Genomic DNA, 115,343 nt, shown 5'->3' with positions numbered 1-115,343 from the left:
ATGATCACCAAGGGCACCAAGTCGGTGATCTAATGATTGTTCGTTTTTCTCAAGCACTAAATCAGGTAGTACTTGAAGATGAAATGGTGTTTCGTGTTGGCGGCGATGAGTTTGTAGCAACCATTCAACTTGGCCGCGGTGGGGAGTTTATTAAACAAGTTACCAACTTACTCCTTGATGAAGACATATCATTTTCATACGGTATCGAAGTTGCCCAACGAGAAAATTTTAAACAAGCATTGATTGAATCTGATAAAGCTATGTATGTCATGAAAAAAGCCCAGCGCTCTGACACAGACGAGTTTTAAGTGTTTTGTATGGATATACACAAACAAAACGACAACTTACTTGTTTACCCTAAATGGTTCCAAGTAGACGCTGCTCGGGTAGAGCTGGCATAACAACGACCAGCCTCAGTCTGTCGTCGTTTTATACCTTAATTAAGCCGTTAAAGATCCTGGCTCCGTGCTCAGCAGTTCACCAACCAGTTTAGGTACTTCGATACTTGCTTTGCCGTAACGCTTCTCTTCAAACTCACTTTCAACAGCACTTGGTTCGAGGTTTATTTCGATAGTATGTGCGCCATGCATTTTAGCGTCATGTACAAAACCGGCCGCTGGATAAACCACACCTGATGTACCGATTGAGATAAACAAGTCTGCGTCTTCTAACGCTGAATATATGTCGCCCATTCTTAGAGGCATTTCGCCAAACCAAACAATGTGTGGACGCATTTGCGCGGGAATCTGGCAACAATGACAAAGCTCACCAGTGTCGATGTCATCTTTATGTTCGATAACCTGATTAGACTCGCTACAGCGTGCTTTTAGTAGCTCACCATGCATGTGAATGATATTGCTGCTACCGCCTCTCTCATGCAGATTATCGATATTTTGAGTAATGATCGTGACTTTGCCATCGAGTTTGTCTTCAAGCTCACCTAGCGCCTTATGGGCTGAATTTGGTTGAATGCTGTCACTTTGCAATCCGGAACGACGTTTGTTGTAAAAAGCTTGTACTAAGTCAGGATCTTTTTCAAAGCCTTCAGGTGTCGCGACATCTTCGATTTTATGGTTTTCCCATAGCCCGTCTTGTGCTCGGAATGTTTGAATCCCTGACTCCGCTGAAATACCTGCGCCAGTAAGAATTACGATATTTCGATATGGGAAATGCATATAACGTCCTTTTCAATATGTCACTTTGTAACAGCTTAGCACTGATCAAATTTCAACAATAGTTTTAGGAATTAGACCATAGTCTTAGCCAACTGAATTCATTGGTTATTTGTGACATAACTCGATTGGCTATCGTTTGGCTTTCTTACCGAAGCTTTCGATGTGTTTTCAACTGACACAAAAAAGCGGCCGAAGCCGCTTATTATTCACTGTTTTCTTAATTTATATTTACTTGAATAGCTTACAACTCAACGCTGCAACTAGCGTTAGTCTTCATTGATAGAAGAGATTTTATGAATTGAAAGGTCCGCACCGTTGAACTCTTCTTCTTCACTCAAACGTAAGCCAGTTAGTCTGCTCAGCACGCCATAAACAATCAAAGCGCCAGTCAGAGCAACAGCGATACCAGCTAACGTACCGACAACCTGAGAAGCAAAACTCACCCCCCCTAGCCCCCAGAATGCTTGCTGGCCGAAGATACCAGCTGCGATGCCACCCCAAGCGCCACACACGCCGTGTAGAGGCCACACACCCAATACATCGTCAATCTGTGTTTTGTTTTGCATGTACGTGAACAAGTAAACAAACAAAGCGCCTGCAACGCCGCCCGTCACCAAAGCGCCTAGTGGGTGCATCAAGTCTGAACCAGCGCAAATCGCGACTAAACCAGCCAAAGGCCCATTATGGATAAAGCCTGGGTCATTTTTTCCTGCCACAAGCGCCGCAAGAATACCGCCGACCATTGCCATTAATGAGTTCATCGCAACTAGGCCGCTGATGCCATTAATAGCCTGAGCTGACATCACATTGAAGCCAAACCAACCCACACATAAGATCCACGAACCCAGAGCTAAGAATGGAATGTTCGACGGTGCGAAGTTGGTGTGTTTGCCAGCGCGGATACGGCCTTTACGCATGCCTAGGAAGTAAACTGCGACCAATGCAATCCAACCGCCAACGCCGTGAACAACAACAGAGCCCGCGAAGTCGTGGAATCCGTAACCAAATTGGCCTTCTAGCCACGCCTGGAAGCCAAAGTTACCGTTCCAAATGATGCCTTCAAAAAATGGGTAGATGCAACCAACGGTAAACAGTGTCGCAATCAAAATGGGATAGAAACGTGCACGCTCTGCGATACCGCCAGAAACAATCGCAGGGATAGCCGCTGCAAAGGTCATTAGAAAGAAGAACTTAACCAGTTCGTATCCATTACCTTGTGATAGCGTTTCAGCATTGGTAAAAAAGTGCGCGCCATAAGCGACCCAGTAGCCGATAAAGAAGTAAGCAATAGCGGAGACACCAAAATCCGAGAGAATCTTAACCAGCGCATTGACTTGGTTCTTCTTTCGAACAGTACCGACTTCGAGAAAGGCAAAGCCAGCGTGCATCAAGAAGACCATGATGGCACCGAGTAATAGGAATAAAGTATCTGAACTTTGGGTAAGGGTTTGTACTGCACTATGAACTTGAGTCACCGTTTCACTCATTAAAGCATTCTCCTTCGCTTTATCTGATTTGCACTGATATCGTGCGATTCAATGATGTAATTAATTAAAGACTCAACAGTGAACGCAAGATGTGTTCCAACTGCATGGCGTAATTTTCGTGCAACAGAATTGACTTTTAAGTTATTGATTAAAAATAAATAAATTTCCCGCTGCACGTTCTTGGCTCTTAGAGGGCGAAAAAGCCACATGAACGATTGCACCAACATAGGGAGTTGCACTATATTGAAGCGGTCAATGGGGCGAATTTTATTCAGAGTTGAGTGACTCAGAGCTGCTTGTAGTTATCTAGGTGTTTAAACACAAAAAGCCCAGTGAAATGAATCACTGGGCTTTATAAATGACTATTGCTCTGGGCAAGTCGTTATCGCGCTAGTTCGAAGCTTAACTCTTCCATTCGCTTGCTAGTTAGAGCTAGAGGTTCGGTCCTGTTGAAGGGTTTTGAGGTAGGTTTTGACTTAAACGCTGCATACCTTGATACATGCGGATAAACCAAACCACAATTGCGATACCACCGAATAACATACCTACATATGGAATGTAGTAAGCGATGTAATCGATAATATGGTTTTGATACCAGTAATCGTTCACACCGATCAACACGCCATTAGAGGTCGCTACCGTTACGATAAGCACCACAAAGAACGTTAAGTTCAAGAAGAAAGAGCGAATCAAGCCGTAATAATGCGTATCCACGACTTCGCCGTCTTCCCCTTTATCTAAACGATAGCCTGCGTAGATAATCGCGACCACACCAGAGAGAAGACAAGTAAATGGTGTAAAGCAGCTTAGGATGTAAGCAACCCAAATACCTTTATGAGGTTTGTTCATTTTTATTCACCCTTTCACTTTTCTCTGTTACTGCGTTCGCGCTTTGTTCAACGCCGTTTTTCTCTTGTTCCATCACTTCTTTGTACCAAAGGTCATGGTGTTCTTTTGCCCAGGTTTCGTCTACTTCTCCAGTTACCATACCTTCTAGTGCGCCTTCCATACCGAACAGGCCGATGTAGATGTGGAATACGAAACCACAAATAAGGATCAGAGCCGCCAACATGTGAACAAGGTTTGAAAGCTCCATATCACGTCGAGTTTGACCAAAAATTGGGAAGTCCAAAACCAAGCCACTGATCGCAGCGATACTACCCATAACAATCAATAGCCAGAATAACGCTTTCTCACCCGCGTTAGAAAACTCTGCAGATGGATGAGAACCTTTATGTTTCCCGACCATACCACCCAGTTTTATGAACCACTGGATATCGACCATTTTGAAAATCGATTTGCGCCACCATTTGATAAGAAGAGCCATCAACAGCACATAGAAAATCGGGCCGATGTAGTTGTGGTATTGCTTGGCCAATAGAACGATGAAACCCCAAAGGTCCGTTGGAATGTACGGCTTCAAGAAGTGCTTACCGTAAACCAACATCAAACCACTGAACGCCAGTGTTAAGAAGGTAAACGCCATACTCCAGTGCAAAGCACGGTCAAGTCGAGACCAACGTTTGATCTTACGGCCTGTTCTTGGTGCGCTCAGCATTAGTGGGCCAATCACAACGTACATTAGAGTAACGAAAGCAATACTGCCAAAGATAGCAACAGCGCCGGCTGGCGACATCCACTTCTCTTTCAGTATGTACCATGTTTGCCCAGGGGCACTGATTAACACACCGTGCTCAGCAGATTGAGATGTGGTGTAACCTTCCTCACCGTTTCTTACTTGTCGCCAAAAATCGGCGCCAGCAAGTTGTGTTATTTCTCTTTCTGCACTATTCGATTGAGTTTGTGATGAGTTCGTCTCAGATGCATGACTCATAGGAGAAAGCACTGTTAGTGCTGCCAACATTGGCAGCACTACAAGGAAGAGACGCTTAAACATTGTAAGCATATGTCTCTCCTAACTAGCTCTTCATCGCATCGTAAGAAAGGTCGTTGCCGTCTGTCCAACCGGCACCTTTCGCACCGCGCTCTACAATACGCTGACGGAAGATATCAGAGACTTGATCAGCATCACCGGCAAGTAGCGCTTTTGTCGAACAAAGCGAAGCACACATTGGTAGCTTTCCTTCAGCAATACGGTTCGCACCGTATTTTTGACGCTCTTCAACAGAACCTGGTTCTGTTTCAGGGCCGCCAGCGCAGAAGGTACATTTGTCCATCTTACCGCGCTCACCAAAGGCTTCCTGTTTAGGAAATTGAGGTGCGCCAAACGGACAAGCAAACAAGCAGTAACCACAACCGATACAAAGATCTTTATTGTGAAGTACAATGCCGTCTTCGGTATGTTCAAAACAGTCTGCAGGACAAACTGCCATACAAGGCGCATCAGTACAGTGCATACACGCTACTGATATTGAGTTTTCACCCGGTTCACCGTCGTTCAGTGTCACAACGCGGCGACGTTGGATACCCCATTCCAGAGCATCATCGTTTTCATTCTTACATGCAGTGACACAACCGTTACATTCGATACAACGTTTGGTGTCACAAAGAAATTTCATTCTAGCCATTTTAAGACTCCTTACGCTTTACGAATATTACAAAGGGTTACTTTCGTTTCCTGCATCAACGTGACAGGGTCGTAACCATATGTGGTTGCTGTGTTAGCAGCTTCACCAATAACGTAAGGATCAGTGCCTTCTGGGTATTTAGAACGCAAATCTTCGCCTTGGAACTTACCACCGAAGTGGAATGGGATGAACGCCAGCCCCGGTTTCACACGACGTGTGACCATCGCTTTCACCTTAATACGACCTTTTTCTGCGCCCTCGACCCAAACATCGTCACCGTCTTTGAAGCCGATGTCGTTTGCGTCTTTTGGGTTCACTTCAACAAACATCTCTTGTTGCAGTTCTGCTAACCAAGGGTTAGAACGAGTTTCGTCACCACCACCTTCGTATTCAACCAGACGACCAGAAGTCAGGATAATCGGGTATTCACTAGACTTGTCTTGGTCTTGAATTGACTTGTACAACGTAGGTACACGGAAAATCGCTTCTTTGTCATCCCACGTTGGGTAATCAGCAACAAGATCACGACGTGGTGTGTAAAGCGGCTCACGGTGTAGTGGCACTCTATCTGGGAATGTCCAAACAATCGCACGCGCTTTCGCATTACCAAACGGGATACAACCATGCTTGATAGCCACACGTTGAATACCACCAGAAACGTCAGTCTTCCAGTTTTTACCTTCAGCCGAGGCTTTCTCTTCTGCTGTTAGGTCATCCCACCAACCCAGTTGTTTCAGTAGTTTGTCACTGAACTCAGGGTAGCCATCTTTGATTTCGCTGCCTTTTGAGTAGCTGTCTTCAGCTAACAGGCTTTGACCTTCAAATTCGACACCGAAACGAGTACGGAAGTTACCGCCGCCCTCAGCAACAGGTTTAGACGTATCGTAAAGGATATGCGTACCTGGGTGTTTCATCTCTGGGTTGCCCCAACATGGCCAAGGCAGACCGTAAGTCTCACCATTTGCTGGGCCGCCTTCTGCAGCAAGCGTGGTTTTGTGGAACGTGTGCCAGTTTTGTTGGTGTTCTTTCAAACGCTCTGGGCTTTGACCTGTGTAACCGATCGTCCACATACCTTTGTTGAATTCACGCGTGATGTCTTCAATCAGTGGTTGGTTGTTCTCTACACGGATGTTTTTGAATAGTTGATCAGAGAAACCAAGCTTCTTAGAAAGAAGGTACATGATTTCGTGGTCAGGCTTAGATTCGAACAGAGGATCAACCACCTTGTCACGCCACTGTAGAGAACGGTTTGATGCCGTTACACTGCCGTAGGTTTCAAATTGAGTAGTCGCTGGAAGCAGGTAAACGCCGTCAGTACGATCGTTCATTACCGCTGCGACTGTTGGGTATGGGTCAACGATAACCATCATATCCAGCTTCTGCATCGCCTTCTTCATTTCTGGACCACGAGTCTGAGAGTTCACTGCGTGACCCCAGTAGAACATGGCACGGATGTTTTCGCGTTGACGAATCTTGTCTTTGTCTTCGAGTACGCCATCAACCCAACGAGAGACAGGAATACCTGCACTGTTCATTGGTTTTTGACCGCCGTATGCGTTGTCGTCGAAACGTCCTTTGATCCAGTCAAAGTCTACGTCCCAAACTTTCGACCAGTGGCGCCATGAGCCTTCAGACAAGCCGTAGTAACCTGGAAGCGTGTCTGATAGTACGCCAAGGTCAGTTGCGCCTTGTACGTTATCGTGACCACGGAAGATGTTTGCACCACCACCTGACTTACCGATGTTACCTAGTGCAAGCTCAAGTACACAGTAAGCACGAGTGTTGTTGTTACCCGTAGTATGTTGAGTACCACCCATACACCAAACGATACAACCCGGACGGTTTTCAGAAAGCAGTTTTGCAGTGTGGTAAACGTCTTCTTCGCTTACGCCAGTAACGCGCTCAACTTCAGCAGGGCTCCACTTCGCGACTTCTTCACGGATCTCGTCCATGCCGAATACACGTTGGCGAATGAACTCTTTGTCTTCCCATTGGTTTCCAAATACATGCCATAAGATGCCCCAAATGAAGGCAACATCTGAACCTGGGCGAAGAGAAACATAGTGATCAGATTTCGCAGCAGTACGCGTACGACGAGGATCCGCAACCACGATCTTACAGTTGTTCTTTTCTTTCGCGATCAGGATGTGTTGCATCGCAACTGGGTGAGCTTCCGCAGGGTTCGAGCCAATGAACAGCATTGATTTACAGTTGTGCATGTCATTGAACGAGTTTGTCATTGCACCGTAACCCCAAGTGTTCGCAACACCAGCTACTGTGGTTGAGTGACAAATACGCGCTTGGTGGTCAACGTTGTTCGTTCCCCAAAGCGACGCCATCTTACGGAATGCGTAAGCTTGCTCGTTACTGTGTTTTGCACTGCCTAGGAAGTAAACCGAATCAGGGCCAGACTCTTTGCGAAGTTCTAGCGCCTTGTTGCCGATTTCTTCAATCGCTTGTTCCCAAGAAAGCTTCTTCCACTTACCGCCTTCCAATTTCATTGGGTACTTAAGACGACGTTCACCGTGGCCGTGCTCACGCAGAGCTGCGCCTTTAGCACAGTGTCCACCAGCGTTGAATGGGTGATCGAATGCAGGCTCTTGACCCGTCCAAACACCGTTTTGAACTTCAGCGTAAATACCACAACCCACAGAACAGTGAGAACAGATCGTACGTTTTACTTCTGTTTTCGCTTCAGGGTCGACTGATTTAGCCTGTGCTTTCTTCATCATGCCCGGAGCGAATAGACTTGCGCCTACTACCGCACCACCAGCAGCCAATGAAGTATTTTTCATGAACGCGCGACGAGACACACCTAACTGATTGGTTTCTTTGCTCACACTATCGGAGCGTTTGACAAGTTTCATCCGTTATCTCCTAAAGTGTGTCGTAGTAATCGCGAATATGTTGCGTTTCACGATAGCCCGTCTTCTTCACGTCTTCTTTGGGCATTTCAACCGTTTCTGAAGCGGTTGCCACTTTGGTTGTACCAGCGACAACGGCACCAGCAACGGCTGCAGTCGTTAAACCTTTGAGTAAGTCTCTACGGCTTGTATCTATTTCTTTATTATCTTTCATCATTGCTTCCTTACCTTGCGGTAGATCTTTTTGGAGGCTTCATGCCCCTCTATCGATATAATCGCGTACTGCTCGATTACTCGTAATCAGTGACGTTTTTCACATCAATCTTTAATTTGTGTTTACTGCTTTTTGTATTCACGCTGAAACGAACCTGCTCCAACGTTAAGAATGCTTCACATAACTGAGCTGCAGATTTGTAGAAGTTGGCACTCTCTGCTGCTTCAAGCTGACGTGTAAAAGAGTTAAACCAAGGACCGATATGTTTATTGAAAACGGCTTGTTGTAGCGCGTCTTCTTCATCGGTTAGCATCGCCATTACTTCACAAAGAGCCGCGATATGATCTTCAGGCTCTTTAACCTGCTCATCACGCTCAATGCCAAGCAATTCAAGATCGTGACGGATCTCAGCTAATGGTTTTTCCATCATCGATCCTGTTCTGTGCCAAGAACCGAATGGAACAATCTCTCCGCGGCCAATGCCTATGAACAAGTCTTGATATTCGTCTTTTAATGCTTCTTGATTTGATTCAGTTGCTGCTTGTTTAATAGCAATCCAAGCCTTTTGCATCGCGCTTTCAGACGCTTCAATGTCTAGCGTCTTTAGAAAATCAATCACCTCTTCAGAAGGTGCGCTACGAAACAATGCAGAAAGAACCAAATAGATTTCAACTCTTAGTGTCTGTTCCTGTGCTTGTTCTAAATGAGTATCCAAAGCCAACTCCTAGTATTTAAGTTGTTTCAATGGGTCTTGAGCCATTGAGTCGAACATGTCCACTACACGACAGTCTTCACACATCGCAATACGATTAATCGCAGTTTCATCTGAAAAATGAGAGTGACCGCGTAACTTATTCTGTAACATGTCAATCATGGACTGTGGTGCGAATGGCTTATGACAACGTAAACATTCCGCGGCTTTCTCTTCATGAATCACAACGGCCTTCTGACGTTCTTCTTTCACCCAGTTCATGCGAGGCGTTAGAGTCAGAACATTTTCAGGACACGCTTTTTCACACAAACCACATTGAATACAGTCTTGTTCTACAAACTTAAGCGATGGAGATGTACCGTCGGTATGAAGCGCACGTGTCGGACACACAGCCACACAACTCATACATAACGTACAATCTTTGCTTTCACACGAAACTGTGCCATATGGCGCATTTGATGGAAGCTCAACAATGTTCTCAACAGGAATGCGAGATGAAGACATAGCATCAAGTGCTGTGAAGAGGCGTTGACGTTTATTGCCTTGAAGATCGCCAAGTGCAAGATCGAATGAATCAACACACAGAGTTGGAGGACCTTCACGTAGAGACTCTAAATACAGAATATCGATGGTTTCTTTTGGAACACCGATTTGGTCCAGTAACTCTTGAGCGATCCCTACTTCGTTATTCAGAACACGAATGATCGTTTCTGGCATAAAACGAGAAGCAGCAAACAGAACTTGAGTTGCGCCATTCACTAGCGCTGCAAACCAAGTATCGATACCAATAGAAGGCAGTTCTTCAACAACGATTGGAATCACGTTATCTGGCAGTGCTTTTAGAGCCATCACATTGTAAGTCTCATGACGAGAGCTACAGATGAGTACGATTGGATCCAGACCGCCCGCTTGCTCATAGTTCGCTAGCGTACGTTCAATGAATTTTTGAGTGTCGTCAGGATTTGGAAGCGCATAGGTAATCGCTTCTGTAGGACAGCTTGTTGCACAAGTTCCGACGCCTTGACATAGATAAGGGTTAATCTCGATCTTGTGACCCGTCTTATCCGAGCCTTCACTTGATAGTGCACCAGCAGGACAAGCGTCAACACAACGCTCACAGCCTTTAACGCCACGTGAACTGTGCGCACATAGGTCTGTGTCTAAACGGAAGAACTTAGGCTTATCAAATGTGCCCATTAGCGTTGGAATCTCTTCCAGTGCTTCAGCCAGTTTTGGATAGCCACGGCCTACTGGGTAATAACCCGGTACAGGCACTTCTTCTGTCATGCAGCTATTCAGACATAGGTCTAGAACAACATCGAAACAATCGTGATTAATCGCGACTTTCGCTAGGTTGCTTGATGTGCCTTTACTTTCGATCACAACTTCAAACGTGCCAAGGAAACCGGATACTTGAACCGAATTCGCGAAGTACAATTCTGGGTTTGTGCCCTTTTCACCATCTGTCGACAATAAAGTTAGGCTAGTTAGCTGAGGTAATTGCGCAGCCGCACTTTCGATGATCGCAGTTGGACCAATAATGAGTGTATTTCCCCCGCTCTCATAACTGACTGTCGGTGGAATTAGGTTTGTTAATTCGACTGTATTTTCAAATGCATACAGTCTTGCTTTAGCGTTATTTGAAGTTGCTTGTTCTAATAATTGTTTAAGCATTGCTCAGTTCCATCTTTGGACATGGATAATCTGTTCAACCTTCATTGTAGTTAGCGTTAGAGAACTTGCTGAGTAATCAGTTAACAGCTAATTGTTTCGTTAGCTATTCATTATCCATTCAACCTTACTCAAGCTATCTACAAAAAAGTCGATAATGAACGATATTTAGCAAGTGCCATGCCAAATTAATAATTCATTATTTTCAATGAATTAGTGTGATTCTGAGTATCTTTAGATAATAAAAAAGCCGCTTGGGACATTTTGTCGCAAGCGGCTCATTGAGTGTTTAGTCAAAATGTACCTATTCTTTGTGTGGTATATTTTGTCTCACCTCTTTTAAGTATCTTCGTTAGTCACTGTATCATTATTGCTGGTTACTGTGTTTTTATACAGTTCTTTTTATTCCCCCGCAATTTCGTCACTTTCACTGAGTTCTGATTCGGTCACTTCGGCTTCGTTAATAGAGTCATCAACCTCATAAATCAAAATTTCTTCTTCATTATCAGCGACTTGATCTGATTCGTTTACTGTGTCTTCTTCTGTCTTGTCTTTTACCCAATCGCGAAGCGTTTCTGCAACACCTTCAGAGAGAGTCTTCAAATTGCTGTAATCGTCGTCGTAATCGTCCAAGCCATCACGCACGTTAAACTCCTCTGAGAGGAATAATTTACGTAATGCGGTTTTTTTTACGCTTTCTGAGGCTTCTGACACCAATAATTGAGCAACAGGCAAATCTTCAGTCGATTCTGATGCCGTATCTTGGGAGTCGACAGCATGAGCTTCTTCATCGCTTTCTAAAGCATCACTTTCTAAAGCATCACTTTCTAAAGCATCACTTTCTAAAGGCTGAGGTGCTTCTGCGGCAGCAGCAGGTGAAAGATCAGTAGATAGAATCTCAGAAGATACAGAATCGGAGGAGGTAAGTTCTATTTCTTCCAGTGTTTGTTCTGCTTCAAAAGGCTCGTCAGTGGATTCATCAAGTTTTCGTTGAGACCAACGGCTAAAGAAATTAGTTGCCATTTGATCTACCCACCCCTTTACGTTTCTTGCGCCTTGCTTCTAATAACTCGCCATGACGACCGATGAATGCTTCCATCCAAGCTTGTACGGGCAGAGGCATGTCGTAAGACAGCACTTGGTTGTCTCCGTCCATGTACTGCCCTGCTACGGTTTGTGATGCTGTAAGTAACTGAATTACGGGCTTAACACCAGAATCAACATTATCCATTACTAAGAAAAGCTTAGGTTGCTGAGAGCTTAGGTTGAAACGATAGTCTGTACGCTCGTCTTTATGTAATTGGAGTAAACACACGTCTTGGGCATCGTCTTCTGGCGACAGTTCAAACCCAGTTAATTCCCATTGAGTCGTGACCCAGATACCTGTTTTGATCTCTTTCTCTATTCTTTGGACACCGATTGGCCAAGCTGCTTCTGTTTTTTCATATTGTTCTTTGAATTCTTTTATCTCAGACATACTTCACCCAATTGATTTTCTTTGGTCTGAATACACTTAGGACATTTTGTACTGAGCGCAATCATATACCCCCTACATAGCAATAAACACGCCAATACACGATAACTTTGACTATCCTACATAATGCCTTTCACTAGTCAGTTAACCCTATAACGTTAGCCGATACTCGTAAGTTCAGACAGCTCCCCCGACGAACTCTCTTATTTTGCGCTATTTTCATCAAATGCTTCATGTTTTTTGGAATCCCCGTTATTTTGGAATGAGAATTGCTAAATGCTTGAGTTAAAGTAAAACTAAAACTGAACAAATTACAGCGAACAAATGTATTCTATAGAGTCATAGGATGGCTCTTGTTGACTTCTTATCTCATAACATCGCTGTCTCATTAAGTAGGACATGACTGTGGTAAAACCAAACATAATAAAAACCAGTGAAAACCCACTTCAGACAATCGAAGTTGAAGTGTTTGATGAATATGGCGAAAAGTTAACCAAACAAATCGCTTGCGAGCGCCCTCTCACGGTCATGTTGAACTGGAAAGAGATAGTCACGCTGATGACACTCGGCTCACGCCCTGAAGCGTTAGTGTTAGGTTATTTGAAGAACCAAAGCTTCCTTTCCGATCCTGAAGCGGTTGAATCAATTATCATCGATTGGGAAACCAGCTCTGCAGCGGTTATCACCAAAGAAGACACGAGCCAACTTGAGCAAGCGCTTAAGAAGAAGACAGTAACCTCTGGCTGCGGTCAGGGCACCATGTTTGGTAACGTAATGAAGCAGTTGGAAAATTACCAAGTGCCTCAAACCAAGATTAAGCAATCTGAAATCTACACAGCGCTTGAAGCGTTGACTCATTACAACGACACCTACAAGAAGGCTGGCGCAGTACATGGTTGTGCAGTGTGTAAAGACGACCAAGTGTTGTCGTTTGTGGAAGATGTTGGCCGACACAATGCCGTTGATACATTAGCTGGTGAGATGTGGCTTAACAAAGAGTCAGGTGAAGACAAGATCTTCTATACCACAGGTCGTTTAACATCTGAGATGGTGATTAAGGTTGCTCAGATGGGTATCCCTGTTCTGCTATCACGTTCTGGCGTAACGCAAATGGGCTTAGACCTGGCTCAGAAGTTCGGCATCACAACCATTGCTCGCGCTAAAGGTTTACGCTTCCAAGTGTTCACGGGTGCAGACAAGATCGACTTTGATGTGAAAGGTGAACAATCAGCAGCCGGACAAAAAGCGTGAGTTCGACTTGGTGATTCGCTAATTGTTTTTAATGTAAAATTCTGATGTGAAGAGTTAGTGGCTCACAAGAGATAAATACAAAAACGCCGTCAGCTTTTCAGTATGACGGCGTTTTCTTAGTTAAAGCTTAAAGTTTCCAACCTCTTGAGTTGGAAACTAAGGCCTGCTTAATGCTTAGCCGCGTGCTTTCAAGAACTCAGCGTAAGTACCGCGGAAGTCGTTGATCTTGCCGTCTTTGATCTCAAGGATACGAGTTGCTAGCGAGTCTACGAATACACGGTCGTGAGATACGAAGAACAGTGTGCCTTTGTAGTTCTCAAGAGCCAAGTTAAGCGCTTCGATAGATTCCATATCCATGTGGTTCGTTGGTTCATCCATAAGTAGGATATTTGGCTTGTGCATCATGATCTTGCCAAGAAGCATACGACCTTGCTCACCACCAGAGATAACCTTTACAGACTTCTTGATATCATCTTGACCAAACAGCATACGACCTAGGAAGCCACGAACAACTTGCTCGTCTTCACCTTCTTGGCGCCATTGACTCATCCAATCAAACAGGTTCATGTCTGTCTCAAAGTCATGTGCATGATCTTGAGCATAGTAACCAATGTTTGAGTTTTCAGACCACTTGTATTCACCAGTGCGAGGTTCCAAAGCACCTGCTAGTGTGTTGAGTAACGTTGTTTTGCCCACACCGTTCTCACCAATAATAGCAACACGCTCGCCTACTTCGAAAATCGCATCGAACTTGCTGTAAAGGTCTTCTTCAAAACCTTGAGATAGATTTTCAACCACAAGTGCGTTACGGAATAGCTCTTTAGACTGTTCGAAACGGATGAACGGGTTTTGACGGCTAGACGCTTTAACTTCGTCTAGTTGAATTTTGTCGATCTGTTTAGCACGAGATGTCGCTTGTTTCGCTTTAGATGCGTTAGCTGAGAAACGAGAAACGAACGTTTGAAGTTCAGCAATTTGCGCTTTCTTCTTCGCATTATCAGAAAGTAGACGCTCACGAGCTTGTGTTGCTGCTGTCATGTACTCATCGTAGTTACCAGGGTAAAGACGAAGCTCACCGTAATCAAGATCAGCCATGTGTGTACAAACAGAGTTTAGGAAGTGACGGTCGTGCGAAATGATGATCATTGTGCAGTTACGTTGGTTTAGCGTATCTTCCAACCACTTGATGGTGTCCATGTCCAGGTTGTTCGTTGGTTCGTCAAGAAGCATGATATGCGGGTCTGCAAACAGTACTTGAGACAATAGAACACGAAGTTTCCAACCCGGTGCTACTTCGCTCATCAGGCCGAAGTGCATTGATTCTTCAATACCTACTGCAAGAAGAAGCTCACCCGCTTTCGCTTCTGCCATGTAACCGTCCATTTCAGCGAACTGAACTTCAAGGTCAGCCACTTTCATGCCGTCTTCTTCGCTCATTTCTGGAAGCGAGTAGATACGGTCACGTTCTTGTTTGATAGCCCAAAGCTCTTTGTGACCCATGATAACCGTATCGATTACCGTGAATTCTTCGTAAGCAAACTGGTCTTGGTTTAGCTTAGCAACACGCTCATTTGGATCGTAGCTTACGTTACCAGCACTTGGCTCAAGTTCACCAGATAGGATCTTCATGAACGTCGATTTACCACAGCCATTCGCGCCGATTAAACCGTAACGGTTACCCTCGCCGAACTTAACTGAAATATTTTCGAAAAGTGGCTTAGCACCGAATTGTTGAGTGATATTTGCTGTGGAGATCAATGCATTTACCTTTTTAATGTGAAAAACGCCGCAACGTTACTTGTTCAAGGGTTTAACTGCAAGTCTTGATTGTAATTACCCGTCATTAATTGAGCATAACCCAGTCAAATTATACTTTGAGTTAACTCACACTTTTTATTCTCTATCTTACCGCTAAAAACGTTGTTCTTTAGAAACAACAAAATAGAGAACGATAACCAATATTGGGGCTTATGTGTCCTCTACAATGATCAAATTCTCTAGCACAGCTAGTTATTTACAAACTTCTTTGATATCAGTAACACGTGCATAGCAAGACGCTCAAATACTAGCCTGAAACCTGACAGCATCATGGGCATGATGAAAGAAACAAGAATAAAGTACTTATCTCCAAACGGAGTTAGATTTCACAAAATAAGGTTAACTAACTATAGTATTCCTAACCTCATAATTTTAAGAGACTTTTATGCATTTATTATTGCGCTTCTTATTACTCACATTAGCCCTGCTCTCTTGGCCTGTTAATGCCAACTTGGAATATGACGTGCAATTACAACCTGAGGTGTCGGAGGTTGTTCAAAATCTGGCTAAACGAATCGATGCACTGCCTGACCCTTTGTTTATGGACGAATCGGATAAACGTAAAGTCAGTATCTTGCTTGCTGACGTAATACGAATTCAAAACCAACAAATCGAAACGTTTGAACGACAGCTCAAAACATATCGAGACAAGGCCGATTCAGACCAGTGGTTCTTTGTTGAATCGAGTTACTTAACATTAAAAAGTTTGAACGTCAGTAAACAGGACCTGTTAGAGCAAACAACGAACGCGAACAGAGATCGCCTAACGGGTTTCGGCCCTTATGGGGTAACCCAATTTAAGCAGGAATGGCAGCTAACTCAACTGAATGTCGAGTACTTGGTGTATTTACAAACTCGTAGCTTCAACGCTTTGATTACAGAGATCTTCATTTCACCGGTCCCAGTTATTTGGGCTTCATTGAAGGTATTGTTTATCTATTTCTGTTTAGCCTGGTGGTTATCAAACAGCACGCGTCTTACCGAATTATTCCGAGTTAATATTTTGGAAGCCAAGCAGAACCCTCCTTTTTTGGTCCGTTTGGTTTGGTATATCAGCCGTGCCCATCGTGCGATAGCGTGGTTAATTGCTATCACTATCTCATTGCGAGTGCTCTCCAGTTTGCCTAGTCTGCAGCACTTGATCTTCCTAGAGATTTTTACGTGGTGGATACTTGGTGGTTCGATCGCGATTAGCTTTATACTCGAATTTGCTTATCGTATGAGTAGAACTTCAAACCAAGAAGTCGTTGCACTCCGTTTGTCTACTATCCGACGTTATGTATGGAGTTTTATTGTCGCGGGCGTAATCCTTCAGATCTCTATTAAAACTCTTGGTAAAGCTACCATTTACAGCTGGATCTACAGTGCTCTGTTCGTATGGTTTGTACTGGTCACGATATCTGTTCTACGCCTATGGCGTTCAAAGGTATTTGACGCCCTTTCGCATATCTCAGAAAGACCGGTATGGGTCAACTGGGCGGTTAACCGCAAAGACACTTTCCTACTTAATATAATAGCCACAGTACTGGGGATTATATGGTTGGGTATCTACAGCGGTCAGCATCGCATCATGGTTCTGCTTTCTAATTACACACTGTTTAGCCAAGCTTTGGCTTACCTATTTAGAATCGAAGTGGCAAAGCAATCTGATCTTGATAAAAGCCAGCAAAACTTAGTACGAATCAAAGGCGATCAAACTTTTGAATACATACTTCCGGGCTCGATCGACAGCACACTAATTGATTACGCTGGCGACGAAGTGAAACAATTGTCTCGTTACCTCATGTCGGACAGCCCTGCTATCTGTATCGTGTCTGGTGAACGTGGCATTGGGTCAACAACTCTGCTTTATACTTTACTGCACAAAGTTTCTAATGCTGAACCCCTTTACGTCAGTTGCCCTTATGCCGGATACCAAGAGTTTCTATGTCACCTCGCCATGAGTATTGGTTTAGATGAAGACGCTACAGAAATTCAAATCTTGGCACATTTAAGGAAAAGCGAAACAACTTACTTGATCGCAATTGATAATGCTCAGAGGCTGGTTAAACCAATGGTCGGAGGCTTATCTGATCTTATCCGTTTAACTAATTTATTACGTCGTTCTAAAAAGAATCACCGTGTAGTGATGTCGATTGCAAAGTCTAGTTGGCGCTTTGTTGATAGAGCGCGTGGTGAACGCTTGTTGTTTGATTTGGTTTGCTTTCTGCCACGTTGGACAGAGAAACAAATCGGTGAGCTACTGACAAGCCGTATTAATACCGAGTTAGAAAAACCGCTGTCGTTTGATGGCTTGGTCGTTCCCAAACAGTGGGATCAAGATGACATGACAGAAGAAGAACGCGCTCGCCAAGGTTTCTATCGGATCTTATGGCACTACTCAGATGGCAACCCTACTGTCGCCTTGCGTTTCTTCCGTTTCTCTCTAAATCGGAATAAAGAGACGGATCAAGCTGTAGTGAGATTGTTTCATGTGCCAGAAGCGCAAGAACTCGAAAACATGCCTAAACCTATGTTGGCTGTGTTGCGCTCTATTGTGCAGTTGGAAATCGCGTCTCCTGAAGTGCTGTCTGACTGTACTCAATTGAGTATCGCTGAAATTACTGGGGTTTTACGTTACTTCGAGAGCCGTGGTTACATTGGTTGGAATGAAGATAAGGCAAAGATTTCAGATCACTGGTTCCGGCACATTACCAACGTCCTCGACCGTCAACATTTATTGGTGAAGTAAAATGAAGAAGTTATTTGTCCTATTACTTGTTGGCCTAGCGACGACGGTCAGTTTTCCGATCTACGCAACGGAAGAGTTAGCTAACGTAGAAAACATTTCGAAGATAGCTAGCTTAGTACGATGGAGCGGCGTGTTCTTTTCCATGATCGTGATAGCAGCAATGTGGTTATTGCTTAAATTCATCAATTCGTTGGTGACAAGCTTTGGTAGCCAATTCGTGCAATATAGAATGTTGTTGCAAAAGCTGCAGTCGTTTACTCAGTTCTTCATTTACGTAAGTACAGGGCTTATCGTATTCATGATGAGTTTTCGAATCAACGACCAAATACTGGCTCTGATTGGGGGTACCCTCGCCGTGTCGGTTGGCTTCGCACTTAAAGATTTGGCGGCATCTTTCATCGCTGGCATCACGGTGATGATTGATAGACCGTTCCAGGTTGGTGATCGTGTTACGTTTGAGGGCAACTACGGGGATATCATTACTATCGGTTTACGCTCTGTAAGGATGAGAACTTTAAACGACGACATCATTACGATTCCAAACAACAAGTTCTTGAATGAAGTGACCACCAGTGGAAACTATGGCGCGTTGGATATGCAAGTGGTGATTCCGTTTTATGTTGGGATGAATGAAGACATCACTCTCGCCCGTGATTTGATTCAAGAGGCTGCTTCTTCAAGCCGCTACATTCACTTACCAAAGCCGGTGACTGTTCTTGTTAAACAGACGATTACTGACAACTACCTAGCGATACAGTTAACGTGTAAGGCTTATGTAGTGGATACGGCGTATGAGAAGTTGTTCGAGACAGACATTACCCTTCGAGTAATGAAAGAGTTTAAAAAGCACAACATTAATCCACCGCAAATTTCAGTGGCGGCGCATTAATCAAGATTGGTTTCAGATTTAGCTTTCTGTGTTCTATTTAGCCACTTAGTTATTAACGAACGAAAACACCTCCGAACTATCTCAAGTGCGGAGGTGTTTTTTATGAGGTTGCTATGTGTGGAAAGGGATTTACACCTTAAAGTACTTCAACTGGTCAGTAAGATGTTCTGTGGTGTTGGCCATTTTCTGGCTGTCTTCTGCGAGTGATTGTGACGCTTGGAGAACTTCGTTAGCCGCTAAATGAATACCGGTGACATTTTCACTCATTTCCGTCGCAACGGTGCTCTGTTGCTCCGACGCTGCAGCAATCTGTGCCACCATGTCATTAGCGTTATGAAGTTCATTAACAATCACATCAAGCTGCTGACGAGTTTCGTTAGAGGCAACGACACTATGATCGACTTTCTCATTACTGCTTTGCATCGCTTTAAAGGTACGCTCTGCTTGCTGAGTCAGCTTCTCAATCGTCGCCTGTACTTCATTGGTTGAGTTCTGAGTACGGCTCGCTAGGTTACGTACTTCGTCTGCCACTACGGCGAACCCTCGCCCTTGCTCTCCAGCCCGTGCAGCCTCTATTGCTGCGTTAAGCGCAAGCAAATTAGTTTGTTCTGATACATCACGTATCACACTCACCACTTGGCTTATCTCAGTGACGCCTGATTGCAGATCTCTCACTAGGTCGTTTGCTGTCGAAATATTCTCTGAAACCTGGGATATCGTCTTAGACGTCACTTGCATGTTCTTGTCATTTTGGTTTGCATGACCGACCACTTTATTGGTGCTCTCGGCGGTATTTTCTGCATTAACCGCGACATCAGAAATGGTGGCGCTCATCTCGGTCATTGCGGTAGACAATAACTCAAGCTGTGCGTGTTGCGAGTTCACACTGGTTGCGGCTTCTTCACTGGCTTGGGCAATGTGACTTGCCATGTTGCTGGATAAATCCGCCGATTCATTGGCAGTGCGAAGTGTGCTTTGTAGTTTTTCGAGCATGGTATCAATTTGATGACTCATATCACCCAACTCATCTTTGCGCGTCATATTCATACGTACGCGAAGATCGCCGTCTGCAATCTTATGGGTGTTATCAATCAGCTTGTTAAGTGGGGCGAGTATATTATTTGAAATCGCATATCCCATCGCAAACAACAGACCCGATAAAACAACGGCAACCACCCCTTCTTTAATGGCTAACGCATAGAAGGCTTCTTGAATGTCCGCAACTAGGATGCCCGAGCCCACAATCCAATTCCATTCGGGGAACAGCTGTACGTAGGAAATCTTGTCTTTGAGTTCACCTTGCGGGCTCATCCATTGGTAATCAAGAAAGCCTTTCTCTTCTGGAGTAAGAGAAATAGTCACCATCTCACGCCAATGGTGTTTACCCGCGCCGTCTTTCAAGTTTCCGGCATTGGTGCCATTCAGCTCTGGCTTTAATGGGTGGTTAATGATGTTGAGTTGCTGGTTTAAAATCCAGAAATAGTTGATGTTGTCATAGCGAAGCGTTTCAATGGCTTGTAGTGCTTGTTTCTTTGCTACCTCTTCGCCAAGAACATTACGTTGGTCATAATAGTGTTGAGCTAAGCTGACCGCTGTTTCGACTTGAGCACTGAGTTTATCTTGTCGCTCTTGCATGGAGCTTTCACGTTGCTGGATTAAATTAAAGGTCGACGCCATTCCCAATAGAACAACCGATAAAACGACGATGGATGCGAGCTTAGATTTGATGGATAGATTACTTAGTTTCATAGCTGACTGACTTTATTATCTTTTTTGATTATGAATTTTGGAGCAAGGTATCAAAAAATCGCGCAGCTAAGTTGATATGCATCAAGTGAACTATATATACACTGTGTTACATAATCAAAAAGAGGTGCCCGTCAAATAGCCATAGGTTGAGCTTTTGTTGGCGATAGATTAGTAGTGCGGAATTTTCGTGCTTGGGCTAAAACGTTCGTATAATAGCCCAAGCGCGTTAGAAATATTATCGGGTAATAATATCAGTGAATTAGTTGTTAGAACTTATAGATTTGATACTAGCAATTGAGGCGTAGCTTTCTGTTGAAGGTAAATACTAAAGCGACTTCCTTTACCCACTTTCGATTCAACTCGTATCTCGCCGCCCGTTTGGCTCAATATACTTTGAGAAACGGATAAACCTAAGCCCGTACCGTCGCGTTTGGTGGTGTAGAAAGGCGAGAAGATGCGTTTCAGTTGTTCTTCATTGATACCACAACCTTCATCTTCCACATGAACAATCGCCCCATGAGACACGCCATTTTCAAGCCAGTCTTCACTTGAGATAGTCAATGTGCCCTGTCCGTCCATGGCATGAATGGCATTCATTTGTAGGTTAACTAGAATCTGCAATAATTGGTTTCGGTTCACTTCCACTGAGGTTTTAGCATTCAGTTGTGATACGTACACAATGCCTTTTTTCTTCGCGCCTGTTTTTACAAGCGTGATACTTTCATCAACGATTGGGTTGATGTGTTGCCAAGTGATTTCATCTTGTACACCACCGTGTCGGCTGTATTGAAGCAGGCTTCGGGTGATGTTTCGGATACGGTCAATCTGCTCCATGATGGCGTGGACTTCTTCGTCTACACGGCTCACTTCATCACCCAACTCAAACTTCATTAGCTCAACGTTACCAAGAATCACAGCGGTTGGGTTGTTGATCTCGTGGGCAATGCCCGCGGTTAATTCACCTAACGCAGCCAATTTTTCATTGACCACCAGCTTATCTCTGGCTTGATTGAGCAGTTTGATGTGCAGTTCGAGTTCTTCTGTTTTCTCCTTTAAACTCGCTGTACGCGAGTGAACCTTACATTCCAGTTCAGAAGCCGCTTGTTGAATCTCTTGATTACGTTCATGAAGTAAGTCCAACATCTTGTCGAACTGTTTAGCGAGTAGTGTTAATTCATGTTGATCATCCAGACCAAGCGCGCCAATTCGCTTGTCTTTACCCATCTGTACTAGCTTGACCACTTTATGAATGCGTTCAATTGGGTTGAAAAGATCACGTGCACCACGATGAACGATTAATCCAGAAGCCAGCAATAGCAGCACAATCGTAATGCTGATTTCACCAAGGTTGGTCAGATATGTTTCTATCAACGGCCAAATCAGATAACCGGTATAAAGCATGCCAATCACATTATCGAACTGGTCATGTATAGGCTGATATGCGGTGATGTACCAAGCGTCGTAAACATACGCGCGATCTAGCCACTCTTTGCCTTCGTTTAAGACTTTTGAGTGAACCTCATGCGAAACACGCGTACCAATCGCGCGTCCTGCACTCTTTTCACTGCTTAAAGGCACGTTCGTGCTGACACGTAGATCATCAAGGAACACGGTGACAGTACCAATACGACGATTAAGTCCATCGCGTTGCGGATAGATCAAGTTACTGATTTGATCGACGAGTTGTGTACTGTTGTTGAGTAGGATACCGCCATCTAGAAAACCAATTACACGGTCATTCTCATCCCGGATGGATACGACTGTGCGACTGACTAGACCTCGTGTTTCGACACTCTGTCCGTTAAGCATAGGCACTTCTGCTTTTCTCGCGAGATCTCGGTCTAGGTTGCTGAGTTCATTTTGGCTTAATACGCTGAAAAACGACGCTTTATGGGTCAGATTCAGGTATTCCAGCTTCTTATCCATACGTTCGACACTATGCCAGCGTAGAAAATCGAGTTCATAGCGAGATTTGTTTTCTGAAACCCAACGTGTGAGCTCTTCTTTTGAAATATCACTCGAAAGTTTGATCCGGAAGTTGTAAGACTCAGCAAATGCTCGGACGTTATAGGCCTGTTGGCTTTGAATCAGTTGAATACTATTATCAGCAACGTCCAAGCGCTCATCAACATCAATCAATGCCCCCTGCCACGTGTAATGAACCGACCAATACAGCGTGATAGCAACAAGCGCGCACAACGTCAGAATGATCGGCGCAGATGTCAGAAACAATAAACGGTAACGCACCATGGTCTTGAAGCGGAACGCCCACTTGGACCACCATTGACGTCTAATCGGCATATTCAGAGCCTTCTGTATTCCAGTCTTTGTATTTACGTTCTAAGGTTTTTCGTGCAACACCAAGATCTCTTGCTGCTGCAGACTTATTACCATCATGGAAACTTACCAACTGTTCTATATGGGATTTTTCCACTTCTTTGAGCGTCCAAGTATTTGGGTAGCCCTCTACGGCGTCTGCGTTATTCAGGTTTGGTACTTCTGCGCCGTGTGACACCGTCACTGAAATGCTGGTTGGTGCAGGGTCGCCATTCACTTCACGCCAATAGTGAGCTGGTGGTTTGTCTAATAAAATGCAGCGTTCCACTAAATTTTTAAGTTCCCGAATATTCCCCGGCCATTCGTATTCATTCATCGCTAAGATATCTTCATGTGCCCAGTTTGGAAGTGGCATGCCTAGCTCACTCGATAATAGGCGGGTGAAGTATGGAACTAGCTCAATAAGATCTGATGGACGCTCTCTGAGTGGCACCACATCAATCTTCAATACATTCAATCGATAGAAAAGATCGCGACGGAAGTTTCCTTTATCTACCTCTTGTTGAAGGTTACGGTTGGTCGCCGCCACCACTCGTACATCGACGGCAATTTCTTTCTCACTACCGACCGGACGAATGGTTCGTTGCTCTAATACACGTAAAAGTGCGGCTTGCATTGGCAATGGCATTTCACCAATTTCATCAAGGAAAAGTGTGCCGCCGCTTGCCACTCTGAATAAGCCTTCACGATTTTTCTTCGCGCCAGTAAACGCGCCAGAGGTGTGGCCAAACAATTCGCTTTCGAGAAGTTCTGGAGCAATTGCGCCACAGTTAATTGGCACAAATGGCCCTGTTCGCTTGCTGGCTTCATGCACGCCACGCGCAACTAACTCTTTACCTGTGCCCGACTCGCCTTCAATAAGAACCGATGCTCGTGATGGTGCGAACTGGCTGATAAGTAGCTTTAGCTGTTTGGTTTTGTCTGAACTACCGATTAGTTCGGTTTTGATATGACGGCTAACATCGCGCTTCAACGCGTATTGCATCCTTTGATCTAGGCGTTTGTCCATGCAGCGCAAAACGGCTTGTATCATCTGCTCTAGGTTGAACGGTTTTAGGATGAAGTCAGAAGCACCAAGCTTAAGTGCCGAAATGGTCATCTCTAAATCGGCATAGCCAGTCATGAAGATCACATCGGCTTTTCGGTCACTGTCGTTAAAAGCTTCTTCCCATTCAATACCAGAACGGCCTGGAAGGTTGATATCGAGAACGATGAGATCGAAGTGTTCGTTACAACGTAGAACCTCAGCTTCTTCTACTGAACCTGCACTCGATACCTTGCCAAAGTACTTACCTAGTGCTTTCTTAAGAATTGCCTGCATCCCAATTTCATCATCAACAACCAAGACAGAAAATGCCTGATATTGAGTCAATGTGTTTGAATTGAGATGAGACGCGCTTGAACTAGGTAAAGACATAATGATCAGCCGATAGGGAAAGTTGGGACAGAGTGTACCAATTAACCTTTTGATCAACAGGGTCAACGTGCGACATTTTGTCCTAGCTCATATTTTGATGCATTTTATCGGGTCAAATGGCGCAGTTTTGTGCGGAATAACAGCAATTTAATGAAGTCTGATGCACTATTTATTGGCATTAAGCTTGCTTGTAATGTGATGATTTCTAATTACAAAAATTAGCATCTTATGCACATGCTCTTCTTTGAGTTCTTTAAAAGAAAGCGTGTCATTCATTTATAACAGAATGGACATGATAATAATGAAAGCAATTCCCTTAACGATTGCCGCTCTATCTATCGTCAGTTACTCGGCTAGCAGCGCAGAAGACACCACGCATATCAAACTTGCGACAACAACAAGCACTTATCACTCTGGCCTACTGGATTACCTACTGCCTGAATTCGAAAAAGATTCTGGCATTAAAGTCGATGTTCTAGCGGCGGGTACCGGTAAATCTCTTCGCATGGGTGAAAATGGCGATGTGGATTTGGTGATGACTCACGCACCAAAGGCTGAAGCGAACTTTGTTGAAAAAGGCTACGGTGTTTTACCTCGTAAACTGATGTACAACGACTTTGTGATTGTTGGCCCTCAAAGCGATCCGGCAAAAATTGAATCTCAAAAAGCAGTGGCTGATGTGTTCAAAGCGATTGCAACCAACAATGTGACGTTTGTGTCTCGTGGTGACGATTCAGGTACGCACAAGAAAGAGATGGGGATTTGGGCACAAACCAAAATGGAACCAAACTTTGGTGGCTACCGCAGTGTTGGTCAAGGCATGGGCCCTACTCTGAACATGGCGTCTGAAATGCAAGGCTACACCATGACAGACCGTGGCACGTGGTTGGCTTACCAAAACAAACTGGATCTTAAAATCCTTTTCCAAGGCGACAAGAACCTATTTAACCCTTATCAAGTGATTCTTGTAAACCCTGAGCGCTACCCAAGCATCAACTACCAAGCGGCGAAGGTATTCAGTGATTGGTTGGTGAACCCTAAAGGTCAGAAACTGATTAACGACTTCAAGCTACACGGCAAGCAGTTGTTTGTTGCGAGCGCTGAATAGTCGTCATTGCACTACTCTTACAGGGTGAATATTGAGCTCGCAAAAAATGAATAGCTGACTCACCCTGTTTGACGAATCCCGTGTCAGCTATAACCTAAATATCAGCATTACCTTTTAAGACTTATTGTCGATTCACACGAGATACTTCATGACTCTATGGCAAACAACGATTGATGCAATGAACCTACTAGTCAGTTTTGACCACGAACTGTGGAAAATCGTAGCGGTATCCTTCAGCGTGTCTTTGTCTGCCATTTCTCTGGTGATTATTCCTGCAATCATCATGGCTTTCATATTGGCTTATACCGAGTTTCCCGGTAAATGGGCGCTGCTGTCGGTGATCAACACCTTACAAGCGATACCGACTGTGGTGATTGGCTTGTTGATGTACATGATGCTCTCTCGCTCTGGCCCTTTAGGTGACTGGCAATTGCTGTTCACTCAAAAGGCGATGATTTTGGGCCAAATGCTGATCTGCTTCCCTATTCTGGTTGCTATGATGCACGGTGCGCTGCAAGCCAGTGATCGCCGAGCGGTAGAAACGGCACGTACCCTTGGAGTTTCAACCACTCGAGTCGCGTGTACTTTAATTTGGGAAACACGATTTCCTTTGTTGGCAGCGACCATTGCAGCCTTTTCTCGCATCGTAACCGAAGTCGGATGTTCGATGATGGTCGGCGGCAACATTATGGGAATGACACGAAATATCCCAACGGCTATTGCTATGGAAAGTCACAAAGGCGCATTCGCACAAGGTGTCGCGCTAGGCATGGTTTTATTGGCATTGGCATTAGCCCTTAACTTTTTCCTTTCCAGTGTGAGAGGAAAAGGCTATTTAAGAACATAGGAACGCTGTCATGAGTATAAAAATAACAACGCAGCAAATTTCAATGCGCTATAAAGAGCGTGTTTTGTTTCATATTCCTGAACTGTCTATCGGCCCAAACGATGCTATTTATCTTAAAGGTGACAACGGTGTTGGCAAAACGACCCTACTTAAAATATTGTCAGGCTTGCTCAAACCAAGCTCTGGCCGTATTCAATGCCCGACACAAAGTTGGCAACATAACCTGTTTCCCAAACTAAAATTTAAAGACATCATCTATCTCCATCAAACCCCTTACCTATTTGATGGCTCGGTGTACCAAAATGTCGCTTATGGCGTTCGCTTTAACAAAGAGAGCCAAAAAGATAAGCGAGCTCAAATAATTAATGCTTTAAGGATGGTAGGTTTAGAAACCCTAGCAGACGAGCACATTTCCGTGTTGTCTGGTGGCGAGCGTCAACGCGTAGCAATGGCACGAGCTTGGATTCTCAAGCCTTCAATCTTACTGATGGATGAACCAAGTGCTTCTTTAGACAAAGAGTCTATTGAAAGATTGGTGATTATGGCCGAAGATCTTCTTCAGAGAGGCGCGAGTTTAGTCATCACGAGCCACCAAACTAACGCGTTAACCGATTTATGTAAGAAGCAGTGGTGGATCAAAGACAACACTTTGACAGAATCACCGCTTCTGCAAGTTATTAAAAAGAACAAAGCACAAGAGAATATTTATGCTGCTTCCAACGCAAACTAGTTGGGTTATTTTGGCTGGCGGACAAGCCAGCCGTATGGGCGGAAAAGATAAAGGACTTGTTGAGCTCAACGGTTCCCCGCTTATTCAATACGTTATAGACAAGCTGTCACAACAAGATGTCAGCATCACCATCAATGCCAACCGTAACTTAGACAGTTACCAAACATTCGCTCCGGTTGTTTCCGATTCATTCCCTGATTACCCAGGTCCTTTGGGTGGCATTCACGCTGGCCTTAAAAATGCGGCCACAGACTGGGTGGGCTTTGTTCCTTGCGACAGCCCTCAAATCAGTGGCGACCTTGTCGAGCGTTTTTGCGTTGCGGTAAAGGAAGACAGCGACATTCTAGTGGCTCACGATGGTGAATATAAACAACCTGTGTTTACCCTATTCCACAAACGTGTTCTTCCAAAGCTAGAAGCGTTTTTAGAACGTGGCGACCGTAAGATCATTTTGCTCTACAAAGAGTGTGTGACGGAGTACGTCGACTTTAGCGACGCGCCTAACTGCTTTGTTAATCTCAATACGCCAGAAGAGCTCACCCAATTTGGAACGCTTCAATAATGAAAGATTCAAAACAACGCCCTAACCTTCCTTTATTGGGCTTTGCTGCTTACAGCGGCACAGGCAAAACAACTGTACTTGAAGCGTTGCTGCCTCTGCTGACTAATGTGGGTTTAAAAGTGGGTGTTCTTAAACACGCTCACCACGATTTCGATGTGGATAAGCCAGGTAAAGACAGCTACCGCCTACGTAAAGCGGGCGCAAATCAAATGCTGATCGCTTCGCGTAACCGTCACGTGATGATGACAGAAACACCACAAGCCGAAGCCGACTTTGATTATCTGCTTACACGTTTCGATACCAACACGTTGGACTTAATTCTGGTTGAAGGCTGTAAGAACATCGCCTTTCCTAAGATTGAGCTTCACCGTGACGGAGTTGGCAAACCTTGGCTTTATCCAAACGATGACAACATCATTGCTATCGCCGCAGACAGCAAAGTTGAATCAGACTTGCCACAAATGGCGATCAGTGACTTAGAAGCGATTCGTGATTTCATCATCAAATATGCTCAGTCGTTCGCCCCTTCATCGACAACAAGCAAAACAGTGTCGTGTTCATCTTCAAAAGACGATTCACCTGTTGTTTGTTGTGATTCATTTTCTCCTGCTGGCTTAAGCGTTACGCAAGGTCAGCAAAAGATTGTCGATAGCATTGATGCACTTGAGCTGATTGAATCTGTTGCGTTAGAGCAAGGTTATGGTCGTGTATTGGCTGAAGATGTTATCTCGCCAATCAACGTGCCTCAGAACACAAACTCTGCAATGGATGGCTACGCCATTCGTGGCGAAGATTTAGAACTGGATAGTTACCAACTGGTTGCTGAAGTCATGGCTGGTCACAGCTACGACAAAACGGTTCAACAAGGTGAAGCGGTTAAGATCATGACTGGTGCGCCAATGCCTGAAGGTGTAGATGTGGTTGTGATGCGTGAGCAAGCCGTTCAAGAAGGCGACACAGTTAGCTTCCCAGACGCTAAAATCTCAGTAGGACAAAATGTCCGTATGGCGGGTGAAGACCTTGAAATCGGCCAACCTGTCTTTACTCGTGGCACGCGAATCGAAGCGCCAGAAATGGGCATGATGGCATCATTAGGTTTCGGTACCTGCCCTGTTCTACGTAAAGTGAAAGTTGGCGTATTCTCTACAGGTGATGAAGTTCAAGCTCCGGGTAGCGAGCAGAAGCCGAACTCTGTTTACGACTCGAACCGTTTCACGATCATCGGCATGCTTCAAAAGCTAGGCTGTGACATTGTTGACTACGGCATCATTGAAGATGACGAACAAAAGATGATGGATGTACTTCATGCTGCGTCGTTAGAGACCGACATGGTTCTGACTTCAGGTGGCGTGTCTGTTGGTGATGCTGACTACATCAAACTCGCATTAGATAAACTGGGTGAGATTAATTTCTGGCGTATCAACATGCGTCCGGGGCGTCCTCTTGCTTACGGTAAGATTGAAGACAAACCTTTCTTCGGCTTGCCGGGTAATCCAGTTGCTGTGATGGTGTCGTTCATTAACTTTGTAGAGCCAGCGATCCGTAAGCTTCAAGGTCAAACGAACTGGACGCCAGTGAAAGCGAACGCAGTTGCGACTGAGCAATTACGTTCTCGCCAAGGTCGTACTGAGTTCAGCCGTGGTGTGTTCTCTATGAACGAATCTGGTGTGCTTGAAGTGAAGACGACTGGCAAACAAGGTTCAGGTATTCTGCGCTCAATGAGTGAAGCAAACTGCTTGATCGAAGTCTCACCAGCGGTTGATACGGTGAAGGTTGGCGAAACAGTGACTATTATTCCTCTGCAGGGCCGCGTTTAATTCAAAGCTCATATAGCGATAAGCGTTAAGACGATAATCTTAAGATTTCTTACCATTACCTTGAGCGACGTACGGTTTTTATGTAGAGTGCGCCCAAAGTAAAAATTCTATTGGAGCGCATTATGGCTCGTACCATTCTGTACACGTACAAAGACGAAGAAAAAGAGTTACTGTTTTCAAAACAAGAACACCGCACGATCCAAGAAGCGGTTGCTGCAGCGGAAGGCATCGACATCTCTGAGTATCTTAAAACTGAGCAACAGCTTGAGTTGATTTCCGATACTAAAGCGGTTCGTAACTACCAGGACAACTACTTCCGCAAGCTTGGCTTTACTAAGCTTACGTTGAAGCAAAAAGACAACCTAGGTGTAGGTAAAAAGAAGAAATAAGCCTTAAGCTTCTGACTTCTAGTTTTTTTGTTTTGAGTTAGAGAGACGAAAACACCAAACCATAAAAAATGCCGCAACCTCTTTCGAGATTGCGGCATTTTTATTTGTGCTTTTAAATAACTTACATCAAATAGATCTTACTTGATGTTAAGGAATGCAGCACCACGAACGCCGCCTGAATCACCGTGTTTCGCTTTGATGATCTTAGGACACTTCGCTACAGACAGCAGGTACTTAGGCACGCGCTTTGGCATCTCTTCGTAAATAAGCTCGAAGTTTGAAAGACCGCCGCCTAGTGCAACAACGTGTGGGTCAAGACCGGTAAACAGGTTCGCGAAACAGATAGCCAAGAGCTCCATGAAGCGATCTACGTGCTTAGCCGCTTTCGCCTCACCTTCGTTGTACGCTTGGATGATCTCAATCGCTTTCTTCTTTTCACCGAAGTAGTGCTCGTAAATCAACTCAAAGCCACGACCAGATAAGTAGCTGTCTAGACAACCTTTCTTACCACAACCACAGCCTAATAGTGGTGCGTTGTCGCCAAGGTGAAACCATGCATCAATAGGAAGACGCATATGACCGAGCTCACCCGCAACGTGGTTACGGCCAGAGAACACTTTACCTTCGTAAACTAAACCGCCACCGAAGCCAGTACCTAGAATCAGGCCAGCAACTGATGGCTCATCTTTAAGCTCGTCATCCCACGCTTCTGAAAGCGCAAAACAGTTTGCGTCGTTCTCGATCTTTACACTACGACCGATCAGCACTTCTAAATCTTTACGTAGTGGTTTACCTGTTGAAGCTGGTACGTTAACAACCAGCATTGTGCCGTCATCTGCGTTTTCCATGCCAGGAAGACCAAGGCCAATTTTGCCTTCGCAAGAGAGTTCGTTATCGTACTTTTTTACCAAATCAGCAATGGTTTCAAGCAGTAATTGATAATCGTCCGTTGGCGTTGGTACGCGCTCTGTTGCTACTCGCTCAAGTTTTTCATTGAACGCACCAAACTCAATTTTTGTGCCGCCAACATCGAAGCCGTAATACATGAAATCTCTCCAATTTTTCCCTAAATTCGGGCAAACAAATTTTTGTAAATAAAAAACTAAGGAGCATTATCCATAACACTCCCCCTACAAACCGTGATAGATAACAAACTTATCTCGTGTTCGAGTCCGTTTGAACAACAAGTCAGCACAAAGCGGTTAAAGGTTAGAGTGACTTCTCATTTTTACCGTGCTCTATGAAAGCGTTCAGACTTGGTTTGGTCGGATCCGACTTATAACGAGTCTTACTCAACATATAGCTTTCACGAAAGGCTTCAAACCAAAGCTGCAAAGTCTTCGCGCCCTGCTCTTCACCTGCTTGTTTTAATACCAAGCTCGCTACTTCTGCGGTTGAAAGGTGTTGATCGTTATCAGACTTACGCATCATATATTGAGAAACCGATTCAGGCTCAATCGACAGCACCGGTAAATCTTGCAGATACTCAGAACGTCTGAAGATACGTCTTGCTTCACGCCAGCTACCATCGATGAAAACTAGCAGTAGCTTTTTATTTGGGTCACGCATTTGTGGTAAGTCTTGAACCACTCGCGTTTTGTCATCGGTGTAGTCTTCAGGGAACACAATGACAGGCTGATACTTGTCGTCTTTGAGTACTTCCAGCATCTCTGTGTTTGGCTCTGTACGATGCCAAAGGTAAACATGACTGTCTTTTACGGTATCCACAATCAAACGGCCTGTGTTGCTTGGCTTTAAGATTTCGTTATCAGACAAGATCAACATGGTCGCGACGTTCGTATCTATGTCTGGTTGATGTTCACAGATACAACTGTCTTGTTTGATTTTGCAGTACTCACATCGTATTACTTTACACCCGCGCGCATTAAACGGTTTGGTAGAAAGAGATAAACGGTGTTGGTATAAACGGTGGAAAGCATGGATTCTCATGGACAATAACGACAGATAGAACTAGAAAAGTGGAACGATTGTACTTACAGTGGCTTGATAATGATAGAAGGAATTCTTATGCAGGACCCATCGCTACTTCGCCTTGTTTGTTTTATTGTCGCTTTTGGATTGTGTGCTCTATGGGAACAACATTTCCCACGTAAAACATTGACTCAAAGCAAATGGTTTCGTTGGGGGAATAACTTCGCGCTAGTCACTTTGAATAGTTTTCTATTAGCCACTCTAATCCCTATCGCTGCCTTCCAAGCGGCGGTTATCGCACAAGATAATCAATGGGGGGTATTCAATACCCTGTCACTTCCTAAAGAGCTTAGCATTCTGATATGCGTGTTGCTGTTGGATTGTGCTATTTACCTCCAACACTTGGTGTTTCACCGTATTCCTTGGCTATGGAAGTTACATCGAGTTCATCACGCAGACCTAGATATTGACGTAACAACAGGTACCCGCTTCCACCCGATTGAGATGATCTTATCGATGCTGATTAAAGTCGCATTGATTTTTGTACTCGGCGTACCGGCTTTAGCGGTGGTGATATTTGAAGTGGTGTTGAATGTGAGTGCGATGTTCAACCATAGTAATGGTCGTTTGCCGTTATGGTTCGATAAGCAATTACGCAAGGTGATTGTCACGCCCGACATGCATCGAGTTCACCACTCTGTCATTGTTAAAGAAACCCATTCGAACTTTGGTTTCTTCTTATCGGTGTGGGACATTTGGTTCAAAACCTATCGCGCTCAACCTAAGCTTGGCCATGACAAGGTAAGCATTGGCGTTCCTGAAATACGCGATGGAAAAGAACAAAGGCTAGATAAGTTGATTACCCAGCCATTTAGATATAATCAGAAAAATAAAAACTAACAAGCTATCCGAAAGTTTTGCTTTATTATTGTGGTTCAGTTTTTAAGTTCTTAAGACACTAGAAATATTCGCTATTTTTCTGCATCAAACTGGTATTTGTGAAGCATTTCCTGCTGATGTCCCGCTATCTCGGCCACTTGTTCTGAACTTTCAATCATTGATTCAAGTTGAAGCTTGGTATTTTCACCTTGTTCAGAAACGCGCGTGATTGAATGTGTCACGTCCACCGTTGCACGTGCTTGTTGTTCTGTTGCCACCATAATTTGCTCAACACGTCCTTTTATCTGGCTAACCGCAATGTCTATTTTTTCAAACGCTTGCTTCACGTTCTCGCTAGTTTGCAGAGCATTGGCCATTTCGCTACGAGATTCAGTCACAGACGTTCGAGAGCGGTCAGCCGCAGCCACCAGCTCATTCATCATATTGCGAATGTTGGTGGTTTGTTGAGACGTGCCACTCGCCAATTTGCGTACTTCGTCAGCAACGACAGCAAAACCGCGGCCTTGTTCGCCTGCTCGCGCTGCTTCAATCGCTGCATTCAGTGCTAATAAGTTGGTGTTTTCTGCAATGCCACTGATCATATCGACCATTTCACGAATCTGTTTCACGCGGCCATCAAGGTCGGCCATTGATTCTTCGTTCATGCTTAGTGACTGTTCTAACGCTTGCAAACGTTGCTGGTTAAGCCCAACGACTTGGCTACCATTGACTGACTCGTCTTCTGCGACTTGTGCGTCGTCGTTCGATGCATTCGAGATACGTGCTATTTCACCGATTGACGCTTCCAGTTCAGTAATGGTGGTGATCATGTTCTGCAGCGATTCGTTTTGCGCGTTCAAGCTAGAATTAGTTTGTTCTGCAGCGTCGTGGCTTACTTCTGCTGTTTGGTAAAGCGTTTCACAGTTACGCGTCACCGATCGTACAGAATCGGCAGTCGAGTCTACAACGCTATTGAGCTTCGAAGCGATAACTTGAAGCTCTCTTGGCCCAACCAGTTCGCTTTGCTTTGAAAAATCGTGCTCAGCAAGGGAGCTTAGTTGGCAAGTGATGTTTTTGAGCCCTTTATTGACCCAACGGCGTAACACAAACCATGAAGTAGCAATAATAGCGGCGATCACTAATCCACTTATAAATAGCACTCTATCAATGGTCGCTATCGTTTGATTGACCACAGATTCACTTTCATCAATTAATATGGATGCAGTATTAGACAGTTGATTTAAGGTACTTATTACGTTGTTGGCAAGCTTTATCACTTCAGCAAGGTCGGCCTCTTGTTGCTTGATTAACTTAAGCTTTAGCAGGATTTGTTTTAAGACACCATTGTCTTGGAATCCAGTCTGAACCATCTCATAAGGGGCCGTTAAACTTGCAAACTCAGTGATATCAGGGTGCCATTCTGAAAAATCGTCATAAGCGAGATTAATCCCAGCCATGCGATTACGTAGCTCTCGAAACTCACTTTCAGCTTTGTCTAAGTCCGATTGCATCATCAGCATTAAGAAGGTATTCGCCATTGACGAAGCACTCGCCGTGAAGCGGTTGGCGGCATCGTGTGCAGCGGGGTTTTCCTGAACAAGAAAAGAGCTAATACGATTCATCTCAGGTCCAATTGAATTTACACCATAGCGAAACTCAGCGACTTGGCCATCAATACGATTTTGTTTATTTTGAATCTCAATTTGAGACATCAAGACCTTGTTGGTCATAAGCTTTAATGCCGCCATGTCTTCAGTTAGGTTTTGCTTTTGTTCAACAGAAATCGCTTCAGGAAAAGATTGGGAGATAAAAAGGAGTTTCTCTAGCACTTTGTTACTTGACTCGACGAGTTGTTCAATAGATGAGCGAGTCGTATTCAATGTGTTTAGATCTTTCGATTGAGTACTGTAAGTGAGGAGCTTCACCTGCTCTAATACGTTTTGTGTCAGTTCTGCATTATGAAGAGCTAATGGTAGTGCTCGTTCGGACAACGCGTTGAAGTGACCCCCAATCCGTTCAACTCCCGTGATGCTGACCATCGACAAAAAACTAACGAGTAAAAGAATGGAGATAAATACGGTAGTGACGGTTTGGATGAGCGAGAATGTATAACGAGAGGGTTTTATTGATAAATTTGTGTCGGGCATGTGAAATCCAGTTTGACTACGAAAAGAGATATCCTTAAGTTAGCTTGTATACTAGAAGTCCTTGATGACGTTTTTATTTCATTTTTTTTTCAGAAGAGTTACATATGAAATTCAGAAAAATGCTTGCAGTTACAATAACTTTCGCAACATTAGCTGCATGTAGCTCGACCCCGTCTCCTTCTCAGCTTAGTCAAACCGCACAGAAACCTTTATCCAAGTCAGAACTATTGACTAAAAATGCTTATATGAGCGTGTATGAGCAGTGGAAAGGCGTGCCGTACCATTTCGGTGGAACCTCATTTAGAGGTGTAGATTGCTCCGCTTTTGTGCAGATTGCCATGCAAAATGCGACCCAACAAGCTCTACCAAGAACCACAAAAGATCAAAGTCAAAAGGGAAAAGAAATTGCGTATGAACAGGCAACGAGTGGCGACTTGGTGTTTTTTAAGACATCGATGACTGTGCGACACGTAGGTGTCTACCTCGGAAATAATCAATTTCTACATGCTTCTACATCGAAAGGTGTGATTATATCGAGGCTGGATAACCCTTATTGGGCTTCCAAGTTTTGGCACTTTAGGCGTTTATAACAGATCCACTGCAGGCTTATACCCGACCTTACACGCTCACTAATATGCTAGATAAGCGTGCATCATAATATCAGTTCTATCTAATCGTATTTAGCGACGGCTGAATCAAATAGGTTTTTTACCAAAGCGATGTATTCGTCTAGAAATACAATTTGCTCGTTGGTTGCTTTTTTGGTCCACACACCGGCTAGCACTTCACCTAAATCAGCTACTACGGCATCAGCTTCTTTCAATAGCTGAAAACGAACGCTGGAATGTAACTCGGGATTTTGCTCGAAAATAGCCATGATGTTAGTTGAAATCATGTCAGTAATGATGTCTTCAACACTTTCATTACCTGTATAGCCATTACTATTCGTAAAGACATCTAAGTTAAATGATAAGTGTTCGATCAAAGCCAAATAGCCATCGGTTTCTACAACCACAATAAATCTCCGTTTTAAGCTCTAGAGCAGATTAATACGTAATTGCCTAATACTATGTAAATGAAGTTGTTTGTCATCACTTTATTACTAAAAATCATATTAAAATGCTCCTAATGAGTCTTTAAGCTTGAATTTCAAGCAATATACGGATGACATAGACAGTCACATGCTTCCAAAGAGTTAGACGAGTGTTCCAGCAGCGTGGCTTTCCACTGAATGATAGTACATTCTATCACTCAGAGGCTTTACCTAAGATGAAGCTGAAACAATAACAAGTCATGTCGACTTTTCCAGTTTATTACGATCCAAAACGTGCCGTTTGTGAGACTCGTCTCAAACCATTTATGACATCGTATTTTCAATTTATTCTTATTTATCAATGAACTTGAAATAGTTCGAGTTCACAAATTAACCAAATGAATCAACATAAGATGAATAAGAAACAAGAACATTGACGAGTACATCTATAAATTACTCAGATTTATCCTAAACTATTGCTATTAAACAAACATTCCCTGAGGGTTTTCTATGTGGCAAGCCATTTCTCAACAGCTTTCAGATACACTTCTATTTAGCTTCCAGATTACTGAACGCACCAAACTCTCTGGTGGCGACATTAATGATTGCTATATGATAAGTGATGGTAACGAGCGTTACTTTGTGAAAGTGAATCAGCGAGAATTTTTACCAAAGTTCGAAATTGAAGCCGAGAACTTGCGTTTGTTGAGAGAGACCTCCACGGTTTATGTTCCCGAACTCGTACTTATTGGTAAAACTAAAGAGTGCTCATTCATCATTCTTAATTACTTACCAACCAAGCCGCTAGAAACCGGCAATAATAGCTTTGATTTCGGCGTTCAACTTGCTCAACTTCATCAATGGGGTGAACAGAAAGAATTTGGTTGCGATCAAGACAATTACATCGGTAGTACACTGCAGCCTAATCCTTGGCATAAGAAGTGGGGCCGATTTTTCTCAGAACAACGCATTGGTTTTCAACTGCAACTGTTGAAAGAAAAAGGCATTAAATTCGGTGATATTGATGAACTCGTCGATGTTGTTAATATGCGCCTCGCAGGCCACAACCCTCGCCCTTCTTTGCTTCATGGTGATCTTTGGTATGGCAATGTTGCGAACTCTGCTTTTGGTCCAATCTGTTATGATCCAGCCTGTTATTGGGGGGATCATGAATGTGACTTAGCATTAACAGAGTTGTTCGAGGGGTTTCCAAAAGAATTTTATGAAGGCTATCAAAGCGTCAGTACACTCGATATTGGCTATACTGATCGTAAAGACATTTACAATTTGTACCACCTGCTTAATCACTGTAATCAATTTGGCGGCCATTACTTGGCACAGACCGAAGCGTGTATTCAGAAAATTCAGGCCGTTTAATGCTAATCACAGTAATTAACTAGGGTTGCTATTGGTTACAGTGAGGAGAATTTGCCATGCATAAATACACCGAAAAACATGTCTCCTGCCCTCACTGCGGGCACGCCATCAATATAACGCTTGATGCGTCCAACGGCAGCCAGGAGTTTTATGACGATTGTCCTGTATGTTGCAATCCGATTCACTTAGATATGCAGGTCGACGAGATAAGAGAAAAAATAAGTCTATCCATTGACGCTGATGACGAGCAGGTGTTTTGAGTAGCATGTATTGATGCCCCACACGAGAGAGAAAAAGAGCACATCAAGCGCTCTTTTTTAATTATATTGTGTCTTTATCGCAATGTATCGGGCTAATCCGAGGATAAACGAAACTTTGAAGTAAACAGAGCTATTTCTGATTAGCTAGTACGCGTTCAACCGTATCTACAATGGCTTGTGTTTGAGGATCGAATTCAATGTTTATATCGTCCCCGACTTTACGACCACCAAATAGAGTTCGGTTTAATGTTTCTGGTATTAAATGCACAGAAAAACGATTATCTTCAACTTCACCAATAGTCAATGAACACCCATCTAGACCAATGTAGCCTTTACTAAGTACATATTTCATTGATGTTTCTGGCAATTCGAACCATAGTGTACGATTGTTTTCAGTTGTGATCACTTCAACCAGTTTAGCCATAAGAGCAATATGCCCAGACATACTGTGACCACCAATTTCATCGCCAAACTTGGCTGCACGCTCTACATTTACTTGATCTCCAACATTCAATTGACCAAGGTTCGTTAACCTCAACGTTGCTTGCATTAAATCAAATGCGACATGGTTTCCTGAAATTTCAGTGACAGTCAAGCAACAACCGTTATGAGCTAATGAAGCGCCAATCACTAATCCTTCAATCATTTCATCTGTTAGCTCAATGGTATGAGTCTGAAACAACTCTTTTTTATTTATAGCAACTAATGTTGCCATTCCTTGAACGATACCTGTAAACATAAAATTCCTATTTAGCGTATTACTATCAGTTTTTAATAGCAGTTATTGTGACATTTCTTTATGATTCGTCCAATGGAAGCTTAATGATCAGTGCCTCTGATTTCTTCTGAACGTCTATCCCTCATACTACTAATCTAATTTGGAGTAATTTGTGCATCGTTACAAAGAAGAAGCCTCAAATCTAATCAAACTTGCGACCCCTGTATTGATCGCATCCGTAGCACAAACCGGAATGGGTTTCGTCGATACCGTGATGGCCGGTGGCGTGAGTGCCATTGACATGGCCGCAGTATCAATAGCTGCGAGTATTTGGCTTCCTTCGATCTTGTTCGGTGTAGGCTTATTGATGGCATTAGTCCCAGTGGTTGCTCAACTTAATGGCTCAGGTCGTCAAGTTAAAATCCCATACGAAATTCAACAAGGCGCGGTGCTGGCGTTGTTGATATCACTGCCGATCATTGGCGTACTTTTTCAAACTCAAGCCATACTTAAGCTAATGGACATTGAAGCCTTGATGGCTCAAAAAACCATTGGCTATATGCATGCGGTAATGTTTGCGGTGCCTGCTTTCTTACTTTTTCAAACCTTAAGAAGTTTTACTGACGGTATGTCTTTAACCAAACCGGCAATGGTGATTGGTTTTATTGGTTTGTTGCTAAACATCCCGCTTAACTGGATGTTTGTATACGGTAAGCTTGGAGCTCCTGCTCTGGGTGGTGTTGGTTGTGGCGTAGCAACGGCTATCGTTTATTGGATAATGTTTGCTCTACTATTTACATACATACTCACTTCGAAGCGTCTCGCGAAGATCAACATCTTTGGTCAATTCCATAAACCTGAGTTAAAAGCACAAATCCGTTTATTTAAGCTAGGTTTTCCTGTAGCCGCGGCACTTTTCTTTGAAGTGACCTTGTTTGCGGTGGTTGCTCTTCTGGTTGCTCCATTAGGTTCATTAGTGGTTGCAGCGCATCAAGTCGCCATTAACTTCTCGACTTTGGTGTTTATGATTCCAATGAGTATCGGCGCTGCTGTGAGTATTCGTGTAGGACATAAACTGGGCGAGAATAATACCGAAGGCGCTAAGATTGCGACCCATGTAGGGATTATTGTTGGTTTGGTTACCGCCTTTATGACCGCAGCATTGACGGTGTTGTTTAGAGAACAAGTATCATTACTGTATACAGAAAACACCGCAGTGATCACCATTGCCATGCAGCTTCTTATTTTTGCCGCGGTATATCAATGCACTGATGCGATTCAAGTGATCGCGGCGGGTGCATTACGTGGATATAAAGACATGCGTTCTATTTTTAACATAACCTTTATTGCGTATTGGTTACTTGGTCTACCGACGGGTTATATTCTTGGGATGACGGATTGGCTTGTGGAACCAATGGGGGCTCACGGCTTCTGGATTGGTTTCATTATCGGACTCACTTCAGCCGCAATGATGCTTGGTATGCGCCTGCACTGGATGCACAAGCAAGATGACGTTGTACAGTTAGAATTTAGTTCTCGTTAAATGCTCAATTGCTAAATTGATAGAACCGATACCACAAATAAAAAAGAGCTCTGACTTTCTTACGATAAGAGTCTAGAGCTCAATTTTTTACTGTATGAGTTCAGTGAATGTGGTCTAATATTCACTCTTCTCTCGAACGAAGCGGGCAAACTTCGGTTTTCCATTTTGCGTAAAGCCATTATAACGAAAGGTAATCCTGCTGCCGATTTCAGGAGGTGACAGTCTCATTTTATCGCTAAATCCACTACCGATATAGAACTCAACCCCCTCTTCCGTATGGACCAAAATTGAACCCATCATCCCCTTGTATTTTCCTGTACCACTTTTGTAACCAATGACTGTTGCTTCCACATCATGATGTCTTTTCAGTTTTAGAAGATCATTACTTCGACCTGCCTGATAACGACTTGTGATCTTGCGGAGCATCAAACCTTCCCCGTTACGTTCATCGATATTGTCTAACTGATGAAATAACGCCTTTTCATTTTGGATTGGGACATGTTCAATATAACCAACATGAGACTCGTCAATTAAACTCACCCAATGCAAGATATTATAGTAGCGTTTTTGGTAATCTCCCGCCGCTCCCGGCATATCGAATAACATGAACTTTATTTCACGCCATGCTGTATCACTAGGGGTATGATCAAGAACAGTCGATTGCACTAAATGGAACTTGCCTCTACCGGCCCATAACTCCCCTTCAAGGCGGACCTTTGGTAGCTGTTCAGTGAACCACGTTGGTGCATAAATCTGGTTTCCGTTACGAGTATAGAGATGGTTACCATCCCACAGCGCCCGAATCCCATCGAGCTTTTCACTTTTCCAATATTCAGAAACATCAATACCTTGCTGGTATGTGTTTGCCAAGATTAAATTTTCTGGCGGTAAATTGTATGAATGAGATGAAAGCGAACACGCCCATAAAGTCGCTATAGCCAGTTTGGTTAGCCTCATTATCTGCTCCGTATTAATAACTCCTTCAATCCTAAGCGTTCCACTCCACAGATAGACAAACTTTGGAATAAGATGCGATCCAGACATCAACCTTATTTAATTTTAAATTTCATTCATAAAATTAATGACTTATAACTCACAAAAATTAGCTCATTTCTAATTCTCATATTGAGAAACAACCTCTATCAATATGAGATTAAAAACAATAGACATTGTAACTCATTGAAAAACAATAAAATTAAACTTGGCATGCTACATGCTCTTGTTAAGTCATACATTAAAGGAGATAGCATTATGGAATTACGTAAAATTGACTTAGACACTACAACACTGACTCTTTCTATTTTTGGCAACTTAGACGCAGCAGGTAGCCGCGAGGCGCAAGCCGATATTGATGATGTTATTTCAAATTATGGGCATCAAGAAATCGAAGTGGATTTTAGCCAAGTTCAGTTTCTTGATTCATCAGGTGTAGGTGCCATTGTTTATATGTTCAAACGTCTTACGGAGCGAGAAAGAAATATGCGTTTAGAAAATGTCTCAGGGCAACCTCTTGAAATTATGCAGCTACTTCGCATTGGCCACGCGATCCCAGTTAACTCAAAAAATCCTACTAATTCATGAAGATCCACTAAGCTAGAAATAACAAAACATAATAATAAAAATAGAAAACAAAGGACGTTGGCATGAAAATACTGAAAAATTATATAAGCCTTTCTCTGTCTTTTCTTGTTCTTGGTTGTACAAGCTACCCGGAGCAAGGCACGGGAGGATTGGCTGAAAGTTATGATTCCATTAACTATCAAAATTCAGATTTATCGCCAGTCATGCCTGACGAACCACTCGGCCCAGAACACGGCTTACGCTTTGATTGGCAATTAGCAAAACTGCACCTAAATGCCTTAATTCAGGAAGGCGCTCGTTGGTGCTTTCCTGCTGCGGTACTTCAAGCCATCGAAAAGCAAAACCGAATTGCACGCGAACTGCAAGGTGGGTTGTTGTTAGATGCTGCTAACGATTTGGTTATTCAAAGAAAACGCCTTAATGAACTTGAGCTCCAACTTGATTATGTGACCTCACAGGCTCGTTGTGAACCTCCTAAGAATGAAAGCCAATTCCGTATGCAACTGTCGGTGATTGAGCAGTTGTATGACCTACTCAATGTCGACAATCAATTCGCGAAAAACTCTACCGAAGTAAATCCTAAGTACATGGGACACCTCGCTGAGGCGGCCAATATTTTAAAGCAAAATAAATCGCTAGACCTTATTGTTACGGGACATGCAGACGCAAGCGGATCAGAAACTTACAACAACAAACTGGCGCTCGGCCGTGCTAAACAAGTTGAGCGTTACCTCACTATCTTTGGGTTAAGCCCACAACGAATCAAAGCAGTGTCAGTCGGTGAAACAGTACCACTTTTCGAAGGTGAGAATGACGAAACACGTTTAACCAATCGTCGGGTAAGCATTGAAGTGATCTCGCATGAAAATGCGGCGAAAATGGGAGTCGCACTATGAAAATACTACTGACGTTTATTATTACCATCTCGCTATGCTTTACAGCCACAATCAATGCAGAAGACAAATTTTCAGGTGCAGTACAAGTGGGAGATCTTATTCAAGTCAATTTACCCGGAGAAGTCACCTTGAATACAGGTTTTCAGGTTGACAAGCGCGGGCGAATCACTCTTCCGGAAGTGGGTACAATTTTTGTCGCGGGTTACGATAACGACCAGTTGAATCAAGTCGTGCTTGAAGCACTAGCCTCCGCATATAAAGATCTAACTAACGCTTCAGTTTACGTGAAAGAGCAGCAAATCATTATCGCTGTTCAAGGCTACGTAGAAAAGCCAGGTGAATACACATTGTCATTGGGCTCTAGTATTCAAATTGCATTGTATGCTGCGGGTGGTCTGCGTCCGGGCGCACAATTAGACAAACTTATCTTAAAACGCGGGGCTGGTAAGACAGAGTTTAACTATAAACGTTTCCTTGATTCTGGTGATGAATCTACCTTACCAACGCTTCAATCGCTCGACTCCCTGTTTGTTCCAGCTTCTCCGTTAGTAGGCAACATCGAGCAAGAGTTTGATGCAGCAAAACTTGCTAACTCTGGCGACAGTGCCGATTCTCGCAACGCCATTAAGGTGTTTGGTGAAGTGAACGCACCTGGCTCGTTTACTTACAAAGAGAACACCGACTTAGTTGATGTACTGATGCGTTCTGGTGGTGTAACCCGTTATGCCGGCGTCGAACAAATCCGCGTAATTTCGAACAACACACCGACTCTGTTTAACCTTAAGCGCTACCTAGACTCTGGAGATGAAAGCTTGTTGCCCGTCCTTCAACCCGGCTCAACCATTTTTGTACCGAAACAAGAAGAAGAGATTAAATCTGGTGCGAATACAGTTTACGTCATGGGAGAAGTAGCTGCACCTGGTGCTTTTGAAGGTAAAAAAGACGCGACATTTATGGACATTCTTGCGAATGCTGGTGGTCCGACTCGATTTGCTGAGTCTAGACAAATCCGCGTTATCAAATCCAATGGCCGTGTACTTAAATTTGACCTAGCAGCCTATACTGAAGGCATATCAGATTCAGATCCCCCCTCAATTCAGGCGGGTGACGCGATTTTCGTTCCTGAAAAAACCGATATGAATGAGAAGTCTTGGTTGAAAATTACGCCCGATAGAGCCGTTAATGTTATTGGTGAGGTGAATCGACCCGGTCGTATAGAATGGTCAGATGAAATGAATTTCATGGGTTTGTTAGCTCACGTGGGAGGCCCAACTCTACGTGCAGACACGTCAAAAATTGAGGTGGTGACAGGAAGAAAACTGGTTGTCTTTAACCTTGATGAGTTTATTAAAAACGGCGCCCCACGAGATCAAATGCCCTCGATTCGAGCTGGTTCAATCGTCCGTGTTCACGACTTACCACAAGATCCTTCAGACAATAAATCACAATGGGTTCGTCAAAGCTCAGATGCTTCGATCTACGTTTTTGGTCAAGTGAATTCCCCCGGCCGTTACCGTTTTACCAAGGACATGCACTTCTTAGACATATTGTCTGCCGCTGATGGCCCAGCTAAAGGTGCCGATATACACAATATTAGAGTGACACATCGTGACAAAACCTATTCGCAAGTAAGCAAGCTAAACTTATCCGTTTACTTTGAAACTGGTGATGAATCATTGCTGCCAAACGTGACCACTGGTGACACCATTTACATCCCAGAGAAAAACAAGAATTGGTTAGATACGCCAAAAGAAGCAACCGTTCGAGTGCTGGGCGCTATCAACAACCCTGGTCGTTATGTGTTCAACGACAATATGACGATCCTTGATATATTGGCAGAAGCAGCAGGTCCTACCGACAATGCTTACGTAGAGAAAATTACCATCGTCAATATGTCTTGCTGCCAAGGCCAAGCACGCACCTTCAACCTTATCGAGTTCAGTAAAACCGCGAATATTTACAATTTACCGGTATTGCGCGCGGGTGACACCATTTACATTCCTGACCGTCGTGAAAGTTTTCTTGAAAAAGCCCGTGTAGGGTTAGATGACATTCTTCGTCTCACGACCACCATCGTTCTTATAGGAGCTTTATAATGACTATTTCAGCCACGCATGCCGAAGTTGAACAATTGTATTTAGCTTCGGAACTTAACGGTCAGCGTTCAATTTGTGTTACGGCTTGCCAATCTGGTGACGGTGTAACATCTATCGCCACAGCACTTGCAGAACGTTTTTTGTTGGCAGGTCACTCTACGCTTTACGTAGACCTTAACCTGTTTAACCCTGGGTTTAAGGACGTAAACATGCGTGAAGAAGATCAGTCAGGCCAACTTATAGAGCACATAGAGTCACAACGTATGTTCCTTGGGGTCCCGGCCCCACAATTGGCATCTGCTCAACTGGCATACAAAGATCCTTCGACGCTTCAAAAAGCAGTAACCCAATGGCTGCACAGCTATGATCGTGTCATCGTCGATACCTCACCACTACTGAATATCAACAAAGGCAATATCCCAGCTCAATCCGTCGCAAGTGCTTGTGATTGTGCATTACTGGTTGTCGCCTATGGTGAAACGTCGACTCATCATCTAGAGCAAGCTAAGCAACTACTCGACGCAAAAAGTATCTCTCTCATGGGCTGCGTAATGAATATGAAACAACATCCTAGTTTCGCTCAAGAACTCGTTAGGCAGATTAATCGGATGAAGTTCATTCCCAAAAAAATTCGCGATAACTTGGCGAATAGGCTGCATCGTAATGAATTCTTAAACCTGTCGATGTAATCCGTTAGCTGTCATTTAAAACTGACAGCTTTCTCCCTTCCTAGCGCTTCCAGCCTTTAAACCCTACATAATCAATCCTCTTACTGAGGAAATCATTAAGAAACTGATTTTTAGAGAAAAGAAATCACATTTTCGCTCATAGTCTATAGGTTCGACACCTTTAAAAACATTCAAGAACAACGAGGTATAGATCTGCATTCAGGCCTTTATAAAGTCATTAGCTAGAGCCCGTCGACTAATTCTCATCTTTTACCGACAAGCAGTTGAAATTATTCTAGTAAATGACTAAAACTTAATAATGCTCAAAATATATATACCTCAATCGAGCGTATTTACTCACGGGACAATAAAGGAGTTAGTGTGGACAACTCGACTTTAGCTTCAGACATCTCTGCAGAAGTGGGTGCAGAACTTGTTGATGAGCGAATTATAAAACAGCTAATTCATGACACAAGTGCGGAGGTTATCCCTATTTTAATCGATCACTACGTTGAAGAATCACGAACGCGCTTAGCCGCCATTAGACATGCCGCCACCAATAACGACGCACAAGCCCTCGAATTTGAAGTACACACTATAGGCAGTACTGCATTGGTGTTAGGCAACCGCCCTCTATCAGTACTGTCTCGAACTTTAGAAAAACAATGTCTAGAGCAAGAGTATGATGCCGCCTTTCTTAGGGTTGAAGAGTTGTTAGAGCTCGCAGACCGTTCAATTAAGGCCTTACTGAAAAGAAAAAACGAAGGCTTTAGTTAATAAGTCAGCTTTCGAATTATCCTGGAAAAGCAAAACTTCGAATAGGACGGTATCAATACTTATTTAAGTATCTGCAGTAGGCTTAATCACATTTATTGTTAAGATCCAGTAACTAAGAACTATTCGTTACTCACCAAGTGTTATTAAAGATATTGTACACGTAGATAACAATTCTACTTGTTTCATGTTGATGGTTGCATATCACTATGCTATTGATTGGTTAGGATAAAGTTTCAAAAGGAAGACTCAATGCGCCCTAAAGTATTGTTGGTTGAAGACTCCACCTCTCTCGCTGTGCTCTACAAACAGTATGTTAAAGACGAGCCTTACGATATATTTCATGTTGAGACTGGTACTGAAGCAAAAATATTCATTGAAAGACACGCTCCAGAACTGGTTATCCTTGATTTGAAACTGCCCGATATGCAGGGTGAAGAAGTATTGGATTGGATCAGTGATAATGACATTCCCACGGCCGTTGTAATCGCAACTGCGCATGGTTCCGTGAATATCGCTGTTGACCTCATTCAACGTGGCGCAGAAGATTTTCTAGAGAAACCCATTCAGGCCGACCGCCTGAGAACGTCAATCAACCTCCACCTGCGTAGAACTAAGCTCGAAAACCTTGTCGACGACATCCAGAGTAAGTTCGATCGTAACCGCTTTCATAATTTCATTGGCTCTTGTTTACCCATGCAAGCAGTCTACAAAATCATTGACTCGGTAGCCCCCACCACCGCAAGCGTATTCATCAACGGCGAAAGTGGTACAGGTAAAGAAGTCTGCGCAGAAGCCATTCACCAAGAAAGTCAACGTAACGGTAAACCATTCGTTGCCATTAACTGTGGTGCGATTCCTCGTGATTTGATGGAAAGTGAAATTTTTGGTCACGTAAAAGGCGCTTTCACTGGAGCGACAACCGATCGTAAAGGTGCAGCAATGCAGGCCAATGGCGGAACCCTATTTCTTGATGAACTTTGTGAAATGGAATTGGAGATGCAAAAAAAGCTGCTGAGATTCTTGCAAACCGGAACCTTCACACCGTTAGGTGGTAATCGAGAAATAAAAGTTGATGTCAGAATTATCTGTGCAACTAACCGTGACCCACTCGTTGAAGTTGAAGAAGGCCGATTCCGAGAAGACCTTTACTATCGGGTACATGTCGTGCCTATCGAAATGCCCCCCTTAAGAGAACGCGGGAGTGATATTCTCACCTTAGCTAACCACTTTTTAAAGCTGTACGCTAAGCAAGATAAAAAGAAATTCAAATCCATAGACAAAGAAACACAGACACAACTCAAACGTTACCCATGGCCAGGAAACGTTCGTCAATTACAGAACGTCATTAGAAACATAGTGGTGTTAAACAACGAAATGAGCGTGACTATAGAGATGGTACCGCCGCCAATCAACAGAATGGATATTGCGACGCCGAAAAGTGTTACTTCAATACGAAATGTAGCATCGCCCTCTGTTGCTGCGCCTCAAGAGACCGCTGTCTCCGAAACTAGATTATCACCAATCCCCCCTGAAGAGCTGCTGCACACTTCAACGACTCACGATCACAAAATGCCAGCACAACATGCTCCAATAACGCCGCCACTAACAACCAGTGATGGCGCAATTCGCCCTATGTGGCAAATTGAACGTGAAGCAATCCAGCACGCCATTAATCATTGTGATGGCAATGTACTAAGCGCTGCCGTATTGCTAGAGCTAAGCCCTTCTACTGTTTATCGTAAGAAACAGGCTTGGGAATCAGAGGATGAGTACAATCAAGCCTAATCAATTGAACACTACGATACTCACTTCGGCTCAACAACAACTTGCTCTTGAGCATGATGAAATTTGGCTATTGATCGACAGCCAAACTTTCGGAGGAATTGAAACGCACGTTATTGAATTAGCGATAGGTTTAATTGAGCATAAACAGAAAGTAAGAGTCGTTCTTCTCACTAAGTTCAACCCTCCACCGCCGATTATCACACACTTAAACCTATTACAGCTTCCTTACTGTCACCTCTGCGAGCTTGCTCCAAATAGCCAAAACGCCCTATCTCAACTCAAACAGGCAATTACCGAATACCAACCTAGCTTTATTCATGCCCATGGTTACAAAGCGAGCATAGTGAGTAAGATAATTAAGTTAACAACGACTCCGAACAAACTGCGTCAAATATCCACTTATCACGCAGGAGAAAAGCCAAGAGGAAAAGTGTGGCTCTATGACTTTATCGACCGATATAGCGGTTTTATCTCTAATCGCTCTTTAGTAGTGAGCGATAAAATCAGAGATAAGATCCCAACAAAAACAACACTGCTCAATAACTTCATTTCAATCCCGGAGCAATCCTGTTCATCTTGTAAGTCTAACTCGGCAGAGCATTGCGCATTAGAAGAAAACACAACCACTTATGACATAGGCTTTGTTGGGCGCTTGAGCCACGAAAAAGCCGCCGATAGATTTGTGATGTTAGCGAGGTCTAACCCAAATCAACAGTTCCATATTTTCGGTGATGGCCCTGAACGGCAATCGTTAGAGCGTAATCAGCCTGCTAACCTCACCTTTCATGGTCACCAAACAAGTATGGAAAAAGCTTGGCAAACCATCGATGTGCTAGTTGTACCTTCTCGATATGAAGGATTACCGATGGCAGCGCTCGAAGCCATGGCACGACGTATTCCTGTTATCGCCACAGCGGTTGGTAATCTACCACAGTTGATTGAACATCAAACCAATGGTTACCTCGCTCAAAGTGAAGCAGAACTCCACACATGCTTGCAGAACTGGATCAACCTTCCTCTTCAAGACAAAAGCACGGTGGGAGATAAAGCAAGAAGCACCATCATTGAGCGTTACTCCCCTCAAGCTGTGATTCCCCAAATTTTAAAGTGTTACGGTTTATAATTCCCTTCTGATCAGCTACTTCAATCTCTTTAATTCTCCATTCAATCTGATTCTCAATTTGAACAATCGTCAAAGTACACCCCATCTATATTTTAAATGTTCATCGAATACAGTGATTTAAATTTAATACGTATGTGGCACTTACCTTGCTATCTCTTATTCAGAAGTAAAGTTATTGATTGGTTTTAGAATCAAATTGTCGATTAGAAAGGCCTATCAACAGAGCTAGCAGATATATCCGTTTCTAGGAGATGTAATGAAATATCAAGCCAACAGAACACCACTCATTATTGGGCTATCCACCTTAAGCCTACTGATTGGTGCTGCTTGGTATTTTGTTCCACATCCAGCGATGGTGATATTGATCGCCTTCATTCCTTTAGGCGCACTGTTTATTATCAACAAAGCATTTTGGTTTGTGATCCTGTTTGTTGTGTTTTCATTTTTTAGAATTCACGAAGCACTACCTTTACTTTACCCTTTGAAAATACCTTTGCTGCTATCCATAGGGGCCTTATCGGCACTGTTATGGCACTCACTAATCAGTAAAGAGCTAAAAATCTATTGGCACCCTTCACTTAATTGGCTTTCTATATTTTGGGTGTTAACCATTATTGGAATCGTATTCGCGTCGAACCGAAACATAGCGCTCACAGAGTTCAAAAGCATTTATTGGAAGATAATAGTCATGTCCCTCGCTATCGTTTGGCTCGTTAATACAACAGAAAATCTTGCTAAAACAGCGATGACCATCATCTACGCCGGCGCATTAGTGAGTACTATCGCCGTTTATAACTCCGTGAACGGTATTGGTCTTGTTGAAGGATCAAGAGTAACCATTGGACGAGATTTTGGTTCGATGCTTGGTGACCCGAACGACCTCGCTTTGGTGTTGCTTTTCCCATTGGCATTCGCCATTAGTCAAACCACAACGCCAGGCATTTCCCATTTCAAGCGAATAATAAGTGCGCTAGTTTGCGTCTTATTGCTAGCGGCGATTATTGCCACTCAGAGTCGTGGAGGATTACTTGGCTCTATTGCGGTAATAGGTATTTTTGCTTTGAAATTGATTCGTTCAAAAGTGTTGTTGCTATCGCTAGGATCCATAGCTGCGATTATACTTTATCTTGTCGCAGGCATTGCCGACAGAGCCTCTGGAGGCGCTGCTGAGCAAGGCATTGATGAATCTGCCATGGGGAGAATTTACGCTTGGGAAGCTGCAATAAAAATGGCCGTGGAAAACCCATTGACTGGTGTTGGATTAAACAATTTCTTCTCAAATTATTTTTTTTACAGCGCCCACTGGGATGGTTTAAATCACGCGGTTCACAGTACATGGTTTGGCGTTCTAGCAGAAACAGGTTTTATTGGTCTCATTATTTTTGTCATCCTAATTATCTCATTAATCAGAACTTCTCGCTCCACACTAGCAAGACTGTCTGAAGCAGGTACGGCGGTCGCTCCCGAGCTTAATGCAGTTGCTTATGCTGTCTATGCGGGCTTAATTGGTACCATTGTATCAGGCACCTTCCTAACACAAGGCTTCAACTGGCCAATTTACATCTTAGCCGCACTTACCGTTTGCGTATCAAACGTGTCTCATACTGCTTGTCAAAATGAGAAAATCTAAAAGGCAAGCTATAACTATATGAAAATTATATATTTATTTAGTGGCACGCAATATGAAAGACTTCTATGTAACAACGTAAAAGGAATTTCATTATGACGACAGTATCCTTACATCAATTCAAGCATTGGCTTAAGTTTCACCCAAACTCTCGAATTCGAAATGTATTTTCTATCTTGAAAAGCGTAAGAAGCGCAGAGTTACCGACCCCACAAATGGTTAACCGTTGCCTTTACCAATTACACAAGTTGGTTGTGAGCATGATTACGGGCTTTACTCGTTTTTGCTATTGGACACCCGCATTCAAAGGAAGAGTCACGCAATGCGGAAAACATTTGTACCTGTACGGTGGTTTACCGTTTGTGAGTGGTCCTTTACAAATTTCAATTGGCGATAACTGTCGAATTTCTGGCCACACGACATTTTCAGGGTGTTCACAGCCACTAGACAGTTTCAAGCCCCCTCTTCTATCGATTGGCAACAATGTTGATATCGGCTGGCAATCAACGATTGCAGTGGGTAAACGTGTCATCATCTCTGACAATGTTCGTATCGCTGGCGGTGCATTCTTGTTTGGGTATTCGGGTCACCCTCTTGATGCAAAACGAAGAGCCGACGGTGAAGGCGATGACCCCCAACAGATCAGCGATATTATCCTCGAGCGAGATGTGTGGCTAGGCACAAACGTGACCGTAAAAGGCGGTGTGACCATTGGTGAAGGCGCTGTGATTGCTGCAGGTAGTGTCGTCATCAAAAATGTCCCGCCGTTTGCAATTGCAGCCGGCAACCCAGCACGAGTTGTAGGACAGGTTCAATCAGTTAAAGCAGCCAAACCAGATACCGCTAAATCGTTTGAAAATCATAGAGGTGACTATGCGTGATCTAATCGTATTTGGTGAAGACTTTGGCGGGCTTCCTTCATCCACTCAGCATCTGATTCGCCATTTAGCTAAGACACACAAAGTGCTATGGATTAACTCCATTGGTTTAAGACAACCTAAACTGTCAACAAAAGATGTCACGCGTGCGTTCAACAAATGGTTTGGTAAAACCAATGCCGTGACACAGAATATGCTCGATTCAAATGAACACAGTCATATTACGGTGGTAAACCTAAAAACTATCCCCGCACCTTCATCAACATTAGCAAGAAAGCTTGCACAAATGCTCATGTTGAAACAACTAAAGCCCATTATCGCACAGCTAAACCTGCGGGCACCGATCTTGTGGACGTCACTTCCTACCGCTGTCGACCTGTGTGGTCATCTTGGTGAATCCGCAGTGGTTTATTATTGTGGAGACGATTTTAGTGCATTAGCCGGAGTTGACCATCAAACTGTTGCCGAGCATGAATCCGATCTGATAAAAAAATCGCACCTAATTTTTGCCGCGAGTAAGACATTAATCAACAAGTTTCCAGAAGATAAAGTCCAGCTGTTGCCACATGGCGTAGATGTTAGCCTTTTCTCTACTCAAGTACCGAGAGCGAAAGACTTACCCAGTAATCACAGACCAATCGCAGGTTTTTATGGCAGCCTATCTCAATGGCTCGATTACGGCCTTATTGAACATGTAGCGACAGCAATGCCTAACTGGGATTTTGTTTTCATTGGCCCGAATGAGCTTGATAATTTAGCGCTTCCTAACCTTGACAATATTCATTACCTTGGTCCAAAACCACATCATTCTTTGCCAAGTTATTCACAACATTGGGATGTGAGCCTTTTGCCATTTGTTGATAACGAACAGATTCGTGCATGTAGCCCTTTAAAGCTGATGGAATACCTTGCGGCAGGAACGCCTATTGTAACCACTCCTTTTCCAGCGCTATTGCCTTATCAAGAGCACGTAACAAAGGTCAGTAATGCACAACAAATGATAGAGGCGTTAAACAAAGCTCGGCAGCTTAACAATTCACCATTATCACTCGTTGAAAAAGACAGCTGGCAGAACCGCGCCAAGTTCGTACACTGGATGTTGGAGCTACTATGAATACTCTGAAATTGCGATTATTGATTCTTTTGAATGCAATGTGGCGTCAACGCTACGTAATATTAGTCCCGATTCTTGTTCTCCCCTTCGTCGGGTTCGGAGTCAGTAAACTGGCTCCTACCCAATATGATGCTCACACCAGCATGTTGATCCAAGAAACCGCAAAGATGAACCCTTTCTTAAAAGACATCGCTGTATCGACAATGCTTAAAGATCGAATTAGCGCACTCAGAACACTGCTGCATAGCCGCCATGTACTTTACTCAGTGGCGGAAGAGCTTAAATTGCTCACGCCGGAAATGTCCAATTTCGACAAAGAGACACTCATCTCCGATTTGTCACAACGTTTATCAGTCACTCAACTAGGAAAAGATTTTCTAAAAATAAGCCTGAGGTCAAACACTCCAACTGGCATGGAGGCAACCCTTCAGTCAGTCAGCGAGCATTTTATTGAGCAGCTGTTAGCGCCGGAGCGTTCATCAATTCAAGACTCTAGTAGCTTCTTAAAAGTACATATTGACGAACGCAGCGCAGAATTAGCCAAAGCAGAGGAAGCGTTAGCACTTTATGTAAATGAAAACGTACACTCAACACCTGAAGTTCAGAGTCAGAGTTTGAATCGACTAGCGTCACTCAAACAAACATTGGCCGAGAAAGAGGCGGAGTTATCTGGTGTCCAAAAAAGCCTAGGCTCGATTGATCAGCAACTATCGAAAACCAACCCGGTAATTGGGCGCTTAGAAGACCAATTGATTGATATTCGTAGTGAGCTAACCTTGCTACAAGCTAAATACACAGACAAACACAGCGCAGTTCAAGCCAAGGTTCGCGAACTAGAGAGGCTGGAGAACGAGCGCAAGACATTGCTGGCTCTAAAACAACCAGGAATGAACAATGACCAGTTGTGGGATATTGCGAGTAGCACAACATTGAGTAAGCTATCCGACAATCAACCATTGCTGGTCACACAATTGCAAAGCCTTCAATTAGTGCGATCGCGCTTTGAATCATTAACAGAAGAAACAAAAAGCCTTCGCACTATAATCTTTGAATTGGAAAACAAGGCCAACAACTTCGGTGAAAACGCAAAAGAAATGTACCGACTTCAACGAGATGTGAAGATCAAACGTCAGTTATATGATGAACTTACTGAACGCTATGAAATGGCACAACTAACAGGCTCTCTAGGTATATTCGAGCAGAACAAGCGAGTCAAGATTATTGATTTGCCTTTTACACCAAGCGTAAAATCTAACATGCCGACATTCGTATTTATCCTAGCAGGTTTGGTTGCTGGCATTGGTCTTGGTGTCGGTTTAGCGGTGTTATTCGAATTGTTTGATTCTTCTATCAAACGTAAAGAAGAAATCGAAGATATTTTGGGCGTTCCTGTGATCACCGTTATCCCCAAAATGAGCAATCCAATTTAAGACTTAACCAATACACCAGCTTCGTACTGGTGTTTTTCTTTCTATGGGCACTTTTTACGCTTGTATTTTCATCTCTTTCATTTGTCTTTGTCAGATTAAAACACCGCCTCGCCTTATTCTTCTCCCACTTAATTAGTCTCTTACCTATTTCGACATTCTGTTTTGATTCCTATTTTGAGAATAACAAGAGGATAAAATAAAAAAGCAATTAAGTTAATGATAAGTAAAGATTAATTAATTGGCACAACTCGTGCAGTTATTGAATAACAAAATGAATACGAAACAACTTAGATAACTTAATAGCAGGGAGAGCACTATGGAAAACCAACTCACAACACATGGGAAGAAGGTAATACATGTTGTTCAGCATCTTGCTCCTGGAGGCCTAGAGACACTCACCTTAGATTTGCTTCGCCTTGCTAAGCCTTGTGACCAAGTGTTTATTGTAAGCTTAGAGGGAACAAAACAAGAGTCTATTGATAACTGGCCAAAGTTGGAGCGTTACCAAAACCAAATCATATTTCTAGACAAAGCGCCAGGCGTTCAATTCAATGTCATTCTCAAGTTGATCAAAGCATTCAAATCTATTTGTCCAGATGTGGTTCATACTCATCATATTGGTCCACTACTTTACGCGGGGTATGCCGCTCGCCTCACCGGTGTACAGACCCGAATCCATACCGAACACGATGCGTGGCATCTTCAAGACGATAAACGCCGTCATCTACAAGCACTAGCACTGAAAGCCGTTCAACCAACACTCGTGGCCGATGCAACACGTGTCTACAACCAACTCCGCTCAGCTTTCACCTACAACAATATTATTACCATCAGAAATGGCGTTGATTGCGACAAATTTAAGCCAGTATCTAAAATTGATGCAAGAGCAGCGTTAAATCTACCACAAGGCAAAAACATCATAGGTTGCGCAGGTCGTCTAGAGCACGTTAAAGGACAAGACCAGTTGATCAAAGCACTTACACTGCTTCCAAAAAATACTATTGTTGCTTTTGCTGGCACAGGTTCTAAACGCAAACAGTTGGAACTGCTCATCAACAAACTCAACTTGGTCGAACGCGTCATCTTTTTAGGTCTAGTTGAAGACATGGCCACATTTTACAGTGCTCTCGATACCTTCTGCCTACCATCTCGTCACGAAGGATTACCACTGTCTACATTAGAAGCTCAAGCTTGTAACATTCCGACCGTCGCAATGAATGTGGGGGCTGTCGAAGAAACACTCTGTCCAGTCAGTGGACATCTTGTCAACAGTGGCAGTATCACAGGGTTAGCAGGCGAACTGCTTAAAGCCAGTCTCAACTCATCAGTCAAGAAGCAACATCAAATCAATCTAACTTTTGAAAATAATTCTAACCCTCGTCGCTACGTTCTGAATAACTTCGACATTGTGAAAATGGTTGCCTCTTATAACAACATCACTGAAGGAGAATATGCATGATGAATGGGATACTTGCTGGACTATGTTTATTCTCTGGGCTTTTGATTATGTATCATCATGTCGCGTACCCGATATTACTCCGTTGGTATGCAAGACACCACCCTACACGTCAAATTGCAGAGAGTTCGCGTTGTTACAAAGACGATCAACAAGATCATACACTTCCAACTGTGACCATTCTTGTTCCCGCTTTTAACGAAGAGCTGTGGATAGCGGACAAAATACGTAACCTAGCCGCATTGGATTACCCAAAAAAGAAACTGCAAGTGATCATTGCATGTGATGGCTGTAACGACAACACGGTCGAAGTGGCACAAATGGCAATCCAAGAAGCGATGTGTAGTGATGTTCACTTCGAGATACATGACTATGCTCAAAATCGAGGAAAAGTCGCCATTATCAACGAAGAAGTAACAAACATAACCAGTAATATCATTGCTCTTAGTGACGTTTCAGCACTCATTTCATTGGATGCGTTATTGATTGCTGCTGCTCATTTTGAAAATGACAAGGTTGGTGTCGTTAATGCCACTTATCAATTATACCCAACGGAAAACACAGGTGAGAATAGCTATTGGCAGTATCAAACCGCTGTCAAAGAGTATGAATCATCAATGGGTTCGAGCTTAGGTTCTCACGGTGCCTTCTACTTATTCCGAACTAAACTGTTTGAGTTATTACCTCATAACGCCATCAATGATGATTTTATTTTACCCATGCAAATCGTTAAACAAGGCTATATAGCTGAATACGAAACGCAAATGGTGGCTTTAGAATTAGAAGAATCAAACCTAAAGACAGACTTCAATCGACGTTTGCGAATTTCTGCTGGCAACATGCAACAAGCGATTCTGTTGTGTGGCTTGTTTAACCCTAAATTCAAAGGCACCGCTTTTGCTTTCTTCTCCGGGAAAGGCCTGCGACTTCTCACTCCTTATCTAATGATTATGTGCTTAGTTTGCTCCGCCCTTCTCAAAGAAAACCTGTTATTCGAAGTGTTACTTTGGATACAAATCGCGGTCTACAGCATTGGTATACTGGGCTGCATCATGCCAAAAGCCCTGATCAATAAGCCTATTTCATTAATTTCTTATTTAATCGTTGGTCATTATGCCAACTTCATTGGTGGCGTACGTTACCTACTGGGACTTGAAAACTCCCCTTGGACTCGAGTGAATCGTTAAGGACTGACCATGATGAACATTGATCAACTATCAAACCTGAATCTATACCAATACAAGATTTCTCGCGCGAAACGCACCTTTGATTTTGTTAGCTCTTTACTCGCGTTAGTCATCTTATCTCCAGTGTTCCCATTTATCGCACTGGCTATTGCACTGACTTCTCGCGGCCCGATCTTCTACCGTCAACTGCGCGTCGGAAAATCGACACCGGAAAAGATGGAGATTTTTGAAATCATGAAGTTTCGTAGCATGTATCAAGATGCGGAAACTCGCTCAGGTGCAGTGTGGGCAACGGAAAATGACCCTCGAATCACACCAGTTGGTCGTTTTTTAAGAAAGACGCGCCTTGATGAGCTTCCGCAGTTGTTTAACGTGTTGAAAGGAGAAATGTCATTAATTGGCCCTCGCCCCGAGCGCCCAACGTTCTATAACAAACTGGAAAATGAAATCCCTTACTTTGCTGACCGTACTTATGGTGTTATGCCTGGCATCACAGGTCTTGCACAGGTTAACCAAGGGTATGACACGTGCATTGAAGATGTTCGTCGCAAAGTTGGCTTCGACCACAGTTATGCTCTTAGTCTATGTTCTATGAGATCATGGATTGCTGCAGATCTAAACATTATGACAAAAACAATTTTGGTGATGGTTGATGGCCGAGGTCGCTAGTATCGAGTTGCGATAACCTTTGGTCACGTTAAAACGTAGCTACGTTCAAATATAGCTACGTTCAAGTATAAACTTTCTTGCTTAGCATTGGTTAATTCGGACCCAACCAAAACTGATGAGTACTTAATTGCTCATCGTTTTTTTTTCGATTTCGTACCCCATTTAATATACGATACCTGCTAATCATCCCCAATCGTTTTCCAAAGTTCTTCCTAACTGGCACACTAGGCGTGACTGTGGGAAGCTTTGATGACTTGTTCAGCAGCGACTCTTTTGGTTGGGCAGCATCCGCAGGCATTAGCTGGAATGTGTTTGATGGTGGTCGAGGTGAAGCTATGATCAAGCTGAACGAAGCAAGGTTTCGATCAGCTGCACTTAACTACCAACATTCGGTAGACAGTGCATTCACAGAAGTAGATTCAAGCCTGTTCGCCTATGGCCGCACAAAAACGTATTGATGAAGCCACTCTGGCCGCCAAACTTCAAACAGCCAGCACCACCATTGCTGTATACAAAGCCTTAGGCGGAGATTGGCAAGTAAAGCCGAAAGCAAACTCCTCTGAACAGACAGCAAAAGAAGGTTAAGCAACACACAAAACACCTAGCAAAAAACAGGGCCTCGACAGTTAGCTCTGGTTAAATAAGCAGCGACAGATTACTTACATGGACAATTAGATCCATAAAAATACCGCTGATGATCTCGGCGGTATTTTTGTATTTAACGGTACTCATCTAGAAGTATCTGCCTGCCTAAGTCTAATGAATACGCACTTTACTTTTAGACAATGGGTCCGTTCTATTCATCTCCACGTACTTCTTATTTTTCAAAGAATCTAACAATTTAGATGCTTCAAACTCTTCATGTGCCTCAATGACGAAACTAGACGCACTCAACTCTTCAGAAAGGAGCCATCTAATTTGATATTTTTGAGAAAAAAACAGAGCAATACTAATGAACGCGACTCCGATTAATAGTATTAACGCTTTCCCATTCTTATGCCAAACGCCAACAAACATTGCTGAAAGTAAGCTGACAATAAAAACTAGGGCGGTAACCGTGAACCAAATATCTAAATAATTACCCATAACTCCCCTGTTCACAAACCATCTAATTCAGTAGAAAACAACACGATATGACACACTCAAGAATACAAAATCAACCTTACGTGCTTTTGAACCTTTTTCATGGCCATTTGACGCTTAAGTGGAGAAAGGTAGTCAATAAACAAATTGCCCGACAAATGATCTATTTCGTGCTGCATTACGATAGCTAAGAAATCATTGCTTTCTATGGTAATTGGCTTACCTTCGCGATCTAAAGCAGACACAACAACTGAGGTAAAACGCTCTACGTCTGCATAGTAATCAGGAACTGATAAACAACCTTCTTGACCCAATGCTTTATCTGAGCCACTAACCACTTCTGGGTTAACTAAAATTAACGGTTCATCTCGACTTTCTGAAAGGTCGATAATAACAACGGCCTCTTTATGACCAACTTGAGTCGACGCCAAACCTATACCATTGTCAGTCGCATATAACGTTTCCAACATATCGTCTATTAATGTTTGTACCGTCGACAGATCTTGCACCTTTTCCGCTTTAAGCTTGAGCCTTGGATCTGGTGCAGTCAGAATTCCTAAAACTGCCATATTTACCTTATAGTCCTTGGAAGTAACTAACACCCAATTAAGTAGTGAGCAACGCAATACAAAGCCACCGCATAACACCTTAAACACTAAAATCAACGCATACTAAAAATGCCACGCGTTGCGAGTCTGTCTTAAGCGCTTTGTTAGTTTGCCACCGCGATGAAACGAGAGGTTTATCGCCAAGGTGCTGAATTAGCCATGAAACTACTGGCTTTAAACGCAAAAGTAAAACGGGCAGCTCATAATTTAAAACCAACTAACAAAACACACTTGGCTAAGAAGACTTTCGTAGATGCCGACAACCACAAATACCATCTTTCAATGTTCCCGCTTAACGTTCAAAACCAAAGAAGCAGCGCGCAAGAACGTTGAGAAGTGAACCTTACTAACACGAAAGCATTGAATAACACGAAAGCCAATTAACCGAAAAACTGGCTACGCGAGATGCCTATTTCGATGAAAAAGTCTTTGGGAAATAACAGGTGAATAGCTAGAACGCAGAACAAGGCTTTTAGACCACAAACGCTTTTCTGCCCTTTGCAAACTAACGCCGCGTTAAGTGGTGAGCAACGCCAACCACCCTACCTAAACCATTGTGACATAAACACTTAACCCAAAGTAAGCCGAAAATGCCGAGCGTTGGGAATCCGTCTTAAACGCTTTGTTAAATGCACTTTCCCAACAGAAACTCCCAGTCTGAAAAAGAAATCTGATTCTTGGTAACTTTAAGCCGATGGTAGCCCGTTTCTGTATTTGAGGTAATTTGAATATATTGATGCCCAAACATACCTTTCTTAGCCATCAACTCAGCCTTGAGTCCTCGGAGGAAAACATCATTTCCCACAACTGACAAATGACTCTTCTTAAACAAGGCTAAAACTGAATACACAACCACCATACTCGTCACTGCGACTAGAACTGACCATAATTGAAATTCAGTTTCGTAGAACCAATTGAAAATAAATGTGAAAACCACATAGCTTGTCACCATGGACAACACCATTTTCCAATGCCATAAATTAGTTCTAAATTCTATATTTCGATTCATCCGTAAATCCTATTAGAACGCACGTGCATTTAACGCCGCGTTAAGTGGTGAGCAACGCTACCACCCGACCTAAACCATTGTGCCGTAAACACTAAAGCTGAATCAAACCAAAAATGCCAAGCGTTGGGAATCCGTCTTAAACGCCTTGTTAGTTGGCTATTCCCAAGGCTCCACTGTAATGTCAGGCCAACGCTTACGATAGCCATCGACCATTTGGTTGTAGCTTTCGCGCGTCATTGCAATGGGATTTGGCTTTACCCGTTTATTGAATGCATCAGTTAGCCCATAAGGCGAGTAAATACGCATTGTACCGTTTGAATTTAACCTAAATCCGATCGCAAATGCAGATAACCAAGAATCAATGCCATGCTCTACTTTTGTATATGCAGGTATAGTTTGGCCAAATCTATGAGGGTACCATTCATGAACACGTGCTTGGTTTACCACATCAATTGGGACTTTATGATTTACGATACTGTTAATTCGACTGCTGTAGCTTTCTTCATTAGATGTACTAGCGATATCGAAGTAAACAATATCGAAGTCCTTAACATTCTTGAGTGGTCTTTCACCTGATAGTGAGTTCCAAATCAGTTGTGTGACTGAACCTCCAGCAATAAAGTAATCAGGTAATCCAACGTCAATACATGCTTGTGCAGTTTCCATTAGCTCAGGAGTATTTCTAATTAACTTTTCCAGTTGATGTTCTAACATGTTCCCCCCTGCCAACTAACGCTAAGCTAAGTAGTGAGCAACATAATACGAAGCCAACGCATAACACCTTAAACACTAAAATCAACGCATACTAAAAATGCCACGCGTTGCGAATCTGTCTTAAGCGCTTTGTTAGTTTGCCACCACGATGAAGCCAAAGTCTTAGCGCCAAGGTGCTGAATTAGCTATAAAACTAATGGCTTTGAACGCAAAAGTAAAACGGGCAGATCAGAATTTAAACCCAACTAACAAAACGCACTTGGCTAAGAAGACTTTCATAGATGCCGACAGCCACAAATGCAATGTTCAATGCTCACACTTAACTTTCAAAACCAAAGAAGCAGCGCGCAAGAACATTGAGAAATGAACCTTACTAACACGAAAGGATTGAATAACACGACAGCCAATTAACCGAAAAACGGGCTACGCGAGATACCTATTTCGATGAAAAGTCTTTGGGAAATAACAGGTGAATAGCTAGAACGCAGAACAAAGCTTTTAGACCATAAATGCTTTTCTGCCCTTTGCAAACTAACGCTAAGCTAAGTAGTGAGCAACGTAATACGAAGCCACCGCATAACACCTTAAACGCATAAATCAACGCATACTAAAAATGCTACGCGTTGCGAATCTGCCTTAAGCGCTTTGTTAGTTTGCCACCGCGATGAAGCCAAAGGTTTAGCGCCAAGGTGCTGAATTAGCTATGAAACTAATGGTTTTAAACGCAAAAGTAAAACGGGCAGCTCAGAATTTAAACCCAACCAACAAAACGCACTTGGCTAAGAAGACTTTCGTAGATGCCGACGGCCACAAATACCATCTTTCAATGTTCCCGCTTAACGTTCAAAACCAAAGAAGCAGCGTGCAAGAATATTGAGAAATGAACCTTACTAACACGGAAGAAATGAATAACACGAAAGCCAATTAACCGAAAAACTGGCTACGCGAGATGCCTATTTCGATGAAAAGTCTTTGGGAAATAACAGGTGAATAGCTAGAACGCAGAACAAGGCTTTTAGACCATAAACGTTTTTCTGCCCTTTGCAAACTAACGCCGCGTTAAGTAGTGAGCAACGCTATCACTAAACCTAACCTATTGTGCCGTAAACTCTAAATTCAAAGCAAATCGAGAACGCCGAGCGTTGCGAATCTGTCTTAAACGCTTTGTTATGTGCCTGATTTACGTGAACTAGTCTTCAAATAAGTCCAAGTTTTCATTCACATATTCCATGATTTGATCGTAGAAGAACTCATCAATTTTACCTGCGACTACAAAACAAAGCAGATAAGACGATACAAAATGAAACTTGTACTGTTTTTTCGAATTAGAATCGAATGACCAATCTGTTTTAACTTGTTCATCAATTTCGTTGTTCATCATTTCAAACAACGCATCATTGTTCATATGATTTCGTTTAGAGTAAAAAATTGATGCTAGTTGATACATATTTTCCTTCGGAATTTCGCCAGAAGAAATAGCATGCAGTGCTTCATCCAACGCTTCACTCACATCTATCAACCACTTTTCCATAGATTATTTCTCCATTTTCCGAACTGGCACATAACGCCGCGTTAAGGGGTGCAGGCACGCAATACATAAGTTCTGCAAAGCACCTTAAACACCAAACTCAACGCAAACTGAAAGTGCCACGCGTGCCAAATCCCTCTTAAACGCTTTGTATGGATAATAAGCACTCCAATCGGGTAAGGTGAGACCCAGACTTTAGCTGCAACTAAAGTTCTTCTATCTGATAGTTCGATTAAACGACGGCTCCTCTATTGAGAGACCGATAACAAGTACGAACGTCAGATAGAACTCCAAGCACCACACTCGAATAGTCTTCTGGGTCTCGAGCCCGCATTTGCAAGCAAGAGTTAGCTTATTATGAATACAAACACACTTCAAAACATTAATGTTGGCGTTGATACTGGTAAGTCACAATTAGACATCTATATCCGTCCACTCGACATTTATTTCACCGTACCAAATACCGATAAAGGCATCAGCGATGCCATCAAAACCATTAAGAAACACAAACCTCAACGCGTCGTAATTGAAGCTACAGGTCGATTAGAAATGCCGTTCATACTCGCATGTGACAAAGCCAAATTACCTTATGTTGTTGCCAACCCACTACGTATTAAAAGGTTTGCTGAGGCTATTGGGCAACGTGCTAAGAATGACCGCTTAGATGCCGCGCTCATCGCACATTATGCCGAAAGAGTTCAACCCGAACTGACTAAGCTAAAAAGTGAAAACATACGCCTTATGAGTGACTTAGTCACGAGGCGGAACCAACTACTCACCATGCAAACCATGGAAAGAAACCGACTACAAATATTACCTAAAAATATCTCATCGACCATTACCCCGATTCTGACCGCTCTAAAAAATCAGCTTGAAAAAGTAGAGGCAAAGATAGCAAAACTGATTGAGAGCAGTCCTGAGTACCAAGCTAAGAGCACCATTCTTCAAAGCATGCCAGGCGTTGGAAAAGTCCTAGCCGCCTCCTTAATTAGCAATGTACCCGAACTCGGTTTTATTACTAACAAGCAAGCTTCTTCTCTCATTGGCGTAGCACCTATAACAAGAGAAAGTGGACGCTTTAAAGGCAAACGGATGATAAAAGGAGGTCGACCTCAAGTTAGAACCGTTATGTATATGGCAATGATGTCTGCCATCCAATGTAACCCCGTTTTTAAGGCTACTTATGAACGATTACTCGCGGCAGGTAAACCAAAAAAAGTCGCAATCGTTGCCTGCATGAGAAAGATGGTTGTAATACTTAATTCAATGATAAGAGACGGCGTAATGTGGGATAAAGGTAGCGCCAAAAATTAACTATTGACGCCATAGTCTCTTTGTTATGTTCGCACTCAAAGCGCTACTACTGCCTCAATTTCAATTTGTAAGTCCGGATGAATGAGCTTAGAAACTTCAACCAGAGAACAAGCTGGCAAATGGCCGTCATAGAAATGAAATAGTAGCTCTCGGATACTAGCTAACTTAGATATATCACGAACAAAAATGGTTAGCTTTACTAAGTTGTTTTTTGCACAGCCTTCCGCTTTGAGAACCGTTGAAATTTGATCGAGAATCTCTTTGGCCTGTTCTGTCAAACTAAGAACTTGAGCATCAGTACCGTAAGCTGTAAGCCCTGATATATAAAGTGTTTTGTTGTGCTTTGTTGCATGGACATAAGGCCCTGCGATTTGAGGTAAGCTTTCGTAAGTAACTCGTTCAACCACTTGATTTCTCCCTAGAACATAACGCCGCATTAAGTGGTGAGCAACGCAGGCCACCCTACCTAAACCATTGTGCCGTAAACACTAATGCTGAATCAAACCGAAAATGCCAAGCGTTGGGAATCCGTCTTAAATGCTTTGTTATGTTTTTAGTCGTGTATCAAAAGAATATCTGGGTTCGCCATGCCTCAAACAAACACCATTAAACTTCTGGAAAGATGAAGAAATAAAAACCACCATAAAAGAATACGAAAAGAAGAAATGTGAAAAATCCTGCCCAAAAATGAGACCTATTTTCATGATAATCAATCCATCCGCCAGCAAAGAAAATAGATTTATATACAATAGCATGAAGAAGATTTAACGCAGATACTATTGCTGCAATTAGGAATATTTCTTCCATTTAACACCTTCACATTCAAATTAAACATAACGCCGCGTTAAGTAGTGAGCAACGCTAAACCACCTAACCTAAACCTTTATACCGTAAACACTTAACCCAACTTAGAATGCAAACGCCAAGCGTTGGGAATCTGCCTTAAACGCTTTGTTATATGCACATATTTATAGGATAATTGACATTATTTCAAAGTATTACAGGCCTATGTTACAAGAGTTAGTTCTTAGACTTCGACAGTCAAATATCACATTAAATTGTATCAAGCTAATTTTCGTCATTTGGAGTTTATCGGCACTTGGCGTGTTTGAACAATATAAAGTAGAAATGGCTAAAAAGTATGATGACCACTTTATCGTCTACTCTGTATTCTGGTTAGTTCTTAGTGGTTTAGCATACCTTTTGAAACTCTTTTACGATGCTAATACGCTTGATGACATTTCAAAGGCTCTTGGTATGACACTTACATACTTACTATTGCCAATTGTCTTTATATTTTTTCTGTTTCTTCAGATTCTACTGATCACTTTCTCGCCTTGGGACGCTGGTTTAATTACCTTATTAACGGCTACACCATCAGTGCTTTTAGGGATTCATTTCTGGCAAACTGTAAGGGCTCAGACAACATGAATCTATTTTAAAATGGGTGTGCACATAACGCCGCATTAAGGTGTGAGCAACGCTTCCATATAACTAAACCATACCACCGTAAACACAAAACCCAACGATGGAATGAGAAATGCCAAGCGTTGGGAATCACTCTTAAATGCTTTGTTAGCTTTCTTTTTCTAGGCTCATTTCCAATAGCACTTCTACTACGTCTTTTGTAGACGACAAAATGCATTTGTGAGACTTATGCCATTCGACTAACACTCCACGTAAGCAAAGAGAAAACTCGATTTTGGTGTCGGATTGCATCAGCATAGGACGTCTCGCTTGCAGCTCAAATGCGGGACCACCGCTCATACCATATAAATCAGGTGGGCTGCCAAATTTTTTACTGAAACTATCGATTAATTTTTTGGGATGGAATTCATAATAAAGTGGTGATTCTACGTTTGTTTTCAACTTATTAGGTGCGGAAATTTGTTCTGCTGTGATACTGAATAAATGCGGGTTTAGCCCTTTACGGAAATCACGTACTCGATTTTTTGTTCCAGGGTACCCCATTAAAAGAAAGAAAGGATTCTCATTGACTGATTCAAAGCTAGAATCATCATAAAGGGTGGTATGAGGTAAATCTTTAATTCCCTCACTTTTCATCCATTTGTCTATACAGAATGCCGCTACATCTCTTTTTTTATTAAATACAACCGCAATATGTTCGAGGATCATTTTTCGCTCACCAAATGCGATAGCTGACATTCCATACCTTTTAGCATCTGACATAACATGTTCTGCTGTAACTACAAAATAGCTACCTAGGTGTTTGACAACAAAACCTGAACCAAAACCGTTGAAATCTCGACCTTTTTCAAGGTTATTTGTGTAAAAAGGAACGATGACTTCTTTATAGCGATCAACAATCTTATCTATGTAATCTAAATTTGAGTCACTAAGCTCCGAAAAATCAAAAATCATATTCCACCTGTTTATTGAGAATAGCTAACGCCGCGTTAAGTAGTGAGCGACGCCTGCCACCCAGCCTAACCCATTGCACCGTAAACACAAAATTCAACTTGAGCTGAAAATTCCGAGCGTTGCGAATCTGTCTTAAACGCTTGTTATGAGGCAAGTTGAAGCGACAAAGAAAGGAAGTTTTCATCGCTTTCAGTCACCTTATAGCCAAGAGATTTGTAAAAACTTACCGCTGACTCATTTCTAGTAAAGCTTGATAAGGTTACTTGACTACGCTCTTGCTCTCGCGCTATGTCGTGAACCATATTCATGACCCTTTTGCCCAATTGTTGATTTTGAAATTCTGGAAATATAATGAGTAAATGTACATGAATGGCATTGTCGTATGGCTTGAAGCACAGCATTCCAACTCGCGTGTTATTGAGACAAACCCAGTGAAACCAATGAGGCTCATAGTCACTTTTTAAGCGATTGACCTGAAACTCATTACACCAACCAAAGACGGCATCAACATGCGAATAAAGTCCTTGTTTCACAACTGAAAACAGACTTTCAAACTCATCACTTTCTATTTTTATTAGTTGAATATCCATACGCCTCATAACGCCGCATTAAGGGGTGAACAACGCAAACCACCCAAACTAAACCATTGTGCCATAAACACTTAAGCTGAACTTTGAACCAAAACTGCCAAGCGTTGTGAATCCCTCTTAAATGCTTTGTTATGTGAAGATTGTCAACAGACGTTCTGACAGAACCTAAACAAGTACCCGTCTGGTGATTGCACGATAAACTGCTTTTGAACGACGGACTTATTACCACATTCATACGATTTAGATTCGAGCGCTAGATAAATTGACTCATTAGATTTCGAGCAAACTTCACAATATAAGCGTTCAATATCATTAACGTCCCACTGAAAGTTCACACCACAACCCAACGGGAATTCTGGATTACCAGTGATCCACTTACGGTTTTGACTAGATAAACCTTCTAACATTAAATCTACACCGTCGAGTGTTAAATATACAAACAGTTCTTCTGGCCTTTCGTATTTGATGGCAAAACCAAGAATATCTGTGAAAAAAGCCTTACTTACATTTATATCGAAACAATACAATTCTGGAACTACTCGTAATGTCATGATTTTCCCTATTCACATAACGCCCTGTTAAGGTGAAATAAACAACACACCAATACCTTCTATATCAACAACTTAAAACTAAAACTCAACTTTAAAATATAATACATGTAGCAAATGTGTAGCTTTATAATTTTGCATTCTTACAACCAAAAACAAGCTCTTTCTAACACGTTTCTGGACAGAAATCATTTAGGGTATAAGTTCTAAACGATTAAGTTCAGATAAACTAGATTTGATCAAAACCTAGTTCCTTACAATCTATAAAGCCAAGCGTCTTGCTCGGTTTTGATAGTGCTGTTCAATTAAAATCAGCACTATCAAATTAAATCATTATATCAATGGACTAATAGTGTTTGTTCAAAATAGTTATCAACTAGTTCATCTGCGTCTAATTTATACTGATGTATCGATTGATGAATAACGGTGTCAGATAAGCTTCTGAGATCACTACTTTTAAAGCTTAAAACAAATGCTCTTGCATTGGAGACTAAGGATTTCAGCCCACGCTCCCTAAGAACCACAACTGACTCGTTGAAACCAGTGTTTGATTTAACTTTCTTTGTCGGAATAATCATTGAGTAAATCACGTTAGCTCCTGGATAGAAGCGCTTAAACCAAGCAATATTGTTGTTAAATTGTCCTGTTTCTTCTTTTAATATTTCAGAACGAGTCAATTTAACTTCACTTTTACATTCTATAAATAGGTACTCACCGCTCTTAATTGCCCACAAGTTGTCAGGTCCCGACTTCCAGTTAGCATCAGGGCGTTCGGTATTAAAACCGAGAAACCTTCCCAATTCGTCAATCGCACTTTCAAATCGTTCTGCTTTAACTCCAAAAACAAGGCGCGAGAACACGTCATCCATGTAAACAAGAAAGTCTTCGAAGTCATCGTATTGACCTATAAAGCTTTTAATATTCGAAATTCTTTCATGTGCTTTAAGGTCAATCTTTGTAAATTGGTACCCATCTGGTGGCAAGAACAAGCGTTTGTTAGTTCGATGAGCGTTCACTTGCATCGCCATACCCTCGACACGATTTTGAGCATATAAATATCTAGACATTTCTTGTAGGTACCAACCCCGCTCTTCTTGGGATAGATTGATTGAGCGGTTATCTAATAGACTTTGAATAGTATTTATAGCTTTATCATGTTTTCCTTCAGCGTGAAAACACTCTGCCTTACGCTCTAGAATTAGCATTTCATCGCTACCCGATGTCACTCTACATTCATCTACATCAATCGAATTCATACTATCAATATAGAATTGTTTCCAAGACTCATCTCGTCCTAAGCCTTGGTTGATGACGGAAGTAAGCATTTGAGTATAGGTTTGCGAATCATCCTTATCCTCTCGAGCATACTTTGCTAGCTCTAAACCAATATCAATTTGCTTCCTTGTTTGTGGTGAAAGGTACGGTCGAGACCCTTTATATCTGATTTGTTTAACTAAATCGTTACCTAGGAGTAGGATTATGCAATAGTCTTTTTCTCCTCTTACTGCACGACCTAACCCTTGCTCAATTGTTTGAGCTGTTTTTATTTGGGTAAACGTACTATTTGGTATGCAACTTTCAATGTATTTTTCAGTTATAGTTTCAGTTATGGGCAACGAATCAATGACAAGAACACGGCACATGTTATCTGGTAAATCAATACCATCATACTTCGCCGCCATAACGACTGGATTCGGAAATTGACCTTGCTTTAGCTTATCTACTTCAGTTAATAGGTTTTCTGCATCTACTGTTGTTGCGCCAAGGCTATCCCAAATTTTTGTATGCCAATTACTAGGGGCTATAGCAACAACACCGTATTGAGTATTCCTCCACTTTCCGACCCAGTTTACAATATTTTCTCTGGTTAAACTCCCATCAATTAGTGAAGGAATCAGTACCATTTTTTCACCTGACCATGTCTTTTCAAAAGTTAATGGGTTTTCTATTACCTCTTTAGTTAAACCAAGATCGCGTATAAAAAATGAATCGTTTGATATTGTTGCTGACATGAAAACACGATGAGACGCGTTGAAGAATGAACCAAACATATCCATCGGCAATAATCTAGGAGATATTTCAATTCCTTTACCTGAAAAAACAGCAGAGCAATGTTTTAAGTTGTCTTTTAAAAGGTTCCAGACAAACCATACTGATTTGTCCATATTCTTATTGTATTTTGAGAGGATTTGAACAACTTCATCTTGTTTTCCTTCCCAATCCCAATATGGCACGGCAAGGATTGCGCTTTTAGACTCATTGCAAATATCCGCATAGGTACCCGCTCCTTGCTTTTTTAACTCCTCCCCAAACAAATGAAGTAGCTCATTAAAACATTCAGATGAACGCGGTATTTTGAACTTACTTCCTGTTTTTATTATTTCGATACAGCTGTGTGCATCATCTAAAAGGAAGTTTTCAACATCAACTGAATCCAGTCCTATACCGAAGTTCGAACTCCGACCATTAAAAACCATTTGAGCATGTGTGATGAGTATCTTTTCACCATTTATAAAGTCCTCAGGCAGACCATTCTCATTGATTGCGCAATGCTGAATACCAAATTCATCTGCTTGTATACGAACTTGATCGGCTAAGTATTTGTTGGGACATATATAGAGACTTGCCCCTTTTTTTTGGTTAATCTTGGACTGTAGTATTAGTAAACCGATAAGAGTTTTTCCTTCGCCAGTTGGTAATTTGATTATCACATCGCGCTGATCTTTGTAGTTATCAAACCAATTATCCAAGACTGTACTTTGGACAGGAACTCGAAGAGGACCTTTATTAGCATGTCGATCTAGTGCGTCGTAGATTTCACGTGGATGAGTTTTCTTTTCCGTCCCCTTACTAGATGAACGCTTTTCGAAATTAATTGGCATGCTCTGTCCTTAAGTTAAATATTTCAGGTGGTTACTTATAAAACACTCAAATAAATCACCTATCACGATAAGCACTTTGTAGCATTAAAATTATTTGGTCTACTTGATAGATCACAAACTTTACTTTTGATGGAATAGGAGACGAGATAACGATCATTAGCTGCGATTTTCGCAATAACCAGCCACACAGTTGAGGATTCGATCGACCACGATGAATTCCGAGCAAAGGAATGGTCTCTAAAACGTTTGGTGGCAGAAGTGCTTTAGAGTGATTTTTGCAATAGGCTCTTGCAAAATTGGGGTTGGAGTTTGTCCAACAGCTTGTTGGCCACATCAATCTTATGATGGTTTTCCAGTACTTAAACTTGTTTTGGGGCATAAGCTTGCCAGTATGTTCAGCTAAATTTGAACTCAACAGGTTACAAGCATATACTACTGATGCTTGCTATGAGAAACGTGGCTTCGGCTCCACTCGTAGACAGATGAATTCAAATAGCCCTGTTCTCTTCCGCTCATCGAGTATTGACCGCAGGTAGCGCGTAACAGAGCCACTTCTAGTGGCTCTTGTCGTATCTGAATGTTAGAAAAACTAAGATATTTCCCTTCAAGTTTCCATGTACAGATGTGAGTCATAACAAACTTCGGGGCAGATCTGAGTTAGCTGGCACTTTTTGAGAAAAGTGCCACGAGTAAAACTTCAGGCCTATGAAGCCTCTGGACATAAATGTGCTTCAGGAATTGTAACATTAGCGATTCATAAATAACTTTTTATAAGGAAAATTGCATTTTTCGAGAGTTAGAGTGCCACATGACGAGGTCGCTGAACTGTGTTTTAAAACCGTGAGAAGAGTCACCGGCTAGGATGAAGGAAATCTAATCCCGCCCGAGTGCAAAAGACTAATGATAAGGGCCAAAGGTCGCAAGCTTAGCATTAGTGAAGAGTAGGTGCAGTTCAAACTGTTGTACGACAAGATGGATCTACCAATTGGCCAAGTGGTAATGCCGCAACAAATATTGGCAGGGATTGCGCTACTCGGGATTCAATCAGAACTAGAAATTAAGACATCAACGCATTTGTTAGGACTCGCTAGAGCGATAGCAAGCATATGGCTTAATGTTTGATATTTAATGACAATATAAGCCCTAGTGCTATAACTAAAGGAACCCAATAATGGAATGAAAGTACCACTCATTGGGCTTCAATATAAAACAGTCTGCTACGTGTAAGTTCCAAATGAGAACTCTAACCTAAAGTCCGTAAAACCATCACTTTCAGTGTTTCTCACACAGTTATTAAGTCTTGGTCTCAAAGTAACTTTTTGGGTATGTATTTTTGTTCCGAGATCAGAAAATGATAGCCGTAACTCCAAAGGTTCAATGTCACTAAAGTCCCAATCAGTTCGTTGCGTCTCCATATTGGAAACCCAAACCGAAATCAAAGCCTCGTACGATGACGGAATATTAATCAAATGCCCCTCAGTAGAAACGGAGCTTGGGACCAAATAGGCGGGTTCATTCTCAGGGGATGAAGTTAATGGTAACAAAATCGATAAATTATCAAGTTTAATAAAAACTTCTTCACCATCAAGAACTAGTTTTTTTTCGGTTGGTATATCTTTCGGATAAGATTTAACTACTTGTCCAAACAGTTTGTTTACATCCAAGTTCCAAGAAACTTTAAGATCTTTTGCTACACCCAAACCTACATTCACTATTCTTAAAGTCCTAAACCCACTGCCTTCTTGAGTAGGGTCAGACCAAAAACAGGGTAAGTTTCTAGAGGTGTTATTATGCTCAATTACAAAATGACTCGATAAAACTGCGATATCTGGTTTGTAGCTGGATTTTCTTTGTCGCTTCAATTCAAATAATGAAACTAAAGCAACTAATGCCGCTACTAATGTTCCTACACTCGAACCTACTGATATCCATTCAGAAATTTGCATAGAACTCATCTCCCCCTCTTACACATAATTCAAAACTAACCGCACCAAACCTTAGCATAGACTTCTGTTAGGAAAAATTACCAAGCGTGAGGTGTTGGTTTAATGTCTTATTAGATATTTTCAGGATCTAATTCTTTTTCAAGCTCATTGATTTTTTGGTCAATTTCGTCAGGTGTATATTCGTTATTTTTCGTTGGAAGTACTTTCCCTGCTCGGTACAAGTAATAGAGGGCGCCCAGATATCCCACATATACAAAACTATATATTACTTCTCCAAACATCTGGCCCAAAACTAACCAAATAGCGGCTTGAGATATATGCGCTAGCCCGTGAAATATGCACCAAACAAGAAACACAGATGAGTCTGTACCGCGGCCACTTTGTTCATAATACAAACCAACCAGTTCAGCATTCTTTTGTTCTATCTTTAATTCATTATTGAACTTTGAAAATACAATAGTGATGTTATTAAAGGCAAACCTTAGTAACCAAGTGCAAAGAGCAAACAGTGCAGAGCCAAGAGCCCCTTGAATAATTACAGGTAAAGCAAGAATTTCTTGTATCATTTCCATTAATCGACCTCTTGAATAAATGGCATGTTAAGTAACTAGCAGTGCGACCAACCAAACTAATCTATTATGTCGACGCAAGCCAATTTTTAGCTATTGATTGCGATGATTTTACTTGAAATTATTTTTTATAAACAGACGCTTACCATCTTTAATTAGAGGACTTAATCAAAAATAATGCGTTATGCCGTATAGCTCAATGTTGAAGAGTTAGTGCAAAGTTGAGTGAGTGCTGATAGATAGGTCGAATTTACCCCCGTGATACAACACGGGGATTCACAACTAACAGCATTAGAAGAATGGATAAGTTTTAGTAGGTCAAAAGCCCATGAACAGGATGCGAATGAGTAAAAGGTATAAGAAACTTTGGGGCATTTTCGTGCTAGCAATGGAAGTTATTACTTTAAAAGTACAATTATTCGTAGAGATCCAAGTTGGTGAATGTTCCAAAAGTTCCCCCACTTACTCCACCTAATAATGTTCACCAACAATATTTCGAACAATTTCTTGGACAATCCTTTTTGCGGATTTCACTTCATACTTTTGATACCTCGAATAACATTCCGTACAAATATCTTCAAACTCATCCGTTCGACAGGTGAAACACTTGAGGCAGATTTGCTTATCTCGCAATGTATTCAAATCCCTCAATGTTTTGATCTCAGCTCTACGTCCAAACGTTCGACCACTACGGGAACATTCAGGGCATTTAGGTAAAGAATGCTCATCTAGCCAAGCTCGTTTACAACTGTGGCAATAATGCCCACCTTGCCCATAATACTGTTCAATAATGTCGTTATCGTCTTCATCCTTCCTAAACAACCAGCAATTCAACTCTTCAATAAATTGCTCTAGTTGCGATTTTGCTTTCGTTTCCTCTAACCTTTTTCTTGGGTGATTAACCCACAACCTCTCCCCGCTATTTAGAACATAATCCAAAACAACATCGATAAATGTCACCCCCTCTTCAAGTTTGAGTTCTCGATAGAGCTCTAACAACTCAGAAAGGTCTATTTCAAGGATTGCATCATCAGAATCATTCGCCGCAGAATCAAGGGGCAACCGCCCATCATAAGAAAAGTGCAATCCTATAGGATGTTTACCACAATAACCGACGATATCGAGCTCCCCACCTATGCAGCTCTTTTCAATTTCGATATTACATAGCGTTAGGGTTTTAGCTTTGGCGTAATAGCGAGTACTCGTATGATTTTCACCGACAATATCTCGCTGTGAAATATGTGATAATCCATCTGGTAATAGAAGATCAATGGTTTCCATTTGTTCTAATCGCTGCTTAATTAGAAGTCGAGCCGCCACAAAGAATGAATACTCACAATCTTTGCGCTTCTCACCTTCTTTTTGGGACTTCGGATCATGTGAGAAATGATGCATTTTCTTTTCTGGATCACCCTTGTTAGCTCTCAGAGGTTGCTTGCAACTAGGACAAATACAACCACACGCTTGACCTTTAGCCACTTCACTGACATCGAACAGTTTATTATCTTTCATACCAAACGGAATTAGCATCTATACCTCAATACAACTGACTACATATTAATATTTTCATTTCATATCAAAGATAACAGTGACGATGATCTGAATACCTTCAGTTAATGAGTAACTTGCGATGAGTTTCCTCAAATTTCAGTCTTTCAGTGGGTTTTGATTTATAGATGTTCCGAAAGTTACCCCACTTACCCCACCTAATTGAGGTTCAAGTGGAGTAAGTGGGGTAGAAATCGCAACTTACAGAAATGAAGTATGGGGAATGACGGTAGGAAAACAGTATTGATTTGAACCATTAAGCATTTTCTTATCTAGCTTTTCTTCTTTGTGTAGTTGGTTTAAGGCTTTGCCAACCACGTTACCTTTAGATGCATCAACTTTGAATAAGTCACAGATTTGTTTAGTCGTGAGCCACTCCCTAGCCTTGCCATGACAGGTTTCTAGTTGGTCATTGAGCATGTTGTACCAAGTGCCTTTATCCACGTACTTAGCCGATTCTTTTGATACCAAGGCTTGAGCGTCAGACGAAAGCATCCAAGGGTGCTTTTGTACTAAGAATAGATGTTTCACTTCTAACCAGAATTGGCGCAGTTTCTCCGACTCTGCCAGTGTCAGCTCACCCGTTACTTTATAATCCCAACCTAGCAATTCATTAAGCTTGTCCATATTGGTTTCAGCCACCAGTTCAATGACCGCGTAACGTGAGTTGCCCGTTTCATCTTTTAAGAAATCTGTGCCGTTTACCGTAGCAATCAGGTTCGTTTGTCGTGACTTCTTGATATCACTTCTCGCATAAGGAGGACGAACGGTATCTTGAGCACGAGTAACGAACGCTTTGAGTGCGCCTTGGCAGTTTTTGGTAGAACGCTCTAACTCCCCTAGTTCAACTATCCAAGAACGAATCACCGATAAGACGCTGTCTTTGTTATCAGGGTTTAGCTCTGCCCCTTCTAAGAAGGCACTTGGCATCACGTTAGCAATACGCTCAACGAAAGCTGTCTTCTTAAACGACTGTTCGCCTTGCAGCACAGGAACGAGCTTTGATTTAAAATTAGGCACAAGCAAACATGCTACACAGCCCACTAACCAGTGTAGCAATACGATTCTAGCCAGCTGTGGATTCTTAGCCCCTAAACAGTCTAACACCGCGTCAACTCTTGGCTGTCCGTCCCACTCACCGGATAACCAACCCTTAATAGGATGATAGCTATTTTCGAGAGCGACAGCGTTAAAATGGTCATCAATGGCGGGTTTAGGTAATGAATGGATAGACGCCACTGAAATCAGTTCACTTCTCACCGTATCGGGTGAGCCCATGCACTCCTTACCTTTGAAAATATCAGGCTCTAGGGTCATCTTATTGAGCTTGGCTTCATAGCCTGAACTCTTGAGTAACGCCTTTAAGTTATCAGCCGTATTCAGCACGATGGTTTTACCGGACTCGGTGTATTTCACATGAGGGAACTCTGGCTCTTTAAGCATGGAAGCACTCCTCCTGTGATAGGTGGTCTCGCTTAGTGTGATTGTCTAGCCAGCGGTCTAAATCTTCTTTAAGATAACGAACCGCGCGACCAATCTTAATGAAAGGTGGTGCGTCCGTTCTGTTTTTGCGTTGCCCTTCCATGCGAGCTTGACGTAGGAATGAACGGCTCATGCCGATGTAAGTCGAAGTTTCTTGCTCTGTGTAAGCGCGTTTGTTTTGTTCTTGGTTTTCCATACTTTAAGTACCTTCATTGTTCGTGGAGGTACTATGAAAACCTTGAAATCATTCACGGGAAGAAAGACGGGAGGATTGGCGGGAGCATTTATTCTCGCAGGGCTCTTCTCACTTCTGACAGTAAGTTTTGGAAGCGTTTAAAGGTCATACCCTCATTAGCATTGTTCATTTGTTTACTGATGTATAACCTTTCGTGGTCTATCCCATCAACAATCACATCCACATCAAACCGGTAGCGTTCTTCTCTCACATCTTCACGGATCAGGTTCCAAACCTCTCTTGCTTTGGCTTGAGGATAAAGAGTGAGTATTCGATGCTGAATCATTTTAACGGGGTTGGTTTCTATTTGTGGCTTCAAGCCCTGCCCTGATTGGCTTGGCGAAGGATTGGTTACTGGCTTAATGTGGTTAGGTAGCCGGCTATCGTGACGGCTTAACTCTTGCCATGTTCGGTTAAAGCTCTGGCTTAAATTATTTGTGCAAAGCCTGATATCACTGGCTTGTAAGCCTATAGGTATGGACGATAATTGCTTGGTACTTTCACTGATGATTTCAGTGAATGCCGACAATAGCCCACCGAGGCTTGATACCTGCCCCTGACTGGTTTTGTCTTTAGCAATCTGCATCATGCTTTCTTGCTCTGGAAACACCGCTGCCAGTTTTGGCACGATGAAAGCTATATTCTTGGAGCTTAAACGCTGTTCGTGGATGCCATTAAACTGACCTTTAACCGCATTCGGGAAAGCCTGTTTAATGAGTCTCGGTTTGGAGTAAGCCAGTGTTGGTACAGCTTCAAACCGTGTTAACTGGCTTTTACCCACTAAAACCTGTAGAGATTGCTTTTGGGTTAACTCAATAAAGCCCCGTACATGCAAGCTATAGAGCAATACGTTATGGCTATCGACTGCCGCCGCATCTGGACAGTCAATTTTAGCGTGAAGCCTAAACACACCACGCTCAACCGCATCAAACACTTGTTCCTCAGTGAGTAACGTTAACTTTTCCAGTTCGTTTAAGTGTATGTAATCCCTGTTATCGTCCATCTATAAATCAGTGCTCGTAACCTAGTAAATCGTTAGCTTACTAATTTGATGCTGGCAACACATCACAACGCACTCACTATCCGATGAGGTTCACAGCTGCGGCTTTATGCTCTGGCGCTAAATGCGCGTATCTAAGGGTCATCTTCAAATCAGAATGTCCTAACAGCTCACGAACTGTATTCAAATCCACACCATTCGTCACAAGTTTACTCGCAAAGTGGTGGCGCAAATCGTGAAACCGGAAATTAGAGATATCCGCCGCTTTCAGTAGGCACTGCCAAGGGTATTGAATCAGAGGTGCAGAGTCTCGGTGATTAGGGGTAAACACGTAAATTTGATTGGGGTTTTGCGCTCGCCACTGACTAAGAAGGTTAAACACGGTGTCATTAAGCGGTATACGCCTTGTTTTCTTAGACTTGGCATTTTCAGCTTTAACGGTCAGATAACGATTCTCAAACGACACATCTTCCCAAGATAAGCTCAGTAGCTCACTTTTACGTGCACCAGTGTTTATAGCAGTAATTACAAGCGGCTTAACAAAGTCTGAGTATAACTTTTCACTGCCAGACGCTCTTAGCCTGTCGTTACGTTCGTCAAGGGCAATAAGTAAGGCGCTTTCTTCTTCACTAGAAAGATAACGAACGCGAGTATTATCCTCAGTGACCAGTTTCACTTTATCCAGTGAGTGAGAGTCTAGTAGTTCCCACTCAACCGCTCTGGTGAGTGCCGCTTTGAACGACATAAAGGTTCGGCTCATTGTTGCGGGCGCTCGCCCTTGTTTCCGTTTGAGGGTGTACCACTCTTGAATGTCACGAGCGGTAATATCGGTGAGGCGTTTTTCTCCTAGGTGAGCAAACGTATTCTTAATTGAATTAAACGACTGGTTAGCCGTTCGAGGGTTCAAAGCCATCAAATAGTCTTGGTAATGTTCGTCAAGAAAACGGGTTAACGTCAGTCCCTCACGGGCTTCTAATTTCTTAGCTTCGTGACGACTTTCTTGTACGTCTTCCCCACTGGCGACTTGTCCTGATTTCTCTTTGGCTAAGTCTCTAGCTTGAGCGGGTGTTAATGAATTAGCCGCCCCTAAGAAATAGTTTCGCTGCTTGCCGTTAATTCGATAGTACAGGTAATACTTCACCGTTCCTTTTGGGGAGATACGCGCATGAAAACCGCTGACTTCGGTATCGTTCAGGCGCTTATCTTCAATGGTGAGATTCTTGATAGAGCTGTTGGTGATCTTCTGCTTTAATGCCATGACACAATCCTTAGTGTAGCAAATATGTAGCAGAAAAATTGCAACTTGAGGCATTATAGAGAACAACCATGAACCAACCAATCATAGCTATCTTACTGTATTTATTCGGTTAATTTATCATTTTAGTTCATAGCCGTTCATTGCGTTACATTACCGAATCGCACTGTTAAGGTGTGAGCAACGCAATACCGATGCTTCCGCATACCACCTTAAACACTAAATGCAACGCATAGCAAAAATGCCAAGCGTTGCGAATCACTCTTAAACAGATTGTTAGCCCTCATTTCCGCCCAGAACGTACTTAGTTCCGTATGCCGACTTATAAGTGATTACAACCTCCAAGCGATCAAGTTCCCGTTCCATTTCCTTAATATCAGAACCAGTTTCTATAGGGAAAGGGACTGTAATCAAAACTACTTCCTGCCCTGGAGCAAGTGCAAAGTCATCACCTAGAACTGTGTACTTAAAGTGACCATCAGGCTCACCAAAGACCGCTTTAACCGCTGCATCAGAATCTGATACCTTACCGTCCAAATACACTTCAAACTTGTGTATAAAAGCAGGCCCTAGTCCATTGTTCATAAGAGAAACAGTAATAGTAGCTGAGTCGACATTGCGCTTGCGATCTCTAAAACTGAACAGATGAGGGGTTACTGAAACCCTATTGTGCTTCCGTTGAATAGAAAACTGCCAAGCAGTAAACACCAACGCACAAGAAGCAATAATCTCTGAACTAAACTCTCTTAGTATTTCCGTAATTGCCAAAATATTACTCCTTGGGGGCTAACGCCGCGTTAAGTGGTGAGCAACGCAGACCACCACACTTAAAGTATTGTGCCGTAAACACTTAAGCTGAAGCAAACCAAAAATGCCAAGCGTTGGGAATCCGTCTTAAACGCTTTGTTAAGTTTATTTTTCAGCCTGTTCGGCACCATTGATGTGGTTATGAATTTCTATTTTGAGGTTATTGCTGTTTCCGGATACTTCTATACCGTTAATCTTAATACTATCGTTCGATTTTTTACCCTTAAGCTTGTCATAGAGCCAAGCAGAAAACAGACTCAAAGCGACAGAACTGCCTGAAGTAACAATAAAGGTTAGCACTTGATTTGATGTAGCCATTACCTCCGGGTCTGCACAGTCGGTAAAGTTGATTCTTTGACCAACTTGAAGGTCATCAATTTTCAAGTTTCTTAACTCGTTTGCTAATTCTCGATCTACAAACTTCAGTTCAAAATCTCGTGCCATTATTAAATTTCCTCTTATAAACTTAACGCTAAGCTAAGTAGTGAGCAACGTAATACGAAGTCACCGCACAGCACCTTAAACACATAAATCAACGCATACTAAAAATGCCACGCGTTGCGAGTCTGCCTTAAGCGCTTTGTTAGTTTGCCACCGCGATGAAGCCAAAGGCTTAGCGCCAAGGTGCTGAATTGGCTACAAAACTACTGGCTTTAAACGTAAAAGTAAAACGGGCCGCTCAGAATTTAAACCCAACCAACAAAACGCACTTGGCTAAGAAGACTTTCGTAGATGCCGACAGCCACAAATACCATCTTTCAATGCTCACACTTAACTTTCAAAACCAAAGAAGCAGCGCGCAAGAACATTGAAAAATGAACCTTACTAACACGAAAGAGTTGAATGACACGGAAACCAATTAACCGAAAAACTGGCTACGCGAGATGCCTATTTCGATGAAAAGTCTTTGGGAAGTAACAGGTGAATAGCTAGAACGCAGAACAAGGCTTTTAGACCACAAACGCTTTCTGCCCTTTGCAAACTAACGCCGCGTTAAGGGGTGCAGGCACGTAATACACAAGCCTCTGCAATGCACCATAAACACTGAACCCAACGCATAATAAAAATGCCACGCGTGCCAAATCCCTCTTTAACGCTTTGTTAGCTTACTGAGCGTATTTACAAGCTCATCCGACTCTCTATGTATCATTTCAGACCACTCAGGGGGAGCGCCAATCCCTGCTGCGTGATACAACCTTTGTATGATTTCATGCAGACGACGAAAATACTCTAAGTCAGTCCCCGGAGTATAACCACCTATGATGTTGTCATTTTGAATTTGCTTTAAATCGCAGTGAGCAATTATTTTATTTCTCGCTTTCTGCATTCCTTTATAGAATGGTTCAAAGTCACTTAAGAAGTCTTGCACAATCGACTCACGTTCGATGCCGTACTTTTTGCAATAAAAAAGTAATGAATGATTTTTGTTACTTCTAGTCTCAGCGTTGTCATGTAGTTTCGCAATTTGAAGTACTGCATATTCTTTTAAAATGACACCAAAGTATGTGTCTAGTGAACACCATCCAATAAGCTCTTCGGTATTACAATACGTTTTCATCAAAATGTGTATTTGCCACGCCCAATCACATTGGTCATAGAATTTCACTAAGCCAGTATGCTCTTCTATTATTTCAGGTTTCATTGATACCCCTTTGTAAGCTAAGTGGCTAACAAACCTGCCACCCAACTCAATTTGAACACCTTAAACGCGCAACGAAACCGAACCAAAAATGCCGAACGTTTGTTAGTCCGTCTTAAGCGCTTTGTTAGTTTGCCACCGCGATGAAGCCAAAGGATTAGCGCCAAGGTGCTGAATTAGCTATGAAACTACTGGCTTTGAATACAAAAGTAAAACGGACAGCTCAGAATTTAAACTCAACCAACAAAACAAACTTGGCTAAGAAGACTTTCGTAGATACCGACAACCACAAATGCAATTCTCAATGTTCACACTTAACTTTCAAAACCAAAGAAGCAGCACGCAAGAACATGGAAAAATGAACCTTACTAACACGAAAGGATTGAATGACACGAAAGCCAATTAACCGAAAAACTGGCTACGCGAGATGCCTATTTCGATGAAGAGTCTTTGGGAAATAACAGGTGTATAGCTAGAACGTAGAACAAGGCTTTTAGACCATCAACGCTTTTCTGCCCTTTGCAAACTAACGCTAAGCTAAGTGGCTAACAAACCTGCCACCTAACCCAATTTGAGCACCTTTATCACAAAACTAAACCGAACCAAAAATGCCGAGCGTTTGTTAGTCCGCCTTAAGCGCTTTGTTAGTTTGCCACCGCGATGAAGCCAGAGGTTTAGCGCCAAGGTACTGAATTAGCTACAAAACTACTGGCTTTAAACGCAAAAGTAAAACGGACGGTTCAGAATTTAAACCCAACCAAAAAAACGCACTTGGCGAAGAAGCGACATACCACAAACAACCACGGTTTGAAGCACTTTAACTGACAAAGGATTCGTTCGACCAACCTGACAACCAAGTGTGATCAAACCATTTGTTAACAAATTAGCTTCCAAGAAAAAGAAAACGCACCAAAGAACTAGCAACAATGTTAGAACCAGTAAGTGACAACCCAACCACAAACGTTTCCCATACAGTGCCACCGGAAAGTTCGTGAGGTTGAAAAACGAACAGGTGAATAGCTAGAACGTAGATCAAGACTTTTAGACCACAAACGCTTTTCTGCCCTTTGCAACCTAACGCCGCGTTAAGTGGTGAGCAACGCAGACCACCACACTTAACCCATTGTGCCGTAATCACTTAAGCTGAATCAAACTGAAAATGCCGAGCGTTGGGAATCCGCCTTAAACGCCTTGTTAAATTAATTTTGCGTAAAAATACCCAAATGCGATAACGAGCGCGATTAGACAAAGTGTTAATATTTTAGTGTATTTTAATAGTTTTTTATTATTAGCATCTAGTGACTCTATTAGTGTTTCAAGAGAAGATTGATTACCTTTACATGAGCAAATAACCTCTCCCTTCTCCTTTGAAAACTGCTCTGAGTGGTTCGCAATAATACTACCACCCGCCCCAGCACACGCATAGATAGCCAAATTCTTGAATATTAGCAATTTATCTAAAATGTCTTGAGAGTATTCCGCAGCATATGGCTTGTCATAAAACATGATTTTTATAAAAAACTCACTCCAAAATATTCCAAACAAGATGAGAGCTATACCTTTTTCTAGGCGATTAAGATTTGATTCAAGTAACTTGTAAAATGCGTAGATAAACACGCAAAGTGATATCAATAGACCCCAACTAAAGTATTTAAGAGCCATCGATACCAATAAAGCGATCACTGCCAATATGGTCGCAAAGACTTCTAGTTTTGTCATATTCCCTCGAATTAATTTAACGCCCTGCTAAGGGGTGAGCAACGCAATACCGAAGCCGCCGCAAACCACCTTAATCACTAAATTCAACGCACAGTAAAAATGCCACGCGTTGCGAATCCCTCTTGAGCAGTTTGTTAGGACTCAAGCTCGGTCACATCAATTACCAATATTGATAGTCCACCATTTGAATCGTCGATATCAACTTTAGGTACACCTTTAAATAAAGCTAAGTTGGGATTAAATGCTGAATTCGAGTAACGAATATTTTTCGAACTACTCATTTGCTTTTGAACATAACTGATTAACCATTGATGTGAACTATGCTGTGGTATGATCAAAGAACCGATCTGAAAGTTAATCAAAGCTGTTAAAAATGACTCTAGGTCTTTTCGAACTAGCACTTCATTTTCCCAAGCAAAATATTGGCTTAATTTCTCATTGATAGTAAACCTTGAACTTGCTGGATTAAATGACGTTGAAGAAACCATCTCTGCAACACTATAGTTAAGTTCAAGTAGGTTGTTTTTTTCATAAAAAACGCCAAATGAACCAATAGAAGGTGAAAATGGACTAGCTAAGATGTCTTTAGGTGGTGAGAAATTTGGTGTAGGGCGGACTTCTGGTCGATAGCTCAACAACTCCCACTGGTTAAACTGAGCTTTAAAGTCAAATGACCCGTCTGTGTTGCCTGCGTATTGAGAAACCCACTTTGACTTCTTCTCTTGTTTAGCCTGCCAAAATGTAGCTCTTGCACACTTTCTTTTATTGTCAACAACCACAATCAATAGATCGGAAATCTCACACGTCTCAATCGTATTTTTAATTGAGTCAAACTCCACATTACATACATTGCCACCGTGGGTTTCATCAATAAATATAGCTGGCAAGTGATTGGTAAGCTCAATTGCAGTCTTTCTGAACAGTTCAACTTCCCCATCAATAGAGAAGTTACATGAAGCCCGAATAGCCTTAACTAGTTTATTAATCATATATCTCTCGTTGTCATAGTGAGTCCTAACGCTAAGCTAAGTAGTGAGCAACGTAATACGAAGTCACCGCACAGCACCTTAAACACATAAATCAACGCATACTAAAAATGCCACGCGTTGCGAGTCTGCCTTAAGCGCTTTGTTAGTTTGCTACCGTGGTGAAGCCAAAGGTTTAGCGCCAAGGTGCTGAATTAGCCATGAAACTACTGGCTTTAAACCCAAAAGTAAAACGGACAGCTCAGAATTTAAACTCAACCAACAAAACGCACTTGGCTAAGAAGACTTTCGTAGATGCCGACAGCCAAAAATACCATCTTTCAATGTTCCCGCTTAACTTTCAAAACCAAAGAAGCAGCGTGCAAGAATATTGAGAAATGAACCTTACTAACACGGAAGCATTGAATGACACGGAAGCCAATTAGCCGAAAAACGGGCTACGCGAGATGCCTATTTCAATGAAAAGTCTTTGGGAAATAACAGGTGAATAGCTAGAACGCAGAACAAGGCTTTTAGACCACAAACGCTTTTCTGCCCTTTGCAAACTAACGCCGCATTAAGGTGTGAGCGACGCTTGGCTATACTTGAGCGAAGCGAAACTGCCAAGCGTTGCGAATCACTCTTAAATGCTTTGTTAGTTGCCTGTACACTTTACTTTAAAATTGACAGACACCTATTCAAGACCTGCTTATTAGCAATTATGACTAATTTTAGTCTCTTTCGAGTACGTGTAATATTTTGGAACAACATTTTGACTGAGTCATAATATGTTCTTGAACGATAGACCAACATACCATTAGTGTCATAAGAGAAAAACTCATCGATCACAACTGCGACATTATCAAACTCTTGACCGATAACTGTATGAGAGGTTTTACTTTCAGCATTAGCATACGATTCGTGATGCTCTGTATCGTATAGCGAAGGGGTTAATTTTAAAACTTCCCAACCGTCGTTACTAATTAATTGAATATAGTTTTTTACTGTTGGCAAGTCTGTAAAGTAATCAAAGTCGATATTCCCACAGTTATTGAATTTAACATCTGTTCGTCTACTGTTAAATAAAACCTTTATAAAACTAGCTATTTCCTTATTAGTTCTAATTTTTTCTGAAAGTTTAAACTTAACAATACCGTTAATTCCATTTATTTTCGTCTCAATATCAGCTAAACGCTCCCTTGATGATAGAGTTTGTTGTTTATCATAAGAGAATATACAAGATATATTGTGACTGTTTGAATCTGTAACTAACTGCTCCAACTGCCTTGCATATATTCTTTGAGTTTCGTCAACTACAACCAAGTCTACAGCAGATAAATTATAACTTGTTAAACTCTTAATAGGGATGATATTCCACCCCTTTTGGATTAGTTTCATGTGCCCGTGGTTCAGTTGCCCACAATGCACAATCAGAGTGTTATGAGTATTTTTTGCATGTTTGATAATATCGTAAGTCAGAAGAGTTTTTCCGGTCCCCGGACCACCATTGATAGAAATAAACGCCCTTGAACCATTACTGATCTTGCTAATGACTTGATCTTTAATATCTTCTTGTTGATTAGTCAGAAAGTATTGGTTATTAATAAATTTATCTGTGGAATTAAATGGCGAAACTAAGTAATCAGATGGGTTAAACAGCGAATCTGGGTTATCAAGCGCTAATAAGTTCTGGTTAGTCAGCAATTGAGTTAACAAGTTGAAACTCACCAACTCCAATTCTTCGTTTCCATCCAACTTATAAAGTTGGTTGGTTTGAACGACATAGGTAAAATTATGAACAACTCTATTGATGTGACTTAGGTAGTATTTATTTCTTTTTAGCTGTTTCTTGATTTTTAGTTCGTCACTAATATTTTTCAACTCTATATTGATTATGTAGTTACTACCAAACCTCAACAAGTCAAACTCTTTACTGATATGCTGGATTTTGTATCCAACATAGAAATCATTGAATATGTTAATAAAAGGTAAGACCTCGTACATATTTGATGCTAGGTACCGAAGGTCTTCAACCTCATTATTCTTTATGTCTACTCCGTAGTGCTGGATGTATGAGACATATTCTGTCGGTTCAAGTGCTGAGTGCGCTTGAACGAGAGATAGTATATTTATACTTTTCATTTTTATACCTAACAACTGACAGTAAATTTTATTTTAATCATTGGGAGTAATCAGTCTACTCCTTTGCTTGAAAACTGAGTGGCAACTAACGCTAAGCTAAGTAGTGAGCAACGCAATACGAAGCCACCGCATAACACCTTAAACACTAAAATCAACGCATACTAAAAATGCCACGCGTTGCGAGTCTGTCTTAAGCGCTTTGTTAGTTTGCTACCGCGATGAAGCCAAAGGTTTAGCGCCAAGATGCTGAATTAGCTATGAAACTACTGGCTTTAAACCCAAAAGTAAAACGGGCAGCTCAGAATTTAAACCCAACCAACAAAACGCACTTGGCTAAGAAGACTTTCGTAGATGCCGACAGCCACACATGCAATTCTCAATGTTCACACTTAACTTTCAAAGCCAAAGAAGCAGCGCGCAAGAACATTGAGAAATGAACCTTACTAACACGAAAGAATTGAATAACACGAAAGCCAATTAACCGAAAAACGGGCTACGCGAGATGCCTATTTCGATGAAAAGTCTTTGGGGAATAACAGGTGAATAGCTAGAGCGTAGAACAAAGCTTTTAGACCACAAACGCTTTTCTGCCCTTTGCAAACTAACGCTAAGCTAAGTAGTGAGCAACGCAATACGAAGCCACCGCATAACACCTTAAACACATAAATCAACGCATACTAAAAATGCCACGCGTTGCGAATCTGTCTTAAGCGCTTTGTTATATGTTTGGTTACACCTTATCCGCAAAGTAAGCCATGATTTCTTCTGTAGTCATTTCCTTAGTCTCGTTGGCAAAGCAGTAATAGCTCGGGCGCATGTCGCTAAAGTATTGCATGTCCATTTTCAAACCTTCTAAGTTTGGAAATAAGCCTACTGGCATGTTGTATTCACCTGTTTCTTTGAACTTGTAAAACAAATGAGTTCCACACTCCGTGCAGAAACCACGAGAAGCCCAAGAGGATGACTTGTACATTTTAACGTTGTTCTCACCCTCGATTTTCACTTGAGTTCCACATTTAACTGCGAAAAATGGTGCACCACCCCAAGTTCGACATGACTGACAATGACAAACTGTGAAGTTAGGGTTGATGCTTTCTGCTGTGATTTTTACAGAACCACATAGACAGCTAATCTCTGCGTAAGACATTAAATTACTCCTAAATTGATGAAAACATATAACGCTAAGCTAAGTAGTGAGCAACGCAATACGAAGCCACCGCATAACACCTTAAACACATAAATCAACGCATACTAAAAATGCCACGCGTTGCGAATCTGCCTTAAGCGCTTTGTTATGTATATCAACCGTATAGTGAGATATTAATATTTGGATTCACGGATACCCTTACTCCATAAGGAATTGGTGATATTCCATCGTACCTACTGCCAAAACTTTTCGCAGGAGCAAACTCTAGGTACTCACCCGTTGAATCCAATTTCCTGATTACGCCCTCACAACCGATTAGTCCCATTGAAAATAGAGTAGATTGATTGTGACAATTGATAAGTTCAAATCGCACGTCGCCATCATATTGATACACCGTAATAGAAAGCTGTATACCCCCTTTTTCTACAGTGTATTTATGCCAGATTCCATCTACCTCTTGCTCAGGAATAACCTCTAGGACTGTCAATATATCTATTTCATCCCAAACTAACATTTAAACTCCCGATATACATAACGCTAAGCTAAGTAGTGAGCAACGTAATACAAAGTCACTGCATAACACCTTAAACACATAAATCAACGCATACTAAAAATGCCACGCGTTGCGAGTCTGCCTTAAGCGCTTTGTTAGTTTGCTACCGTGATGAAGCCAAAGGTTTAGCGCCAAGGTGCTGAATTAGCTATGAAACTACTGGCTTTAAACCCAAAAGTAAAACGGGTAGCTCAGAATTTAAACCCAACCAACAAAATGCACTTGGCCAAGAAGACTTTCGTAGATGCCGACAGCCACAAATGCAATGTTCAATTCTCACACTTAACTTTCAAAACCAAAGAAGCAGCGCGCAAGAATATTGAGAAATGAACCTTACTAACACGACAGAATTGAATAATACGAAAGCCAATTAACCGAAAAACGGGCTACACGAGATGCCTATTTCGATGATAAATCTTTGGGAAGTAACAGGTGAATAGCTAGAGCGCAGAACAAGGCTTTTAGACCATCAACGCTTTTCTGCCCTTTGCAAACTAACGCCGCATTAAGGTGTGAGCGGCGCTTGGCTATACTTGAGCGAAGCGAAAGCGCCAAGCGTTGCGAATCACTCTTAAATGCTTTGTTATACAACAGGTTTTTGCTCTAGACTTCTTATTGTCACCTGAGAGTTGAAACCAGTAGAGTTGATAACATCCAGCATTTCATACGCATTGTCACCATGCTTAATGACAGGGACTTTAGTTTTTATTTTGCCATGGCTTGTTTCATGATCTATTTCGAAAACCCAAGCCAATACTCCGTGATCAATTTGTTCATAGCTAGATACCGTCATGGGAAGAAGGTGATTATCGTAAGCATATTGAACAACCACATTTAAACCAACCCGGATATATTCGCCATTCATGTTGCAATATAGAACCAAGCGTCTGTCGTTTTGAAACGTAAAAGAAGCCACGTCTTTTACTATTCCTTTTGCGTCATAATGTAACTCCTTGATTAAAGGAGATAGTAATTCGACTATAGACATGTTTGATACTTTGTCTGTAGACCATATTTTTTCATTTGAGTGCATGATTTGAGAGTCTAGTAATGCTAAATCAGCATTGCCCTTCTCGACGCAACAACTCAAAGCATCTATACCGGTAATACTGACGTTTTCATATGCCACATAAAAGGACAAAAAGTTCAGTGGAAGTGTATCTGGAGTTTCTTCTTTTAGGTTAACCAGAAGAACCCTATTGCCTTGAAACCTTGCTACTTCCTTTACACTTTCTGGGAATTCTTTCCGCGAAATACAAATTAAGCTGTTAGCGCCGACATCATCTAACTTCGTTAACCAATCGTTAAAGGTAGCAATATTAACTGGCGACTTACGGTCTTGAACCTCAACTATTGTTAAGTTACAACGAAATTCAGGGCTACTCTCAATGACAACGTCACATTGCCTAGTTCTTCCTGTTGGCGAATTCAACACTGGCAACAACACATTCTGACGAATAACTGAAGATGGAGAAATAGATCTTTCTATTAACTCCACTATTTTTTCAAGATCATCCCCTGGCTTCGCCATAAGATTGGTACTCCTCATTCTGAATGTTGTATAACGCCGCGTTAAGGGGTGAGCAACGCAGACCACCCAACCTGAATCATTGTGCCGTAATCACTAAAGCTGAATCAAACCCAAAATGCCGAGCGTTGGGAATCCCTCTTGAACGCTTTGTTATACCTATTTTTCACCTTTATAAACCAGCAATTCACCTTTTCCGACTGGCACTAGCGAAACACTGAGGTTTTGCTGAGAGTTTACCCATGATATAAATTCTGCAAGCTCATCTGCATGAGAAGTTGCATTGTCACATACCAGTAAGCCACCTGTCCTCAGAAGATTTAATAGATCGTCCGCTAACGATACATAGGTTTTTCTGTCAGCATCGAGGAAGATGAAATCCACACTTTCAGGCACATCAGATAGAACTTCTGTAACGTCTCCGACAAGCTGAATAATCTTCGAGCTTGTATGCGTTTGACTGAAGTTTAGTGAGGCTTCCACGATTTTCTGAGGGTTTACTTCAATGGTGTAAACCTTACCATCATTGGGAAGTGCCGATGCTAACCAAATTGTCGAATATCCGTTAGATGTGCCAATTTCCAAGATCCTGCGCGCGCCCGTTGATTTGACAAGCACAGAGAGAAACTCACCTGTGTCTTTTGTGATATTCAGGTACTTCTTTGATTTATCAGATTGAGCAAGATCATTCTTGATCCCGAACTGCTCCAAATCTTCCATGACTCTTTGAAATTTCAACATATTTTCCTCAATAGGTATAACGCCCTGTTAAGGTGTGAGCGACGCAATACCGAAGCTCCCGCATACCACCTTAAACACCAAAACCAACGCATAATAAAAATGCCACGCGTTGCGAATCACTCTTGAACAGTTTGTTATGTTTGTATTCTCAGCTTTCCATCGAAATATCAACAACTTGACCATTTTCATCAAATGAAACGCTTATTAAGTAATTTGTGACATCATTGGGCAACGTAAAATCACAGACGTCGTCTTCCACGTAAGCGACTACCAGTGCAGACAAAATGTCGTCAAAGCTTGGATTTTCTTTGCCTAAAATTTCTAGCCATACTGCTGCAGGGAGTTCATCTAAATGATGAGATACAAACAAATCGATCCCGTATTCCCCCAACTCCGTACCGCGAGAGGCTTTTATAGCTTCTAGAGCTAACTCTACTTTTTTATCCATTCCAATACTCTGCTTATATCGAGAAAAACATAACGCCCAATTAAGTAGCTGACAACGCTACCAATACACTCAAATTTACCACCTAAATCACTGAAGCTAAACCGTGCTGGAAATGCCAAGCGTTGACAGTCTGCTTAAATTGCTTGTTATGTGCATTCTTGCCAGTTGTACTCCATTTGCCTTGCCACTAAATCGGCAAACTTCTTACCGTAGTGCTTTGACACGATATGTAAACTCATGTCGATACCCGCAGAGATACCACCAGAAGTGGTTAGTTTTCCTGAAGTCACCCACCGTTGGTTACTAACAACATTCAAGTTTGGAAACTGAGTAGCTAAATCGGGAATATCTTCCCAATGGGTGGTCACTGTTAAATTATTGATTAAACCAGCTTGAGCTAAAAGAAAAACACCAGTACAAACTGATGCAACTTCGGATGTATTAGGAACTATCAAAGCTAACCAATCCATGATATTCGGTTTACACATTTCGCCAGTGTGTACCCCACCCACAACAACCAGTAAGTCTATTGGTGGATGATCCTGGAGGGAATAATCCGGCAAAACTTTAAAGCCACCACGAGCAACAACAGGCTCAGAACTTTCTGAAACTAGAAATACGTTCAAACTATCAGCACCAAGCCGCTTAGCTGTACTGAAAACTTCAAATGGACCTGAGAAATCAAGAACTTCAGCTTGATCGTAAATGTATATACCTATGTTCATTATGCCTCCATGCACATAACGCCAAGCTAAGTGGCTAACAAACCTACCACTTCACTCAATTAAAACACCTTAAACACAAAATTAAACCAAGCTAAAAATGCCCAACGTTTGTTAGTCCGTCTTAAGCGCTTTGTTAGTTTGCCACCACGATGAAACCAGAGGTTTAGCGCCAAGGTGCTGAATTAGTAGTGAAACTACTGGCTTTGAATGCAAAAGTAAAACGGGCAGCTCATAATTTAAAGCCAACTAACAAAACGCACTTGGCTAAGAAGACTTTCGTAGATGCCGACGGCCACAAATACCATCTTTCAATGTTCCCGCTTAACTTTCAAAACCAAAGAAGAAGCGCGCTAGAACATGGAAAAATGAACCTTACAAACACGGAAGAAATGAATAACACGACCGCCAATTAACCGAAAAACGGGCTACGCGAGATGCCTATTTCGATGAAAAGTCTTTGGGAAATAACAGGTGAATAGCTAGAACGCAGAACAAGGCTTTTAGACCACAAACGCTTTTCTGCCCTTTGCAAACTAACGCCGCGTTAAGTGGTGAACAACGCGACCACCAAACCTAAACCATTGTGCCGTAAACACTAAAGCTAGTTCAAACCAAAAATGCCAAGCGTTGTGAATCCGTCTTAAACGCTTTGTTATGTGCGTACCACCCAAGTACGTGTTTACCTATTTCAGACCTGTCCGGACGCTCGCCGTTTTAAGTTATACCACTGGTAAATACCAAAAAATACGCCACCGACTAGCCAAACAACCAAATGTTTCAATACGTTCAAATTTAGAAAGCCATCACCAAATTGATCGTAAATGACTCCAGTTGCAATAAACATGATTAGACTAAATGGTAAACCTGTTTCAACTATGAACCGAACAAACCCCTTCCTCTTGGCTGCTAGCCAAAATGTGTCATCTATAGTCATTACGCTTCCTTGTCCGCTGATATTAAAAATGTGTTGGATAGAATCTATTCAGACTACTCGCACTTACCTTGAACCTTGAAAGCACATAACGCTAAGCTAAGTAGTGAGCAACGTAATACGAAGCCACCGCATAACACCTTAAACACATGAATCAACGCATACTAAAAATGCCATGCGTTGCGAGTCTGCCTTAAGCGCTTTGTTAGTTTGCCACCACGATGAAACCAAAGGTTTGGCGCCAAGGTGCTGAATTGGTTATGAAACTACTGGCTTTGAACGCAAAAGTAAAACGGACAGCTCAGAATTTAAACCCAACCAACAAAACAAACTGGGCTAAGGAGACTTTCGTAGATGCCGACAACCACAAATACCCATCTTTAAATGTTCCCGCTTAACTTTCAAAACCAAAGAAGCAGCGCGCAAGAACATTGATAAATGAACCTTACTAACACGAAAGGATTGAATAACACAAAAGCCAATTAACCGAAAAACGGGCTACGCGAGATGCCTATTTCGATGAAAAGTCTTTGGGGAATAACAGGTGAATAGCTAGAGCGTAGAACAAAGCTTTTAGACCATAAATGCTTTTCTTCCCTTTGCAAACTAACGCCGCGTTAAGTAGTGAGCAACGCTACCACCTAACCTAAACCATTGCCACGTAAACACAAAACCCAACGAAGGAATGAAAAATGCCAAGCGTTGGGAATCTGTCTTAAACGCTTTGTTATACATTTATTTCCCAAATGCTACTTTAATGACGTTGTCTTGGCGAGTTTCATACCTTTGCTCTAGTTTCCATTTAGGGTTTTGTTGCCAATCAATTTCCGTTTTAATACAAAAACCTACACTACAATAAGCCATTACACCACTTGTGATGCTATTACCCATTACGCTAGTTCCAGAGGAGGAAAAGTCTATGTTAGTTTCACCAATAGCAAAGTTAATTTCCACAGCTGTAATTGGGAATTTAAAGTCAAAACTGTACGAAACACCATATTTCGATTTCAGCTGCTCTTCATTTTCAATTTCTGAGAATCGCAGATATAAATAGTCACCATTGTTGTAGCTGACTTCTAATTCCTTGCCTTGAGGAGGTGAACGCAGGTCGACTGGATTACCAATATTCTCCCAAGAGTTCTCGTCTATGATTAGCCGCTCTTCAGCTCTTAAACTAAGCATGTTAATGCTTAATCTCTGAAAGCCACTTGCATCTCGTGAAAATGACACCAAATTGTGCCCATCAATTTGAACTGGAACAGGTGTTTCGTAGTAAAGGTTACCCCCAACGATCGACAATAAATCTCGGCGCAGCCAATCAAGATTACCTTTTACTTGCTTAGAGTGAACACGATTCTTTTTAAACTCATGCAACTGCTCAGTTGTATAAGCATTACCATCTGCCTTTTTATGATGCTGAGCACATAGTGCAATCATACCTTGGGGGTCGTTGTGGGGCTTGATATGAACTGGAGGATCGAAATGATGATATTCCAAGTATGGGTTACCACAATCTCTCACGGGGCAACCAAAGCCAACTTCTTCTCTTAATATCTCTTTGACCCTTTTGGGAATGGATGTTCTTTTAGCCACCGAAACCTCCGAAATGTATAACGCCGCATTAAGGTGTGAGCGACGCTTGGCTATACTTGAGCGAAGCGAAACTGCCAAGCGTTGCGAATCACTCTTAAATGCTTTGTTATGCGTAATTTTTGACGTACTTTGTCATTGCAGTTTCCGAGACTGACAAACCGTCGATTCTATATTGATCTTTGAACTCTCCAACAACATCGAACCCTGCTTTTAGGTAGAGGTTCTTTGCTGGGAAATTCTCTGATAGTACACAAAGATCAAGCCAGTCAATTTCGGCTTTTTCTTGGCAGAAATTTATAACCGCATCAATAAGTCGTTGACCAATACCTTGCTTCCGGCAGGAAACATCTACGCCCATACCAAGTAGAACTCGATGAGAACGGCTATCATCACCGTGGTGGCGAAGATCAATGTGACCTTTGATACTTCCAGAGGTGTCTTTTACAACCCAGAGCTTTCTCCAACCTAAATCGCCAAAGTGATGGGAAAAGCCTTGGATAAACTTATCTTTTGTTGCTTCTGGAATTTCACTTTGCTCTCTGGACATTGGCTGGAAAAGAGGAACTTCTCCATTACCATTTTCAGACAGCTGATTTTCAAGATACGCAAAGAATGAATCTAAATCCGATTTTTCCGCTTCTACTACTTCCATCTAATACTCCGTAGTCCATCGATTACGCATAACGCCGCATTAAGGTGTGAGCGGCGCTTGGCTATACTTGAGCGAAGCGAAACTGCCAAGCGTTGCGAATCACTCTTAAATGCTTTGTTATGTTACATATGGTTGAGTAAAAAACCTTCGATATCTCGAATCATGTTTTCTACATCTGTTTCTGAAAACAGCTCCGGTTTTCCATGTGCGGCACTATTGCGAATATCAGCAATTGCAGTAATTCGCTTTTGTTGAAGCTTGTTATATAGCCCTTGCTTTGCTAGCTGTGAGTTCATTGTATCGAGCTTCCCATGAGGTATATTATTGTCTGAGCACAAATCCCTCAGAGCAGTTTCTAATACCACACCAGCAATTACGGCTGATGCCAATTTATACCCGCTTCTAAGAAGCTCTTCAGCTTGCTCCAACTCACTGTCAAAAACTTCAGCTTGGACAAGCTGCTTAAGTGAGTTCAAATACCCACCTTCAAAATCTTCTTTGGCTGCATCAAAAATAGCACCGAGTCTCTTCTTGATAGAGTACTCAGATTCCATAGAGTAGATTTTCTTTTCACCCGCAGTAAACGCCTGGAAATGCTGAGATTTTTCTCCACACGCAGTGACAAGCAAGTTCCTTACTTTTACTTTCCAACTAGTAAATAGTTCCGAATCAATTTTATCTGTGCTGCCTCCCATTGCGCCATTTACGCGTTGTTTAGTATGCTCAATAGTGTCCAATTGATCTTTTAGCTCATTAAACCTTTGTGCCAATTTCTTATTCATGATACTTCCTTATTCCTAGCCTGCGCTTGTGACATAACGCCCAATTAAGGGGTGAACAACGCTACCATCCACACCTAAAGCATTGTGCCATAAACACTAAATTTGAAGTAGAAGCAAAAATGCCAAGCGTTGTGAATCCCTCTTAAATTGATTGTTATGTGCTTTTTATTCCTGATAGTCGATTCTGCTACTTGCCAAACGTTCTTTACCAGCGACAGGATCATTTAAAATATTTCCGATCCATTCTAACTGCTGATCATCAATCGTAATTATGCGATACACAGCTGTAGAGTCATTTTCCCACTGAGTAGGATTCATTAGATTGTCATCCTTACAGCTTTTTAGGACATCGAGCAGTGCCATACCATGGGGATAAATTGCACTGATTTTCAGGAAATCATCTCCAGCTTCATGGATATCACGAGCCATAGTAGTAAACGCAATATGAGATGCTACTTCTGCGGGACGATAACCGCTGGCTAATTCTGCTTTAGCAACAGCAATACCATACGGAAGAATGTCATATCCCATCACAGTTAGATTATGAATTACGACATCCAAGCCTGTCTTCTTTTTCTTAAAGAAGTTGAACATAAAACCCTCCTTGCACATAACGCTAAGCTAAGTAGTGAGCAACGCAATACGAAGTCACTGCATAACACCTTAAACACATAAATCAACGCATACTAAAAATGCCACGTGTTGCGAATCTGACTTAAGCGCTTTGTTAGGCATTTTTTCCAATTAGGTACTCTGCAAACCTTTCTTTATAGCGGTACATGGGACAGCCTTGAACAGAAAGCTCTTCGACAAGACCTAAATCTTTCAAGTAATCTACCGAAGAAAATATATCAATGTGTTTATCAGTGTGGTATTCAAAGCAACGCTCACCGACGTTTAGAGTCGTTTTACTAGATTTAATTGCAAACTTTCTAATAGACGAATTTTTGGGATTGGAAAAGTCTTCTTTCATCTCAGCAATTAAGTTGGGGTACTTACTTTCAAGGGTTAACCACATTTCACGTTCAGATTTATTTTGCTCTTGCCTATGGCGAATATCAGTATATTTATTTCCAAAATAAGTACCTGAAGCACCTGTTAAAGTCCCCACCAAAAATCCAACAGCTAAAGATAGATAATCCATATTTCTCCAAATGCCTAACGCTAAGCTAAGTGGCTAACAAACGTGCCACTTCACTCAATTAAAACACCTTAAACACGCAACTAAACCGAACTAAAAATGCCAAACGTTTGTTAGTCCGTCTTAAGCGTTTTGTTAGTTTGCCACCGCGATGAAACTAAAGGTTTAGCGCCAAGGTGCTGAATTAGCTCTAAAACTAATGGCTTTGAACACAAAAGTAAAACGGACAGATCAGAATTTAAACCCAACCAACAAAACGCACTTGGCTAAGAAGACTTTCGTAGATGCCGACAGCCACAAATACCATCTTTCAATGTTCCTGCTTAACTTTCAAAACCAAAGAAGCAGCGCGCAAGAACGTTGAGAAGTGAACCTTACTAACACGAAAGAATTGAATAACACGAAAGCCAATTAACCGAAAAACGGGCTACGCGAGATGCCTATTTCGATGAAAAGTCTTTGGGAAATAACAGGTGAATAGCTAGAACGCAGAACAAGGCTTTTAGACCATAAACGTTTTTCTGCCCTTTGCAAACTAACGCCGCATTAAGGTGTGAGCGACACTTGGCTATACTTGAGCGAAGCGAAAACGCCAAGCGTTGCGAATCACTCTTAAATGCTTTGTTATGTGCGTACTAAAGACATGGGTACGAACCTAATTCCGTTGAACTCGGCTTCTTCACCTGTTGCTACGAAACCATTACGATTGTAAAAACCAACAGCATTCACCGATGAACGTAGGCTAACTTCACGAGCGTCTGTCTGATCAAGCAAATGATTCAATAAAGTACGACCTAAGCCTGAACCCTGCTGTGAATTTGCAACAAACAAATGGGTTAGATAATTTCCACCACGCAAAGCGGCAAAACCTAGAACTTCCCCACCCGATACAGCCTTAATTGATGAAAACTTCTCATCATCAAGAGTAGACGCTAGGTCAGGTAATACTCTGTCCTTATACTCTTGTTTTCCTTGTTCATTAAGCAATGGAAGTACATCCTTGGCGGAGACCTCTGAAACAAGCCTTGTTACTGCGTCTAAATCCGTTTTTAGAACCTTCTGAATTTCCATATTTCCTCCGAGCACATAACGCCGCGTTAAGTAGTGAGCAACGCCACCACCTGACCTAAACCATTGTGCCGTAAACACTAAATTCAAAGCAAACCGAAAATGCCGAGCGTTGGGAATCTGTCTTAAACGCTTTGTTATAAGGCGGACTTTTAGTTAAGCGCCTTTTCCAACCAAACCGAACTAATGTACTCACCATTTTTCTTTGCATATTCATTGAATACGCCAATTTCTCTAAAACCAAAACGTTTGTGTAAGGCAACTGAAGCATCATTAGGTAATGCGATACCTGACAACACCCTGTGGACTCCGTAACCAGAAATTGATGAGAACAACTTAGAATATAGTTTTGAACCAACACCTTTACCTTTTGCTCTTAAAGCAAGGTACACAGTAACTTCGGCTGTATCCTCAAATGCTGAAATGTCCCTATAAGGCTGGGAACATGCGAAACCTAGCAACTCCCCACTTTCGATAGCAACGAAAAGTTGATGCTTACTATTACATGAGAATTGAGAGAACCAATTTAGACGGTTTTCTTGCGTAAATGCCTGCTCTTCAAAACGAGCGTTAGTATGCTCTATGTAAAAGTTAAAGATATCGGTGATGGCTGCGACATCGCTTAGCTTCCCTACTCTGATTTCCACGTAAATTCCTTTTGTCTTCGAGCCTTATAACGCTAAGCTAAGTAGTGAGCAACGTAATACGAAGTCACTGCATAACACCTTAAACACATAAATCAACGCATACTAAAAATGCCACGCGTTGCGAGTCTGCCTTAAGCGCTTTGTTAGTTTGCCACCGCGATGAAGCCAAAGGTTTAGCGCCAAAGTGCTGAATTAGCTGTAAAACTAATGGCTTTGAACGCAAAAGTAAAACGGGCAGCTCAGAATTTAAACCCAACCAACAAAACGCACTTGGCTAAGAAGACTTTCGTAGATGCCGACAGCCACAAATACCATCTTTCAATGTTCCCGCTTAACGTTCAAAACCAAAGAAGCAGCGTGCAAGAATATTGAGAAATGAACCTTACTAACACGGAAGAATTGAATGACACGGAAGCCAATTAGCCGAAAAACTGGCTACGCGAGATGCCTATTTCGATGAAAAAGTCTTTGGGAAATAACAGGTGAATAGCTAGAACGCAGAACAAAGCTCTTAGACTATAAACGCCTCTCTGCCCTTTGCAAACTAACGCCCTGTTAAGGGGTGAGCAACGCAATACTAACGCTTCCGCATACCACCTTAATAACTAAAACCAACGCATAGTGAAAATGCCACGCGTTGTGAATCCCTCTTGAACAGTTTGTTATGTTCGTGACTCAACGAAGTGTTGATATTGCTTTTCTTGTACTGTCGCAAGATATAATGCTTTTTGGTAAATAGCATTGATAGCGCTGTGCATTCGATCGAAAACACTGTCGCTATTTGGTAAAAAAGACACAAATTTTTCAGACTTGACTAGGAAGTCCTCTATTTTGTGCTCTAAACCAGTATGGTCGATATTGTGTGCCATATGATTTCGAATATTGTTCAACTTCGCAAAACAATCCCACAATTGCATCGTCTCTTCACAGTTATCATCACAGTACGCACGACCGAGGCTGATCACTGTAGATGTTTCTTTAAACACTCCTTTGAGTGCCTTTTGATTTGGGAAGTGATTGTTTACATAGCTACGAATTTGCTGCTCAACCAATAAATGACCTTTCAGAACGAGCAGCATCAAGTCACCATCATTAGGTAATTTGTCGAAAAATTGCGTAAGGTTATCAAAATACGAATCAGTGTACGTCGACAAAAGATAATTGTAGTTATCAACTTGCTGTTGATTCCCGGACTGTTTTGCTTGCTCAAGTTCTTTAAGCCAAAATTCTCTAGTATTATCCATGTACATCTCCTAGAACATAACGCCGCGTTAAGTGGTGAGCAACGCAGACCACCCTACCTAAACCATTGTGCCGTAAACACTAAAGCTGAATCAAACTGAGAATGCCAAGCGTTGGGAATCCGTCTTAAACGCTTTGTTATGGCTCTGGACTTGAAAGGTACTCTGCGACAACCCAACCTTTAACCCCATTACCTTTAATAAACACCCAACCACCACTTGTTTGAATAACCTCAACCTTGTCCCCAGCGACCACTTGATTGACTACCTTTGAGTTAGTCGTTGGTTCAGCTCTTACACGTAAACTTTTAACTTCAACCGTACTAAACAAGGTAACTGATTCAGGAGGAGAACCAAAAAAGTTGGCAATTAATAAGAAAGCTACAATGGTTAGCAACGTTTTACCTAGCAAAGAACTACCTTTACCAGTGTTTGACGAGACTTCCTTCGGATTACCGCTACCCGTTAAATTCTGACTATATGAAAGGCCAGAACCGGGAATTCCTACCGTTGCTTTCACACCCTTTTTGCCAATATTTACCGTAGCACCTGGCTTTCCGATTGAGGTGCTAACACCACTTTTACTAACGTTAACGTGAAGCCCTGGTGCGATTTTTATACGCTTTCGAAATTTGAATCCCATAATTCCCTCTAGACAGCCAAACGTTGAATATCGTGTGAGCCATAACGCCCTGCTAAGGGGTGAGCAACGCAATACCAAAGCCGCCGCAAACCACCTTAATCACTAAAACCAACGCATAGTAAAAATGCCACGCGTTGCGAATCCCTCTTGAGCAGTTTGTTAGTTTGCAAACCCAAAGCGTTGATTTTAAGTCACTTTAAACTTTGCAAACAATAAACTTTATATGTTTTGATTCAATTAAGTCAGGCTTAGTCTCAAAGCGGCTACTCAATGAAACCACGTGGAACAAACAACGCCGCAGAAAAAGAACTCACAACACCAAAAAGCGCTTTTGGAAAACCAATCTCACAATGCGGACTTTCAACAAAGCCACTGAAACCACATGAACTTACCACACCAGAGAAAACGCCATTTCAGCGAGTAAATCGGCTTTTGTACCAACAAACTCAACGAGCGGAGTTTCAGCAAAAAACTTCGACTCAGTTAACCCCAAAGTCACCGCACCAAAGAACAAATCAACCGTTGAAACGATGCCAATTTTTGATTTTCACCACGCTAGTTAACACTAAAATTGAAAACCAATACGACAACTTAAACTTTGAGCTTTTACCACTAGATCTTGCGATATAGCTGCGTTTTTCCTCTTGCAAACTAACGCCGCGTTAAGTAGTGAGCAACGCCACCACTTAGCCTGACCATTGTGCCGTAAACACTAAAGCAGATTCAAACCGAAAGTGCCGAGCGTTGCGAATCTGCCTTAAACGCTTTGTTATGCGTATTACCCCACACGTACCAGACTGAGTTTTTCACTCGCTGCTGGAGCTTCAAAATACTGAGTCACATGATGAAATACAGCCTCTGTGTCAAACATAGCTCTGTCAGGTTGTTCTACTCGGCGCTTAGCAATTTGGGATAAACATTGCTCATCTGTTAAGTCTAAATACCAAAGCTCATGCTCACTACCTACTTCGACACACAGTGATACGAACCAAGCTCTTTGCTTAATAGTATTTGCTGGAAAATCCATGACAACGTTAACCCCAACATTCAACAAACTTTGAACATGGCTTTTAACGAAAGGCTTAATGAGATTAGAGTACTTAATGTAGTCGTCAAATGTTTGAATTTGTGAAGGATAATGAGCCGACAACCAATCGTCTTCTGAAATTAGGACTGCATTATTTTCAGCAGCCACAACCTTAGATTTAGTCGATTTGCCTGACCCCATCTTGCCACAAAAGAAGAACAGCTTTCCCTGATTTTCCATGTTTCCTCCATCTACGCATAACGCCGCGTTAAGGGGTGCCGGCACGCAATACAAAAGCTACCGCACAGCGCCATAAACACTGAACCCAACGCATACTAAAAATGCCACGCGTGCCAAATCCCTCTTGAACGCTTTGTTATACGCATGAACGTTTAAGCCAAGATTTTATGCCAAGCCCTACTTTGAAGCCATGATTTTTATGTGCTTTGATGCACTTACGTCAGGCTTAGACTTACCGCGACTTGCCACTGAAACCACTTGGAGCAAACCGCGCCGCAGAAAGCGGACCTGCAACACCAAAAAGCACTTTTTGGAAAGACAATTTCACAATGAGGACTTTCCACAAACTCACTGAAACCACGTAACCTCACCACACCAGAGAAAGCGCCCTTTCGGCGAGTAAATCGGCTTTTAGAAAGACAAACTCACAGAGCTGAGTTTCAGCAAAAAACGCCGCCTAGAATGACCCTGAAAAATCAGCACCAAAGAAGAAAACCACCGATAAACGGTAGGCCAAAACTCAGCCACGGACCGGAGAAAACGAGAATTGAAACTGGGAAATCACGACGCCCAAAGACCAGAACCCAATGCTGAAAATTGCAATTTTTGACCTGAATTTTTAGGCTTTCTTCATATAGCGTATAACGCCACGTTAAGTAGTGAGCAACGCACCACTGAACTTAACGTTACCACCTTAAACACAAAACCCAACCATTAACACTGAAAATGCCATGCGTTGGGAATCTGTCTTAAACGTTTTGTTAGAAACAATTTATGAGCACTGTGTTGAAACAATATTTTCTTCTAACAAGTCTTTTGATAGTGAGTCTAAGTAAGACTGATTAAAAGTATAATTTGATAAATGCATTAGGGATTGTCCCATAGTACCCAGTGAATAATACCTAATCGATTTACTTTCATTTTGTTCTTGTTTTAAGGACAACTGAAAGGAGCAGCCTGCATAGTTGAATGTAAAATAATTGAACTTTGTAAAGTCTAAGTTAGTAGTGACATTCACAATACCAGTTGTTGAGGAGCCTAATACCCCAAGATCTGTGTATTTTTGAATGCAATTAGAGTCAATACCATTCTGTTCAAAGAACTTTTCAACATGCTTCTCACCACGAAACAAAATTAGATTACTAGTTTCCACCATTGACAATATCAACGATATTTCATCTATTTCAGTAGAGGTGAGTTTATCTATAAAATCCATTAACCTATATGAGACCGAGTTTTCTTTCCGAACTTCACCTGCTAATATTTTCCCCCACAATTGTTGAAGATCATCATTTGTTACTCGTGAAGCATAATCGTACCAACGATTCATCCAGTCCGTATCAATTGCTCCTTCTCGACCCGTCGCTCCACCATCTTCTAAAGACGCTTGAGCATAAGCTATTGACGATATGACATTTTTTTCTTCCCGATTTCTTTTCTCAGCAACAGCTGCTAATGTGCTACTTACACTATCAGGAATATCAGGATTATTTCTTAAAAGCTCTAGATCAGAGCTGATTTCAGCTAATTTATTCTCATGCAGTAATTCTGAGATCTCAGAACTTCTTCTTTGGTTTTCCAAACGCTTTTGCTGGTACGGGTTTAAAGCACCAATAGATAATTTTTCTACGGAATCCCACAATCGAATGACTAAAGCCTCTCCCGGAAATTGCATATTTACTCCTTTTTCTAACGCCGCGTTAAGTAGTGAGCAACGCCACCACGAAACCTAACCATACCACCTTAAACACAAAACCCAACGATGGAATGAAAAATGCCATGCGTTGGGAATCTGTCTTAAACGCTTTGTTAGGTGTGAAGCGATTACCGGTGCTTATACTGAGTTGGACAGTAACCTTTAGTAATATCTGGGCTACGTAGCTTCATATGCTTTGTATTGCGACCGGATACTCGTTTACGCCATAATTTAAAACTATTTGATTTGAGCCGACTACGCATAAACCGAATAACTTCTGATTCATTCAAACCAAATTGAAGCTCTATCGCTTCAAATGGTGTGCGATCTTCCCACGCCATTTCTATAATTCTTGACTCGACTTCTGAGGTCAATTCCATATCAAACTACCTACTTCGAAATGGCAATTTTTACGTTCAAACTCGAGTTTTAGTTCAGATAACTGATAAACACCTAACAGCTATTAGACCGAATTATTCTGCATTTAAATACAGAATGATTCGGTCTAGTTTCATATACTCGAAAGCATACCACTATTAGTCAATTAATTTCAGTAGCTTAAAACTAGGTAAAGTTGAGTACGTCACAAAATGCAGAAACTTTCCATATAGTATGATTGTGCCAGTAACATCATCAAACTGTACATAATTACAGCGCTTCGATGTGCTAATCCTAAACACAAAAAAACCTGCCATCTATACAACATAAATGTCAGGCTTTATACGTTAGTTAAACTTGTGAGTGGCTAGCTTACGCCGCTTCGAATGCTAGGGCTTTCTTCTCTACCTGACGGAAGATCAACGTTAGTATGCCGTTTACTGCTAGGTAGAATACGCCAGCAATACCGAACACGGTGAGTGTGTCGTAAGTTTGGCCGTTGATACGCTGAGCGTAGCCCATCAAATCCATGATGGTGATGGTGCTTGCCAGTGACGTGCCTTTGAAAACTAGAATCACTTCGTTCGAGTAAGCTGGAACAGCGCGGCGTAGAGCGTATGGCAGTAACACTTTCAGCGTTGCGATTTTGTCCATGCCGAGAGCGCGACATGCTTCCCACTGCCCTGCTGGAATGGCGTTGAATGCACCTCTGAACAGTAGCGTGCTGTATGCCGCGGTGTTCAAAGCTAATGCTAACATTGCACAGAACCAAGGTTGGCTTAACCAAGTCCACATGAAGCTTTCACGAATCCAGTCGAACTGACCCGGGCCGTAATACACCAAGAAGATCTGAACTAATAATGGTGTGCCGGTGAACAGCGTAATGATGCCACGTGTTAACCAGTGAATCGCCGGTATTCTTAGGATTAGCGTTACCGTCATCAGCAGTGACAAGATACAACCAACCAGCAATGAAGCACCTGTGAGTTGAAGACTGGTCGCTAAGCCTTCAAGCAATTGAGAGAGGTATTGTTGATTCATGCCATTGCCCCTTTGTTACCCAAACCTTGAATAGAGAACTTACCATCAATCACTTTTACCAATCTTTGTGTGATTAAAGTGATGACCAAGTAGATTGCAGCTGCTGTCGCGTACCAAGTAAATGCTTCGTGCGTTGCAGCGGATGTTAGTTGTGCTTGTTTCAGCAAATCCGTTACGCCAATCAGCGATACTAATGCGGTGTCTTTCAGCAACACTAACCATTGGTTGGTTAACCCTGGTAGTGCGTGTCTTACCGCTTGAGGTAAAACTATACGAAAGAATGAACGTGATTGAGAGATGCCAAGCGCGCTTGCTGCTTCTCTTTGCCCTTTGCTTACTGCTTTCAAAGCACCACGGATGGTTTGTGAAGCGTAAGAAGCAAAGATAAGTGACAGTGCAACAACACCAGATAAGAACGGGCTCACTTCGATGAAGTCGCCAGTGATCATGAACAGAACTTGTGTCGAACCAAAGTAGATAAACAGTACGACCAGAATTTCTGGTAAACCACGAACAATCGTCACAAATGCAGTCATTGGCCATTTGATTGCAATACGACGAGACATCTCACCACTTGCAAACAAAACTGCTAGAACCAATCCAACCAATAGGCTTACGAATGCAAGCTGAACAGTCATCCAGCTTGCTTCGACGAGCCCTAAAGAGTAACCCGTTAATTCCATAAATTACTTACCGAAGTACTTGTTGAAGATCTTGTCGTATTCGCCGTTCGCTTTCACTGCAGCAAGTGCAACGTTAAGCTGGTCTACAAGTTCTTGGTTGCTCTTGTTTATTGCGATACCGAAGCCGTTACCGAAGTACTCTTGGTTTGTTACTTGGTCGCCAACGTAAGTTAGATTGTCTTCTTTCTTGAACCATTCTGCTACAACGGCTGTGTCACCGAATACAGAGTCGATACGACCGTTCTTCATGTCGATGAATGCATCTTGGTAGCTTGAGTAAGGTACCGCTGTTACGCCAGTCATTTGCTCAAGTAGGAAGCTCTGGTGAGTCGAACCGTTTTGAACACCAACACGCTTACCTCCTAGTGCTGCTTGGTCTGCTATTTTGCCTTCGAAAGAGATGAATGCTGCAGAGTTATCGTAGTAAGTGTTAGAGAAGTTCACTTGTTTAAGACGCGCTTCTGTGATGTCCATTGCCGAGATAGCCGCATCGTAACGTTTGAATTTAAGTGCAGGGATCAAGCTATCGAATGCTTGGTTGTGGAAAGTACACGTTGCTTTCAGCTCTTCACAAAGTGCGTTTGCTAAGTCTACGTCAAAACCTTGAATTTGGTTGTTCTCATCCATGTACTCGAATGGTGCGTAAGTTGCTTCCATTGCGAATTTGATTTCTTCTTGCGCCGCTGCGTTGAAAGAAGCAAGGCCGATAAGTGAAGCTAGTAGAATCTTTTTCATTTTGTTACTCCGAATACTGTGTAATAGAGGCCTGTGGCCATTCTTATAATTTGATTGTTTTAATTGATGTTGTGTTTAGCTAAATCTAATGAGCCAACTTTCTTTTAATACGTGACTTACTTAATGAGTCAAATATTCAGCAAACTCAGGTGTCTGCGGATTAACGAATGAATCACTGGTGCCGTGTTCAACGATGTACCCTTTCTCTAGATACAGAACGTGGCTAGCAATCTTCTTCGCGAAATCGACTTCGTGCGTCACGACCACTTGGGTAATGCCTGTTCCGCTCAATTCTTTAATAATGCTCACGACTTGGTTGGTGATCTCAGGATCAAGCGCCGCTGTTGGTTCATCAAACAACAACACATCCGGTTTCATCATCAGCGCACGTGCAATCGCAACACGCTGTTGTTGACCGCCAGACAGTTGAAGTGGCCAAGCGTCTGCTTTGTCAGCAAGTTGAAGTGTCTTTAATACTTCTTGCGCTTGCTTAATCGCTTCTTGCTTATCCCCCCCCCCAACTTTGGTTGGTGCTTCAATCAAGTTTTCCATCACCGTCATGTGTGGCCATAAGTTGTATTGCTGGAACACCATGCCGACTTTACGACGAAGTTTAAGCCCCTGCTTCTCTTGGATTTGGCTTGAAAAATCGAATTGCTCGTTCGCAATGTCTAATTCGCCGTTGTCCGCGATTTCAAGCAGGTTCAATACACGCAGTAATGAACTCTTGCCCGCGCCGCTTGGGCCAAGCAATACCAAGGTTTCGCCACTCTCACAGTCGAAACTGATGTCATGAAGAACTTGGGTATCACCGTATGATTTGTTGATGCTCTTTACTTGAATACTCATGCCACAATACTGCATTGATTGTCATTTACTGGTTATTCTATTCAATCCGAGGTTTTATGCAAGAAAAATGTATAAAAAACTACTTTGTTGAATTTTTGTAACAAATATTGCGTAAAAAACAGTCGCTATAACTGGTCTTACAACTAAAAGTTGCAAGCCATTGATAAAGTTAATATCGAGATAAATAGCAAACGTTTTACTGTCAATTTATAAATCATCACTCGATTGCTAACTTATGAGCGCACTCTCCTATTAACGCTAATTTACTTGCATAAAAATTAGGGTTAAACACCCATCTTTCCTATCACACTGGCTGGATCAAAATGCTTAGTTTTCCTTTAAGGTCGTTTTGAATTATTCACTTAGTGGTGAGGAAATATTGGAAATTGAGTTTCCTGGGGAGCGTCACAGCGCAATAAATGCTTTAATGGGTTCTATTCTCAACAACAATGACTTTCCAGCGAACAACGCGCAGTACAGGCAATAAGTCATAAACCATAAGCAATTAGTCATAAGCAACAAGCCATCTATTTTTAAAGCGACAACACATTAAGGCAGTCATATGCAAAACGATGTCTCTTCTACGCTCGACTCAAACCAGCGACAGACTCAAAAGAATCCCGATGCCAAACCTGAGAAAAAAAGCCTCAGTATTTTGTTTGAGCTGAGTAAATTCATTCAGCCTTATAAAGGTCGTGTTATTGCTGCGTTGATCGCGTTGGTCTTCACGGCGAGCTTAACCCTTTCAGTCGGACACGGTATTCGTCTTCTCATCGACCAAGGTTTTAGCCAACAATCACTCTCAGATTTAGGCAGCGCAATCCAGTTCATCATGGTCGTGGTCGTGTTGATCTCGATTGGTACTTTCTTCCGCTTCTATTTGGTTTCTTCTGTTGGGGAACGCGTGAGTGCAGACATTCGCTTATCGGTTTTCAATCATGTCGTGACACTGCATCCGAGTTACTTCGAGACCAATGGCAGTGGCGACATCATGTCGCGCATCACAACGGACACCACTCTGCTTCAAAGCATCATAGGTTCGTCGTTCTCTATGGCGATGCGCAGCGCGTTGATGTGTATTGGTGCGATCATCATGCTGTTTGCGACCAATATTAAGCTGACGTTGATTGTATTGGCCTCGGTGCCATTTATCTTGATTCCGATTCTTGTGTACGGGCGTCGTGTGAGAGCCTTGTCTCGTCAAAGCCAAGATTCGATGTCTGATGTCGGTTCTTACGCAGGTGAAGCGATTGAGCACATTAAAACCGTGCAAAGCTACAGCCGAGAAGAACAAGAGAAAGCGTCATTCGAGGTAGAAGTGGAAAAGGCTTATGAGATTGGTCGTCAGCGTGTAAAACAGCGCGCGATTCTTATCTCTGGTGTTATCGTGATTGTATTCAGTGCTATCGCAGGCATGCTTTGGGTTGGTGGCAGTGATGTTATCAACGGCACCATGTCGGCGGGCGATCTAGCCGCGTTTGTGTTCTACGCAATCATGGTTGCTTCATCATTAGGTACGATTTCAGAAGTGATGGGCGAACTGCAACGGGCGGCAGGTGCGACCGAGCGCTTAATCGAGATCCTACAAGTTGAAAGCCATATTGTTGCGCCAGTTGCGAATCCAACTTCGCTTGCTAACGTAACGCCAGAAGTCGCATTTGATGATGTGACTTTCTGTTACCCATCAAGACCGGACCAACCCGCAACAAGCAACCTCACGCTCACTGCCCATGAAGGCAAAGTGTTGGCATTGGTTGGCCCGTCTGGCGCGGGTAAAACTACCCTGTTCGAACTGCTGCAACGTTTTTACGACCCACAAGTGGGTAAAGTCACCTTAGGCGGTATTGAACTGAATCAGTTTGATCCTAACGAGCTAAGAAAGCAGATGGCATTGGTGCCGCAGCAACCTGCTCTGTTCAGCAACGATGTGTTCCATAATATTCGCTACGGCAACCCGCAGGCAACAGACGAGCAAGTTATCGAAGCAGCGAAGAAAGCGCACGCACACGAGTTCATTCAAAACCTGCCTTATGGCTACAATAGCTTTCTTGGTGAACGCGGTGTAAGGCTTTCTGGCGGACAGAGACAACGTATTGCCATCGCACGTGCCATCTTGAAAGATCCGAATATTCTATTGTTGGACGAAGCAACCAGCGCGCTAGACAGTGAAAGTGAGCATCACGTACAACAAGCGTTAGAAGAGTTGATGCGTGGCAGAACGACGATCATTATCGCTCATCGATTATCAACAATTAAACACGCCGACCAGATTGCAGTGCTCGATAAAGGACAGCTAGTAGACATCGGCGACCACCAGTCTCTCATCAATAGCTGCGAATTGTACCAACGCTTGGTTGAGCTGCAATTCAAACACCTTAGTGCGTAATCATTAAGTGGATGTGCAACTAAGTCACTGACATTGTGTGGTTTCAAGCTTCAAAAACTTGAATCACACATGTTGCGGTTTTGTTAATTTGGCGGTAGGATTTTTATTCCAATAACAACTTATCCCGCTGAAGAATAAGCAGATAACGTTAATTACCCAGATAACATTAATTACACAGATAACAATAAGAGGGTTCGCATGGAAGAATTATTGTCTGACTACCCGGTAGTAACAGAAATACCTGTCGCTTGGGGAGAAATGGATGCACTTAATCACGTTAACAACGCGGTGTATTTTCGCTATTTCGAAACCGCTCGCTTAGATTTTTTCAAGCACGTTGAGTTGATGGAAGAGATGGCGATTACCAAAGTTGGCCCTGTTCTTGGTGACACTTACTGTAAGTATTTCCGCCCAGTCACGTATCCGGATACCTTGATGGTTGGCTCACGTGTTACCGACATTCAAGATGATCGGTTCACTATGGAATACACCATTGTCAGTAAGGCTCAGCAGAAAGTGACGACCGTTGGTACTGCGACTATCGTGATGTTTGATTTTGCTTCGAACCAAAAAGCCCTGCTCTCGCTGCGCTTGACCAATGAAATCGAAAAGATGAACACGTTGAAAAGCCCATGCTTCAAACAAGAAGCGGTGACGGAATAACGTATTCGCTGATTGAGAAAGACTCAGAAAGTTTCAGACATTAAAAAGGCCACTCGATTGAGTGGCCTTTTGTTTATTGGTTCAGAGTGCTTATAAGCAGTTACGCGTTTAAGCGTTATAAACCTTGAACGTATTGAGCATTAGTTCGAACTTCAACCATCTGCTCTAGGTTCTGTTGTGAACCTTCAACGCCGTTCAGTAGCGCTTCGAAATGCTTAATAAGCTCGACTTTGTCTTTCACTTCTTTAGAACCTGCACCGATGTTGGTTAGGTCAATGAAGAACTCGTCGAACAGACCAGAGAAATCAGTCACTGCGTCATGGTTCAAGAACTGCTCGTGGTTGTAAATGCTTGGGTAGCCACCCTTCTGTTTATCAACCGCGAAAGAGATGCCTTTCACGTTGGTAATCGTGGTTGCTTTCTCACACTTCAACATACAACCCGCTTCAATGCTTGGCTTGTTACAACCCACCGTTCTTTGGAAGAAACACTGACGGCTGGTCATCATCAAGATTGGGTGGTAAATGCTGTAGAACAGTTTGAAGTTCTCTGGGCGGCGAATATGACGAATCTGACCTTTGTTAATCTCGTTCGAAATGAATGCGCCGGCACAGTTCAGCTCTTCTCTCAGAGTAACCAGTGCGTGAGAGTTGGTTGTGTTCATAAACGGGCCTGCAACCCACTCAATGCCCATCTCATAAGCTTTGTAAGCAATACCCGTGTTGTTGGTTACGATGCGAGCTGGCTTAATCTCTTCAAGAATACGAACCGCTTCGTCGTAATCTTTACCGATCAATACCGCTGGGAACCAAGGAATCAAACGTGGGTTTGATGCCAAGATATCGATGTACTTGTTACAACGCTTCTTGAAGCTTTCTGGAAGTTTGAAGTAAACATCCGCGTCAGTCACGTCACACAGGTGTAAGTCTTCTACATCGGCGATAAGCATCGACATCGTCGGCTTCTCGTTCACTTTAGGGTGTTGAGGCAGTGCTGGCACTTCAACGTGCTTAATCACTTCCACAGAGCCGTTCAGAATGAAGTCGATCTCATCTTTCAGGTCTGAAACTTCTTTTAAAGGAATCAACAAACCTGCATCCACTTCACTGAAATTGTGGCTTTCTAGTGTGTGAACTGCACTCTTCACGTTTTTGAATCGCTTCTCAAGTAGCTCTTGAGTGATCGCCTTCTCTTCAACCGCTTTCAATAGCGATTTAGATTGAAGGGTAAAGTTCTCTTTTGGCGTGTTCACAGTCACCGTAAATGGTTGACCCACTTTTGCACTGAACGACAGGGCTACTGGTGTCTTACGAATATCAAGGAACTCGATCTTGTCACGCATTTCGTTACCAAGAACGTCTTTCGCCTGGTGAAGTTCGTTGGTCACTTCTTGAATTTGTACGACTGAGATTTCGTTGTTCTGCTCCGTCGCTTTCTCAACAGCGTAGTTCATACTGTTGTCGCGCGGGTTATCGATGAACATGTCTTTTGTTAGGTTGCCCTTTAGGAAAGAGTTGGTGAAATCACGGTTGAATACTTTGTGCAGGTTCGAATCGTCTTCGATCAACAAACCACTTTCTACAAAGCTATCAATCTGTTTACGCCATGTGTCTACCACAGTGTAAACGTAGTGTGCGCCTTTAATACGGCCTTCTACTTTCAGTGAGTCGACTTTCGCGTCAACCAATTCAGGTAGGTCGTAGTAAGCTGAGTTATCTTTCAGGTTGAGTGGGAACTTGTTGCCCGCGTTGGTGATTTCGTATTCATCACGACACGCTTGGCTACAACGACCACGGTTACCTGAGTTACCCACACTTACTGAGCTTGAGTAACATTGACCAGAGAATGCGATACACAGAGCGCCGTGTACGAACACTTCGGTTAGTACGTCGTGATCGTGTGCCACTTCCGTCAGCATCTTGATTTCAGGCAGGTTCAACTCACGAGACAAGTTAACGCGTGTCGCGCCAATCTTAGACAAGAACTTAATCTGGCCTTCGTTGTGCGTAGTTAACTGAGTCGACGCGTGAACGTCTAATGATGGGAAATGCTTCTTAACCAGGTTGAATAAACCCAAGTCTTGAACAATGATGCCGTCCACTTTGGTGTTCACAAGCTGGTTCAGCAGTTTGGTGATGCTCTTAGTCTCATGCTCCAGTAGCACAACGTTAAGAGTCAGGAACACTTCACAGCCGTATTCATGAGCAAGGCGAATCACACCATTCAATTCGTCTAACGATAGGTTAGAAGCTCTGTTACGAGCGTTGAATGTGTCTAAACCACAATAAACTGCATTAGCACCCGCTACGATGGCGGCTTTTATCGCTTCTACATCGCCACCTGGGGCTAATAACTCAATTTTTCTGCTCATTTTTGAAGTCGCTCACTTACTTATAATTTTTAAGCCGCGTATTCTACCCACATCACGATCTCTTTACCACCGTACAACACTTTTCAAACTAAATGACCTCAATAATGCCGAACGAATCCGATCTACCTATCCTTTATTCTTTGCGTCGTTGCCCTTATGCAATGCGCGGACGAATGGGCATCGCACTATCACAGCAAAAAGTGTTACTTCGAGAAATCGTTACCAAAGACAAGCCTAGCGAACTATTGGCCAGTTCGCCAAAAGGAACAGTGCCTGTATTGGTGTTACGCAATGGTCAAGTCATTGAACAGAGCTTAGATGTGATGAACTGGGCACTTCAACAAAACGATCCTCAAGATCTTCTACGTTCAAGCAATCCAGCGCTTAGCGAACAAGTTCAACAGCTCATTAAAACCAGCGATGAAGAATTTATTGGTCACTTAGAAAAGTATCGTGCATCGGTTCGTTACCGAAACATCGATGTTGAACAACGCCGACAAGCCTGCGAAACCTTCATTAGTCAGTTAGAAGCGCGACTCACCGATCAGCCCTACTTTTTTGGAGAAACCCCAAGCTTGGCCGATTTTGCTGTGATGCCTTTTGTCAGTCAGTTTGTGCGAGTCGAAAAGAAGTGGTTTGTGAAATCGGAATACCAAAACGTAGGACGTTGGTTAAGATCGCATCTCGAAAGTAAGCTCTACACCCAAGTCATGAAGCAATACCCTTTGTGGAATGAAACCAAGCAAGATTGTCTTTTTGGATGACTTAAGAGAATTTTGGGTGACTTAAGTGTATCTGGGGTGATCTTGGGGAACTCTGGAATAGATAATTCCTAGGTATTAAAGTAGTTACGTGACACTGTATCTTCTTTGTAATGAACAGATATTCAAAGGCTTAACCCATCTCTTGATTAGACATCACAGTCTAAGTTAAGCCTTTGTACTCTTTAAACCAATCACTTGATCGCTATCGAAATCTCGACTTCAGTTTCACCTTTGTAGAATTCGAAATCTGTCGTGTAAGTTCTCACATGTGGGCAGTCAGCAGCGTTGAAATACGCCCACACTTCACCCCATAGATCGATCACAGCTTGTGGTAATTCACCTTCAGCAGAAAACGTTAAGTACTTACCCGCCTCTATTTCGGTTTCTACAAGCGCATCTAAATTCTGATCCGTAAGTGCATTAGTACACGCGATAACATCAAATTCGCCCGTAAAGTCAGACTCGTAGTTAGTGTAAACGCCATACACTTTTGAATCCGGTGTTAATTTCGGAAATGCTTGGTCAAAAAAGCCCTGCCACAATTGCCCTATCTTGGCTGTTGCTGGGTCCATCTCATCGGTATTGGTGGTTCTTACTGAAAAACCATACGCCTTCACGGCTTCAATCATTTCTACTTTCATTCGTTTTATTCCTAAGCCAATCGACGCGTAACTCTACTAAATTTTTAAATAATCTTAACTAATCTTGTATCTCTTTATGGCCACACTTTTCACAGACAAGATGACGAGAAAACTCATCCATTGACGCGATAAACGGGCCGAGGAACCAACCTTTTATCACGCCTGCCCAAAACTCGCTTCGCTTTTGGTTAGGTTTGTCTGCAAACGCACTCGTCTTTCTGACCAACACCACAACGTGTTGTGTATCTTCTCGGCATGCGGTGCAATAGCATTGTTCTATGGTGTTATTCATTTGAAAGCCTATGACGTTTTGAATGAAATCTGCTTAAAATGAGGGTTGTCGACACAAACTTCTAGTGTGGAAAGGTCTGTGAGTACGACAAGTTGTTCTACACCTTGAATACTGACTTTAATGCACTCTTCACGGCTGTCATTGCGCTGGGTATCTAACCCAACACATTCAATCTGTTCGCCAGACTTCAGCGTTAACTTGATTGGGTATCGGTGCATACACACAATCTCAATATAATCGTAATCGTTGCAACTAATCATAAGCCCCCCAATGCGACTCATCCTTATACTATGTTCTTATAAACAATAAGTTAACCACAAAATTTTCAACTACTTGACCATATTCTAATTTTTTAGGTTGTTATTTCTCAATCTAGCGACCTGCTTTCAAGGCTCTATCGACCACCTGCAATATCTATAAACGAGCCTGTTACATAAGAAGCTTCATCAGACAATAACCATGCTATCGAATTAGCGACTTCTTCTGGTGTACCACCACGTTGAAGTGGAAGCTGTGATGCCAATCTATCCACTCTCCCTGGCTCTCCACCATCAGCGTGCATTTCAGTATAAATGCATCCCGGTCTAACGCCATTCACTCGAATATTTCGGGAAGCCAATTCAAGCGATAAACCTTTGGTGAGCGAATCCATAGCGCCTTTCGATGCTGCATAATCCACATATTCAAATGGTGCGCCCGTTCTAGAGGCCGCGGAAGAAACGTTGACTATCGAACCACCATCTGGGGCTTGTTTAATGAAAGCTTTGCTACACAAGAAACAGCTGGACACATTCGATTTCATCACTTTCTCAAAGCGGTCAAATTCAATATCAACCAACGCAGATTGGGTAAACAAGATCCCGGCATTATTGACCAAGTGAGTCACTGAGCCTAATTTATTACGAGCAATTTCAAATAAGGATTTCACGTCCGATTCAACAGAGACATCCGCACGTACACTAATCGCGGTTCCGCCCTGTTCGCGAATCTCGTTCACTAGACCTTCAGCTCGCGACTCATTGTGTATGAAGTTAACACATACGGCATAACCCTTGCTGGCCAACAACTTAGACGTCGCAGCACCAATACCTCTGCTCCCGCCTGTTACAATAACTACCTTTTTCAAAATAACCTCCTTACATTTATGTTTTAACACAATCTGAATCCTCTACGAGCGCTACACTATCCCTTCAACGGGTCTGGAAAAATTCGGTTTGCTTTTGGATTAAGCTAAACAAGCTTCAGCCACATCACTGCTTTATCAATTTGAATATATGCGTATAATCGCCGCTCCATTGCGCTATCACCATTAAAAATAGCGCCATTCAACATTTTACTGAGTACCCAATGTCGAAACTATTTTTCAAAGGCCGTATTGAAACAAGACAGAACCACGTTCTTGCTGGCTACAACGTAAACCGCGATGTAAAAGCGGGTACTGAAGAATCTCCAATCGTCGCAACGGTTCAAACTGAAGCACGTAAAGCAGAAGTTGAAGCGCTAGCAGCCGAACAAACTATCTTTGTTAACGTAACAGTAAACGCAGAGAAAGAAGAAAATACGCTTGAGCTTGATATTCTGCTAAACAAGCCAAAAACAATGACATTTGAAAAGACGCCTAACCGTAACGACCCATGTTCTTGCGGTAGCGGTAATAAATACAAGAAGTGTTGTGCATAAGGCTTCTTATTCAAACTGCCAATAGCACGCTGAGTTAAGTAATACTTAACGGGAAGATCATCGAGGCCTTCCCGTTTTTATTTGTATAAACCAAACATATGTAAAATATGCCACATGTTGAGTTAAATCTAAATATTTTCATGAAGTTATGAGTAAATAAAAACGTTTATAGCAAGGTAAAACAATACATGTTAAGTGACATGTTGACGAACAAAATTATTCAATTCACTCACGCTTCTGATTATGTGAACCTCTTTCTCTTTAGCGCGCAATTCTAACTGCGCTCTAAAGTCGTCATTCCAAAATTTAGGACACAGTTTTAGTGTCTTATAACTTTGTATCGTACCTTTTATAACTGAACTTCCATCAGGCCAGCCTTCAGGTTTAACGAACAACCCTTTGAGCATTCGCTTGGTGACGAACCAGTAGCTAATTGGATAAGGAAGGTCGATATAAACCAAGGTATCAGCGGCTTCTAAACGTGTGTTGAATGAACCTAATGGGCCAAATCCATCGATGATCCAGCTTTCTGAACTAAGTATGCTCTCATGAGCCTGCTCGAACACTTCACGCTCAACAAACTCTCCGTTGGCCTTATAAACAATCGAGTCCAACTGGTGAAGCTCTATGCCTGTAGCGAGTGCTAACGCTTTGCTGATTGTGGACTTTCCACTCCCAGGCTTGCCAAAAACCGCGATCTTTTTCATATGACTTCCTCTATTCAGATAAAACCCATAAGACAGCGACAAAAAACCCACCTTACGGGTGGGTTCGATAAACAAAGCGCATCAACAATCCCACCATTCCTATGGAATGATGATAATTCGTTGGTTTGATGACGCTAAATTCAATTTCATAACACTACTTTTATATATTGTTGCTTAGTTGTCAATGTAACCAAACAATGATTGGGAGGCTATATCATCGTCATGTCGCACCCATGAATAGTCTTAATGAGTGCTGATTGGTCTTGGTTATTTAGCTTTCGCTTTCTTTTTCGCCACTGTCGCTTCCGACAGCTTGCTTAGTACACCCGATACTTTCTTAACTACCTCGTCACATCCATTGATCGCGTGACGCTCTACCAAGTAATTAGGATCGTTGTAAGACAACCATACTTTCTTGTTAGAGTCTTCAGTGACTAAC

General features: G+C 42.3%; 112 protein-coding genes and 3 pseudogenes (2 of these 115 cut by a window edge). 39 read left to right on the top strand and 76 right to left on the bottom strand.

Annotated features, from left to right (window positions below; genetic code table 11):
* Positions 1-308: the final stretch of a GGDEF domain-containing protein gene (locus tag OCV24_RS07600; RefSeq protein WP_017057263.1), read on the top strand. It extends 481 nt beyond the left edge of the window; the window shows 308 of its 789 coding nt (coding positions 482-789); its start codon lies beyond the left edge, outside the window; the stop codon is at positions 306-308.
* A 132-nt stretch (positions 309-440) separates the two neighbouring features.
* Here the strand turns inward: OCV24_RS07600 and cobB are convergent, their stop codons facing one another.
* The 11 genes and pseudogenes from cobB to OCV24_RS07545 form a co-directional block, all read right to left on the bottom strand.
* Positions 441-1,175: a Sir2 family NAD+-dependent deacetylase gene (gene cobB / locus OCV24_RS07595; RefSeq protein WP_017057264.1), complete on the bottom strand. Its 735-nt coding sequence runs from the start codon at positions 1,173-1,175 to the stop codon at positions 441-443.
* A gap of 266 nt (positions 1,176-1,441) precedes the next feature.
* Positions 1,442-2,662 (bottom strand): ammonium transporter, encoded by a 1,221-nt coding sequence (locus tag OCV24_RS07590; RefSeq protein ID WP_150878010.1) that lies wholly within the window; start codon positions 2,660-2,662, stop codon positions 1,442-1,444.
* A 432-nt stretch (positions 2,663-3,094) separates the two neighbouring features.
* Entirely contained in the window at positions 3,095-3,511 is a 417-nt protein-coding gene (locus OCV24_RS07585; protein ID WP_017057267.1) for a hypothetical protein, read from the bottom strand.
* Positions 3,495-4,568, bottom strand: coding sequence for a formate dehydrogenase subunit gamma (locus OCV24_RS07580; protein ID WP_137007369.1), 1,074 nt, complete (start codon positions 4,566-4,568; stop codon positions 3,495-3,497). Before OCV24_RS07580 ends, OCV24_RS07585 begins: the two co-directional genes overlap by 17 nt.
* Before the next feature lie 13 nt (positions 4,569-4,581).
* The gene (gene fdh3B, locus OCV24_RS07575; protein ID WP_150878012.1) at positions 4,582-5,190 is read right to left on the bottom strand and encodes a formate dehydrogenase FDH3 subunit beta; all 609 of its coding nucleotides are present in this window, start codon (positions 5,188-5,190) and stop codon (positions 4,582-4,584) included.
* An 11-nt stretch (positions 5,191-5,201) separates the two neighbouring features.
* A complete protein-coding gene (locus tag OCV24_RS07570; RefSeq protein WP_150878014.1) occupies positions 5,202-8,057 on the bottom strand; it encodes a formate dehydrogenase subunit alpha in 2,856 nt (951 codons plus the stop codon).
* Between the two features lie 10 nt (positions 8,058-8,067).
* Complete coding sequence (locus OCV24_RS07565; RefSeq protein WP_029222953.1) at positions 8,068-8,268, bottom strand: twin-arginine translocation signal domain-containing protein; 201 nt, start codon at positions 8,266-8,268, stop codon at positions 8,068-8,070.
* Between the two features lie 76 nt (positions 8,269-8,344).
* A complete protein-coding gene (locus OCV24_RS07560; RefSeq protein WP_136980459.1) occupies positions 8,345-8,983 on the bottom strand; it encodes a TorD/DmsD family molecular chaperone in 639 nt (212 codons plus the stop codon).
* A gap of 9 nt (positions 8,984-8,992) precedes the next feature.
* Positions 8,993-10,654: a 4Fe-4S dicluster domain-containing protein gene (locus OCV24_RS07555; protein ID WP_146441466.1), complete on the bottom strand. Its 1,662-nt coding sequence runs from the start codon at positions 10,652-10,654 to the stop codon at positions 8,993-8,995.
* A 301-nt stretch (positions 10,655-10,955) separates the two neighbouring features.
* Positions 10,956-11,674: pseudogene (locus tag OCV24_RS07550) on the bottom strand (DUF3306 domain-containing protein).
* Positions 11,664-12,128: a DUF3305 domain-containing protein gene (locus OCV24_RS07545; protein ID WP_137007374.1), complete on the bottom strand. Its 465-nt coding sequence runs from the start codon at positions 12,126-12,128 to the stop codon at positions 11,664-11,666. Before OCV24_RS07545 ends, OCV24_RS07550 begins: the two are co-directional and overlap by 11 nt.
* Before the next feature lie 402 nt (positions 12,129-12,530).
* On the opposite strand from OCV24_RS07545, the gene fdhD reads away from it, so the two are divergent.
* Entirely contained in the window at positions 12,531-13,376 is an 846-nt protein-coding gene (gene fdhD / locus OCV24_RS07540; protein ID WP_136980456.1) for a formate dehydrogenase accessory sulfurtransferase FdhD, read from the top strand.
* Positions 13,377-13,550: 174 nt separating this feature from the next.
* Here the strand turns inward: fdhD and OCV24_RS07535 are convergent, their stop codons facing one another.
* Together OCV24_RS07535 and OCV24_RS20800 are read right to left on the bottom strand one after the other, a co-directional pair.
* Positions 13,551-15,134, bottom strand: a complete 1,584-nt coding sequence (locus tag OCV24_RS07535) for an ABC-F family ATPase (protein WP_017057276.1) — start codon at positions 15,132-15,134, stop codon at positions 13,551-13,553.
* Between the two features lie 432 nt (positions 15,135-15,566).
* Complete coding sequence (locus OCV24_RS20800) at positions 15,567-15,644, bottom strand: hypothetical protein (protein ID WP_150878063.1); 78 nt, start codon at positions 15,642-15,644, stop codon at positions 15,567-15,569.
* Here OCV24_RS20800 and OCV24_RS07530 point away from each other — a divergent pair.
* Complete coding sequence (locus OCV24_RS07530; protein WP_390902101.1) at positions 15,619-17,925, top strand: ATP-binding protein; 2,307 nt, start codon at positions 15,619-15,621, stop codon at positions 17,923-17,925. The genes OCV24_RS20800 and OCV24_RS07530 overlap by 26 nt on opposite strands.
* A gap of 1 nt (position 17,926) precedes the next feature.
* Positions 17,927-18,814 (top strand): mechanosensitive ion channel family protein, encoded by an 888-nt coding sequence (locus tag OCV24_RS07525; protein ID WP_060467677.1) that lies wholly within the window; start codon positions 17,927-17,929, stop codon positions 18,812-18,814.
* Positions 18,815-18,943: 129 nt separating this feature from the next.
* Here the strand turns inward: OCV24_RS07525 and OCV24_RS07520 are convergent, their stop codons facing one another.
* The 3 genes from OCV24_RS07520 to OCV24_RS07510 form a co-directional block, all read right to left on the bottom strand.
* Complete coding sequence (locus OCV24_RS07520; RefSeq protein WP_102506494.1) at positions 18,944-20,563, bottom strand: methyl-accepting chemotaxis protein; 1,620 nt, start codon at positions 20,561-20,563, stop codon at positions 18,944-18,946.
* Positions 20,564-20,836: 273 nt separating this feature from the next.
* On the bottom strand, positions 20,837-22,864 hold the full coding sequence (locus OCV24_RS07515) for a sensor histidine kinase (RefSeq protein ID WP_137033185.1): 2,028 nt from the start codon (positions 22,862-22,864) through the stop codon (positions 20,837-20,839).
* Positions 22,854-24,317, bottom strand: coding sequence for a sigma-54-dependent transcriptional regulator (locus tag OCV24_RS07510; protein ID WP_150878017.1), 1,464 nt, complete (start codon positions 24,315-24,317; stop codon positions 22,854-22,856). Before OCV24_RS07510 ends, OCV24_RS07515 begins: the two co-directional genes overlap by 11 nt.
* Positions 24,318-24,618: 301 nt before the next feature.
* Between OCV24_RS07510 and OCV24_RS07505 the strand changes: the two genes are divergently transcribed.
* From OCV24_RS07505 to OCV24_RS07480, 6 genes are all read left to right on the top strand, one after another.
* Positions 24,619-25,425: a substrate-binding domain-containing protein gene (locus tag OCV24_RS07505; RefSeq protein ID WP_150878019.1), complete on the top strand. Its 807-nt coding sequence runs from the start codon at positions 24,619-24,621 to the stop codon at positions 25,423-25,425.
* A 148-nt stretch (positions 25,426-25,573) separates the two neighbouring features.
* Entirely contained in the window at positions 25,574-26,272 is a 699-nt protein-coding gene (locus OCV24_RS07500) for an ABC transporter permease (protein WP_017057283.1), read from the top strand.
* A gap of 10 nt (positions 26,273-26,282) precedes the next feature.
* Positions 26,283-27,002 carry an energy-coupling factor ABC transporter ATP-binding protein gene (locus OCV24_RS07495; protein WP_017057284.1) on the top strand — a complete coding sequence of 240 codons (720 nt, stop codon included), beginning with the start codon at positions 26,283-26,285 and terminating at the stop codon, positions 27,000-27,002.
* Positions 26,980-27,564: a molybdenum cofactor guanylyltransferase MobA gene (gene mobA, locus OCV24_RS07490; RefSeq protein ID WP_150878022.1), complete on the top strand. Its 585-nt coding sequence runs from the start codon at positions 26,980-26,982 to the stop codon at positions 27,562-27,564. Before OCV24_RS07495 ends, mobA begins: the two co-directional genes overlap by 23 nt.
* On the top strand, positions 27,564-29,381 hold the full coding sequence (locus OCV24_RS07485) for a bifunctional molybdopterin-guanine dinucleotide biosynthesis adaptor protein MobB/molybdopterin molybdotransferase MoeA (protein WP_150878024.1): 1,818 nt from the start codon (positions 27,564-27,566) through the stop codon (positions 29,379-29,381). The genes mobA and OCV24_RS07485 overlap by 1 nt, the downstream gene beginning before the upstream one ends.
* A gap of 122 nt (positions 29,382-29,503) precedes the next feature.
* A complete protein-coding gene (locus OCV24_RS07480; RefSeq protein WP_017057287.1) occupies positions 29,504-29,770 on the top strand; it encodes a DUF2960 family protein in 267 nt (88 codons plus the stop codon).
* Positions 29,771-29,907: 137 nt separating this feature from the next.
* Here the strand turns inward: OCV24_RS07480 and nagK are convergent, their stop codons facing one another.
* Positions 29,908-30,816: an N-acetylglucosamine kinase gene (gene nagK / locus OCV24_RS07475; protein ID WP_102506488.1), complete on the bottom strand. Its 909-nt coding sequence runs from the start codon at positions 30,814-30,816 to the stop codon at positions 29,908-29,910.
* Between the two features lie 163 nt (positions 30,817-30,979).
* The gene (locus tag OCV24_RS07470; RefSeq protein ID WP_150878027.1) at positions 30,980-31,726 is read right to left on the bottom strand and encodes a tRNA-uridine aminocarboxypropyltransferase; all 747 of its coding nucleotides are present in this window, start codon (positions 31,724-31,726) and stop codon (positions 30,980-30,982) included.
* 72 nt (positions 31,727-31,798) lie between these two features.
* Here OCV24_RS07470 and OCV24_RS07465 point away from each other — a divergent pair, with 72 nt between their 5' ends.
* Positions 31,799-32,602, top strand: coding sequence for a sterol desaturase family protein (locus OCV24_RS07465; protein ID WP_017057290.1), 804 nt, complete (start codon positions 31,799-31,801; stop codon positions 32,600-32,602).
* A 71-nt stretch (positions 32,603-32,673) separates the two neighbouring features.
* On the opposite strand, the gene OCV24_RS07460 is transcribed toward OCV24_RS07465, so the two are convergent.
* Positions 32,674-34,728: a methyl-accepting chemotaxis protein gene (locus OCV24_RS07460; protein ID WP_077680386.1), complete on the bottom strand. Its 2,055-nt coding sequence runs from the start codon at positions 34,726-34,728 to the stop codon at positions 32,674-32,676.
* Between the two features lie 104 nt (positions 34,729-34,832).
* Here OCV24_RS07460 and OCV24_RS07455 point away from each other — a divergent pair, with 104 nt between their 5' ends.
* Positions 34,833-35,318 carry a C40 family peptidase gene (locus OCV24_RS07455; protein WP_150878029.1) on the top strand — a complete coding sequence of 162 codons (486 nt, stop codon included), beginning with the start codon at positions 34,833-34,835 and terminating at the stop codon, positions 35,316-35,318.
* Positions 35,319-35,398: 80 nt separating this feature from the next.
* Here the strand turns inward: OCV24_RS07455 and OCV24_RS07450 are convergent, their stop codons facing one another.
* Positions 35,399-35,743, bottom strand: coding sequence for a DUF3802 family protein (locus tag OCV24_RS07450; protein ID WP_017057293.1), 345 nt, complete (start codon positions 35,741-35,743; stop codon positions 35,399-35,401).
* A gap of 528 nt (positions 35,744-36,271) precedes the next feature.
* Between OCV24_RS07450 and OCV24_RS07445 the strand changes: the two genes are divergently transcribed.
* Both OCV24_RS07445 and OCV24_RS07440 read left to right on the top strand, forming a co-directional pair.
* Positions 36,272-37,138, top strand: a complete 867-nt coding sequence (locus OCV24_RS07445; RefSeq protein WP_150878032.1) for a fructosamine kinase family protein — start codon at positions 36,272-36,274, stop codon at positions 37,136-37,138.
* Between the two features lie 56 nt (positions 37,139-37,194).
* The gene (locus OCV24_RS07440; RefSeq protein WP_017057295.1) at positions 37,195-37,398 is read left to right on the top strand and encodes a CPXCG motif-containing cysteine-rich protein; all 204 of its coding nucleotides are present in this window, start codon (positions 37,195-37,197) and stop codon (positions 37,396-37,398) included.
* Positions 37,399-37,528: 130 nt separating this feature from the next.
* Here the strand turns inward: OCV24_RS07440 and OCV24_RS07435 are convergent, their stop codons facing one another.
* Complete coding sequence (locus OCV24_RS07435; RefSeq protein WP_150878035.1) at positions 37,529-38,137, bottom strand: riboflavin synthase subunit alpha; 609 nt, start codon at positions 38,135-38,137, stop codon at positions 37,529-37,531.
* A gap of 151 nt (positions 38,138-38,288) precedes the next feature.
* Between OCV24_RS07435 and OCV24_RS07430 the strand changes: the two genes are divergently transcribed.
* Positions 38,289-39,659 carry an MATE family efflux transporter gene (locus tag OCV24_RS07430; RefSeq protein WP_150878037.1) on the top strand — a complete coding sequence of 457 codons (1,371 nt, stop codon included), beginning with the start codon at positions 38,289-38,291 and terminating at the stop codon, positions 39,657-39,659.
* Between the two features lie 114 nt (positions 39,660-39,773).
* Here the strand turns inward: OCV24_RS07430 and OCV24_RS07425 are convergent, their stop codons facing one another.
* Positions 39,774-40,616, bottom strand: coding sequence for a DNA ligase (locus tag OCV24_RS07425; protein ID WP_150878040.1), 843 nt, complete (start codon positions 40,614-40,616; stop codon positions 39,774-39,776).
* A 294-nt stretch (positions 40,617-40,910) separates the two neighbouring features.
* Here OCV24_RS07425 and OCV24_RS07420 point away from each other — a divergent pair, with 294 nt between their 5' ends.
* From OCV24_RS07420 to OCV24_RS07350, 15 genes and pseudogenes are all read left to right on the top strand, one after another.
* Positions 40,911-41,240 (top strand): STAS domain-containing protein, encoded by a 330-nt coding sequence (locus OCV24_RS07420; protein ID WP_017057299.1) that lies wholly within the window; start codon positions 40,911-40,913, stop codon positions 41,238-41,240.
* 62 nt (positions 41,241-41,302) lie between these two features.
* Positions 41,303-42,136, top strand: coding sequence for an OmpA family protein (locus OCV24_RS07415; protein WP_017057300.1), 834 nt, complete (start codon positions 41,303-41,305; stop codon positions 42,134-42,136).
* Positions 42,133-44,232, top strand: a complete 2,100-nt coding sequence (locus OCV24_RS07410; protein WP_150878043.1) for an SLBB domain-containing protein — start codon at positions 42,133-42,135, stop codon at positions 44,230-44,232. Before OCV24_RS07415 ends, OCV24_RS07410 begins: the two co-directional genes overlap by 4 nt.
* The gene (locus OCV24_RS07405) at positions 44,232-44,921 is read left to right on the top strand and encodes a P-loop NTPase family protein (protein WP_102506485.1); all 690 of its coding nucleotides are present in this window, start codon (positions 44,232-44,234) and stop codon (positions 44,919-44,921) included. Before OCV24_RS07410 ends, OCV24_RS07405 begins: the two co-directional genes overlap by 1 nt.
* Before the next feature lie 360 nt (positions 44,922-45,281).
* The gene (locus tag OCV24_RS07400; protein WP_017057303.1) at positions 45,282-45,677 is read left to right on the top strand and encodes an Hpt domain-containing protein; all 396 of its coding nucleotides are present in this window, start codon (positions 45,282-45,284) and stop codon (positions 45,675-45,677) included.
* A gap of 249 nt (positions 45,678-45,926) precedes the next feature.
* Positions 45,927-47,462, top strand: coding sequence for a sigma-54-dependent transcriptional regulator (locus OCV24_RS07395; protein ID WP_137009198.1), 1,536 nt, complete (start codon positions 45,927-45,929; stop codon positions 47,460-47,462).
* On the top strand, positions 47,443-48,585 hold the full coding sequence (locus OCV24_RS07390) for a glycosyltransferase family 4 protein (RefSeq protein WP_150878045.1): 1,143 nt from the start codon (positions 47,443-47,445) through the stop codon (positions 48,583-48,585). Before OCV24_RS07395 ends, OCV24_RS07390 begins: the two co-directional genes overlap by 20 nt.
* Before the next feature lie 256 nt (positions 48,586-48,841).
* Positions 48,842-50,215 carry an O-antigen ligase family protein gene (locus OCV24_RS07385; protein ID WP_150878048.1) on the top strand — a complete coding sequence of 458 codons (1,374 nt, stop codon included), beginning with the start codon at positions 48,842-48,844 and terminating at the stop codon, positions 50,213-50,215.
* A gap of 92 nt (positions 50,216-50,307) precedes the next feature.
* The gene (locus OCV24_RS07380) at positions 50,308-51,093 is read left to right on the top strand and encodes an acyltransferase (protein ID WP_017057307.1); all 786 of its coding nucleotides are present in this window, start codon (positions 50,308-50,310) and stop codon (positions 51,091-51,093) included.
* Positions 51,086-52,204: a glycosyltransferase gene (locus OCV24_RS07375; RefSeq protein ID WP_017057308.1), complete on the top strand. Its 1,119-nt coding sequence runs from the start codon at positions 51,086-51,088 to the stop codon at positions 52,202-52,204. Before OCV24_RS07380 ends, OCV24_RS07375 begins: the two co-directional genes overlap by 8 nt.
* Positions 52,201-53,634 (top strand): GumC family protein, encoded by a 1,434-nt coding sequence (locus tag OCV24_RS07370; RefSeq protein WP_017057309.1) that lies wholly within the window; start codon positions 52,201-52,203, stop codon positions 53,632-53,634. Before OCV24_RS07375 ends, OCV24_RS07370 begins: the two co-directional genes overlap by 4 nt.
* A 316-nt stretch (positions 53,635-53,950) precedes the next feature.
* A complete protein-coding gene (locus tag OCV24_RS07365; protein ID WP_136997710.1) occupies positions 53,951-55,093 on the top strand; it encodes a glycosyltransferase in 1,143 nt (380 codons plus the stop codon).
* A complete protein-coding gene (locus OCV24_RS07360; protein WP_136997712.1) occupies positions 55,090-56,277 on the top strand; it encodes a glycosyltransferase family 2 protein in 1,188 nt (395 codons plus the stop codon). Before OCV24_RS07365 ends, OCV24_RS07360 begins: the two co-directional genes overlap by 4 nt.
* A 9-nt stretch (positions 56,278-56,286) precedes the next feature.
* The gene (locus OCV24_RS07355) at positions 56,287-56,946 is read left to right on the top strand and encodes a sugar transferase (protein WP_017057312.1); all 660 of its coding nucleotides are present in this window, start codon (positions 56,287-56,289) and stop codon (positions 56,944-56,946) included.
* A 185-nt stretch (positions 56,947-57,131) separates the two neighbouring features.
* Positions 57,132-57,531, top strand: a pseudogene (locus OCV24_RS07350) (TolC family protein); the annotation flags it as partial.
* Positions 57,532-57,702: 171 nt separating this feature from the next.
* Here the strand turns inward: OCV24_RS07350 and OCV24_RS07345 are convergent.
* The 5 genes from OCV24_RS07345 to OCV24_RS07325 all read right to left on the bottom strand — a co-directional run bounded on the left by OCV24_RS07345 (position 57,703) and on the right by OCV24_RS07325 (position 61,891).
* On the bottom strand, positions 57,703-58,032 hold the full coding sequence (locus OCV24_RS07345) for a hypothetical protein (RefSeq protein ID WP_230855771.1): 330 nt from the start codon (positions 58,030-58,032) through the stop codon (positions 57,703-57,705).
* A gap of 56 nt (positions 58,033-58,088) precedes the next feature.
* Positions 58,089-58,598 (bottom strand): peptide deformylase, encoded by a 510-nt coding sequence (gene def / locus OCV24_RS07340; protein WP_150878051.1) that lies wholly within the window; start codon positions 58,596-58,598, stop codon positions 58,089-58,091.
* Positions 58,599-59,262: 664 nt separating this feature from the next.
* Positions 59,263-59,646 carry a hypothetical protein gene (locus tag OCV24_RS07335; RefSeq protein WP_150878053.1) on the bottom strand — a complete coding sequence of 128 codons (384 nt, stop codon included), beginning with the start codon at positions 59,644-59,646 and terminating at the stop codon, positions 59,263-59,265.
* A 156-nt stretch (positions 59,647-59,802) separates the two neighbouring features.
* Positions 59,803-60,360, bottom strand: a complete 558-nt coding sequence (locus tag OCV24_RS07330; RefSeq protein ID WP_054395232.1) for a nucleotidyltransferase family protein — start codon at positions 60,358-60,360, stop codon at positions 59,803-59,805.
* A gap of 1,189 nt (positions 60,361-61,549) precedes the next feature.
* Positions 61,550-61,891 (bottom strand): hypothetical protein, encoded by a 342-nt coding sequence (locus OCV24_RS07325; RefSeq protein ID WP_146449881.1) that lies wholly within the window; start codon positions 61,889-61,891, stop codon positions 61,550-61,552.
* Positions 61,892-62,245: 354 nt separating this feature from the next.
* Here OCV24_RS07325 and OCV24_RS07320 point away from each other — a divergent pair, with 354 nt between their 5' ends.
* Positions 62,246-63,202, top strand: a complete 957-nt coding sequence (locus tag OCV24_RS07320) for an IS110 family RNA-guided transposase (protein ID WP_150879399.1) — start codon at positions 62,246-62,248, stop codon at positions 63,200-63,202.
* A 35-nt stretch (positions 63,203-63,237) separates the two neighbouring features.
* Here the strand turns inward: OCV24_RS07320 and OCV24_RS07315 are convergent, their stop codons facing one another.
* Positions 63,238-63,609: a RidA family protein gene (locus OCV24_RS07315; RefSeq protein WP_150879394.1), complete on the bottom strand. Its 372-nt coding sequence runs from the start codon at positions 63,607-63,609 to the stop codon at positions 63,238-63,240.
* Positions 63,610-63,808: 199 nt separating this feature from the next.
* Positions 63,809-64,009 (bottom strand): hypothetical protein, encoded by a 201-nt coding sequence (locus tag OCV24_RS07310; RefSeq protein WP_150879393.1) that lies wholly within the window; start codon positions 64,007-64,009, stop codon positions 63,809-63,811.
* 297 nt (positions 64,010-64,306) lie between these two features.
* Between OCV24_RS07310 and OCV24_RS07305 the strand changes: the two genes are divergently transcribed.
* On the top strand, positions 64,307-64,633 hold the full coding sequence (locus OCV24_RS07305; protein ID WP_146441441.1) for a hypothetical protein: 327 nt from the start codon (positions 64,307-64,309) through the stop codon (positions 64,631-64,633).
* 144 nt (positions 64,634-64,777) lie between these two features.
* Here the strand turns inward: OCV24_RS07305 and OCV24_RS07300 are convergent, their stop codons facing one another.
* The 4 genes from OCV24_RS07300 to OCV24_RS07285 form a co-directional block, all read right to left on the bottom strand.
* The gene (locus OCV24_RS07300; RefSeq protein ID WP_150879390.1) at positions 64,778-65,584 is read right to left on the bottom strand and encodes a trypsin-like peptidase domain-containing protein; all 807 of its coding nucleotides are present in this window, start codon (positions 65,582-65,584) and stop codon (positions 64,778-64,780) included.
* A gap of 143 nt (positions 65,585-65,727) precedes the next feature.
* Entirely contained in the window at positions 65,728-66,183 is a 456-nt protein-coding gene (locus OCV24_RS07295; RefSeq protein ID WP_137034244.1) for a GNAT family N-acetyltransferase, read from the bottom strand.
* 134 nt (positions 66,184-66,317) lie between these two features.
* Entirely contained in the window at positions 66,318-66,725 is a 408-nt protein-coding gene (locus OCV24_RS07290; RefSeq protein WP_150879389.1) for a bleomycin resistance protein, read from the bottom strand.
* Positions 66,726-67,060: 335 nt separating this feature from the next.
* Entirely contained in the window at positions 67,061-69,604 is a 2,544-nt protein-coding gene (locus OCV24_RS07285) for a helicase C-terminal domain-containing protein (protein WP_150879388.1), read from the bottom strand.
* A gap of 808 nt (positions 69,605-70,412) precedes the next feature.
* On the opposite strand from OCV24_RS07285, the pseudogene OCV24_RS07280 reads away from it, so the two are divergent.
* Positions 70,413-70,726, top strand: a pseudogene (locus OCV24_RS07280) (regulator).
* A 95-nt stretch (positions 70,727-70,821) separates the two neighbouring features.
* Here OCV24_RS07280 and OCV24_RS07275 read toward each other — a convergent pair.
* The 15 genes from OCV24_RS07275 to OCV24_RS07190 all read right to left on the bottom strand — a co-directional run bounded on the left by OCV24_RS07275 (position 70,822) and on the right by OCV24_RS07190 (position 86,572).
* Entirely contained in the window at positions 70,822-71,550 is a 729-nt protein-coding gene (locus OCV24_RS07275) for a hypothetical protein (protein ID WP_150879387.1), read from the bottom strand.
* Between the two features lie 110 nt (positions 71,551-71,660).
* Positions 71,661-72,122, bottom strand: coding sequence for a hypothetical protein (locus tag OCV24_RS07270; RefSeq protein ID WP_136985496.1), 462 nt, complete (start codon positions 72,120-72,122; stop codon positions 71,661-71,663).
* Positions 72,123-72,590: 468 nt separating this feature from the next.
* Positions 72,591-73,649 (bottom strand): competence protein CoiA family protein, encoded by a 1,059-nt coding sequence (locus tag OCV24_RS07265; RefSeq protein WP_150879386.1) that lies wholly within the window; start codon positions 73,647-73,649, stop codon positions 72,591-72,593.
* Positions 73,650-73,868: 219 nt separating this feature from the next.
* A complete protein-coding gene (locus OCV24_RS07260) occupies positions 73,869-75,110 on the bottom strand; it encodes a VapE domain-containing protein (RefSeq protein WP_150879385.1) in 1,242 nt (413 codons plus the stop codon).
* Positions 75,103-75,345, bottom strand: coding sequence for a helix-turn-helix transcriptional regulator (locus OCV24_RS07255; protein ID WP_046224721.1), 243 nt, complete (start codon positions 75,343-75,345; stop codon positions 75,103-75,105). Before OCV24_RS07255 ends, OCV24_RS07260 begins: the two co-directional genes overlap by 8 nt.
* An 88-nt stretch (positions 75,346-75,433) precedes the next feature.
* A complete protein-coding gene (locus tag OCV24_RS07250) occupies positions 75,434-76,387 on the bottom strand; it encodes a hypothetical protein (RefSeq protein ID WP_261878788.1) in 954 nt (317 codons plus the stop codon).
* 76 nt (positions 76,388-76,463) lie between these two features.
* On the bottom strand, positions 76,464-77,642 hold the full coding sequence (locus OCV24_RS07245) for a site-specific integrase (protein ID WP_150879396.1): 1,179 nt from the start codon (positions 77,640-77,642) through the stop codon (positions 76,464-76,466).
* 273 nt (positions 77,643-77,915) lie between these two features.
* A complete protein-coding gene (locus OCV24_RS07235) occupies positions 77,916-78,407 on the bottom strand; it encodes a hypothetical protein (RefSeq protein WP_150878596.1) in 492 nt (163 codons plus the stop codon).
* A 144-nt stretch (positions 78,408-78,551) separates the two neighbouring features.
* On the bottom strand, positions 78,552-78,890 hold the full coding sequence (locus OCV24_RS07230) for a hypothetical protein (protein WP_150878594.1): 339 nt from the start codon (positions 78,888-78,890) through the stop codon (positions 78,552-78,554).
* Between the two features lie 646 nt (positions 78,891-79,536).
* Positions 79,537-80,088, bottom strand: coding sequence for an AbiU2 domain-containing protein (locus tag OCV24_RS07220; RefSeq protein WP_167514268.1), 552 nt, complete (start codon positions 80,086-80,088; stop codon positions 79,537-79,539).
* Between the two features lie 1,191 nt (positions 80,089-81,279).
* On the bottom strand, positions 81,280-81,804 hold the full coding sequence (locus OCV24_RS07215) for a hypothetical protein (protein WP_150878588.1): 525 nt from the start codon (positions 81,802-81,804) through the stop codon (positions 81,280-81,282).
* 134 nt (positions 81,805-81,938) lie between these two features.
* Positions 81,939-82,793 carry a hypothetical protein gene (locus tag OCV24_RS07205; protein WP_138764193.1) on the bottom strand — a complete coding sequence of 285 codons (855 nt, stop codon included), beginning with the start codon at positions 82,791-82,793 and terminating at the stop codon, positions 81,939-81,941.
* A gap of 648 nt (positions 82,794-83,441) precedes the next feature.
* Positions 83,442-84,911 (bottom strand): DNA/RNA helicase domain-containing protein, encoded by a 1,470-nt coding sequence (locus tag OCV24_RS07200; protein WP_150878586.1) that lies wholly within the window; start codon positions 84,909-84,911, stop codon positions 83,442-83,444.
* A 730-nt stretch (positions 84,912-85,641) separates the two neighbouring features.
* Complete coding sequence (locus OCV24_RS07195; protein WP_137034338.1) at positions 85,642-86,058, bottom strand: GFA family protein; 417 nt, start codon at positions 86,056-86,058, stop codon at positions 85,642-85,644.
* A 154-nt stretch (positions 86,059-86,212) separates the two neighbouring features.
* Entirely contained in the window at positions 86,213-86,572 is a 360-nt protein-coding gene (locus OCV24_RS07190) for a hypothetical protein (RefSeq protein ID WP_017058479.1), read from the bottom strand.
* 189 nt (positions 86,573-86,761) lie between these two features.
* Here OCV24_RS07190 and OCV24_RS07185 point away from each other — a divergent pair, with 189 nt between their 5' ends.
* On the top strand, positions 86,762-86,941 hold the full coding sequence (locus tag OCV24_RS07185; protein ID WP_150878582.1) for a hypothetical protein: 180 nt from the start codon (positions 86,762-86,764) through the stop codon (positions 86,939-86,941).
* Between the two features lie 253 nt (positions 86,942-87,194).
* Here OCV24_RS07185 and OCV24_RS07180 read toward each other — a convergent pair whose 3' ends face one another.
* From OCV24_RS07180 to OCV24_RS07160, 4 genes are all read right to left on the bottom strand, one after another.
* The gene (locus OCV24_RS07180; RefSeq protein ID WP_150878580.1) at positions 87,195-88,142 is read right to left on the bottom strand and encodes a hypothetical protein; all 948 of its coding nucleotides are present in this window, start codon (positions 88,140-88,142) and stop codon (positions 87,195-87,197) included.
* A 156-nt stretch (positions 88,143-88,298) separates the two neighbouring features.
* Positions 88,299-88,880: an O-methyltransferase gene (locus OCV24_RS07175; RefSeq protein WP_233895071.1), complete on the bottom strand. Its 582-nt coding sequence runs from the start codon at positions 88,878-88,880 to the stop codon at positions 88,299-88,301.
* A gap of 148 nt (positions 88,881-89,028) precedes the next feature.
* A complete protein-coding gene (locus OCV24_RS07165) occupies positions 89,029-89,328 on the bottom strand; it encodes a DUF2004 domain-containing protein (RefSeq protein ID WP_150878576.1) in 300 nt (99 codons plus the stop codon).
* 146 nt (positions 89,329-89,474) lie between these two features.
* Complete coding sequence (locus OCV24_RS07160; RefSeq protein ID WP_102250476.1) at positions 89,475-90,053, bottom strand: DJ-1/PfpI family protein; 579 nt, start codon at positions 90,051-90,053, stop codon at positions 89,475-89,477.
* 188 nt (positions 90,054-90,241) lie between these two features.
* On the opposite strand from OCV24_RS07160, the gene OCV24_RS07155 reads away from it, so the two are divergent.
* Complete coding sequence (locus tag OCV24_RS07155; RefSeq protein WP_244291733.1) at positions 90,242-90,466, top strand: hypothetical protein; 225 nt, start codon at positions 90,242-90,244, stop codon at positions 90,464-90,466.
* A gap of 275 nt (positions 90,467-90,741) precedes the next feature.
* On the opposite strand, the gene OCV24_RS07150 is transcribed toward OCV24_RS07155, so the two are convergent.
* The 17 genes from OCV24_RS07150 to artP form a co-directional block, all read right to left on the bottom strand.
* Positions 90,742-90,987 (bottom strand): hypothetical protein, encoded by a 246-nt coding sequence (locus OCV24_RS07150; RefSeq protein ID WP_046224150.1) that lies wholly within the window; start codon positions 90,985-90,987, stop codon positions 90,742-90,744.
* A gap of 732 nt (positions 90,988-91,719) precedes the next feature.
* Positions 91,720-92,577 (bottom strand): HNH endonuclease, encoded by an 858-nt coding sequence (locus OCV24_RS07145; RefSeq protein ID WP_150878572.1) that lies wholly within the window; start codon positions 92,575-92,577, stop codon positions 91,720-91,722.
* 106 nt (positions 92,578-92,683) lie between these two features.
* Positions 92,684-93,229, bottom strand: a complete 546-nt coding sequence (locus tag OCV24_RS07140; protein WP_150878570.1) for a GNAT family N-acetyltransferase — start codon at positions 93,227-93,229, stop codon at positions 92,684-92,686.
* Positions 93,230-93,351: 122 nt separating this feature from the next.
* The gene (locus tag OCV24_RS07135) at positions 93,352-94,011 is read right to left on the bottom strand and encodes a DUF4145 domain-containing protein (RefSeq protein ID WP_150878568.1); all 660 of its coding nucleotides are present in this window, start codon (positions 94,009-94,011) and stop codon (positions 93,352-93,354) included.
* Between the two features lie 165 nt (positions 94,012-94,176).
* Positions 94,177-94,605 (bottom strand): hypothetical protein, encoded by a 429-nt coding sequence (locus OCV24_RS07130; protein ID WP_150878566.1) that lies wholly within the window; start codon positions 94,603-94,605, stop codon positions 94,177-94,179.
* A gap of 133 nt (positions 94,606-94,738) precedes the next feature.
* Positions 94,739-95,155 carry a hypothetical protein gene (locus OCV24_RS07125; RefSeq protein WP_017058487.1) on the bottom strand — a complete coding sequence of 139 codons (417 nt, stop codon included), beginning with the start codon at positions 95,153-95,155 and terminating at the stop codon, positions 94,739-94,741.
* A 621-nt stretch (positions 95,156-95,776) separates the two neighbouring features.
* On the bottom strand, positions 95,777-96,223 hold the full coding sequence (locus tag OCV24_RS07120) for a GNAT family N-acetyltransferase (protein ID WP_150878564.1): 447 nt from the start codon (positions 96,221-96,223) through the stop codon (positions 95,777-95,779).
* 149 nt (positions 96,224-96,372) lie between these two features.
* Complete coding sequence (locus OCV24_RS07115) at positions 96,373-96,867, bottom strand: GNAT family N-acetyltransferase (protein WP_137009262.1); 495 nt, start codon at positions 96,865-96,867, stop codon at positions 96,373-96,375.
* Between the two features lie 662 nt (positions 96,868-97,529).
* On the bottom strand, positions 97,530-98,111 hold the full coding sequence (locus OCV24_RS07105; RefSeq protein WP_150878562.1) for a hypothetical protein: 582 nt from the start codon (positions 98,109-98,111) through the stop codon (positions 97,530-97,532).
* Between the two features lie 136 nt (positions 98,112-98,247).
* The gene (locus OCV24_RS07100) at positions 98,248-98,751 is read right to left on the bottom strand and encodes a DUF4236 domain-containing protein (RefSeq protein ID WP_077681811.1); all 504 of its coding nucleotides are present in this window, start codon (positions 98,749-98,751) and stop codon (positions 98,248-98,250) included.
* Positions 98,752-99,529: 778 nt separating this feature from the next.
* Entirely contained in the window at positions 99,530-100,018 is a 489-nt protein-coding gene (locus OCV24_RS07090; RefSeq protein ID WP_150878560.1) for an AAA family ATPase, read from the bottom strand.
* Positions 100,019-100,790: 772 nt separating this feature from the next.
* Positions 100,791-101,693, bottom strand: a complete 903-nt coding sequence (locus OCV24_RS07085) for a DUF2806 domain-containing protein (protein ID WP_150878558.1) — start codon at positions 101,691-101,693, stop codon at positions 100,791-100,793.
* Positions 101,694-101,842: 149 nt separating this feature from the next.
* A complete protein-coding gene (locus OCV24_RS07080; RefSeq protein ID WP_150878556.1) occupies positions 101,843-102,094 on the bottom strand; it encodes a TIGR03643 family protein in 252 nt (83 codons plus the stop codon).
* A 370-nt stretch (positions 102,095-102,464) separates the two neighbouring features.
* Positions 102,465-103,133: an arginine ABC transporter permease ArtM gene (gene artM, locus OCV24_RS07075; RefSeq protein ID WP_150878554.1), complete on the bottom strand. Its 669-nt coding sequence runs from the start codon at positions 103,131-103,133 to the stop codon at positions 102,465-102,467.
* Positions 103,130-103,816 carry an arginine ABC transporter permease ArtQ gene (gene artQ, locus OCV24_RS07070; protein ID WP_150878552.1) on the bottom strand — a complete coding sequence of 229 codons (687 nt, stop codon included), beginning with the start codon at positions 103,814-103,816 and terminating at the stop codon, positions 103,130-103,132. Before artQ ends, artM begins: the two co-directional genes overlap by 4 nt.
* Positions 103,817-103,819: 3 nt before the next feature.
* Entirely contained in the window at positions 103,820-104,551 is a 732-nt protein-coding gene (locus tag OCV24_RS07065; protein ID WP_137026561.1) for a lysine/arginine/ornithine ABC transporter substrate-binding protein, read from the bottom strand.
* 120 nt (positions 104,552-104,671) lie between these two features.
* Entirely contained in the window at positions 104,672-105,400 is a 729-nt protein-coding gene (artP, locus tag OCV24_RS07060) for an arginine ABC transporter ATP-binding protein ArtP (protein ID WP_150878550.1), read from the bottom strand.
* Positions 105,401-105,962: 562 nt separating this feature from the next.
* Between artP and OCV24_RS07055 the strand changes: the two genes are divergently transcribed.
* Both OCV24_RS07055 and OCV24_RS07050 read left to right on the top strand, forming a co-directional pair.
* Positions 105,963-107,786 (top strand): ABC transporter ATP-binding protein/permease, encoded by a 1,824-nt coding sequence (locus OCV24_RS07055; protein ID WP_150878548.1) that lies wholly within the window; start codon positions 105,963-105,965, stop codon positions 107,784-107,786.
* Between the two features lie 198 nt (positions 107,787-107,984).
* Positions 107,985-108,449, top strand: a complete 465-nt coding sequence (locus OCV24_RS07050; RefSeq protein ID WP_017057333.1) for an acyl-CoA thioesterase — start codon at positions 107,985-107,987, stop codon at positions 108,447-108,449.
* Positions 108,450-108,564: 115 nt separating this feature from the next.
* On the opposite strand, the gene OCV24_RS07045 is transcribed toward OCV24_RS07050, so the two are convergent.
* Complete coding sequence (locus OCV24_RS07045) at positions 108,565-110,820, bottom strand: peptidase U32 family protein (protein WP_017057334.1); 2,256 nt, start codon at positions 110,818-110,820, stop codon at positions 108,565-108,567.
* Between the two features lie 104 nt (positions 110,821-110,924).
* Between OCV24_RS07045 and OCV24_RS07040 the strand changes: the two genes are divergently transcribed.
* Entirely contained in the window at positions 110,925-111,584 is a 660-nt protein-coding gene (locus OCV24_RS07040) for a glutathione S-transferase (protein WP_150878546.1), read from the top strand.
* 191 nt (positions 111,585-111,775) lie between these two features.
* On the opposite strand, the gene OCV24_RS07035 is transcribed toward OCV24_RS07040, so the two are convergent.
* The 4 genes from OCV24_RS07035 to OCV24_RS07020 form a co-directional block, all read right to left on the bottom strand.
* Entirely contained in the window at positions 111,776-112,225 is a 450-nt protein-coding gene (locus OCV24_RS07035; RefSeq protein WP_017057336.1) for a GyrI-like domain-containing protein, read from the bottom strand.
* Positions 112,226-112,283: 58 nt separating this feature from the next.
* Entirely contained in the window at positions 112,284-112,517 is a 234-nt protein-coding gene (locus tag OCV24_RS07030) for a hypothetical protein (protein ID WP_136980905.1), read from the bottom strand.
* 8 nt (positions 112,518-112,525) lie between these two features.
* Entirely contained in the window at positions 112,526-112,777 is a 252-nt protein-coding gene (locus tag OCV24_RS07025; RefSeq protein ID WP_017057338.1) for a Rho-binding antiterminator, read from the bottom strand.
* A gap of 134 nt (positions 112,778-112,911) precedes the next feature.
* Positions 112,912-113,643: an SDR family oxidoreductase gene (locus OCV24_RS07020; RefSeq protein WP_017057339.1), complete on the bottom strand. Its 732-nt coding sequence runs from the start codon at positions 113,641-113,643 to the stop codon at positions 112,912-112,914.
* Between the two features lie 221 nt (positions 113,644-113,864).
* Between OCV24_RS07020 and OCV24_RS07015 the strand changes: the two genes are divergently transcribed.
* A complete protein-coding gene (locus OCV24_RS07015) occupies positions 113,865-114,197 on the top strand; it encodes a PBPRA1643 family SWIM/SEC-C metal-binding motif protein (protein WP_017057340.1) in 333 nt (110 codons plus the stop codon).
* Between the two features lie 191 nt (positions 114,198-114,388).
* Here the strand turns inward: OCV24_RS07015 and OCV24_RS07010 are convergent, their stop codons facing one another.
* Together OCV24_RS07010 and OCV24_RS07005 are read right to left on the bottom strand one after the other, a co-directional pair.
* The gene (locus OCV24_RS07010) at positions 114,389-114,904 is read right to left on the bottom strand and encodes a P-loop NTPase family protein (protein ID WP_137008251.1); all 516 of its coding nucleotides are present in this window, start codon (positions 114,902-114,904) and stop codon (positions 114,389-114,391) included.
* Positions 114,905-115,171: 267 nt separating this feature from the next.
* Positions 115,172-115,343: the 3' end of a DUF302 domain-containing protein gene (locus tag OCV24_RS07005; protein WP_017057342.1), read on the bottom strand. The gene runs 299 nt beyond the window's last position; 172 of the gene's 471 nt are visible here — the last part of the coding sequence; the start codon falls outside the window, past its right edge; its stop codon occupies positions 115,172-115,174.

Source organism: Vibrio kanaloae (assembly GCF_024347535.1).
Lineage (GTDB): Bacteria > Pseudomonadota > Gammaproteobacteria > Enterobacterales > Vibrionaceae > Vibrio > Vibrio kanaloae.
The sequence above is the reverse complement of the archived record's forward strand: the minus strand, read 5'-3'. Positions and strand labels throughout refer to the sequence as shown.

Bases quoted from the DNA above. Each gene is read 5' to 3' on its own strand.
- OCV24_RS07425 (WP_150878040.1), bottom strand. From the start codon at position 40,616: ATGAGGCTAACCAAACTGGCTATAGCGACTTTATGGGCGTGTTCGCTT.
- OCV24_RS07495 (WP_017057284.1), top strand. From the start codon at position 26,283: ATGAGTATAAAAATAACAACGCAGCAAATTTCAATGCGCTATAAAGAG.
- OCV24_RS07405 (WP_102506485.1), top strand. From the start codon at position 44,232: ATGACTATTTCAGCCACGCATGCCGAAGTTGAACAATTGTATTTAGCT.
- artM (WP_150878554.1), bottom strand. From the start codon at position 103,133: ATGAATCAACAATACCTCTCTCAATTGCTTGAAGGCTTAGCGACCAGT.
- OCV24_RS07265 (WP_150879386.1), bottom strand. From the start codon at position 73,649: ATGCTAATTCCGTTTGGTATGAAAGATAATAAACTGTTCGATGTCAGT.
- OCV24_RS07410 (WP_150878043.1), top strand. From the start codon at position 42,133: ATGAAAATACTACTGACGTTTATTATTACCATCTCGCTATGCTTTACA.
- OCV24_RS07160 (WP_102250476.1), bottom strand. From the start codon at position 90,053: ATGAACATAGGTATATACATTTACGATCAAGCTGAAGTTCTTGATTTC.
- OCV24_RS07120 (WP_150878564.1), bottom strand. From the start codon at position 96,223: ATGGAAATTCAGAAGGTTCTAAAAACGGATTTAGACGCAGTAACAAGG.
- OCV24_RS07330 (WP_054395232.1), bottom strand. From the start codon at position 60,360: ATGTTAGAACATCAACTGGAAAAGTTAATTAGAAATACTCCTGAGCTA.
- OCV24_RS07455 (WP_150878029.1), top strand. From the start codon at position 34,833: ATGAAATTCAGAAAAATGCTTGCAGTTACAATAACTTTCGCAACATTA.
- OCV24_RS07375 (WP_017057308.1), top strand. From the start codon at position 51,086: ATGCGTGATCTAATCGTATTTGGTGAAGACTTTGGCGGGCTTCCTTCA.
- OCV24_RS07580 (WP_137007369.1), bottom strand. From the start codon at position 4,568: ATGCTTACAATGTTTAAGCGTCTCTTCCTTGTAGTGCTGCCAATGTTG.
- OCV24_RS07045 (WP_017057334.1), bottom strand. From the start codon at position 110,820: ATGAGCAGAAAAATTGAGTTATTAGCCCCAGGTGGCGATGTAGAAGCG.
- OCV24_RS07335 (WP_150878053.1), bottom strand. From the start codon at position 59,646: ATGAATCGAAATATAGAATTTAGAACTAATTTATGGCATTGGAAAATG.
- OCV24_RS07190 (WP_017058479.1), bottom strand. From the start codon at position 86,572: ATGTTAGTTTGGGATGAAATAGATATATTGACAGTCCTAGAGGTTATT.
- OCV24_RS07215 (WP_150878588.1), bottom strand. From the start codon at position 81,804: ATGACAAAACTAGAAGTCTTTGCGACCATATTGGCAGTGATCGCTTTA.
- OCV24_RS07520 (WP_102506494.1), bottom strand. From the start codon at position 20,563: ATGAAACTAAGTAATCTATCCATCAAATCTAAGCTCGCATCCATCGTC.
- OCV24_RS07010 (WP_137008251.1), bottom strand. From the start codon at position 114,904: ATGAAAAAGATCGCGGTTTTTGGCAAGCCTGGGAGTGGAAAGTCCACA.
- OCV24_RS07500 (WP_017057283.1), top strand. From the start codon at position 25,574: ATGACTCTATGGCAAACAACGATTGATGCAATGAACCTACTAGTCAGT.
- OCV24_RS07180 (WP_150878580.1), bottom strand. From the start codon at position 88,142: ATGGCGAAGCCAGGGGATGATCTTGAAAAAATAGTGGAGTTAATAGAA.
- fdh3B (WP_150878012.1), bottom strand. From the start codon at position 5,190: ATGGCTAGAATGAAATTTCTTTGTGACACCAAACGTTGTATCGAATGT.
- OCV24_RS07325 (WP_146449881.1), bottom strand. From the start codon at position 61,891: ATGGAAAAGTGGTTGATAGATGTGAGTGAAGCGTTGGATGAAGCACTG.
- OCV24_RS07130 (WP_150878566.1), bottom strand. From the start codon at position 94,605: ATGTTCAACTTCTTTAAGAAAAAGAAGACAGGCTTGGATGTCGTAATT.
- OCV24_RS07230 (WP_150878594.1), bottom strand. From the start codon at position 78,890: ATGGCACGAGATTTTGAACTGAAGTTTGTAGATCGAGAATTAGCAAAC.
- OCV24_RS07030 (WP_136980905.1), bottom strand. From the start codon at position 112,517: ATGAATAACACCATAGAACAATGCTATTGCACCGCATGCCGAGAAGAT.
- OCV24_RS07205 (WP_138764193.1), bottom strand. From the start codon at position 82,793: ATGATTAATAAACTAGTTAAGGCTATTCGGGCTTCATGTAACTTCTCT.
- OCV24_RS07080 (WP_150878556.1), bottom strand. From the start codon at position 102,094: ATGGAATTGACCTCAGAAGTCGAGTCAAGAATTATAGAAATGGCGTGG.
- OCV24_RS07385 (WP_150878048.1), top strand. From the start codon at position 48,842: ATGAAATATCAAGCCAACAGAACACCACTCATTATTGGGCTATCCACC.
- OCV24_RS07065 (WP_137026561.1), bottom strand. From the start codon at position 104,551: ATGAAAAAGATTCTACTAGCTTCACTTATCGGCCTTGCTTCTTTCAAC.
- OCV24_RS07585 (WP_017057267.1), bottom strand. From the start codon at position 3,511: ATGAACAAACCTCATAAAGGTATTTGGGTTGCTTACATCCTAAGCTGC.
- OCV24_RS07140 (WP_150878570.1), bottom strand. From the start codon at position 93,229: ATGGAAGTAGTAGAAGCGGAAAAATCGGATTTAGATTCATTCTTTGCG.
- OCV24_RS07380 (WP_017057307.1), top strand. From the start codon at position 50,308: ATGACGACAGTATCCTTACATCAATTCAAGCATTGGCTTAAGTTTCAC.
- OCV24_RS07480 (WP_017057287.1), top strand. From the start codon at position 29,504: ATGGCTCGTACCATTCTGTACACGTACAAAGACGAAGAAAAAGAGTTA.
- OCV24_RS07545 (WP_137007374.1), bottom strand. From the start codon at position 12,128: ATGTCTGAGATAAAAGAATTCAAAGAACAATATGAAAAAACAGAAGCA.
- OCV24_RS07435 (WP_150878035.1), bottom strand. From the start codon at position 38,137: ATGTTTACAGGTATCGTTCAAGGAATGGCAACATTAGTTGCTATAAAT.
- artQ (WP_150878552.1), bottom strand. From the start codon at position 103,816: ATGGAATTAACGGGTTACTCTTTAGGGCTCGTCGAAGCAAGCTGGATG.
- OCV24_RS07035 (WP_017057336.1), bottom strand. From the start codon at position 112,225: ATGAAAGTAGAAATGATTGAAGCCGTGAAGGCGTATGGTTTTTCAGTA.
- OCV24_RS07415 (WP_017057300.1), top strand. From the start codon at position 41,303: ATGAAAATACTGAAAAATTATATAAGCCTTTCTCTGTCTTTTCTTGTT.
- OCV24_RS07245 (WP_150879396.1), bottom strand. From the start codon at position 77,642: ATGGCATTAAAGCAGAAGATCACCAACAGCTCTATCAAGAATCTCACC.
- OCV24_RS07345 (WP_230855771.1), bottom strand. From the start codon at position 58,032: ATGGGTAATTATTTAGATATTTGGTTCACGGTTACCGCCCTAGTTTTT.
- OCV24_RS07270 (WP_136985496.1), bottom strand. From the start codon at position 72,122: ATGGAAATGATACAAGAAATTCTTGCTTTACCTGTAATTATTCAAGGG.
- OCV24_RS07465 (WP_017057290.1), top strand. From the start codon at position 31,799: ATGCAGGACCCATCGCTACTTCGCCTTGTTTGTTTTATTGTCGCTTTT.
- OCV24_RS07090 (WP_150878560.1), bottom strand. From the start codon at position 100,018: ATGGAAAATCAGGGAAAGCTGTTCTTCTTTTGTGGCAAGATGGGGTCA.
- OCV24_RS07290 (WP_150879389.1), bottom strand. From the start codon at position 66,725: ATGACATTACGAGTAGTTCCAGAATTGTATTGTTTCGATATAAATGTA.
- OCV24_RS07125 (WP_017058487.1), bottom strand. From the start codon at position 95,155: ATGGATTATCTATCTTTAGCTGTTGGATTTTTGGTGGGGACTTTAACA.
- OCV24_RS07025 (WP_017057338.1), bottom strand. From the start codon at position 112,777: ATGATTAGTTGCAACGATTACGATTATATTGAGATTGTGTGTATGCAC.
- OCV24_RS07440 (WP_017057295.1), top strand. From the start codon at position 37,195: ATGCATAAATACACCGAAAAACATGTCTCCTGCCCTCACTGCGGGCAC.
- OCV24_RS07220 (WP_167514268.1), bottom strand. From the start codon at position 80,088: ATGAAACCTGAAATAATAGAAGAGCATACTGGCTTAGTGAAATTCTAT.
- OCV24_RS07445 (WP_150878032.1), top strand. From the start codon at position 36,272: ATGTGGCAAGCCATTTCTCAACAGCTTTCAGATACACTTCTATTTAGC.
- OCV24_RS07105 (WP_150878562.1), bottom strand. From the start codon at position 98,111: ATGGATAATACTAGAGAATTTTGGCTTAAAGAACTTGAGCAAGCAAAA.
- OCV24_RS07320 (WP_150879399.1), top strand. From the start codon at position 62,246: ATGAATACAAACACACTTCAAAACATTAATGTTGGCGTTGATACTGGT.
- OCV24_RS07150 (WP_046224150.1), bottom strand. From the start codon at position 90,987: ATGACTATAGATGACACATTTTGGCTAGCAGCCAAGAGGAAGGGGTTT.
- OCV24_RS07360 (WP_136997712.1), top strand. From the start codon at position 55,090: ATGATGAATGGGATACTTGCTGGACTATGTTTATTCTCTGGGCTTTTG.
- OCV24_RS07485 (WP_150878024.1), top strand. From the start codon at position 27,564: ATGAAAGATTCAAAACAACGCCCTAACCTTCCTTTATTGGGCTTTGCT.
- OCV24_RS07100 (WP_077681811.1), bottom strand. From the start codon at position 98,751: ATGGGATTCAAATTTCGAAAGCGTATAAAAATCGCACCAGGGCTTCAC.
- mobA (WP_150878022.1), top strand. From the start codon at position 26,980: ATGCTGCTTCCAACGCAAACTAGTTGGGTTATTTTGGCTGGCGGACAA.
- OCV24_RS07355 (WP_017057312.1), top strand. From the start codon at position 56,287: ATGATGAACATTGATCAACTATCAAACCTGAATCTATACCAATACAAG.
- OCV24_RS07085 (WP_150878558.1), bottom strand. From the start codon at position 101,693: ATGCAATTTCCGGGAGAGGCTTTAGTCATTCGATTGTGGGATTCCGTA.
- OCV24_RS07420 (WP_017057299.1), top strand. From the start codon at position 40,911: ATGGAATTACGTAAAATTGACTTAGACACTACAACACTGACTCTTTCT.
- OCV24_RS07055 (WP_150878548.1), top strand. From the start codon at position 105,963: ATGCAAAACGATGTCTCTTCTACGCTCGACTCAAACCAGCGACAGACT.
- OCV24_RS07570 (WP_150878014.1), bottom strand. From the start codon at position 8,057: ATGAAACTTGTCAAACGCTCCGATAGTGTGAGCAAAGAAACCAATCAG.
- OCV24_RS07050 (WP_017057333.1), top strand. From the start codon at position 107,985: ATGGAAGAATTATTGTCTGACTACCCGGTAGTAACAGAAATACCTGTC.
- OCV24_RS07525 (WP_060467677.1), top strand. From the start codon at position 17,927: ATGAAGAAGTTATTTGTCCTATTACTTGTTGGCCTAGCGACGACGGTC.
- cobB (WP_017057264.1), bottom strand. From the start codon at position 1,175: ATGCATTTCCCATATCGAAATATCGTAATTCTTACTGGCGCAGGTATT.
- OCV24_RS07460 (WP_077680386.1), bottom strand. From the start codon at position 34,728: ATGCCCGACACAAATTTATCAATAAAACCCTCTCGTTATACATTCTCG.
- OCV24_RS07310 (WP_150879393.1), bottom strand. From the start codon at position 64,009: ATGGAAGAAATATTCCTAATTGCAGCAATAGTATCTGCGTTAAATCTT.
- OCV24_RS07395 (WP_137009198.1), top strand. From the start codon at position 45,927: ATGCGCCCTAAAGTATTGTTGGTTGAAGACTCCACCTCTCTCGCTGTG.
- artP (WP_150878550.1), bottom strand. From the start codon at position 105,400: ATGAGTATTCAAGTAAAGAGCATCAACAAATCATACGGTGATACCCAA.
- OCV24_RS07590 (WP_150878010.1), bottom strand. From the start codon at position 2,662: ATGAGTGAAACGGTGACTCAAGTTCATAGTGCAGTACAAACCCTTACC.
- OCV24_RS07255 (WP_046224721.1), bottom strand. From the start codon at position 75,345: ATGGAAAACCAAGAACAAAACAAACGCGCTTACACAGAGCAAGAAACT.
- OCV24_RS07285 (WP_150879388.1), bottom strand. From the start codon at position 69,604: ATGCCAATTAATTTCGAAAAGCGTTCATCTAGTAAGGGGACGGAAAAG.
- OCV24_RS07565 (WP_029222953.1), bottom strand. From the start codon at position 8,268: ATGAAAGATAATAAAGAAATAGATACAAGCCGTAGAGACTTACTCAAA.
- OCV24_RS07555 (WP_146441466.1), bottom strand. From the start codon at position 10,654: ATGCTTAAACAATTATTAGAACAAGCAACTTCAAATAACGCTAAAGCA.
- OCV24_RS07300 (WP_150879390.1), bottom strand. From the start codon at position 65,584: ATGATTTTTGATTTTTCGGAGCTTAGTGACTCAAATTTAGATTACATA.
- OCV24_RS07515 (WP_137033185.1), bottom strand. From the start codon at position 22,864: ATGCCGATTAGACGTCAATGGTGGTCCAAGTGGGCGTTCCGCTTCAAG.
- OCV24_RS07390 (WP_150878045.1), top strand. From the start codon at position 47,443: ATGAGTACAATCAAGCCTAATCAATTGAACACTACGATACTCACTTCG.
- OCV24_RS07510 (WP_150878017.1), bottom strand. From the start codon at position 24,317: ATGTCTTTACCTAGTTCAAGCGCGTCTCATCTCAATTCAAACACATTG.
- OCV24_RS07250 (WP_261878788.1), bottom strand. From the start codon at position 76,387: ATGGACGATAACAGGGATTACATACACTTAAACGAACTGGAAAAGTTA.
- OCV24_RS07040 (WP_150878546.1), top strand. From the start codon at position 110,925: ATGCCGAACGAATCCGATCTACCTATCCTTTATTCTTTGCGTCGTTGC.
- OCV24_RS07185 (WP_150878582.1), top strand. From the start codon at position 86,762: ATGAAACTACTGGCTTTAAACCCAAAAGTAAAACGGGTAGCTCAGAAT.
- OCV24_RS07275 (WP_150879387.1), bottom strand. From the start codon at position 71,550: ATGCAAATTTCTGAATGGATATCAGTAGGTTCGAGTGTAGGAACATTA.
- OCV24_RS07175 (WP_233895071.1), bottom strand. From the start codon at position 88,880: ATGTTGAAATTTCAAAGAGTCATGGAAGATTTGGAGCAGTTCGGGATC.
- def (WP_150878051.1), bottom strand. From the start codon at position 58,598: ATGGCAGTTTTAGGAATTCTGACTGCACCAGATCCAAGGCTCAAGCTT.
- OCV24_RS07165 (WP_150878576.1), bottom strand. From the start codon at position 89,328: ATGGATAAAAAAGTAGAGTTAGCTCTAGAAGCTATAAAAGCCTCTCGC.
- OCV24_RS07370 (WP_017057309.1), top strand. From the start codon at position 52,201: ATGAATACTCTGAAATTGCGATTATTGATTCTTTTGAATGCAATGTGG.
- nagK (WP_102506488.1), bottom strand. From the start codon at position 30,816: ATGTATTACGGCTTCGATGTTGGCGGCACAAAAATTGAGTTTGGTGCG.
- OCV24_RS07200 (WP_150878586.1), bottom strand. From the start codon at position 84,911: ATGAAAAGTATAAATATACTATCTCTCGTTCAAGCGCACTCAGCACTT.
- OCV24_RS07295 (WP_137034244.1), bottom strand. From the start codon at position 66,183: ATGAGGCGTATGGATATTCAACTAATAAAAATAGAAAGTGATGAGTTT.
- OCV24_RS07260 (WP_150879385.1), bottom strand. From the start codon at position 75,110: ATGCTTAAAGAGCCAGAGTTCCCTCATGTGAAATACACCGAGTCCGGT.
- OCV24_RS07505 (WP_150878019.1), top strand. From the start codon at position 24,619: ATGAAAGCAATTCCCTTAACGATTGCCGCTCTATCTATCGTCAGTTAC.
- OCV24_RS07015 (WP_017057340.1), top strand. From the start codon at position 113,865: ATGTCGAAACTATTTTTCAAAGGCCGTATTGAAACAAGACAGAACCAC.
- OCV24_RS07365 (WP_136997710.1), top strand. From the start codon at position 53,951: ATGGAAAACCAACTCACAACACATGGGAAGAAGGTAATACATGTTGTT.
- OCV24_RS07135 (WP_150878568.1), bottom strand. From the start codon at position 94,011: ATGAATAAGAAATTGGCACAAAGGTTTAATGAGCTAAAAGATCAATTG.
- OCV24_RS07195 (WP_137034338.1), bottom strand. From the start codon at position 86,058: ATGTCTTACGCAGAGATTAGCTGTCTATGTGGTTCTGTAAAAATCACA.